The organism is Pedobacter psychrophilus (assembly GCF_001652725.1).
GTDB lineage: Bacteria > Bacteroidota > Bacteroidia > Sphingobacteriales > Sphingobacteriaceae > Pseudopedobacter > Pseudopedobacter psychrophilus.
In genome coordinates, this window is sequence record NZ_LWHJ01000029.1 from 115,343 (window position 1) to 230,685 (window position 115,343).

100 protein-coding genes (2 of these 100 running past the window's edge) are annotated in these 115,343 nt (G+C 33.8%); 58 read left to right on the top strand and 42 right to left on the bottom strand.

Annotated elements, in window-relative coordinates; genetic code table 11:
• A protein-coding gene (locus A5893_RS12775) for a Wzz/FepE/Etk N-terminal domain-containing protein (RefSeq protein WP_068822971.1) crosses the window boundary here: on the top strand, positions 1 to 156 show its 3' end. It extends 936 nt beyond the left edge of the window; 156 of the gene's 1,092 nt are visible here — the last part of the coding sequence; the start codon falls outside the window, past its left edge; the stop codon is at positions 154 to 156.
• A 92-nt stretch (positions 157 to 248) separates the two neighbouring features.
• Here A5893_RS12775 and A5893_RS17905 read toward each other — a convergent pair whose 3' ends face one another.
• Positions 249 to 428 carry a hypothetical protein gene (locus A5893_RS17905; RefSeq protein ID WP_198342327.1) on the bottom strand — a complete coding sequence of 60 codons (180 nt, stop codon included), beginning with the start codon at positions 426 to 428 and terminating at the stop codon, positions 249 to 251.
• Here A5893_RS17905 and A5893_RS12780 point away from each other — a divergent pair.
• Complete coding sequence (locus A5893_RS12780) at positions 415 to 1,572, top strand: O-antigen ligase family protein (protein WP_198342328.1); 1,158 nt, start codon at positions 415 to 417, stop codon at positions 1,570 to 1,572. The two genes, A5893_RS17905 and A5893_RS12780, sit on opposite strands and share 14 nt — an antisense overlap.
• Here the strand turns inward: A5893_RS12780 and A5893_RS12785 are convergent.
• From A5893_RS12785 to A5893_RS12800, 4 genes are read right to left on the bottom strand one after another with little or no spacing between them, the layout of a single operon-like run.
• Entirely contained in the window at positions 1,565 to 2,815 is a 1,251-nt protein-coding gene (locus A5893_RS12785; protein WP_068822973.1) for a PP2C family protein-serine/threonine phosphatase, read from the bottom strand. The genes A5893_RS12780 and A5893_RS12785 overlap by 8 nt on opposite strands.
• Before the next feature lie 54 nt (positions 2,816 to 2,869).
• Positions 2,870 to 3,979 carry an ABC transporter permease gene (locus tag A5893_RS12790; RefSeq protein WP_068822974.1) on the bottom strand — a complete coding sequence of 370 codons (1,110 nt, stop codon included), beginning with the start codon at positions 3,977 to 3,979 and terminating at the stop codon, positions 2,870 to 2,872.
• Positions 3,980 to 3,989: 10 nt separating this feature from the next.
• Positions 3,990 to 5,060 (bottom strand): glycosyltransferase family 2 protein, encoded by a 1,071-nt coding sequence (locus A5893_RS12795; RefSeq protein WP_317040597.1) that lies wholly within the window; start codon positions 5,058 to 5,060, stop codon positions 3,990 to 3,992.
• Positions 5,061 to 5,103: 43 nt separating this feature from the next.
• A complete protein-coding gene (locus tag A5893_RS12800) occupies positions 5,104 to 6,078 on the bottom strand; it encodes a lysylphosphatidylglycerol synthase domain-containing protein (RefSeq protein ID WP_068822975.1) in 975 nt (324 codons plus the stop codon).
• Between the two features lie 51 nt (positions 6,079 to 6,129).
• Between A5893_RS12800 and ruvC the strand changes: the two genes are divergently transcribed.
• Positions 6,130 to 6,696 (top strand): crossover junction endodeoxyribonuclease RuvC, encoded by a 567-nt coding sequence (gene ruvC / locus A5893_RS12805; protein WP_068822976.1) that lies wholly within the window; start codon positions 6,130 to 6,132, stop codon positions 6,694 to 6,696.
• Between the two features lie 122 nt (positions 6,697 to 6,818).
• Here ruvC and A5893_RS12810 read toward each other — a convergent pair whose 3' ends face one another.
• The 4 genes from A5893_RS12810 to rsmA all read right to left on the bottom strand — a co-directional run bounded on the left by A5893_RS12810 (position 6,819) and on the right by rsmA (position 9,657).
• Positions 6,819 to 7,211, bottom strand: a complete 393-nt coding sequence (locus A5893_RS12810; protein WP_068822977.1) for an HIT family protein — start codon at positions 7,209 to 7,211, stop codon at positions 6,819 to 6,821.
• 80 nt (positions 7,212 to 7,291) lie between these two features.
• Complete coding sequence (greA, locus tag A5893_RS12815; protein ID WP_068822978.1) at positions 7,292 to 7,765, bottom strand: transcription elongation factor GreA; 474 nt, start codon at positions 7,763 to 7,765, stop codon at positions 7,292 to 7,294.
• Positions 7,766 to 7,900: 135 nt separating this feature from the next.
• Positions 7,901 to 8,827 (bottom strand): NAD(P)-dependent oxidoreductase, encoded by a 927-nt coding sequence (locus tag A5893_RS12820; RefSeq protein ID WP_068822979.1) that lies wholly within the window; start codon positions 8,825 to 8,827, stop codon positions 7,901 to 7,903.
• A gap of 41 nt (positions 8,828 to 8,868) precedes the next feature.
• Positions 8,869 to 9,657: a 16S rRNA (adenine(1518)-N(6)/adenine(1519)-N(6))-dimethyltransferase RsmA gene (gene rsmA / locus A5893_RS12825; RefSeq protein ID WP_068822980.1), complete on the bottom strand. Its 789-nt coding sequence runs from the start codon at positions 9,655 to 9,657 to the stop codon at positions 8,869 to 8,871.
• 105 nt (positions 9,658 to 9,762) lie between these two features.
• Between rsmA and pdxA the strand changes: the two genes are divergently transcribed.
• The 9 genes from pdxA (at position 9,763) to A5893_RS12870 (ending at position 19,044) form a co-directional block, all read left to right on the top strand.
• Positions 9,763 to 10,818 (top strand): 4-hydroxythreonine-4-phosphate dehydrogenase PdxA, encoded by a 1,056-nt coding sequence (pdxA, locus tag A5893_RS12830; RefSeq protein ID WP_068822981.1) that lies wholly within the window; start codon positions 9,763 to 9,765, stop codon positions 10,816 to 10,818.
• Positions 10,819 to 11,017: 199 nt separating this feature from the next.
• A complete protein-coding gene (locus A5893_RS12835) occupies positions 11,018 to 11,548 on the top strand; it encodes a YceD family protein (RefSeq protein WP_068822982.1) in 531 nt (176 codons plus the stop codon).
• 11 nt (positions 11,549 to 11,559) lie between these two features.
• Positions 11,560 to 11,751, top strand: coding sequence for a 50S ribosomal protein L32 (rpmF, locus tag A5893_RS12840; protein ID WP_068822983.1), 192 nt, complete (start codon positions 11,560 to 11,562; stop codon positions 11,749 to 11,751).
• 187 nt (positions 11,752 to 11,938) lie between these two features.
• On the top strand, positions 11,939 to 12,880 hold the full coding sequence (plsX, locus tag A5893_RS12845) for a phosphate acyltransferase PlsX (RefSeq protein WP_068822984.1): 942 nt from the start codon (positions 11,939 to 11,941) through the stop codon (positions 12,878 to 12,880).
• Positions 12,881 to 12,895: 15 nt separating this feature from the next.
• A complete protein-coding gene (locus A5893_RS12850; RefSeq protein WP_068822985.1) occupies positions 12,896 to 13,885 on the top strand; it encodes a beta-ketoacyl-ACP synthase III in 990 nt (329 codons plus the stop codon).
• Between the two features lie 65 nt (positions 13,886 to 13,950).
• Positions 13,951 to 14,439 carry an acetyl-CoA carboxylase biotin carboxyl carrier protein gene (accB, locus tag A5893_RS12855; protein WP_068822986.1) on the top strand — a complete coding sequence of 163 codons (489 nt, stop codon included), beginning with the start codon at positions 13,951 to 13,953 and terminating at the stop codon, positions 14,437 to 14,439.
• Between the two features lie 83 nt (positions 14,440 to 14,522).
• Positions 14,523 to 15,869, top strand: coding sequence for an acetyl-CoA carboxylase biotin carboxylase subunit (gene accC, locus A5893_RS12860; RefSeq protein WP_068822987.1), 1,347 nt, complete (start codon positions 14,523 to 14,525; stop codon positions 15,867 to 15,869).
• A gap of 66 nt (positions 15,870 to 15,935) precedes the next feature.
• Complete coding sequence (tatC, locus tag A5893_RS12865; protein ID WP_068822988.1) at positions 15,936 to 16,811, top strand: twin-arginine translocase subunit TatC; 876 nt, start codon at positions 15,936 to 15,938, stop codon at positions 16,809 to 16,811.
• A gap of 256 nt (positions 16,812 to 17,067) precedes the next feature.
• Positions 17,068 to 19,044, top strand: coding sequence for an LruC domain-containing protein (locus tag A5893_RS12870; protein WP_068822989.1), 1,977 nt, complete (start codon positions 17,068 to 17,070; stop codon positions 19,042 to 19,044).
• 61 nt (positions 19,045 to 19,105) lie between these two features.
• Here the strand turns inward: A5893_RS12870 and A5893_RS12875 are convergent, their stop codons facing one another.
• Both A5893_RS12875 and A5893_RS12880 read right to left on the bottom strand, forming a co-directional pair.
• Positions 19,106 to 19,534, bottom strand: coding sequence for a CBS domain-containing protein (locus A5893_RS12875; RefSeq protein ID WP_068822990.1), 429 nt, complete (start codon positions 19,532 to 19,534; stop codon positions 19,106 to 19,108).
• A gap of 96 nt (positions 19,535 to 19,630) precedes the next feature.
• Positions 19,631 to 21,076: an SDR family oxidoreductase gene (locus tag A5893_RS12880; protein WP_068822991.1), complete on the bottom strand. Its 1,446-nt coding sequence runs from the start codon at positions 21,074 to 21,076 to the stop codon at positions 19,631 to 19,633.
• Positions 21,077 to 21,305: 229 nt separating this feature from the next.
• Between A5893_RS12880 and A5893_RS12885 the strand changes: the two genes are divergently transcribed.
• Complete coding sequence (locus tag A5893_RS12885) at positions 21,306 to 22,541, top strand: ABC transporter permease (protein WP_068822992.1); 1,236 nt, start codon at positions 21,306 to 21,308, stop codon at positions 22,539 to 22,541.
• Positions 22,542 to 22,544: 3 nt separating this feature from the next.
• Here the strand turns inward: A5893_RS12885 and A5893_RS12890 are convergent, their stop codons facing one another.
• A complete protein-coding gene (locus A5893_RS12890; RefSeq protein ID WP_068822993.1) occupies positions 22,545 to 23,279 on the bottom strand; it encodes a DUF6503 family protein in 735 nt (244 codons plus the stop codon).
• 74 nt (positions 23,280 to 23,353) lie between these two features.
• On the opposite strand from A5893_RS12890, the gene A5893_RS12895 reads away from it, so the two are divergent.
• Both A5893_RS12895 and A5893_RS12900 read left to right on the top strand, forming a co-directional pair.
• On the top strand, positions 23,354 to 24,337 hold the full coding sequence (locus A5893_RS12895) for a hypothetical protein (RefSeq protein WP_068822994.1): 984 nt from the start codon (positions 23,354 to 23,356) through the stop codon (positions 24,335 to 24,337).
• A gap of 262 nt (positions 24,338 to 24,599) precedes the next feature.
• Positions 24,600 to 26,756, top strand: a complete 2,157-nt coding sequence (locus A5893_RS12900) for a prolyl oligopeptidase family serine peptidase (protein ID WP_068822995.1) — start codon at positions 24,600 to 24,602, stop codon at positions 26,754 to 26,756.
• A gap of 576 nt (positions 26,757 to 27,332) precedes the next feature.
• On the opposite strand, the gene A5893_RS12905 is transcribed toward A5893_RS12900, so the two are convergent.
• Positions 27,333 to 27,554: a hypothetical protein gene (locus A5893_RS12905; RefSeq protein WP_068822996.1), complete on the bottom strand. Its 222-nt coding sequence runs from the start codon at positions 27,552 to 27,554 to the stop codon at positions 27,333 to 27,335.
• Here A5893_RS12905 and A5893_RS12910 point away from each other — a divergent pair.
• The 17 genes from A5893_RS12910 (at position 27,543) to A5893_RS12990 (ending at position 57,363) form a co-directional block, all read left to right on the top strand.
• On the top strand, positions 27,543 to 33,704 hold the full coding sequence (locus A5893_RS12910; protein ID WP_082911436.1) for an MBG domain-containing protein: 6,162 nt from the start codon (positions 27,543 to 27,545) through the stop codon (positions 33,702 to 33,704). The two genes, A5893_RS12905 and A5893_RS12910, sit on opposite strands and share 12 nt — an antisense overlap.
• 286 nt (positions 33,705 to 33,990) lie before the next feature.
• The gene (locus A5893_RS12915; protein WP_068822998.1) at positions 33,991 to 35,715 is read left to right on the top strand and encodes a 7TM-DISM domain-containing protein; all 1,725 of its coding nucleotides are present in this window, start codon (positions 33,991 to 33,993) and stop codon (positions 35,713 to 35,715) included.
• A 302-nt stretch (positions 35,716 to 36,017) separates the two neighbouring features.
• The gene (locus tag A5893_RS12920) at positions 36,018 to 42,983 is read left to right on the top strand and encodes an MBG domain-containing protein (protein ID WP_068822999.1); all 6,966 of its coding nucleotides are present in this window, start codon (positions 36,018 to 36,020) and stop codon (positions 42,981 to 42,983) included.
• Between the two features lie 101 nt (positions 42,984 to 43,084).
• Complete coding sequence (locus A5893_RS12925; RefSeq protein WP_068823144.1) at positions 43,085 to 43,633, top strand: NUDIX domain-containing protein; 549 nt, start codon at positions 43,085 to 43,087, stop codon at positions 43,631 to 43,633.
• A 15-nt stretch (positions 43,634 to 43,648) separates the two neighbouring features.
• On the top strand, positions 43,649 to 44,392 hold the full coding sequence (locus tag A5893_RS12930; RefSeq protein ID WP_068823000.1) for a lysophospholipid acyltransferase family protein: 744 nt from the start codon (positions 43,649 to 43,651) through the stop codon (positions 44,390 to 44,392).
• Positions 44,393 to 44,781: 389 nt separating this feature from the next.
• Positions 44,782 to 46,656 carry a DNA mismatch repair endonuclease MutL gene (mutL, locus tag A5893_RS12935; protein WP_068823001.1) on the top strand — a complete coding sequence of 625 codons (1,875 nt, stop codon included), beginning with the start codon at positions 44,782 to 44,784 and terminating at the stop codon, positions 46,654 to 46,656.
• Positions 46,657 to 46,659: 3 nt separating this feature from the next.
• Positions 46,660 to 47,481 (top strand): rhomboid family intramembrane serine protease, encoded by an 822-nt coding sequence (locus A5893_RS12940; protein ID WP_068823002.1) that lies wholly within the window; start codon positions 46,660 to 46,662, stop codon positions 47,479 to 47,481.
• 10 nt (positions 47,482 to 47,491) lie between these two features.
• The gene (locus A5893_RS12945) at positions 47,492 to 48,373 is read left to right on the top strand and encodes a rhomboid family protein (RefSeq protein WP_068823003.1); all 882 of its coding nucleotides are present in this window, start codon (positions 47,492 to 47,494) and stop codon (positions 48,371 to 48,373) included.
• Positions 48,354 to 49,469 (top strand): endonuclease/exonuclease/phosphatase family protein, encoded by a 1,116-nt coding sequence (locus A5893_RS12950; protein WP_068823145.1) that lies wholly within the window; start codon positions 48,354 to 48,356, stop codon positions 49,467 to 49,469. Before A5893_RS12945 ends, A5893_RS12950 begins: the two co-directional genes overlap by 20 nt.
• A 41-nt stretch (positions 49,470 to 49,510) precedes the next feature.
• Entirely contained in the window at positions 49,511 to 50,971 is a 1,461-nt protein-coding gene (gene cysS / locus A5893_RS12955; RefSeq protein WP_068823004.1) for a cysteine--tRNA ligase, read from the top strand.
• A 103-nt stretch (positions 50,972 to 51,074) separates the two neighbouring features.
• A complete protein-coding gene (locus A5893_RS12960; protein WP_068823005.1) occupies positions 51,075 to 51,416 on the top strand; it encodes a zinc ribbon domain-containing protein YjdM in 342 nt (113 codons plus the stop codon).
• Positions 51,417 to 51,702: 286 nt separating this feature from the next.
• Positions 51,703 to 52,125, top strand: coding sequence for a 30S ribosomal protein S12 (gene rpsL / locus A5893_RS12965; RefSeq protein ID WP_068823006.1), 423 nt, complete (start codon positions 51,703 to 51,705; stop codon positions 52,123 to 52,125).
• 19 nt (positions 52,126 to 52,144) lie between these two features.
• Positions 52,145 to 52,612, top strand: a complete 468-nt coding sequence (gene rpsG, locus A5893_RS12970; protein WP_068823007.1) for a 30S ribosomal protein S7 — start codon at positions 52,145 to 52,147, stop codon at positions 52,610 to 52,612.
• 94 nt (positions 52,613 to 52,706) lie between these two features.
• Entirely contained in the window at positions 52,707 to 54,812 is a 2,106-nt protein-coding gene (gene fusA, locus A5893_RS12975; RefSeq protein WP_068823008.1) for an elongation factor G, read from the top strand.
• Positions 54,813 to 54,954: 142 nt separating this feature from the next.
• On the top strand, positions 54,955 to 55,260 hold the full coding sequence (gene rpsJ / locus A5893_RS12980) for a 30S ribosomal protein S10 (protein ID WP_013633190.1): 306 nt from the start codon (positions 54,955 to 54,957) through the stop codon (positions 55,258 to 55,260).
• A gap of 133 nt (positions 55,261 to 55,393) precedes the next feature.
• Complete coding sequence (locus A5893_RS12985) at positions 55,394 to 56,440, top strand: Fic family protein (protein WP_068823009.1); 1,047 nt, start codon at positions 55,394 to 55,396, stop codon at positions 56,438 to 56,440.
• A 95-nt stretch (positions 56,441 to 56,535) separates the two neighbouring features.
• A complete protein-coding gene (locus A5893_RS12990; protein WP_068823010.1) occupies positions 56,536 to 57,363 on the top strand; it encodes an alpha/beta hydrolase family protein in 828 nt (275 codons plus the stop codon).
• Between the two features lie 216 nt (positions 57,364 to 57,579).
• On the opposite strand, the gene ispG is transcribed toward A5893_RS12990, so the two are convergent.
• From ispG to A5893_RS13030, 9 genes are all read right to left on the bottom strand, one after another.
• Positions 57,580 to 59,574, bottom strand: a complete 1,995-nt coding sequence (gene ispG / locus A5893_RS12995; RefSeq protein WP_068823011.1) for a (E)-4-hydroxy-3-methylbut-2-enyl-diphosphate synthase — start codon at positions 59,572 to 59,574, stop codon at positions 57,580 to 57,582.
• A gap of 269 nt (positions 59,575 to 59,843) precedes the next feature.
• Positions 59,844 to 60,020, bottom strand: a complete 177-nt coding sequence (locus A5893_RS17910; protein WP_198342329.1) for a hypothetical protein — start codon at positions 60,018 to 60,020, stop codon at positions 59,844 to 59,846.
• A gap of 21 nt (positions 60,021 to 60,041) precedes the next feature.
• Complete coding sequence (locus tag A5893_RS13000) at positions 60,042 to 62,984, bottom strand: DEAD/DEAH box helicase (RefSeq protein WP_198342330.1); 2,943 nt, start codon at positions 62,982 to 62,984, stop codon at positions 60,042 to 60,044.
• Positions 62,981 to 63,373, bottom strand: coding sequence for a (deoxy)nucleoside triphosphate pyrophosphohydrolase (locus A5893_RS13005; RefSeq protein ID WP_068823012.1), 393 nt, complete (start codon positions 63,371 to 63,373; stop codon positions 62,981 to 62,983). Before A5893_RS13005 ends, A5893_RS13000 begins: the two co-directional genes overlap by 4 nt.
• A 207-nt stretch (positions 63,374 to 63,580) precedes the next feature.
• Positions 63,581 to 64,525, bottom strand: a complete 945-nt coding sequence (locus tag A5893_RS13010; RefSeq protein WP_068823013.1) for an HNH endonuclease — start codon at positions 64,523 to 64,525, stop codon at positions 63,581 to 63,583.
• A 211-nt stretch (positions 64,526 to 64,736) separates the two neighbouring features.
• Positions 64,737 to 65,345, bottom strand: coding sequence for an RDD family protein (locus tag A5893_RS13015; RefSeq protein WP_068823014.1), 609 nt, complete (start codon positions 65,343 to 65,345; stop codon positions 64,737 to 64,739).
• Positions 65,346 to 66,308: a LiaI-LiaF-like domain-containing protein gene (locus A5893_RS13020; RefSeq protein ID WP_068823015.1), complete on the bottom strand. Its 963-nt coding sequence runs from the start codon at positions 66,306 to 66,308 to the stop codon at positions 65,346 to 65,348. It abuts the gene before it with no gap.
• Positions 66,309 to 66,312: 4 nt separating this feature from the next.
• Positions 66,313 to 66,849: a PspC domain-containing protein gene (locus A5893_RS13025; protein ID WP_068823016.1), complete on the bottom strand. Its 537-nt coding sequence runs from the start codon at positions 66,847 to 66,849 to the stop codon at positions 66,313 to 66,315.
• A gap of 20 nt (positions 66,850 to 66,869) precedes the next feature.
• Entirely contained in the window at positions 66,870 to 67,571 is a 702-nt protein-coding gene (locus A5893_RS13030; RefSeq protein WP_068823017.1) for an SDR family oxidoreductase, read from the bottom strand.
• An 82-nt stretch (positions 67,572 to 67,653) separates the two neighbouring features.
• Here A5893_RS13030 and A5893_RS13035 point away from each other — a divergent pair, with 82 nt between their 5' ends.
• From A5893_RS13035 to A5893_RS18200, 6 genes are all read left to right on the top strand, one after another.
• Positions 67,654 to 68,388 (top strand): MlaE family ABC transporter permease, encoded by a 735-nt coding sequence (locus tag A5893_RS13035; protein WP_068823018.1) that lies wholly within the window; start codon positions 67,654 to 67,656, stop codon positions 68,386 to 68,388.
• On the top strand, positions 68,385 to 69,137 hold the full coding sequence (locus A5893_RS13040) for an ABC transporter ATP-binding protein (protein ID WP_068823019.1): 753 nt from the start codon (positions 68,385 to 68,387) through the stop codon (positions 69,135 to 69,137). Before A5893_RS13035 ends, A5893_RS13040 begins: the two co-directional genes overlap by 4 nt.
• Before the next feature lie 209 nt (positions 69,138 to 69,346).
• Positions 69,347 to 70,237 (top strand): class I SAM-dependent methyltransferase, encoded by an 891-nt coding sequence (locus tag A5893_RS13045; RefSeq protein WP_068823020.1) that lies wholly within the window; start codon positions 69,347 to 69,349, stop codon positions 70,235 to 70,237.
• A 63-nt stretch (positions 70,238 to 70,300) separates the two neighbouring features.
• Positions 70,301 to 71,350, top strand: a complete 1,050-nt coding sequence (locus tag A5893_RS13050) for a hypothetical protein (RefSeq protein WP_068823021.1) — start codon at positions 70,301 to 70,303, stop codon at positions 71,348 to 71,350.
• 173 nt (positions 71,351 to 71,523) lie between these two features.
• Positions 71,524 to 71,841, top strand: coding sequence for an ORF6N domain-containing protein (locus A5893_RS13055; RefSeq protein WP_232456860.1), 318 nt, complete (start codon positions 71,524 to 71,526; stop codon positions 71,839 to 71,841).
• 15 nt (positions 71,842 to 71,856) lie between these two features.
• Positions 71,857 to 71,988 (top strand): hypothetical protein, encoded by a 132-nt coding sequence (locus A5893_RS18200; RefSeq protein WP_262497036.1) that lies wholly within the window; start codon positions 71,857 to 71,859, stop codon positions 71,986 to 71,988.
• A gap of 85 nt (positions 71,989 to 72,073) precedes the next feature.
• On the opposite strand, the gene serS is transcribed toward A5893_RS18200, so the two are convergent.
• Positions 72,074 to 73,345, bottom strand: a complete 1,272-nt coding sequence (gene serS, locus A5893_RS13060; protein WP_068823022.1) for a serine--tRNA ligase — start codon at positions 73,343 to 73,345, stop codon at positions 72,074 to 72,076.
• A gap of 84 nt (positions 73,346 to 73,429) precedes the next feature.
• Here serS and rsmI point away from each other — a divergent pair, with 84 nt between their 5' ends.
• Entirely contained in the window at positions 73,430 to 74,143 is a 714-nt protein-coding gene (gene rsmI / locus A5893_RS13065; RefSeq protein WP_068823023.1) for a 16S rRNA (cytidine(1402)-2'-O)-methyltransferase, read from the top strand.
• Positions 74,140 to 75,801, top strand: coding sequence for an apolipoprotein N-acyltransferase (gene lnt / locus A5893_RS13070; protein WP_068823024.1), 1,662 nt, complete (start codon positions 74,140 to 74,142; stop codon positions 75,799 to 75,801). The genes rsmI and lnt overlap by 4 nt, the downstream gene beginning before the upstream one ends.
• A gap of 218 nt (positions 75,802 to 76,019) precedes the next feature.
• Here the strand turns inward: lnt and A5893_RS13075 are convergent, their stop codons facing one another.
• The gene (locus A5893_RS13075) at positions 76,020 to 77,558 is read right to left on the bottom strand and encodes a bifunctional GNAT family N-acetyltransferase/carbon-nitrogen hydrolase family protein (protein WP_068823025.1); all 1,539 of its coding nucleotides are present in this window, start codon (positions 77,556 to 77,558) and stop codon (positions 76,020 to 76,022) included.
• Positions 77,559 to 77,625: 67 nt separating this feature from the next.
• On the bottom strand, positions 77,626 to 78,417 hold the full coding sequence (locus A5893_RS13080) for a T9SS type A sorting domain-containing protein (RefSeq protein ID WP_068823026.1): 792 nt from the start codon (positions 78,415 to 78,417) through the stop codon (positions 77,626 to 77,628).
• A 111-nt stretch (positions 78,418 to 78,528) separates the two neighbouring features.
• Here A5893_RS13080 and def point away from each other — a divergent pair, with 111 nt between their 5' ends.
• Positions 78,529 to 79,098, top strand: coding sequence for a peptide deformylase (gene def / locus A5893_RS13085; RefSeq protein WP_068823027.1), 570 nt, complete (start codon positions 78,529 to 78,531; stop codon positions 79,096 to 79,098).
• A 4-nt stretch (positions 79,099 to 79,102) separates the two neighbouring features.
• Here def and A5893_RS13090 read toward each other — a convergent pair whose 3' ends face one another.
• From A5893_RS13090 to A5893_RS13100, 3 genes are all read right to left on the bottom strand, one after another.
• Positions 79,103 to 79,702, bottom strand: coding sequence for a carboxypeptidase-like regulatory domain-containing protein (locus tag A5893_RS13090; protein ID WP_094336727.1), 600 nt, complete (start codon positions 79,700 to 79,702; stop codon positions 79,103 to 79,105).
• Positions 79,703 to 79,798: 96 nt separating this feature from the next.
• Positions 79,799 to 80,089 (bottom strand): NifU family protein, encoded by a 291-nt coding sequence (locus A5893_RS13095; RefSeq protein ID WP_068823029.1) that lies wholly within the window; start codon positions 80,087 to 80,089, stop codon positions 79,799 to 79,801.
• 35 nt (positions 80,090 to 80,124) lie between these two features.
• A complete protein-coding gene (locus A5893_RS13100; RefSeq protein WP_068823030.1) occupies positions 80,125 to 81,198 on the bottom strand; it encodes an Mrp/NBP35 family ATP-binding protein in 1,074 nt (357 codons plus the stop codon).
• 124 nt (positions 81,199 to 81,322) lie between these two features.
• Here A5893_RS13100 and A5893_RS13105 point away from each other — a divergent pair, with 124 nt between their 5' ends.
• Positions 81,323 to 83,467: a biosynthetic peptidoglycan transglycosylase gene (locus A5893_RS13105; RefSeq protein ID WP_068823031.1), complete on the top strand. Its 2,145-nt coding sequence runs from the start codon at positions 81,323 to 81,325 to the stop codon at positions 83,465 to 83,467.
• An 86-nt stretch (positions 83,468 to 83,553) separates the two neighbouring features.
• Entirely contained in the window at positions 83,554 to 85,353 is a 1,800-nt protein-coding gene (locus A5893_RS13110; protein WP_068823032.1) for a glycoside hydrolase family 15 protein, read from the top strand.
• On the opposite strand, the gene A5893_RS13115 is transcribed toward A5893_RS13110, so the two are convergent.
• Positions 85,330 to 87,501, bottom strand: coding sequence for a bifunctional alpha,alpha-trehalose-phosphate synthase (UDP-forming)/trehalose-phosphatase (locus tag A5893_RS13115; protein ID WP_068823033.1), 2,172 nt, complete (start codon positions 87,499 to 87,501; stop codon positions 85,330 to 85,332). The genes A5893_RS13110 and A5893_RS13115 overlap by 24 nt on opposite strands.
• A gap of 156 nt (positions 87,502 to 87,657) precedes the next feature.
• On the opposite strand from A5893_RS13115, the gene A5893_RS13120 reads away from it, so the two are divergent.
• Complete coding sequence (locus A5893_RS13120; RefSeq protein ID WP_232456861.1) at positions 87,658 to 88,770, top strand: mechanosensitive ion channel family protein; 1,113 nt, start codon at positions 87,658 to 87,660, stop codon at positions 88,768 to 88,770.
• A gap of 70 nt (positions 88,771 to 88,840) precedes the next feature.
• A complete protein-coding gene (locus tag A5893_RS13125; RefSeq protein ID WP_068823034.1) occupies positions 88,841 to 89,482 on the top strand; it encodes an NAD(P)H-dependent oxidoreductase in 642 nt (213 codons plus the stop codon).
• 80 nt (positions 89,483 to 89,562) lie between these two features.
• Here A5893_RS13125 and A5893_RS13130 read toward each other — a convergent pair whose 3' ends face one another.
• Together A5893_RS13130 and A5893_RS17715 are read right to left on the bottom strand one after the other, a co-directional pair.
• A complete protein-coding gene (locus A5893_RS13130; protein ID WP_068823035.1) occupies positions 89,563 to 90,399 on the bottom strand; it encodes a hypothetical protein in 837 nt (278 codons plus the stop codon).
• 6 nt (positions 90,400 to 90,405) lie between these two features.
• Positions 90,406 to 90,570, bottom strand: a complete 165-nt coding sequence (locus A5893_RS17715) for a hypothetical protein (RefSeq protein ID WP_157687558.1) — start codon at positions 90,568 to 90,570, stop codon at positions 90,406 to 90,408.
• A 276-nt stretch (positions 90,571 to 90,846) separates the two neighbouring features.
• Here A5893_RS17715 and A5893_RS13135 point away from each other — a divergent pair, with 276 nt between their 5' ends.
• The 11 genes from A5893_RS13135 to A5893_RS13185 all read left to right on the top strand — a co-directional run bounded on the left by A5893_RS13135 (position 90,847) and on the right by A5893_RS13185 (position 102,332).
• Entirely contained in the window at positions 90,847 to 93,309 is a 2,463-nt protein-coding gene (locus A5893_RS13135) for a TonB-dependent receptor (protein ID WP_068823036.1), read from the top strand.
• Positions 93,310 to 93,520: 211 nt separating this feature from the next.
• Complete coding sequence (locus tag A5893_RS13140) at positions 93,521 to 93,946, top strand: Rieske 2Fe-2S domain-containing protein (protein ID WP_068823037.1); 426 nt, start codon at positions 93,521 to 93,523, stop codon at positions 93,944 to 93,946.
• 12 nt (positions 93,947 to 93,958) lie between these two features.
• Positions 93,959 to 94,387: a thioredoxin family protein gene (locus A5893_RS13145; RefSeq protein WP_068823038.1), complete on the top strand. Its 429-nt coding sequence runs from the start codon at positions 93,959 to 93,961 to the stop codon at positions 94,385 to 94,387.
• Positions 94,374 to 95,348 (top strand): FAD:protein FMN transferase, encoded by a 975-nt coding sequence (locus tag A5893_RS13150; protein ID WP_068823039.1) that lies wholly within the window; start codon positions 94,374 to 94,376, stop codon positions 95,346 to 95,348. Before A5893_RS13145 ends, A5893_RS13150 begins: the two co-directional genes overlap by 14 nt.
• Before the next feature lie 10 nt (positions 95,349 to 95,358).
• The gene (locus A5893_RS13155; protein ID WP_068823147.1) at positions 95,359 to 95,577 is read left to right on the top strand and encodes a DUF4266 domain-containing protein; all 219 of its coding nucleotides are present in this window, start codon (positions 95,359 to 95,361) and stop codon (positions 95,575 to 95,577) included.
• A 181-nt stretch (positions 95,578 to 95,758) separates the two neighbouring features.
• The gene (locus tag A5893_RS13160) at positions 95,759 to 96,958 is read left to right on the top strand and encodes a DUF3570 domain-containing protein (protein WP_068823040.1); all 1,200 of its coding nucleotides are present in this window, start codon (positions 95,759 to 95,761) and stop codon (positions 96,956 to 96,958) included.
• A gap of 102 nt (positions 96,959 to 97,060) precedes the next feature.
• Positions 97,061 to 97,543: a hypothetical protein gene (locus A5893_RS13165; RefSeq protein ID WP_068823041.1), complete on the top strand. Its 483-nt coding sequence runs from the start codon at positions 97,061 to 97,063 to the stop codon at positions 97,541 to 97,543.
• 242 nt (positions 97,544 to 97,785) lie between these two features.
• Positions 97,786 to 98,628: a DUF2911 domain-containing protein gene (locus tag A5893_RS13170; RefSeq protein WP_068823042.1), complete on the top strand. Its 843-nt coding sequence runs from the start codon at positions 97,786 to 97,788 to the stop codon at positions 98,626 to 98,628.
• Between the two features lie 289 nt (positions 98,629 to 98,917).
• Positions 98,918 to 100,366 (top strand): circularly permuted type 2 ATP-grasp protein, encoded by a 1,449-nt coding sequence (locus A5893_RS13175; RefSeq protein ID WP_068823043.1) that lies wholly within the window; start codon positions 98,918 to 98,920, stop codon positions 100,364 to 100,366.
• Positions 100,367 to 100,424: 58 nt separating this feature from the next.
• Positions 100,425 to 101,360 (top strand): alpha-E domain-containing protein, encoded by a 936-nt coding sequence (locus A5893_RS13180; protein ID WP_068823044.1) that lies wholly within the window; start codon positions 100,425 to 100,427, stop codon positions 101,358 to 101,360.
• Between the two features lie 21 nt (positions 101,361 to 101,381).
• The gene (locus A5893_RS13185) at positions 101,382 to 102,332 is read left to right on the top strand and encodes a transglutaminase family protein (RefSeq protein ID WP_068823045.1); all 951 of its coding nucleotides are present in this window, start codon (positions 101,382 to 101,384) and stop codon (positions 102,330 to 102,332) included.
• 128 nt (positions 102,333 to 102,460) lie between these two features.
• Here the strand turns inward: A5893_RS13185 and dxs are convergent, their stop codons facing one another.
• From dxs to pyrH, 5 genes are all read right to left on the bottom strand, one after another.
• Positions 102,461 to 104,392 carry a 1-deoxy-D-xylulose-5-phosphate synthase gene (gene dxs, locus A5893_RS13190; RefSeq protein WP_068823046.1) on the bottom strand — a complete coding sequence of 644 codons (1,932 nt, stop codon included), beginning with the start codon at positions 104,390 to 104,392 and terminating at the stop codon, positions 102,461 to 102,463.
• A gap of 199 nt (positions 104,393 to 104,591) precedes the next feature.
• Complete coding sequence (locus A5893_RS13195; protein WP_068823047.1) at positions 104,592 to 104,780, bottom strand: PLDc N-terminal domain-containing protein; 189 nt, start codon at positions 104,778 to 104,780, stop codon at positions 104,592 to 104,594.
• Positions 104,781 to 104,797: 17 nt separating this feature from the next.
• Positions 104,798 to 106,564, bottom strand: coding sequence for an ABC transporter ATP-binding protein (locus A5893_RS13200; protein ID WP_068823048.1), 1,767 nt, complete (start codon positions 106,562 to 106,564; stop codon positions 104,798 to 104,800).
• Between the two features lie 80 nt (positions 106,565 to 106,644).
• Entirely contained in the window at positions 106,645 to 107,208 is a 564-nt protein-coding gene (gene frr, locus A5893_RS13205; protein ID WP_068823049.1) for a ribosome recycling factor, read from the bottom strand.
• Positions 107,209 to 107,225: 17 nt separating this feature from the next.
• Positions 107,226 to 107,930 carry a UMP kinase gene (gene pyrH / locus A5893_RS13210; RefSeq protein ID WP_068823050.1) on the bottom strand — a complete coding sequence of 235 codons (705 nt, stop codon included), beginning with the start codon at positions 107,928 to 107,930 and terminating at the stop codon, positions 107,226 to 107,228.
• 330 nt (positions 107,931 to 108,260) lie between these two features.
• Here pyrH and A5893_RS13220 point away from each other — a divergent pair, with 330 nt between their 5' ends.
• A complete protein-coding gene (locus A5893_RS13220; RefSeq protein WP_068823052.1) occupies positions 108,261 to 109,328 on the top strand; it encodes a PA0069 family radical SAM protein in 1,068 nt (355 codons plus the stop codon).
• Positions 109,329 to 109,592: 264 nt separating this feature from the next.
• Here the strand turns inward: A5893_RS13220 and A5893_RS13225 are convergent, their stop codons facing one another.
• From A5893_RS13225 to A5893_RS13235, 3 genes are all read right to left on the bottom strand, one after another.
• A complete protein-coding gene (locus tag A5893_RS13225; RefSeq protein ID WP_068823053.1) occupies positions 109,593 to 110,159 on the bottom strand; it encodes a hypothetical protein in 567 nt (188 codons plus the stop codon).
• 3 nt (positions 110,160 to 110,162) lie between these two features.
• Complete coding sequence (murQ, locus tag A5893_RS13230) at positions 110,163 to 110,981, bottom strand: N-acetylmuramic acid 6-phosphate etherase (protein WP_068823054.1); 819 nt, start codon at positions 110,979 to 110,981, stop codon at positions 110,163 to 110,165.
• 80 nt (positions 110,982 to 111,061) lie between these two features.
• Entirely contained in the window at positions 111,062 to 111,388 is a 327-nt protein-coding gene (locus A5893_RS13235) for a VOC family protein (RefSeq protein ID WP_068823055.1), read from the bottom strand.
• Positions 111,389 to 111,522: 134 nt separating this feature from the next.
• Between A5893_RS13235 and A5893_RS13240 the strand changes: the two genes are divergently transcribed.
• Positions 111,523 to 113,166 carry a S41 family peptidase gene (locus tag A5893_RS13240; protein WP_068823056.1) on the top strand — a complete coding sequence of 548 codons (1,644 nt, stop codon included), beginning with the start codon at positions 111,523 to 111,525 and terminating at the stop codon, positions 113,164 to 113,166.
• An 18-nt stretch (positions 113,167 to 113,184) separates the two neighbouring features.
• On the opposite strand, the gene A5893_RS13245 is transcribed toward A5893_RS13240, so the two are convergent.
• From A5893_RS13245 to A5893_RS13255, 3 genes are all read right to left on the bottom strand, one after another.
• Entirely contained in the window at positions 113,185 to 113,394 is a 210-nt protein-coding gene (locus A5893_RS13245) for a hypothetical protein (protein ID WP_068823057.1), read from the bottom strand.
• A 64-nt stretch (positions 113,395 to 113,458) separates the two neighbouring features.
• Positions 113,459 to 114,760: a ribosome biogenesis GTPase Der gene (gene der / locus A5893_RS13250; RefSeq protein WP_068823058.1), complete on the bottom strand. Its 1,302-nt coding sequence runs from the start codon at positions 114,758 to 114,760 to the stop codon at positions 113,459 to 113,461.
• A 290-nt stretch (positions 114,761 to 115,050) separates the two neighbouring features.
• Positions 115,051 to 115,343, bottom strand: partial view of an ABC transporter ATP-binding protein gene (locus A5893_RS13255; RefSeq protein ID WP_068823059.1) — the end only. 328 nt of this gene lie beyond the right edge of the window; only the last 293 of its 621 coding nucleotides appear in the window; its start codon lies off the right edge, out of view; the stop codon is at positions 115,051 to 115,053.

Genomic DNA, 115,343 nt, shown 5'->3' on the forward strand with positions numbered 1-115,343 from the left:
ATTTCTCAACAATTTTTGATTGAAAAAGCAAATGTTCCAGAAAAAAGCACTTACCCAAATAAAACATTAGTCGTCTTACTTTTTGCACTTTCCGCTTTTATTATTGCTTTGTTGACCATCTGCTATTTAGAATTTTTACGTCCTAAATTTCAATAATTGATGGTAGCAAATGCTGATGTTAAAAAACTATATGGCATAAGTATTTTAGGACTTTTATTGAGTGTATTTATTGCCTATTTTTTTTCAAGCTATTTCATTATTATTTTACCAACTACTTTTTTAATAGCGGGATTATTTCTTTTATCTATTGAAAGCATATTTTTAATCGTCGCTTTTTCTACGCCTTTCTCTATTAAATATTTAATTGGAACTTCTGGCATAAACCTGCCAGATGAGCCATTGATGATTGCTTTAATGTTACTTTTCATTGTTAAATTGATAGAAAAACCCGAACTTTTTAAGCCTATTTTAAAACAGCCATTAACTTTTATACTTTTATTAAACTTGATTTGGATTTTAATAACATCTATATCCAGTAGTTTACCAATTATCTCTTTTAAGTTTTTATTAGCCAGATTATGGACAGTTACTTTCGGATATTTTTGGGGAGCATTGCTTTTTCAAAATCCTAAAAACATTAAAAAATTTATGCTTGCTTTTGGATTAGGACTTTGCATTGTAGTGGTTTATAGTACTTATCATCATTATGGTTTTGGCTTTTCGCAAAAAAAAGCAATGCTGGTAATGAAACCTTTAATGGATGATCACACAATTTACAGTGCCGTTTGCAGTATGGTTTTGGCATTTTCTGTAACGATGATTTTTTTTAAGAATAGGTTTAGGGATAAATTTTTGTTCTTTTCAATTTCTTTGTTTTGCTTAATCGGGGTTTTTCTTTCTTATTCCAGAGCCGCAGTCTTGAGTTTAGTTTTTGTATTGGTTTTTCTCGTTTTATTGAAACTAAAAATCAGATTTAGAACCTTAGTTGGCTCTTTTGCAATATTAATGATCATTGGATTTATTTTCAATAATGAGATTTATCAAAGAATTAGACTTAACAACTCTGCTTCTGGAAAAAATTTGGTTGGCGATATAAAATCTATCTCTAATATTAATAACGATGCTTCTAACGTAGAAAGATTGAATAGATGGGAGTCAGGCTACCGTATGTTTAAAGAAAAACCGTTATTAGGTTTTGGACCAGGAACCTATCAATTTCAATATTCAGGATACCAAAAATCTCATCAAATGACCAGTATCAGCACTACTCATGGAGATATGGGAAATGCGCATAGTGAATATTTTACTCCTTTGATAGAAAGTGGAATTATAGGTTTTTTATTATTGATTTTACTTTTCGGATTTTCAATAGCCGTTTTAATGAGACTATATTATCATTCTAAAAATGAAAACATTAAAATGTATAGTTTGGCAATTTTATTAAGCCTACTAACTTATTATTTCCACGGTTTAATGAACGATTTTTTAGATCAGGATAAAGCAGCTGTTTTAGTTTGGGCTATGTTAGGAATGGTTACTTCTTTGAGTTTGAGGCAATCCTCTATTAATTAATCTTTAAAGAAAGTATCGTAATATCATCTGAAGCTTCTTCTTGATGTCTTAGTTCCTCAATTTTTTCTATGATGATATTATTGAGCTGTTTTAGCGGTTTATTTCGATTCTCAAACAATAGGTTCATTAAATTATCTTCTGTTAATGATTGTTCTTCATCCCCATCAAATTCTACAATTCCATCCGTATAATTAAAAATTATTGTATCCGGCTCAAGAATAAGTACACCTTGGTTTATAAAAGGAAGTTCATCGAAAGCCCCAATCATGGTTGTACCTTTAGCGAGGGTACTTATTTTATCTTTTTCGATAATTATAGACGCATTATGTCCAGCGTTAATGTAATTTAAAAGCCTGGTTTTATCATTATACATTCCGATAAAAAGCGTAATGAAACGATCGCCTTTGGTGTTTTTATATACGTTTGTATTTAATCTTTTTACCAATTCTGGTAAGCCAATATCTAGAGAAGCTAATGCCCTTAAACTAGCCTGGAAATTAGCCATAATTAATGCGGCAGAAATTCCTTTACCAGAAACATCTGCTACACACCATAAAAATTCATCGTTATTAAGCTGAATAAAATCAAAAAAATCGCCTCCAATACTTTGATGGGGACGATAAACAGAAGCAACATCTAAAAAAAGATTGTTTGGTAACTCTTGCGGAATTAACATATTTTGAACCTGACGAGCGAGTTCTACTTCTCTTGTTAAACGCTCTCGGTGTAAACGCTCTTTAAACAATTTCTTGTTTTCAAATGCAACTATAATTACGTTAATAAGTGTTTGAATATAATCTACGCTATTGTCTAATAATTTTTCTTCGTTTTTAAACTTTCCTACCAATACAAAAGCCAGTGTTTCTTCTTTATGATGAACAGGAATAAAATAATCGTAAGCGTTAAAGATAGGATTTGGATGTTTGGTTAATTGTTGAGGTACTTTACTTGGCAAAAGCTGATCTGCAATTAATTGTAAATCTTCAAACTCTTCTAATTCGTCACCAAAGTTTGATACACAATAGAATTGATCAATATTTTTAAGCATCAACCTAAACTTTTTAACTCTTAGGTTATTTTGCATAATCATTTCCAGCATTTCTATTAAACTCTGGCTGGGAACGTTGCTATTTATTGCTCTGGTGACTTCTAGGAGTGCGCTTAATTCGGCCTGCCTTTTTAAAAGAAGCTCAACAATATCTACTTGAGAGTCTGTTTCTGAAAAAGGATTCTGATCCTGCATTAGGTGGCGGTGAATTTATAAGTCTAATGTAATTATATATCCCTAAAAACGCAACTAAACATTAGTATTTTGTGATTTAATATCATACAGATCTCTTAACCCAATGGTTACGAGGTTAAATGCATAAACCATTAACATAATCATTAAACCAGGAACAAGCGCTAAATATGCACCATCCATAATAATATAGCCATAATGTTCTTTAATCATGCCTCCCCAAGTTGGCATTGGTGGTTGAGCCCCAAATCCTAAAAAGCTTAATCCAGCCTCTAATAAAATTGCAGAAGCAAAATTTGATGCTGTTACCACTAATATAGGACCTAAAATATTTGGTAATATGTGCTTATAAATTATTCTTGAATTTGAAAATCCTAAAGATTTAGCAGCTTCAATAAATTGTGCGTTTTTTAACGACATTACTTGTCCGCGTACCAATCTTGCAACTTCTACCCACATGGATAAACCTACTGCAATAAAAACTTGCCAAAATCCTTTTCCTAATGCAAAGGAAATAGCTATTACCAATAACAAGGCAGGTAAAGACCATAAAACATTCATCAACCAACTGATAAAAATATCGGCTTTGCCACCAAAATAACCTGCTATTGCACCTAAAGAAACCCCTAAAAACAAGCTGATTAATACCGCGACAAAACCAACCATTAGTGAAACTCTTGAGCCAATAATTACTCTACTCAATAAATCCCTACCGTAAACATCGGTTCCTAACCCATAGGTTCTTTTAAGAATATAATCTTCTTTTATCTTTTGTTGATTTTTTGTTCCGAAATTTTTTAAATCGATGCTTTTTAAATCACCTTTTTCTTCAGCTCCGACATACTCGTGATACTTGATGCTTTCTTTATTGAATTGATAATCATTAACAGGAATATAATCATACCTGGATGGTTGCCCAAAAAGCATTTTTTCTAAAAAATTAACATTTGAAGGTTGTGGATTTTTAGGGATTTTTAATATCGTAACTGTTTTTCCTGGCTTTTCTATATTTAATTGTAGGCTCATTTGGTTAGCCATAGGGCTATCATCTGGTGTGACTAAATATCCTAAAATGGCAATGATAGTTACTAAAACAATAAATACTAACCCAAAAAGTGAAAGCTTATTTTTACAGAACTTTTTCCATAAAGATTGATTGTTTTCCAAACTATCCAGATTAATTTACCATTCTATCCTTCCAATTGTATTTACCAGAATTACCGGCAAAACCGATATAAATAAGATATAAAGGATGGAGAAATGTAAGTAAAAATAAATGGAAAACCAGATGTTTCCTTTTTACAAAATTGGTAAGTAAATCTAAAAAGAAGAGTTCTGAAATAAATTTAATCGTGAATTGTACCGCAACTAATTTTAAGAAATCTGGATAAAAGAATGCCATTATAAGATTAGTTAACAGCGAAATATTAAAAAGCCAAACTGCAACCGCAACAAATATCAATTTTTTATCCTTGTATTTTACACTTTTACTGGCCCATCTTTTCCTTTGCTGGATAAATTCTTTCAAATTTGGTTTGCCATGGGTAAAAACTATCGCATCTGCGGATTTACAAAAACCAATAGTCCCAGGATGTGCAAAAGCAACTTTATGTAAAAACAATTCATCATCGCCAGAAGCTAATTCATCAATTCCCTTAAAACCGCCAAGCTCCACAAATACAGATTTTTTGTAAGCCAGATTTGCTCCATTGCAAGTAGACGGCATTTTATTCCCAATTCCGGCTGCTCCTAAACCTATCAAACACAAAAATTCAAGTGTTTGTAAACGTTCAAATAAAGATTTTTCTTCAAAGTAAACCACTGGCGAACTAATCAAGTTATAATTTCCAGTTTCAAACATGTTGACTATAGTAACTAACCAATCGGGTTTCATCCGGCAATCGGCATCAGTAGCTATTATTAATTCTCCTTCAGATAATTTTATCGCTTCTGCAATGGCTTTTTTCTTGTAAGAATTAAGTGGTTCTTTTTCATTGAGTTTGATCAGTTTTACACCTTGGCTCTCATAGCTACCTATAATCTCTGAAGTTCTATCTGTAGAATGGTCATCAACAATAATAATCTCCATTAATTCCTTCGGATAGTTTTGAGCCAGGATATCCTCAATGGTTAAATGAATTTTTTCTTCCTCATTTCTCGCGGCTATTAAAACTGAGATTTTTGTATGTGGAACAATACTATTTTTATTAAAATATGGAATTTTTTGCCATCCGCTGCGGAGGAACAAGATTAAAAAAGCGTAAAAAAAAGTAACTGCTAAAGAACAGATGCTAAGTATTATTATGATCAAAGAAATTGAGTTTAAAAACAAAATAAGACCCCAAAATAGCAGGGATAATTAAATTTACTAGCCAAATTAATGCTGCGGCTGCCATTACCGCAATTTCTTGATGGGTAATAAAACTGAAAAAATAAGTTGCAGTTAAACTCCTCACGCCAACATCAAGCAAATCTAACGAAGGTAAAGCAGATTGCACAAAAAATAATAATAAAACCATTAAAGCGGATTCATAGTATGGAATATTTGGAATTAATAAATGGATTATAAATAGATATTGTGTAGTAAATACTGCAAATCTGGCTAAACTATACAACATTACCTTTACCAGTTCTAACCTATGATACTCTCCTAAAACACTAAAAAAACTTTTAAATCTTTTTAAAAATCCAATACTGCTTAGAGATTTTTCTAGCCAACTGATATTGAAATAAAATAATAAAAAGAAAAAACAGAATCCCAATACCAACACACAAATAGCAACAAATAACCATTGATCTAATGGTTTAAAATTATAAATGAACCATAATAAAGCTAAAGCCCCTAAAACATTAGTAATTACCATTTGTGCAATTTGCCCAACACTCATGGCAACCATTCCTTTTATTCTTTTTCTTGGCGATAAAAAGAAAATTCTTCCGCCATATTCACCAATCCTATTTGGTGTAAAAATAGCCCAGGTTAAACCACAAAAAACTGATTCAACGGCCCGGTAAAAACTGATATCTTCTATTTTACTGATTAAAAATTTCCACTTGGCACTCTCTAATAACCAATTGACAAACATTAATAGAAGTATGATAACTATAGTTGCCCAAACTTTAACCTTACTTAAACGGTTTATTAAATTTAAGAAATTTGTAAGGTTGGTATTATCAGAAAGTTTATGATAGATAAAATAGGCCGCCAAAACAACTATAATTATCTTAAAACTGTACCCTAATATTTTTTTTTGATGACTGGTCAAACCTCCTTTGGATTTAATGCAATGTTAAGAATTTAGCTTAATATTGCCCTAATGTTGCGTGAAAAATCTAAGGAAAGAATAATTTTAGGTATAGATCCTGGCACTGCCGTAATGGGCTACGGCCTATTAAAAGAAACGGGTAGCAAAATAGAATTGATTAGTTTAGGAGTGGTAAAGATGACGCATTTAGATGATCATTTTTTAAAACTTCAACGCATTTTTGAGCGCACCACCTTATTAATTGAGCAATATAAACCAGATTGCATTGCATTAGAAGCGCCTTTCTATGGCAAAAACATTCAAGTGATGTTAAAATTAGGAAGAGCTCAAGGCGTTGCCATGGCCGCAGGTTTAGCTAAAGGTTTACCCATATTTGAATACTCCCCTAAAAAAATAAAACAATCTATCACTGGGAACGGCAACGCAACAAAAGAACAAGTTGCAGCTATGTTAAAACAACTATTAAAATTTGACGAAACTCCCGAATTTTTAGACGCAACTGACGGTTTAGGCGTCGCCGTTTGCCATTCTTTCCAAAAGATATCTAGTGCAGGAAGCGGAAAAAACTATAGTGGTTGGGAAGCTTTTGCAAAGGATAATACAAAAAGGGTAAAGTAGTTTTTTCTCGGAGATTTTGTGGTTAATTTCTCCCGCAGATTTCGGTGATTTTCGCAGAATTATATCAGCGGTAATTTGCGAAATCTGCGGGCAAAAAAAATTAAATCACAAGGTTAAAATTTTTATTCAAAACATTCTAAAATCCGCAAAGCAACTTCGCTTAATTCCTTTTCTGAAGGATTTAACTTTGGTTTACTGAAGTTCATATCATCAACATTATCCATCGGAATTAAATGAATATGAACATGAGGCACTTCTAAACCAATAACTGCTACACCAATTTTAGTACAAGGCACCGCTTTTTTTATTGCTTTAGCAACCACTTTTGCAAAAATCATTAAGCCGGCATAATTAGCGTCTTCCATATTAAAAATATAATCAATCTCATTTTTAGGGATCACTAATACATGTCCTTCCCTTAATGGATTGATATCTAAAAAAGCAAGATAATCTTCTGTCTCTGCTACTTTATGCGCAGGTATTTCTCCTGATATTATTTTACTGAATATACTCATTTTTCTAGGTGATAGTTTGTTAGATGGTTAGGTAGTTTGCTCGTTCTTGTGTCTTAATAATCAATACTGAGTACTTAATACTAACGACTAATCTCCAAGACCTCAAATTCCATTTTGCCTGCAGGTACCATAATCTCAATTTTATCACCTACAGATTTACCCAATAAACCTTGGGCTATTGGCGATTTTACGGAAATTTTTCCTGTCTTCATATCTGCTTCATTTTCTGCAACTAATTGATAAGTCATCGTAGCGCCGTTTTTAACATTTTTAATCTTCACAATTGAAAGTGCTAAAATTTTAGATAAATCTAATTTCGATTCATCAATTAAACGGGCAGAAGCTAAAGTATTACCCAATTGAGCAATTTTAGTCTCATGTAAACCTTGAGCTTCTTTTGCAGCATCATATTCTGCATTTTCAGAAAGATCACCTTTATCTCTTGCCTCTGCTATAGCTGCAGATATTTTTTTTCTACCTTCTGTTTTTAGGTAGTGTAATTCTTCTTTAAGTTTATTTAAACCTTCTTGGGTAAAATAGGATACATCCGTCATCTTCTTCCTTATTATAATGGTTATTGACTAAAAGAGCCCGGACAATGCCAAGCTCTAAAAAACAAACAAGACTATATATACTTTTCGCATACATAGTCTTGCTCTTGTTGTTACACGAAGATATAAATTTTGATTTTATATTTCCAAATTTTTCAACTTATCTGCTAAAACCTCCGATATTTTACGGTAAGAATCAAAAGTCCAACCTCCAATATGTGGAGTTAAAAGAACTTTTCCATTAGCGATTAAATCTTTGTAAAATTCTGCATCGGTTAGCAATGGAAATTTTTCAGCCTCCAAAACATCTAATCCTGCTCCTAAAATCTTTCCTTCTTTAATAGCTTTTAAAACTGATTGCGTATTTACAATCTCGCCTCTCGCTGCATTTAAAAAGAAAAACGGACGACGAAAATGACGAAAATACTCATCATCAATCATCTGTTTTGTTTCTCTAGTCAACGGAATATGTAAACTTACCACATCACTATATTTTACAATCTCTTCCATGCTGGCCTCCTTCGCATGATCATCTGTAAAGCGAGTTTTATATTTATCGTAAGCTAAAACCTTAACATCAAAACCTTTTAGTTTTTTGGCAAAGGCTGCTCCATTATTTCCATAGCCAATAATTCCAACGGTTTTTCCCATCAATTCATAACCGCGGTTTCCTTCACGTTCCCAAATCCCATTTCTTATTTCAGTATCTGCTTTTCTAAAATTATTCATTAAAGAAAGCAACATTCCCACACAATGTTCTCCAACTGCGTCTCTGTTTCCTTCTGGAGCATTCATCAGTTGAATATTTTTTTCATCGGCATAAGCCACATCAATATTATCCATCCCGGCACCTGCCCTGGCAACAAACTTTAAGTTTGGTGCAACATCTATTATTTCTTTATCAACTCTAAATTTTGTTCTGATTGCTAAGCCTTGATAATTTTTTAAAATTTCCAAAACCTCTGCCTTTTTTATTTGCGGACGGTCATCCACCTCAAAACCCATTTCTTCAGCTGCAATTCTAAAAGCAGGGTGTAAATCATCAACGATTAATATTTTTTTCATTTGCCTCATCCTAAATCCTTCTCCAAAGGGGAAGGACTTGCTTATATTGCTTTTAACTTTTCTGTAATTAAATTCGTCAAATCTATAAAGTCCGTAACACTTAAGCGCTCAGCCCTTAATGTCCAAACCTTGCTTTCATCTTGTTTTTCTTTTGGGATAATTCCCGATACTGCATTGCTTAAAGTTTTTCTTCGTTGATTAAAACCCGCTTTAACCACTTGCCAAAATAATTTTTCATCGCAACCTAAATCTTTTACCTCATTTCTGCTTAACCTGATAACGGCAGAAGTAACTTTTGGTGGCGGATTAAAAACTCCCGGTTTAACCGTAAAAAGATATTCGCATTTATAATAAGCTTGCAAAAAAACACTCAAAATACCATATTCTTTAGTTCCCGCTTTTGCCGTACAACGCTCGGCAACTTCTTTTTGAAACATGCCTACAACTTCCGGAACCTGATTTCTATTGTCTAAAACCTTAAAAAGAATTTGCGAGCTGATGTTGTAGGGAAAGTTCCCGATTATCGCAAAAGAAGAAGCAAAAACATCCTTAAAATTAAGTTTTAAAAAATCTTCATTTAAAAGTTTATCGCCTAATTCTGGATATTTTTTTTGAAGAAATAAAAACGACTCTGTGTCAATATCAATCAAATGAGTTTCAAAATCCTTCTTCTGTAATAAAAAGTCAGAAAGCACTCCCATTCCTGGTCCAACTTCTAAAACTTGTTGGTATTTAGCATGATGAATAAGACTGTTGACAATTTTTTCGGCGATATTTTTATCCGTTAAAAAATGCTGTCCCAGATGCTTTTTCGCTTTAACTACACTCATTTATTTGTAAAGATGAGCTACAAATTACGGAAAGTTTAATCTTTAAAATCAACATTAGTTTCAAAATCTTTATTTTGCAAGAAAATTTAGAAAAAACATTTTTGTATGAGCGAGTTGTTAAAAGTTGGAATTTCTATTGGCGATGTAAACGGAATAGGTTTAGAAGTGATCATGAAAACACTTTCAGAATCTGAAGTATATAAATATTGTACGCCAATTGTATACGGACATACAAAAGTTGCTTCTTTCCATAGAAAGGCGGCAGGCATTCAAGAATTTATTTTTCAAGTCGTACAAAATCCAGATCAAGCTCATGATGGTAAAGCTAACATGATTAATTGCTGGGAAGAAGATGTTAAAATTGAATTAGGAACTGCAAACGAAATAGGAGGTAAATACGCCTTTTTATCTTTAAAAAGAGCTACTGAGGATTTAATTTCAGGGAAAATTGATGCGTTGGTTACTGCACCAATTAATAAACATAATATCCAAAGCGAAGAATTTAAATTTAGTGGTCATACAGAATACATTCAGGCAATGGCAGGTTCTCCAGATTCTTTAATGTTTTTAGTAAGCAATGCGCTCAAAGTTGGCGTAGTAACTGGTCATATCCCTTTAAGAGACGTGGCTTCAAGTATTAGTCAAGAATCCATACTTTCTAAATTAAGGTTAATGCATCATTCCCTAAAATATGATTTTTGGATAGAAAAGCCGAAAATTGCTGTTTTAGGTTTAAATCCGCATGCTGGTGATGGTGGCTTAATTGGACAAGAAGAATCTGAAATAATTTTGCCTGCTATTGAAAAAGCAAAGGAAGAAGGCATTTTCGCATTTGGCGCTTACCCAGCAGATGGTTTTTTTGGAAATAGAGCATTTGACCAATTCGATGCAATTTTAGCAATGTATCACGATCAAGGATTAATTCCTTTCAAATCCATTTCTTTTCATCATGGAGTTAATTTTACAGCAGGATTGCCAGTGGTAAGAACTTCGCCCGATCATGGTACTGGTTACGATATCGCAGGTAAAAATATGGCTTCCCCAAGTTCTTTTAGAGATGCCCTTTTTGAAGCTTGTCACATCATCAAAAGAAGAAGAGAGCAAACCAATTTATTAGAAAATACACTTCCTTTTTCAAGGTTTAGCAGAGATAGAGATTAAAAAAATTAAATAAAGTATTTAGATTTTGGGCGCTTTAACTCATTATGTACTTTATCTTTTATAGAATTTGCAAAGTGTTTTATTGAAAAAAGAATGCTGTTTGTATAATTAACGCAACTAATTGGCTAAAAATCCTTTTTTAAAAAAAACTTTCCACCTCAATAAATTTTCCTAAATTTGCAGGCTTAATTGTCGAACTTTGAAATCGCTAAAACAATATTCTATCCCATATACGGGATTAAAAATTGGGCATCATGAATTTAATTATGAAGTGGGTGGCTTATTTTTTAAAGAGTTTGAATATTCTTTAGTAAAAAATGGGACTTTAAAAGTGGATGTTTTTTTAGAAAAACAAGAAACTTTAATGGTTTTAGATTTTCATGTGTGGGGCTTAATTGAGGTTAATTGCGATAAATGTTTATCAGATTTTCCTTACTCAATTGACACAAAGGATAGGCTGATTGCTAAATTTACAGAATCCGATGAATTAAGTGACACCGAAGAGGTAATAACACTGAGTAAAAAAGATATAGAGATTGATGTTTCTTCATTTATATATGAAATCATTAACTTAGCCGCCCCTTACGTAAACGTTTGCGAAGATCCGGGCAATACAGATGCATGTGACCAAGAAACTCTTGCTAAGTTAGAAGAGCTTTCAACGTCAGAAGAAGATAGTGATGATAAAGATCCTCGCTGGGATATATTAAAGAGTATTAGAAAAAATTAAAATAGGAAAAAATGGCACATCCAAAACGAAAAATCTCCAAATCAAGAAGAGATAAGAGAAGAACTCATTATAAAGCAGTAACACCAACTTTATGGGTAGATAAAGAAACTGGAGCAACTCATTTGCCACATAGAGCTTATAACGTAGACGGTAATCTTTACTTTAAAGGTAAATTGCTAATAGAAAACACTTCTATAGCTTAGTAAAATTTATGGATAATCCTTGTGTGAACTTTCAAATTAAAAGAAAGAAAAATTACACAAGGATTCTTTATTTAATGCAAAGAATAAAGCTTTAATTTTTTGGTTTATTTTTTGTTAATGCTTAAAAGCTATTTAAATATAAATAAATGAATTTAAGCAGTTTCTCTTACTTACCTCAACTATGTAGATGAAGATTGGCTTAGATATCATGGGCGGAGATTACGCTCCCAAAGCAACAGTTTTAGGGGCAATAGCAGCACATCAAAATCTTTCTGAAAACCAGCATTTAGTGCTTTTTGGAGATAAAAATGAAGCTATTCCAATCCTAAAAGAGCAAAATTTCAATCCTGATCATTTCGAATTTGTACATACCACCGAGGTAATTGGGATGGGTGAACATCCTACAAAAGCTATTGTACAAAAACCTAATTCTAGTATTTCTGTAGGTTTTCAAATGTTAAAAGAAGGCAAAATAGACGCTTTTGCTTCTGCCGGAAATACTGGAGCTATGTTAGTTGGCGCTATGTTTAGTGTTAAAGCAATACAAGGCGTTTTAAGGCCTGCTATATCTGCAATTATTCCCAAAGAAAAAGGTGGTTTTGCAATTTTATTAGATGCTGGTGCTAATGCGGATTGCAAACCAGAGCATTTAACGCAATTTGGGATAATGGGAAGTTTATTCTCTAAATACGTTTACCAAATAGAAATACCTAAAGTAGGTTTAATGAATTTGGGAGAAGAAGCAGAAAAAGGAAACCTTATAACGCAAACTACTTATCCTCTTTTAAAAGAAACAGCTCAAATAAATTTTATCGGAAATATAGAGGGCAGAGATTTATTTAATGACAAAGCAGATGTGATAGTTTGTGATGGATTTACAGGGAATATTATTTTAAAACTTGCAGAATCTTTTTATGTATTAACGCTAAAAAGAGGTTTAAAGGATGAGTTTTTTGATAGATTTAATTATGAACAGTATGGAGGTAGCCCAATTTTAGGCGTTAACGCTCCAGTAATGATTGGGCATGGTATTTCAAGTCCTGAAGCAATAAAAAACATGATTTTACATTCTAAAAATATGGTAGAATCTAAAATAATTGAGCGTTTTCAAAACGCTTTCAATTCATAAAACACCTTAAAAATTATGAGTAAAATTCATGCTGCAATAACAGCTGTTAATGGTTACGTTCCCGATTATATTTTAACTAATCAGGAATTAGAGACCATGGTTGAAACTAATGATGAGTGGATTACGAGTAGAACTGGAATTAAAGAAAGAAGAATTTTAAAAGGAGAAGGTAAAGGAGTTACCGATATGGCGGTTCCTGCTGTAGAAGGATTATTAAAGAAGAGGGGAATAAGTGCCGATGAACTAGATTTAATTATTTTTTGTACCTCTACTCCAGACATGCCGTTTCCGGCAAGTGCAAATATTTTAGCCGATAAAATTGGTGCAAAAAATGCTTGGGGATATGATTTGCAAGCAGCCTGTTCAGGATTTTTGTTTGGTTTAGCAACTGCTTCACAATTTATAGAATCTGGTAAACATAAAAAAGTTTTAGTAGTTGGTGGAGATAAAATGTCATCAATTATCAATTACGAAGATCGTGTAACCTGTATTATTTTTGGGGATGGTTGCGGGGCTGCCTTACTTGAGCCAAATACAGAAGGATATGGAATTATTGATTCTATATTAAAGAGTGATGGTTCTGGAAAGCCGTTTCTACATCAAAAAGCTGGGGGATCCGCCAGACCGGCAACTCATGAAACAGTTGACGCAAAAGAACATGCTGTACATCAGGAAGGACAAGCAGTTTTTAAGTTTGCCGTTACCAATATGGCAGATGTAGCTGCAGAGATTATGGATAAAAATAACCTTACACCAGAAGATGTAGATTGGTTAGTTCCTCATCAGGCAAATAAAAGAATAATTGACGCAACCGCAAATAGAATGGGTATTGGGTCAGAAAAAGTAATGATCAATATTGAGCGTTACGGAAATACTACAAATGGAACAATCCCATTATGCTTATGGGAATGGGAAAGTAAACTTAAGAAGGGAGATAATTTAATATTAGCTGCTTTTGGAGGAGGATTTACCTGGGGTTCTATTTATTTGAAATGGGCTTACTAACATTTTATTTTGTAGATAATTACTATATTAGATTTCTAAATTAATCACATTTAAACCACACCAACATGGGAATGGATATTAAACAAATTCAAGACTTGATTAAATTTGTATCAAAATCAGGAGTGAATGAAGTATCGATAGAAGAAAAAGATTTTAAAATTACAATAAAAACTACCGAGCAGCCTACTTACGTTACTGCGACAGTTCCACAACCATCTTTACAACAACCAATACAAAATTTACCTACACCAGCAGCAACTAATGCACCTTCAAATCCTTCATCAACTACAAATGATGGCGCTGATGATTCTAAATATATCACTATAAAATCCCCAATGATTGGTACTTTTTACCGTTCATCATCTCCAGATAAACCAAATTTTATTAATGTTGGTGATGAAGTAGCAAACGGGCAAGTACTTTGCATTATTGAAGCAATGAAGCTTTTTAATGAAATTGAATCTGAAGTTTCGGGCAAAATAGTGAAAGTTTTAGTTGATAACTCTCAACCAGTAGAGTACGATCAACCGTTATTTTTAGTAGATCCATCATAAACAGTTTGCCTTTAAGAGAATTAACCCATTTGTCAATCAAATTGGAAAATGATTAAATTATCAAATTGTCAAATTGTAAAAAAATGTTCAAAAAAATACTAATTGCAAATAGAGGAGAAATTGCACTAAGAATTATCCGTACTTGTAAAGAAATGGGAATAAAAACGGTAGCAGTTTATTCTACTGCCGATAGAGAAAGCCTTCATGTACGTTTTGCAGATGAAGCCGTTTGTATCGGTCCCCCGCCTAGTAAAGATTCTTATCTAAATATCCCAAATATAATTTCTGCAGCAGAATTAACCAATGCAGATGCCATACATCCTGGCTATGGATTTTTATCAGAAAACGCTAAATTTTCTGCCATTTGTAAAGAATATGGAATAAAATTTATAGGCGCTACTGCAGAGCAGATTAATGGTATGGGTGATAAAGCTTCGGCAAAAGACACCATGAAATTAGCTGGAGTACCAACTATACCGGGCTCCGAAGGATTGTTAACCGATGTTAAACAGGGGATTGAAATCGCGAATAAAATTGGTTATCCGGTAATATTAAAAGCAACCGCTGGAGGTGGTGGCCGCGGAATGAGACAAATATGGAAAGATGAAGAGTTTGAAGATGCATGGAATTCTGCAAGGCAAGAATCAGCCGCTGCATTTGGGAACGATGGTATGTATTTAGAAAAATATATTGAAGATCCACGCCATATAGAAATCCAGGTAATTGGAGATCAGTTTGGAAAAGTTTGCCATTTATCAGAAAGAGATTGCTCTATACAACGTCGTCATCAAAAATTGGTAGAAGAAGCGCCTTCCCCTTTTATGACTCCAGAATTAAGAGAGAAAATGGGGGCAGCCGCAATTATTGGCGCTACCGCAGTAAATTATGAAGGTGCCGGCACTGTGGAGTTTTTGGTAGATAAGCATCGTAACTTTTACTTTATGGAAATGAATACCCGTATCCAAGTAGAACATCCGGTAACCGAAGAAGTTATAAATTTTGATTTAATTAAAGAACAAATTAAAGTTGCAGCAGGAATTCCGATTTCAGGAAAATCTTATACTCCAGAAATGTGTGCAATAGAATGTAGAATAAATGCAGAAGACCCTTTTAATAACTTTAGACCTTCTCCTGGAAAAATAACCCATTTTCATTCACCAGGTGGACATGGAGTTAGAGTTGATACTCATGTTTATGCGGGGTATACCATCCCTCCTAACTACGACTCTATGATTGCGAAATTAATTTGTGTTGCTCAAACAAGGGAGGAAGCACTAAATACAATGGAAAGAGCATTAAGTGAATTTGTTATTGAGGGCATAAAAACAACAATTCCATTTCATTTAAAACTTTTGAAAGACCCAAACTTTAGGGCTGGTAATTTCACTACCAAGTTTATGGAAACTTTTGATTTAAGTGAAGAAAACTAAAATATAGAAATAACGTATTTTAAATACCACTCTGAAATGTCAAAGTGGTATTTTTGCTTTAATAAGATGGCCAAAGAAAGAAAAACTGATTTAATAGAATCTATAAAAAATAAAGGGAAAAGCATGGAAGGCGAAATGTCTTTCTTTGACCATTTATCAGAACTTAGAGTGCATTTAATAAGATCATCAATTGTTATTATTCTGATGACTATTGTTTGTTTCATCTATTATGATTTTCTTTTTGATAATATCATAATGGGCCCTCATAAACCTACATTTTGGACATATAGAATGATGTGTAAAGTTGGGGAGTATTTTAATAAATCGGGATTTTGTATTACTAATATACCCGGTAAAATTATTAATACTGAAATGGCAGGACAGTTTACTCTGCAAATTAATTCAGCTTTAATGACCGGTATTGCGTTAGGCGTACCTTATCTTTTATGGGAAGTTTGGAGGTTTGTAAAACCCGCTCTAAAGGATTCTGAAAGAAAATCAGCAACAGGATTTGTTTTTTATGCTTCATTATTATTCTTAATAGGTCTTTCATTTGGATATTTTATAGTTGCGCCTCTTTCTGTTAATTTCTTATCTAATTATAGCATTAGCCCTGAAATAGAAAATACCATTACCATAGATTCTTATTTCTCGTCTGTAGCGACTTTAACTTTATGTACTGGAGCTGTTTTTGAACTTCCTATCGTAATATTTATTCTATCGAAATTAGGTATTATGACCCCAGCTTTCATGCGGGAAAAACGACGCTTTGCTGTAGTAATCATCTTAGTAATTGCGGCAATAGTAACCCCTACTCCCGATATCCCTACCATGTTAACTGTGAGTTTGCCTTTATTTTTACTTTATGAGTTAAGTATTTTTGTTTCTTTAAAAGTTCAGAAAAGTAAATTAAAAGCAGAAAAAGCATTTTATAACAGTTAAAATTGTAGAATTAAACAACTGAAATTGTGGAATAAGAGAAGTAATTTTCCCATGATTCTACAATGCGTATTTCGTTTTTATTTTTAGTTAGCTTTTTTTAATTGATAGTAAAAATCAAATTATTTTGATTTGTAGCTCGTAAGGCTTCTGAATGATATTATAAACAATTTCCTTTTTGTTTATCCTTACTTAACTTATTACGGCATATATATAGCATATCTATTTAAGGCTAGTGGAAAAATCCTTAGCGTAAAATATGAGAAAATATTTGTTGTTTTTGGTAATAGCTTCTGTTTCATTATCAAACTGTAAAAAGCAGGATGATAATGCTGATAATTTTAATGTAAACAACATTGCACCAAATGGTTTCAATTTTGGCACTTCAAAAAGCATATTAATTAATATAAAATTACTTTCTAATTTGGGAGAACCTATAAAAGGTGTTCCTGTTAAATTTTGCTTTTTAAACGATACAACAGTTGTATTTACCGCTTTAACAAATTTAGATGGCGCAATAAATTCTAAATTAACAATCCCAAGTTATGTAGAACAGATGGTGATAAGGCCAAATTATATAGGCTTTATAAAAGAAGCAAATGCTTTTATAAAAGATAATAGCCTGGACTTAACTATAGGCGGACCAAATGGTTTAAGTGGAAATGTAATTTTAAGTAGTGCTACTAATAATCAAGATTCCAAGATTAAAACGCTATCAAACAACTTTATCAAATCTTTGAGTGCCAATTTTTCATATTTGGGAACTTACGATGTTAATGGTCGTCCTAATTATTTAACTAGTAAACCTAGTGCGGTTAGTGCTGAATTACTTGGTTTTTTAAATGCCTCATTACCTGAGGAAAAAAACATAATAGACCATCATTTAGTTTATCTTTCTCCCTCCGCTAGTCGCGATTTAGATGTTATAAAATCTGGAGAAATTTTTGTAACCTATGTTTCTGAAGGTGCAAACTTTCAAAATACAATGGGTTATTATACTTATCCAACAGGTAAAAAGCCTAGCTCTTTAGATCAAATCCAAGATATTAAATATATTTTCCCTAACACATCGGGATTAGGTTCTCGAGGAGGTTTACTTTCTGGAGACAGGGTAAGTCTTGGGAATTTTAATGCAGGTACTTCTATTGGCGTAGTATTATTTAGTAATGCCTGGGATGATGCTTCTAAAACTGTTAATCCAAATAAATATGAAAGGTTTTTTTCTGATAAAAACCTAAATCCAGAAAATGATAACAACTTAAATTTAAAGCAACATTCTGTCTTTTTAGATTATGAGAAAGAAGATTTAGTAGTTGTTGGTTTTGAAGATACCAATAGAGAAACCGGAAAATCTGATAATGACTTTAATGATATTGTAGTTTTCTTTAGTTCTAGCAAAGTAAATGCTTTTAATAAGCAAAACATGATTAAACTATCTGAACCCGTAGATAGTGATGGAGATGGCATTTCTGATGATTTAGATTTATTTCCTGGAGATTCTAAAAAAGCTTACAGTGTGTTTTTTCCATCACAAAATGGGTGGGGAACTTTAGCCTTTGAAGATTTATGGCCTGCAAAAGGAGATTACGATATGAATGATTTAGTAGTTAACTATCGTTATTCTTACAATGTGAACGCCAATAATGAAGTTGTAGACATGAAAGCTGATTATAAAGTGAACCAATCTTTAGCATTTTACAAAAATGGATTTGGTGTAGAATTACCTATTAATCAAAATGTTATAGATGATGTTAGAGGCTATATTAATAGTGGCAAATACATTAAATATAATCAAAATGGTACAGAGGCAGGCCAGGCAAAAGCTGTAATTATCCCTTTTGACAATCAAAAACTAATCTTTGATAATAACGTAAATTATTCTGAACCAATTAGGGTAATTATAGCGTTTTTAAAGCCTCAACCAATAAGCATTTTAAATGCAGCACCTTACAATCCATTTTTGATAAGTGATGGTAGAAGAAGCTATGAAATACATTTACCTGGCTTTCCTCCTACTAGTTTAGCAGACAAAAATCTCTTTGGCTCTTTACAGGATTTATCAAACCCGGCAATAGGAAAATATTATATAGGGGAAAACAACTGGCCTTGGGCTTTAAGTTTTGTAGAACCTTTTAATTATCCTACTGAAGGAAAACCAGTAAATCTAGCTTATCCAAATTTTAGTGCCTGGGCAGCATCTGGCGGAACTCAGTTTAAAGATTGGTATAAGCAATAAAATATCGATATCTATAATTAATCTCTCAAAGAAAGTCAACCCTAAAAAGTTGACTTTTTATTTAACTATTGATATAGGATTCTAAATTTTTGATGGTTTGTTTTTGATCTTCTATAATGTATTTTACAACATCACCGATAGAAATCATTCCAGTCAGTTTACCATCAGTTTCTACTGGTAAATGTCTAATGTGCATATCCGTCATTAGTTTCATGCAATGATCCAGGCTATCTTTTGGAGTAATAGTTTTAGGATTTGGAGTCATTACTTCTATAATTTTTACCTCTTTAGATGATTTACCTTTTAGCACTACTTTACGAGCATAATCTCGCTCAGTAAAAATACCCATTAGCCTATCGTCCTCAACAATCATAATAGCACTAATGTTATAACTGTTCATGATTTCTAAAGCTTCATAAACCATAGATTCTGGATTTATGGTAATTAATCTACCTTCTTTTTGAGATAAAATTTGGTGTACTGCTATCATAATCAGGTTGTTTTGGTATTTATAAATTAAAGCAAAAAAATTTACAAATCAAAGGGTTAAAACATCCTCTCTTAAACATCAAAAAAAATAAATTTTTTAAATGGATTTATAATTAATTAAGTTTTTAGCCATTCCATTAAAAATGAAAATGTGAAAAGGCCACATTAACCACCAATACATCCTTCCCCATAAACCATTAGGTCTAAAAGTTGCCACCTGGCTTAAGAATTTTTTATCATGTCTTTCTATAACCTTAAATTCTAACCAAGCTTCTCCGGGTAATTTCATTTCAGCATATAACAAAAGTCTCTTATTGTTTTTATCTGCTAATATTACTCGCCAAAAATCTAAAGCATCACCAGCTACGATATGATTTCCACTTCTCCTTCCTCTTCTTGTGCCAACACCGCCCACTAACTGATCAATTAAGCCACGCAAATTCCATAACCAATCTAAATAATACCAACCTCTATTACCTCCAATAGACCATATATTACTTAAAACTATTTCCGCATCCTTTTCAAATTCTCTTTTTACTTTGTAACTTAAAGTTCCATTTTGTGGAACTTTCACCTGATCCATAAATGAGGTGTTAAGATAGCCTTTGTTTAAAGCATCTCGCCAACTTGATACAATAGAATTTTGTTCAATTTTAACAAAGGCCAATTTTAAAGCTTCCTGATAAGTAAAACATTTCAATGGGACAACCTTCCTGATTTTATCATCATGACAAATCACTTCATTACGCATGCTTTCTACTAAGCTGCTTGCGATGTTATAGTTTACAGAAGTAACAATGTTTAACCAGTAGGAAGATAATCTGGGACTTAGGATTGGGACAGTGATTATATATCTTTTTAGTTTTCTAGCTTTCGCATATCCCAAAAGCATTTCTTTATAAGTCAGGATATCCGGACCACCAACATCAAAAGTTTGATTTAAAGCCTTTTCATTTCCCAAAACTCCTTTTAAATAGGATAAAACATCTCTAATTGCGATAGGCTGGCATTTTGTCTTCAGCCATTTAGGGGCAATCATCACTGGAAGTTTTTCTGTTAAATCCCTAATAATTTCAAAAGATGCGCTTCCGGAACCTATAATTATTGCTGCCCTTAAAAATGTATGTGCAATTTTGCTTTCTTTTATAATATCTTCAACACCCAAACGTGATTTTAAATGTTCTGATAATACTTCATCGTTAACAATGCCGGTTAAGTAAATGATTTGTTTGCAGTTGGTATCAGCCATTGCATTCACGAAATTTTTGGCAGAAAGTTCTTCTAAGGCTCTAAAATCTGTGTGGGCATTTCCCATAGAATGCACTAGGTAATAAGCTGCATCAATATCTTTTGGAATTGATTTTAAAGATTCCTCATATAATAAATCGGCTGTTATGACATTAATTTTAGACTCGACTTCTGTTTGTTCCTTAAATCTCCTTTTGTCTCTAACTAAACAATATACTTCATGATTTGCTTCAATTAACAAGGGCAATAATCTTGTTCCTATGTATCCATTTGCACCTGTTAAAAGAATCTTCATAAAAATACTAACGTTGTTTTTAGCTAAGGGTTTTAAATTGCTATAAATAACTTGATAGTAAAAGAATTACGTAAAATTAATTGTGTGAATTCTGATCGTGTAAATTTTTAATATGATTGCTTTGAACTTATTTATTAATAATATGTTTAAATTTTTGGCTGTAACAATTTATAAGGTTAAGATGTCTTAACTTTAAAGAATTTGTATTTTTAGCTGCTAGCTTATTTAAATGGATAATTTAGAAATCGTAAAAGTTGCCCTTCAATCTATAAAAGGTAATAAATTAAGAACTTTTTTAACTGCATTAATTATTGCTATAGGTTTAATGGCCTTGGTTGGTATTTTAACTTCTATTGATGCCATTAAAGGTTCTTTAAATAATACTTTTGCAAGCATGGGCGCTAATTCTTTTACCATCCGTAATCGTGGAACCGGTATTAGGATAGGAGGAAATGGCAGTAGACCAAAAAATTGGCCAGTTATTACCTACCGTGAAGCAATGGATTTTAAGGAAAGATTTACCATGTCTTCTGTGGTTTCAGTAAATACATTTGCAAGTTTTGGAGCTACAGTTAAATTTAAAAACGAAAAAACGAACCCTAATATTTCTGTTTTAGGTGCCGATGCTGCTTATGTTTTTACTGGTGGTTATAAGATTGCAGAAGGCAGGAATTTCTCTAACAGCGAAATGGAATTTGGTGCAAGTGTGGTAATTATTGGTGATGAGATTAAACAAAAGTTTTTTTCTAAAGATATTTCTGCCATTGATCAAATTATCACTATTGGTAGTACAAAATTTAAGGTTATAGGAATTTTTGCGGCTAAAGGATCTAGCGTTGGTTTCGGTGGAGACAAAGTTTGTGTAATTCCGTTGGCAAAAGGACGCCAAATTATGGCAAATCCAAATCCTACTTATACCATTTCTGTAATGGTAGATGACCCAACCCAGATGGATTTTGTAAGTGGTGAAGCAACTTCTTTAATGAGAAAAATAAGGGATTTAACTGTACAAGAAGATAGCAATTTTGAGATTACTAAAAGTGATGCCATTGCAGAAACTTTGATAAGTAATCTAAAATTTGTTCAGATTGCTGGGATTGCTATTGGCTTAATTACTTTAATTGGGGCAGCCATTGCCTTAATGAATATCATGATGGTTTCGGTTACTGAAAGAACCCGTGAAATTGGGGTAAGAAAAGCAATTGGTGCCAATCCCAGTTTAATCCGTAAACAATTTTTGTATGAGGCGATTGTAATTTGTTTAATTGGTGGTGGTGTTGGGATATTTTTAGGGATTGTAATGGGAAATTTATTAGCTGTTGCCATGGGTGCATCCTTCTTAATACCATGGTTATGGATATTTATTGGTTTGGTTGCTTGCATAGGCACAGGCCTGGCATCAGGAATTATTCCTGCTTCAAAAGCCTCAAAACTAGATCCTGTAGACGCTTTAAGATACGAATAGAAGCTACTTAACTTTAATGTTTTCTAATTTGATTTCAGATAATTTGGTCAGTTTATCCTGCTCAAAAAGTATGTGATAATCAGAAAGAGGAAGTTTTTCTTTTCCTTTGTATTCAAAATTATCGTAGTTCTGAAAGTAATATTTATCGCCTACTTTTTGTAAGCCATCAATTGCCCTAAATCTATTTCCACCTTTACTATATGCAAAATAATCCATGCTATGATCCAGGGCATCAAACCAGAAATAGAATTTATCATCATAATGTGACCCTCCATTTTCTTTTTTAAAGCTAACTTCAATCTCATCATACGCCTTTCCATTTACCATAACAGATTTTAAATACTTTTTTTCTACCGCTTCATCATTTAATTTTAAAGGTAAAAGAGCAAAATAGGCTACTGAGTTTACAGATTCGGCATATTTTAAAGAATCTTTATTTGATAAAGGATTAATTAGCCCATTTACCTCTCTCACAAAACCACGACTAGAAAGTTGATCTTTTACTTTTCCCAATACGCTATCCGTAAATGAACGTTGATAAAACCAATCCTTATCATTTAAATCTATAGAAAAGTGAGATTGTCTAAAATCAAACTCCAACACCTTATTATCAAGCTCATCCATTCCATAAAAATGGATGGATTTATCAACAATTTTTTGAGGGCTTGGTTTAAGATTACAGGCAGAAAAACCTAAACTTGCTATGATTACAGATAAAAAAAATTGATTCTTTTGCATGGCGGTAAATTTAGTGATTTTGATTTCTCTTTAAACACTCTGATTATAAAAAACCAATCGTATTTTTGCGGCTTATGCAATCCAAACTATACCAACCATTTAATAAAATGCAATTTGATGATGCACATTGCTTTTTAAGTGGGGAAAAAATCGATACAAAAGAAAAGCATTCCATTTTTGCAGATTGGCTTTCAGAAATCTATCATTTAAAAGATATGCCTTTTAAGATGTTGGACGAAAGTATGAAAACCTATGCTGACATTAAAGTACCATGTTCAGCAGAAACGGCTATTCATCTAAGTACTTTAGAAGATAAAATACAAAATGCTTTTGAGGGTGGTTATAATGATGTTATAAAACTTGAGGAAGATCAAATTTTTTTATGGGTCTCAAAAACAGTATACGGAGTTATATTTAACGAAATACAATCGGCAATTAAACAACAAAATAGCTTTGCAGAAGGCTTTAACATGTCGCAAGGACTTATACATAAATTTAGCCTATTGCAAACCATGTTGCAAAAAGTAAATCAACCAATTGTTTTTGAGGAATTTAAACCTTACTCACTTTTTATTACAAAGGTTAATAATGTAGAAAATGAATTTGCTTATCGCGATGAAATCAATACACTTACTTTTTCTTTAAGGATGAAGGATTTTGGAATCCTGATTAATCTACAAGATAATGGAGCAAATAAACTTTATCATGAAGAAGTTTGGGGAAAAATAAATGGAAAAACATTACACCCTATCCAGTTTGAAGAGCTTTGTGCGAAGGTTTTTTATTCGGCATATTTATTTAACCGTTTACCAGAATACCATATTATTACAACAGAGGATACAATTTATATTGAAGCAATGCCTTTACGTGGCATGAATAACAAACCCATTTTTGATGAATGGCAGTTTAAAACATACGGACAAGTTGTAGAGAATTTTTGGAAGCGCTGGGGCTTTTTATTGTTAGAGATTATTAAAAAACCAGAAAAACCCATGAGTTTTCTTTTTGATGAGAATGGGGATTTTGTAAATGCTGAAAAGATTGAATTGCCGCTATAGTTTTATTTAGCTACTGATGCACTAATCTTATTTAAAGTAAAATGAAATTGTCTGAATCTTGATTTTCAGTATTAAAAGATTAGCAAGATTCAGAACGATTCAAATTCGTAAAATCTCAAACCATTCAAATTAGTGTTTATTAGTGTAATTAGTGGCAACCTTTTTACCTGTAAACTCTGTAGTTAACTTTGCTTTTCAGTGGTTAGATAATTATTTCAAACATTTTTACTAGCTTTAAAACCAAACAAAATTCAGCCATAAAATGAAAAAATTATCCATTCTAATTCTTTCAGCAATTACTTTTGCAGCCTGTAATAATGAAAAGAAATCTACTTCCGACAATATGATAGCTCCAGCCGATACCATTAAAACTTTGCCTTATCCAAAAACAGCAAAAGGAAATGTAACTGATAATTATTTTGGGACAAATGTTGCTGATCCTTATCGTTGGTTAGAAAACGATACTTCTGAAGAAACTAAAGCCTGGGTTGTTGCAGAAAATAAAGTGACGCAAGATTACCTATCTCAAATTCCTTATCGGGATGCTATCAAGAAAAAGTTAGAAGTTTTATGGAATTATGAGAAGTTCTCTGCTCCTTTTAAAGAAGGCAGATATACTTATTTCTATAAAAATGACGGTCTTCAAAATCAGTCCGTTTTGTACCGACAATTAGAAGATAGCGAACCAGAAATTTTCTTGAATCCTAATGAGTTTTCTGGTGATGGAACTACTTCCTTAGCGGGAATAGAATTTTCTAAAAACGGTAATTTAGCTGCCTATCAATTATCAGAAGGCGGATCAGATTGGAGAAAAGTGATCGTGATTAAAACTGAAGATAAAACCAGTGTTGGCGATACCTTAACGGATGTTAAATTTTCTGGTTTGGCTTGGCGAGGCACAGAAGGTTTTTATTACAGTAGTTATGATAAACCCGCAGAAGGTTCCCAATTATCGGGTTTAACCCAATACCATAAATTATATTTTCACCAATTAGGTACGCCACAATCTCAAGATAAACTCATCTTTGGGGGTAATGAAAACCAGCGAAGATATATAGGCGCTTATTTGACAGAAGATGAGCGGTTTTTGGTAATTTCGGCAGCCAATTCAACTACCGGAAATGAACTTTACTTTAAAGATTTAAGCAAACCTAACAGTGCAATAGTAAAAGTAGTTGGTGGTTTTGATACGGAACAAAGCATCCTCACTAATAAAGAAAACGTTCTTTATATCTATACCAATTACAATGCGCCAAACTTTCGTTTAGTTACTGTTGACGCTGCTAATCCATCAAAAGAAAACTGGAAAGACATCATCCCAGAAACTGAAAATGTGATGACCGCCAGCATAGGTGGTGGTAAAATATTTGCCGATTATTTGAAGGATGCCACATCCTTTGTTGTTCAGTTTGATATGTCAGGAAAAAAGGAAAGAGAAATTGCTCTTCCGGGAATAGGAACTGCATCAGGTTTCAGCGCTAAAAAAGTGGAGAAAGAATTGTATTTCAGCTTTACTTCCTATGTTTATCCTTCCACTATTTTTAAATATAATATAGAAAGTGGTCAATCAGAAATTTATAAAAAGTCTGGCGTTCAGTTTGATCCTTCTAATTATGAGTCTAAGCAGGTCTTTTATAATTCTAAAGACGGCACAAAAATTCCGATGATCATTACCTATAAAAAAGGTATCGAGCTAAATGGTAAAAACCCAACCATGCTTTATGCTTATGGCGGTTTCAGCATCAGTTTAACACCTGCTTTTTCTACTTCAAATATTATTTTGTTAGAACAGGGAGGAGTATATGCTGTCCCAAATTTACGTGGTGGCGGCGAGTATGGTGAGAAATGGCATATTGCAGGTACTAAAAAGCAAAAACAAAATGTTTTCGATGATTTTATAGCAGCAGCACAATATTTAATAGACCAAAAATATACTTCAACACCTTATTTGGCAATTTCTGGTGGCTCAAATGGCGGACTTCTAGTTGGTGCAACCATGACGCAAAGACCAGAACTATTTAAAGTTGCTTTTCCTGCCGTAGGTGTACTAGATATGTTGCGCTATAATAAATTTACCGCTGGTGCGGGATGGGCTTATGATTACGGAACTGCAGAAGACTCTAAAGAAATGTTTGATTATTTATATAAATATTCTCCATATAGTGCTTTAAAACAAGGAACGAATTATCCCGCAACAATGGTAACCACGGCAGATCATGATGATAGAGTTGTACCTGCCCATTCTTTTAAATTTGCTGCTCGTTTGCAAGAATATCATGAAGGGAATAATCCAGTTTTAATTAGGATAGAAAGCAATGCCGGCCACGGAGCAGGTAAACCAACTTCAAAAATAATTGAAGAACAAGCCGATAAATGGGCATTTATGTTTCATAATATGGGTTTGAGTTATGTGAAATAGTGTTATTATATTAGACTTAAATATCAATTTAAAGCTATATTCAATTAATAGAATTTATAAGTAAATTGCCAATACTAATGACTAAGTATTAAATTTTATTTAATTTATTAACTACCGGTATAATTTAATTCTTTTATTTTAATATCTTACTTTTATCTTTCCTATGGTTGTCTTATAGTTTTCGTATAGTTATGGTAAAGTGAAGCTAATATTGACTTTTGTTTGATGATTTTTAACTTAAGATTAATATTGTTAATTTTTAGTTTTAAAATTGTTGGATATAGCAGAGTAATGTTGATTGTTCGTTTTTTGATCTGCTGATATTTCTTGATCATTTAGTTTATTATAGGTTCAAATCCTATTGACTGTAAAAAGTCTTACATCGGTTAGTAAGGCTTTTTGCGTTAAGCTTAGTTATACCTTCATAAATAACCTGTCATTTTTGCTACTTCCATTAGTTGTAGCTATATATTATTTATTTAATCATCTCTTTTTCAGTTAGTTAATTGTGTTGTCTACGCTTTGTCTACGCTTTGGTTTGTTGGCGCATCATAAATTATAGTTATTTTCAGTTTTTTATTGCCTAAACTGTTTTTTGGCAATGTATTTGGCAAGAAATGAAGGCCGCCCTATGAAAATACTTTTACTACTTATATCATTTCTTGCTACAATTGGTTTAACAACAAAATCGCTTGCGCAAGCACCCACCATTACATCGTTTGTACCAATCAATCCATCTAAAGAACTAATAAGTAGCGCAATCCGCTTTAAAAAATAAAACGATTTATGAAAAAACATCTACTTATTTATCTGTGCTTATGGTGCGTTTCTACCATGGCAAGTTATGGTCAGAGTTTACCTGCACTGGCCAACATCGAAAGTAGCTCGGTTACGTATACCAGACAAACCAACGTACAAATAACAGGCACTATCGTGGTCAGCAGTCCCAGTGCTTTATATGGAGCGAAGGTTAGTATTGCTGGCTTCAACGTAGGAGACCAATTGGTTTTCGTCAATCAAAGTGGTATAGCCGGGTCTTACAATACGGTTACGGGATTACTTACCTTAAGTGGTGTTGCTACGACAGGAAGTTATCAAACTGCGCTAAGGAGCATCAGATTTTACAATGGTGCTGCCAACCCTGCTTTGGGAACCAGAAACATTAGCTTTGTAACGTTTTATGGAGCGGATCCAAGTAATACCGTAAGTAGAGATGTGGTTGTTGCTACTGCTACTACTCCTACAGTTACCACGGCCGCAGCCAGCGCTATCACCGCAACGAGTGCGGTTTTAGGAGGCAATGTGACCAACAACGGTGGCGTAAGTGTTACTGAGAGAGGAATTTCGTACCTATTATCCACCTCAGATGAAGGAAGTACAAGAGTTGCCAATGGCAGCGGTAACGGGAACTATTCAGCAACGATCAGCGGACTTGCTCCAGGTAAATCATATTATTTTCAGGGTTATGCTACCAATGCTGTTGGTACAGCTTATGGTCCTTTATTAAGTTTTACAACTGCTGCAGTGCCAACGGTAGCTAGCGTGTCAGTTCCTGCTAATGGTACTTACCGAACAGGACAAACGCTTTCATTTACGGTCAATTTTTCGTCAAACGTAACAGTCGGCAATACCCCTCAACTAGCCCTTGGTATTGGGTCTTCAAATAAAACGGCCACTTATAGCAGTGGTTCAGGAACATCCGCATTAACATTTACTTATGTGGTGGCAAGCGGCGATCTAGATAACAATGGTATCGCTATTGGTACCCTAGGGTTAAATGGTGGCACCATTAGAAATGATTCCAATTACGATGCTGACTTGACATTAAATGGTGTTGCTTCAACCGTAGGCGTGAGGGTAGATGGGGTGGCACCTACTACGGTCATCAGTTCTTCAGCAGGTACATCGGGTTCAACAATCAACAACACGCCCATTCCATTTACGATTACCTTTTCTGAAAGTGTAGCAAGTTTTGTGCTGGGCGATATTTCGGTATCCAATGGAACCACTAGTGACTTCAGTGGAAGTGGTACGACATACAGCTTTAATGTTACACCAACAACTCCCGGAACCGCTACCACAGTCAATGTTGCGGCCAACGTAGCACAAGATGCCGCAGGTAATGGTAACACGGCTGCAACAGCTTACAGCCTTACCTACCAGCCTATACAGGTCAACTCCATTACCCGACTTTCGCCATCGCCTACTGCAACAAGCACCATCACTTTCCGCGTAGTTTTTTCAGGTAGCGTTACCGGGCTAACCACTGGTAATTTCGGCGTTTCTGCACCTGGCATTACTAGTGCTTCCGTGGCCAGCGTGGTTGGCTCGGGAACAACATATACGGTAACAGTAAATACGGGTGCAGGCGATGGCACTCTGAGACTAAATCTGGCGAATAATAGTGGAATTTCGCCAAGCATATCTAATACTCCTTATAATTCTGGTGAGGTTTATACGATTACAAAAAGTTTTTCGGCCGCACCATTACTTACATTGGTTGGTACCGGCGGAACTGGTAGTGACGTTACTGCGTATTTAGATTTTGTGCGAGTTTTGAGCGCAGGTTCTGCAGTAACAAATGCGCTGAAAAACCCAAGTTTTGAAACGCATGACCCATACAATGGTGGCAATACTTTTACATACAATCCAACAGGTGCAAATTGGGTATTTAATACCCTATCTGGAATAGCAGATGCAGGCAGCGCTTTTACACCAACAACACCGATACCAAACGGCATAGCGGTCGCATTTATACAGAGCAGCGGAGGGAGTGGAGGGATTCACGGAATGTTGTCACAAAATATTGCCGTTCCAACAGGCACTAATTATCAAGTTAGCTTTCAGGCTGCCCAACGTGTTTGTTGTACTACACTTGATCAAAGCATTAATGTGTTTTTAAATGGCGTATATTTTGGTAACATACAACCTGGCAGTTCAAATTATTCAACTTTTACATCTGCCATATTTGGAGTGACCGCACCGGCTTTAACGGCAACCATCAGCAGTAGTGCCAATAATCCTACAAGCACCTCACCCATCCCTGTTACCGTCACCTTTTCGCAAGCGGTTACTGGTTTTATCAGTAGTGATGTAGTGCTAACCAATGGTACGATCGGCAATTTTGCTGGTAGCGGCAATACATTTACATTTGATGTTATACCTACTGCCAGCGGCGATGTGAAAATAGATTTGCCAGCAAATAGTGCTGTAGATGTAAACAATACTGGCAATACCGTTGCCACACAATTTGTTATTAACTACCAACCCGCCCCAACCATTACTTCCTTCTCTCCAAGTACAGCTTACGTAGGAAGTTTATTAACCATAACAGGATCAGGTTTATTAAACCCGACAGCCATTAGCATTAGCGGGGTAAATGCAATACCAATCAGTAACAATGGAACCACTTTAGTTGCCATGGTGATGCCGGGCACAACAACTGGGTCTGTTTCTGTTACCACATTAAGCGGTACAGCAACTGGCTCAGGAAACTTAACCGTTGAAAAAGCAAATCCACCCAATACGCAGCAGGGGAGTAAAATAGTGGGGGTGGGCAATACGGGGGCGGCCGTACAAGGTTGGTCCGTATCCCTGAGTGCAGACGGGAACACCGCCATTGTTGGGGGATATGCTGACAATAGTAATCAGGGAGCGGCATGGGCATATACCCGTAGCGGTAACTCATGGAGCCAGCAGGGGAGCAAATTGGTGGGGACGGGAAATACAGGGACGGCCCTACAAGGTTATTCCGTATCCCTGAGTGCCGACGGGAAAACCGCAATAGTGGGAGGTTATTTGGACAATAATGAACAAGGAGCGGCATGGGTATATACCCGCAGCGGAAACACTTGGAACCAACAGGGGAGCAAATTAGTGGGGACGGGAATTATAGGGACGGCCCTACAAGGTTATTCTGTATCCCTGAGTGCCGACGGGAATACCGCCATTGTTGGGGGATATGCTGACAATAGTAATCAGGGAGCGGCATGGGCATATACCCGTAGCGGAAACACTTGGAGCCAGCAGGGCAACAAATTGGTGGGGACTGGAAATACAGGGGCGGCTAGACAAGGTTACTCCGTATCTCTGAGTGCCGACGGAAACACTGCCATTGTTGGGGGATATGCAGACAATAGTAACCAAGGAGCGGCATGGGCATATACCCGTAACGGAAACACTTGGGGCCAGCAGGGCAACAAATTGGTGGGAACGGGAAATGCGGGGACGGCCAGACAAGGTTGGTCCGCATCCATGAGTGCAGACGGGAATACCGCCATAGTGGGGGGATATAATGACAATAGTGGCCAAGGAGCGATATGGGCTTATAATTTTGTACCTTCTAATAATGCAAATTTAAGTGCATTAACAACATCCGCAGGAAATATAACACCAGCTTTTGATGCAGCTACAATAGGCTACACTTCAAGTGTTCCCGATGCTACAACATCAATAACGGTAACACCAACATCAACGGATGCAACCGCAACAATTCAGGTTAGGGTAAATAATGAAACTTATGCTACAGTAACTAGTGGTTCTGCTTCTGCTTCCTTGAGCCTTAATTCTGGTGCAAACCCAATCGATGTTAAGGTAACCGCACAAGATGGTACAACTACAAAAACCTATACAATTACAGTAACGAGGGCGGCTGTAAGTGCAAACGCAGATTTATCGGCTTTAAATTTAAGTTCGGGTATTTTATCTCCGACTTTTGCTGCTGCAACAATAGGCTATACCGCAAGCGTAAGTAATGCTACAACCAGTATCACCGTAACACCGACAAAGGCAGAGGCAAACGCAACAATTAAGGTTAACGGAACAACGGTTGCGTCTGCTGCAGCATCAGGAGCAATTGCTTTGAATGTCGGTAGCAATACAATTACAACAATAGTTACCGCACAGAATGGTACAACAAAAACCTATACCGTTACGGTAACTAGAGCAGCAAGTGCAAACGCAGATTTATCAGCTCTAGATTTAAGCTCTGGTACTTTATCTCCAACTTTTGCAGCAGCAACAATTGGTTATACGGCAAGTGTTGCAAACGCAACGATAAGCATAACCTTAACCCCAACAAAGGCAGAGGCAAACGCAACAATTGAGGTTAACGGAACAACGGTTGCGTCTGCTGCAGCATCAGGGGCAATAGCTTTAAATGTCGGTAGCAATACAATTACAACAATAGTTACCGCACAGAATGGTACAACAAAAACCTATGCCCTTACGGTAACACGGAAAGATTCACAGACCATCACCTTTGATGCACTGGCAACCAAAGCCTATGCAGATGCCGACTTTGACCCTGCGGCAAATTCATCTTCAAACCTAACTGTAAGCTACACGAGTAGCAATACCGCAGTAGCCACTATCGTAAGTGGAAAGATTCGTATCATAGGGGTTGGAATGTCAACAATAACCGCTTCACAGGCAGGAAACGCAAGTTATGATGCTGCGGCTGATGCTACACAAACCTTAACGGTAAACAAAGCGACAGCGACATTGACTTTAAGCAATCTTACCCCAACTTATGATGGTGCTGCAAAATCGGCAACGGTAACCACCAGTCCTGTTGGTTTATCTGGAGTTACCATTACTTATGATGGTAGTGCAACTGCTCCTACTTTAGCCGGAACTTATGCAGTTGTGGCTAAGTTGATCAACGATAATTATACCGCAACTGATGCGACAGGAAACCTGGTGATCGGAAAGGGAACGGCTACTTTGGCTTTGAGTGGATTGAGTCACACCTATGACGGTGCTGCTAAATCTGCTTCAGTAATTACAAACCCTGTTGGGTTATCAGGGGTTACTATTACTTATGATGGTAGTACAACTGCTCCTACTTTAGCTGGAACTTATGCAGTTGTTGCTTCTTTGACTAACGCGAACTATACCGCAACGAATGCTACCGGTAATTTGGTGATTAGAAAGGGATCGGCTACTTTGACTTTGAGTGGTTTGAGTCAGACTTATGACGGTGCTGCAAAATCAGCTTCGGTAATTACTAATCCTGTTGGTTTATCTGGAGTTGCCATTACTTATGATGGTAGTGCAAATGCTCCTACTTTAGCCGGAACTTATTCAGTTATTTCTTCTTTGACTAATGCTAACTATACTGCAACTAATGCTAGCGGTAGTTTAGTGATAGGAAAGGCTAATCAAACCATTACTTTCCCTGTGATAGCAAATAAAACCATCAATGATCCAGATTTCGATCCTGCTGCCACTACAACTTCTAATCTTAGCATTTCTTATACCAGTAGTGATTTGAACGTTGCAACTATTGTAAATGGGAAAGTTCACATTGTAGGACAAGGAAATACTGATATTACGGCAATACAATCAGGAAATACCAATTATAATTCTAGTAGTTTCTTGAGACAGCTTACCGTAGGTACGGCCTTACCAGTTTCTTTCGTCAGCTTTGATGCTAAAATAAACAATGCTGGTTCTGTTGATTTAATCTGGGTAACTGCATCTGAGAAAAACAACAGCCACTTTGTTGTATTAAAATCAATAGACGGAGTTAATTTTTATGAGTTAGCTAAAATCAGCGGAAGCGGAAATAGCGACAAACAAAACCGTTACCAAACGGAGGATAAAAATCCGGCAAACGGAAATAATTATTACCAATTGGTGCAATATGATATTGATGGGAAAGCGACTGTTTTGGCTACAAAAGTTGTGAGGGTTTCTTTAGCAGTTACTACTGAGGTTTCGGTTTATCCAAACCCTATCCAAGATGTGGTAAACGTGAAGTTTGAAACTGGACGATTTAGTTCCATTAAGTTGATTGATATGAGCGGAAAGGTGTTGATGTTGAAACCTATTGATGGCAAACAATCTTTGATGAGTTTAGAGATGGTTGATTTACCAGCTACAAGTTATATCATCCGTTTGGAAGGAATCAACGGTATTGTTAGCAAAACCTTTGTTAAAGAATAAACTTTGTTATTAGTTTTGAAACGGCTGCCTAATAATGTTTAATGAGGGTTATGAAAATAACAAATGATTTATGATGCCTAAATGAAATCAAAATATAGTTCAGTGAGGGGTGTTGAAAAGATTTTAACCACCTCTAGCAAAAGAGTTATGCTTGGATTGATATAAATTTATAATTATAATATTATTTGGCATTAAATTAAAAAGTTATTGCATCACTATAAATGTCACTTGTTATTAAACAATAAGTAACTTGCGGAGCTATAACTACTTAAGGCATTAATCTATAGTGAAAAAGAATATACTACAAATTTTATTTTTACTATTTACCTGCCCAGTATTTGCACAGTCTTCAAATACAATAAACGAAATTAAAATTTCTAGCTATGAAGTACTGCCAGATAAGGGATATAGCTTAAATGAAATACTTAAAGATAAAACCCTTCCTTTTAAACAAACAGATTCATTAGTAGATGCGAATAGCTATTGGGTAAGGCTACTGGTTTTTAACTCAATAGCGGAGGAAAGAAAATATATCATTACTGTTTACCCTAATATCAATACTAGCATTTATCATTTTGACGCACAAAGTGGAAAATGGATTGTTCACTTTTCTAGATTAAATAATAGAAAAAACCTTTTGTTGTTAGGAAAACATCCCTACCGAATTAGCGCACTTAGCAGAGATACTTTCTATATCAAAATAGATGTAAATGGTCCCAATTCTATTGATAGCAGGTTTAAATTAAAAATAATATTCACACCAGAGGCAGATGAAATCAGCGGACAACAAACTGCGAATGCAGCGTGGTTAGTTGCGTTTGTTGTGCTTATCCTGTTTATTTTCAATAATCTAATTATTTATTTGGGTACCAGGGATAAAACCATTTTGTATTATATTATGACGCAATTTGGAGCCATTTTTTACCTAACCGCTTACTATTATTTGTTTGATTTTGGCAGCTACTATTTATTTAGCTCCATGCTATTTGAGCAGTTCCGCTTTTACGATATTAATGCTTTACTTATGCATTTAGGTATTGTTTTAGTATTTTTTGGACTGGTGCAGCTTACCCGAAATTATTTGAATATTAAGCAATATTTACCATTAGACGATCGCTTATTAAGGTTTTCTCTTTATATATATGTGGCATTGAGTATCATCATTGCTTTAATTAATATATTTGGATTTTATCTGGAAAATTATACTATAAAAGCTGATAATGCCTATTGCTCCTTTTTAATATTTTTAATCATATACATATCTTTAAAAGCCTATCATAAAAAAATTCCTTTATCAAAACCTTTTCTATTTGCTAATTTGCTTCCATTAATCTTTGTTCTTTTTATTCCTATTTATCATATTATCACTTCAGGCCACAGTACATGGCTTCCTATTGCCGCAGTCATTTCTCAAGCCTTAGGATTCTCCATTGCCTTACTTACACGGACAAAAGCATTAGAACAAGCGTTAAAATTGAATGAGTTGGAAAGCCAGCAATTAGAATTCAATATGAAAGAGGTTTTATATCTCAACAAGCTTAATGCGTTAGAAATAGAGCAGAAGAATGCCGAGATTTCGATTGAAAAAAACAGAAACGAAAATTTACAGCTCAACCTCGAACTTAATCAACGTGAACTCGCTTCTTCTGCCTTAAATATGGTGCAAAAGAGCGAGTTACTCACCTTGTTAAAGGAACAAATTCAAAAGCTCAATTGGATGGATCGTTACCATACTAAAAAAAATGTTGAAGAGCTTAACGAGCTATTGCAAAGTAATATCCAGTTGGATAGTGATTGGGATAAATTCAAGCTTCATTTTGAACAAGTGCATCCGCAATTTTTCAATAATTTAAAAACCCTACATCCAAGCTTAACCGCAAAAGAAATTCGCTTATATACCTATTTTGAAATGAAGCTGAGTCACAAAGAAATTGCAGCTTTATTAGCTATAGATCAGGCCAGTGTTAGAAGAGCAAAAACGAGGTTAGTCAAAAAAATGGCTCAAACTTAAGTGTATATATTCTTCATAAATGCACAGTAAAAGGCTAATACAATAGCGTCACTGAAATTTCAATAAATCTCTTTACAAAGTTTTATTAAAAATTAGTGTCCAAATTCATCTTCAGGGCACTTTGTAATTCTCAATTATCAAAATAATCATTTGATTATCAATATATTGTGATACCTGTCTACGCTCTGTCTACGTCCGTTTTATGCCATCCCGTTTATAATCTCCTTTTTTGCGGAAATTGAATTGATGCGAATTCTTTGCGACAAGAGGTTGGCAATAATTTAAATTCTTAAACATTTCTTATGAAAAAAAACTTACTACTGGCTGTTCTAAAAAATAAAATTTTAATGTTTTGTCTGGTGTTCTTTGCAGCACATACTGGATATGGTACAGTTATCTACGTAGATATTACAAGTGTTGCAGTTAACCCAAACGGATTGAGTTGGTCTACAGCTCTCCCCAATCTGGAAAGTGCAATTGCTCAAGCGCAAAGCGGTGATCAAATATGGGTGGCTAAAGGAACCTATCAGCCCAACACTACCCCGACTGGTTACACTATGAAGAGTGGAGTTCAGATTTATGGGGGATTTCTTTCAGGTGCTACTGTTCTTTCAGACAGAAACTGGAAAGATAATCCGACAATTTTACAACCACGCACTGATAGGGTTTTTGTAAATAATAATGTAAGCGCTACAGCAATTCTAGACGGATTTACAATAAGAAATGCATTATCAACAGGTATGATTAATACCAACTCTTCGCCAACGCTTAGAAATATTGATTTTATTAATAATTTGATCTTTAGTACTTACGCCTATGGTGGAGCATTATTTAATAGTCAAAACTCTAATCCATCATTAACCAATGTCAGATTTATTGGGAATAAATCAAGGTCAGGATCATCTTATGGTACGGGTGGAGCAATATATAATGCTACGGGTTGTACAACCACATTAACTAACGTGGTATTTTCAGAAAACATTAGTGAAACCACGGCCGGAGGTAATAGTTATGCAATGGGAGGCGCTATATATAATTCAGGAACCTTGGTTTTGAATAATGTAGTATTTGATAGAAATGCGTGTATCGGCGGTACTTATCTTATGGGTGGAGCAATATGCAGTTCTGGAGGAGATGTAAAAATAAGTAATACCGTTTTTACGGGTAATAGTGCCTATTATGGATCGATGATTTATGGCAATGCTGCTAATTTTGAGATTGTACATACTACGGGATCTAAAAACGTTTACGCCGCATCAAGCTGGTATACTGGATTTTCATTTGCTGGCAATTCCAATTTAAAGGTGTCTAACTCTATTTTTATAGGTAATAGCGCTGGTAGTTTCCCATCTGCAACAACTATTAAAAATTCATTTTTTGATGTCGATCACCCCTCTGGTTCGGCAAATATTTCAGCTAACGATCTTCCATTTATAGATGTAAATAATCCTGTCGGTGCAGATGGCAATTGGTTCACAGCAGATGACGGTTTAAAAATATCTTTGGACGCTAAGGTTACTCCAATTGATAAAGGTGAAACCATCTCTATGCCGGGATTTAGTTCTGATATAGTAAATAACGCAGCGAAAGATATTTTAGGGCTTACTCGTCCAAAAGGATTCGCTAATGATCCAGGAGCCTACGAAGCAGCAATAGATCAACAAGTTTTTTATGTAGATAGTGCAAATGTAAATGGCGTTCATGATGGCTTGACATGGGCAACGGCATTTAATAAATTGGAAGATGCCCTTACGCAAGCGGCGCTTAGCATAGGCAGTCATGTATGGGTGGCTAAAGGGACATATTCTCCGCCTGCCAACCAGTCCTTCAAAATGGGGAGAAAAAACAAGATTTATGGTGGGTTTAGCAATAGCAATACAGACTTTTCCCAACGCAACTGGAAAGCCAATCCTACTATTTTGAAAGGAAGCGGTGCTGGGGTGATTGATAATGATTATCTAAATGATGCAGGTCATGTTAGAGGATGGGCAATATTAGAAGGCTTTACCATTACCGGAGGTAATAACACCAAAGGCGGAGCGGGAATGTATAACAAATATGCTTCACCTGATCTGAAAGATATCATCTTCATGGATAACCAAACTACAGGCTCTGGTGGCGCACTGTATTCGGAAGGGTCAAGTTCATTGCTTAATAATGTTACTTTTAAACACAATACTGCGGGTATAGATGGAGGTGCTGTGTATATCACAACAATTACCAATCTCTTAACCTACAGCAATGTGGTATTTATCAACAATACTGCAAACAGAGGGGGCGCTATAGCAAATATTGGGAATACTGCCTATTTGGATATGGTGAGCAATGTATTTGAAAATAACCATGCAGTAAATGGAGGTGCTGTTTATAATACTTCTGCTTGGTCAATAAGTTTAACAAATACTGTTTTTGCAGGCAATACTGCCGATTTTACCGCCACAGTACATAATGCCAATGCCTCTTATGCTATTTTCTTGAATACTTCTTTTTCTAAAAATATAGCACAGGACAATGTTCTTTTGGCTGGAGCGCAGTATCAAAACTTGCTAACGAATTGTGTTTTCTGGGGCAATTCTATAGGCTTTACACGAGCAAGTTTTTACAGTTGCTATGGGCAGCAGACTAGTATTTCCTCTCCATTTGTAAATGCAAATCTTCCTACCGGAATTGATGGTATCTGGAAGACTGCGGATGATGGTATTCAATTGAAATATGAGGCAGGTGCAATAAACAAAGGTAATACACTTACTGATGCCAACACCAACTTGAGGACAAGTATGCTAAATGCTGCAAAAATAGATATATTAGGAGTAAATAGAGGCACACCACTATCTTATGATTTAGGTGCATACCAATATATTTTGCCAAATTTTACCCGCTTTTATGTGGACTCCTCGAGTTCGGCTACCATAAAAAATGGTGGCAGCTGGGCTTATGCGTATTCAAATTTGGCAGATGCCTTGGCAGATGCTAATCTGGAAGCAGGCGATACTGTTTGGGTGGCTAAAGGCACTTACACCCCAGTAACAGGAACCTCTTTTAATATGAAAGAAGGTGTGAAGATATATGGCGGTTTCCTGAATACGGCTACAAATCAAAGCGAACGTGATATAAAAATAAATACAACCATATTAAAAGGAAATGGCGCTCCTGTAATCTCAAATGTTTTTACACCAGCATCTGTGATGACGAATAACAGTGTTCTGGATGGCTTTACGGTTACCGGAGGAAAAGGATTTGGCGCAGGGATCTATAATAGCTATGCTTCGCCTATCCTCCGTAACCTCATCATCAAAAATAATGATGCTCGTAATTGTTACGGCGGAGGCTTATACCTTACTAACTCTTCTAGTTCAACCTTAGAAAACGTGGTAATAGAAGGTAACATAGCTGATTGGGGTGGAGGGATAGAACTTGACAATAGCGCAGCACCGGTTTTAACTAAAGTGCTAATTAAAAACAATAAGGCTAGTTATAACGGCGGTGGAATAGATATATATTCAGCATCCATAAATTTAGATGCAGTAATTTTTGCTGAAAACGAGAGTGAAGGTGAAGGAGGCGGTATCAATTTGTATGGCAACGCTGACCCTTCTATTTTCAAGAATGTGGTTTTTTATAAAAACAAAGCTGTTACTGGTGCAGGCTTTAGTGCAGGTGATGGAGTTGCTGATATAACCAATGTTACTTTTATAGAAAATACAGCGTCTGACACAGGTGGTGGGTTCTATCAGACCCCATATGGAAGTAGTGCCGTCTCCATAGTGAACAGCGTGTTTTGGGGAAACACAGCTGTAAGCGGTTTGCCTGATGTAGAAGGGATAAACTTTACGATAGATTATTCCTTTACACAAGGAGATTTTACAACAGTGGGAACCAGGAATGTCCAGGGCCAAAGTTCACCCTTTGTTTCCTTAACCGATGTGATTGGCCAGGACAGCTTATGGTTCACGGCAGATGACGGTTTGCAACCTGCAAAAGCATCTCCGGTTATCAATGCGGGTTCAAACCTTGCGGCAGCGGCTATTAGCAATGACATTACCGGGCGTTCCCGTATTTTTGATACCACAGTGGATATGGGTGCTTACGAAGCTTACCCTAATTCCAATGCCAGCTTAACCGCTTTGAGTATCAGCAACGCTACACTCGATCCAGCTTTTGTTCAGGCAACCATAGTTTATGAAACTGAAGTCACAAACGCAACAGATACCATTAATGTAACGGCAACATTTGCAGATGCTACGGCAAAATTATTCTTAAATGGTGACAGTACATATATCACATTAGTTAGTGGAACAGCATCTCCATCTATAGCAATACCGGTAGGGCGTAATACAATTGATATAAGCGTAAAAGCAGCCGATAGTATAAGTGTAAAAACTTATACCATCAATATAGTAAGGGCAAAAGGAGATCAAGTTATTAATCCCATTGCAACGATAGAAAAAGCTTACGGCGATGCTGATTTTGAACCGGGAGCGACCAGCACTTCGGGACTACCTGTTAGCTATAGCTCGGCCGATACCACCATTGCGAAAACTTACCAGGATAGCCTAGACAATAATAAATGGAAGATCAAAATCTTAAAAACAGGTACAGTAAATATCACAGCCAGCCAATCCGGAGATCTTTCTTTCCTTGCGGCAGACCCTGTGGTATTCGAGTTGAAAGTAAACAAAGGTTTAGCTACACTTGTGCTGGACAGTCTTTCGGCTACTTATGATGGGACGGCAAAAGCGGTTTCGCTAAGCACTAACCCCGCAGGCTTGAGCGGTGTAACCATCACTTATGATGGAGGCACCACAGTACCCATTGCGGCAGGAAGCTATGTGGTAGTAGCAAAATTAGTGAACGACAATTATACCGCAGCAGATGCAACTGATACATTGATTATTGGTAAAGCAAATGCAACTTTATCTTTCACTAACCTTAACCCAACTTACAATGGGACCGCAAAAGCGGTAACAGTAAATAGTAACCCTACATCGTTGACGGGAATAGCCATCACTTATAATGGTGCGGCAACTGTACCAAGCGCAGCAGGAAGCTATGAAGTGGTTGCAAAATTGACCAATACGAATTATACAGCTTCGGATTTGACCGATACTTTGGTGATTGCTAAGGCGAGTGCAACATTAACACTTTCTAACCTGCGCCAAATCCATAATGGTAATGCAAAAACAGTAACAGTAACCACAGATCCTGTAGGACTAACCGGGCTGAGTATTACTTATAATGGCTCAACCAACGAACCAACAGCAGCTGGAAGCTATATAACCGTGGTCAGTTTAACCCATACAAACTATACGGCAGTTGCAGTAACGGATACTTTGGTCATTGACAAAGGTACCGCAACTTTAACGCTTGCTAACCTTTTAGCCACTTATGATGGAACAACTAAAGCAGCAACCGTAACTACAAATCCTGTAGGATTAAGCGGTGTGAGCATCACCTATGATGGTTCATCTACCGCACCAACAGCTGCGGGAACTTATGCGGTAGTCGCAAGCTTAACAAACTCCAATTATGCAGCATCTATAGCAAGTGGAAATCTGGTGATTGCCAAGGGTGCTGCTACGCTTATCGTTCCAAACGGGAGCTTAAATTATAATGGACAGGCGAGGGTATGGAACGTAACCACAAGTCCGCAAAATTTAACAGGTGTAAGCGTTACTTATAACGGATCAACTACTCCGCCAACCAATGCCGGAACTTATGAAGTCATTGCCTCACTAGTAAATGATGATTACGCAGCGGATACTGCAAGCGGAACCATGGTGATCAATAAAGCTGGTGCGATATTTTCACTCAATGGCCTTAGAAGTGATTACGATGGCAATCCGCCATCGAATACAGTAAGCATTAGTCCTGCGGGTTTGAGTGGTGTAACTATTACCTATAACGGGCAAACTACTGCTCCAACTGATGCAGGCAGCTATATTGTATTGGCTACATTGAATAACATCAATTATGAAGCAGATGATGCTACAGATACTTTGTTTATTGATAAGGCCAATGCTACACTTACACTTTCTAGTTTATCAAAAACTTATGATGGCTCGGCTAAATCCGCAACGGTAACTACAAATCCTGTTGGATTAAGTGGTGTAGCTATCACTTATGCAGGGAGCACAACCGCTCCAACAGCAGTCGGGACTTATGCAGTTGTGGCTTCTTTGACTAACGCTAACTATACTGCAGGTAATGCGACAGGAAATTTGGTCATCGCAAAGGGAACTGCAACATTAACTTTATCCAGCCTTACCCAAACCTATAATGGTTCTGCAAAAACAGCTACAGTAACTACAAATCCTTTTGGATTAAGTGGTGTCGCAATCACTTATGCAGGGAGCACAACTGCACCTACAGCTGCCGGAACTTATGCAGTAGTAGCAACGTTAACCAACGATAATTATACCGCAATAAATGCGACAGGAAATTTGGTGATTGGTAAAGCTACCCAAACCATCACTTTCCCAGCTTTTACAGGCAAAGCAGTTGGCAATCCAGATTTTGAACCGGGTGCAACTGTAGATTCTAATTTACCATTAACCTACACCAGTAGCAATACTTTTGTAGCTACAGTTTACCAGGATGCTGCCGATGGAAATAAATGGAAAATACAGATTGTTGGTGACGGAGTAACGGATATTACCGTATCACAAGCTGGTAATGCAAATTATAACAGTGCGCAAGCTTTAAGAGAACTAACTATTGGAGGTACTTTACCAGTTTCATTCATCAGCTTTGACGCTAAATTGAATAATGCTGGTTCTATTGATTTAACATGGCTGACGGCTTCAGAAAAAAATAACAGCTACTTTACCGTATTAAAATCTACGGATGGCATGAATTTCAATGAACTCGCTAAAATCAGCGGAAGCGGAAATAGCGATAAACAGAACAGGTACCAAACGGAGGATAAAAATCCGGCAAATGGAAATAATTATTACCAATTGGTGCAATATGATTTTGATGGAAAAGCAACAGTATTAGCGACAAAAGTTGTGAGGGTTTCTTTAGCAGTTACTACTGAGGTTTCGGTTTATCCAAACCCTATCCAAGATGTGGTAAACGTGAAGTTTGAAACTGGACGATTTAGTTCCATTAAGTTGATTGATATGAATGGAAAGGTGTTGATGTTGAAACCTATTGATGGCAAACAATCTTTGATGAGTTTAGAGATGGTTGATTTACCAGCTGCAAGTTATATCATCCGTTTGGAAGGAATCAATGGTATTGTTAGTAAAACCGTTGTTAAAGACTAACCTTTGTTATTAGTTTTTTAAAACGGCTGCCTAATAATGGGTAGCCGTTTTTTTTGCTAATGGGCACATCTAAAACATATATTTGTATTAAAAATTCTAATATGAATCAACAAAATCCTTGGCAAACCAGAAGCAGCCAGAAAATATATGATAACCCATGGATTAGCCTTACTGAACATCAGGTCATAAATCCCTCTGGAGGAAAAGGAATTTATGGTGAGGTACATTTTAAAAATTATGCGATTGGGATTATTGCTATTGATGAAGAAGATATGATTTATCTAGTCGGGCAATACCGCTATCCTTTAAAACAATATAGCTGGGAATTGCCGGAAGGTGGTGGACCTTTAAATGGTGAACCCCTGGATTCGGCAAAGCGAGAACTATTAGAAGAAACCGGATTGGTCGCCAAAGAATGGAAAGAGGTTTTGAGAATGCACCTCTCCAATTCGGTAAGTGATGAATTGGGCATTTTATATTTAGCTAAAGATTTTACTCAATTTGAAGCTCAACCTGAAGAAACAGAACAGTTAGAAGTTAAAAGAATGCCCTTTGAGGAAGCTTATCAAATGGTAATTACTGGTGAAATTACCGATTCTTTGACTGTTGCCGGAGTCATGAGAGTTAAATTGATGAGAGCAGGTTTTTGATTTATATTTGCTGCCATGAAAAGAATCATCGGACATATTTTAAGCCCACTACATCATATTGGTTTTTTTTTCTTTTTGATTGTTTTTCAGCCTATTCAATGGTTGTGCTATAAATTAGGAGGCTATAAAGCGCATAAAGTTTCTGTTGATGCTTTAAACTTTTGTTTGATGATTTCTTATTATTTGGTTTTGGATATCATCAGTTTTAAAAATGAGCAAAATTTACCTACAGATAGACCAATCATTTTTGTAGCTAATCACCAAAGCATGTATGATATTCCTCCGCTAATCTATTTTTTAAGAGATTATCATGCTAAATTTATTTCTAAAATAGAACTGACAAAAAATATCCCTTCCATTTCTTTTAACCTAAAATATGGTGGTGGTGCAAATATAGACCGCAGCGATAAAAAGCAATCTTTAGGGGAAATAATGAAGCTTGGACAAAGGATGAAGGATAACAATTGGAGTACGGTTATTTTTCCGGAAGGTACCCGTTCTAAAAACGGTAAGATGAAAGAATTTCAGATTGGCGGGATTGCTACCATCTTAAAAAAAGCACCAAATGCTTTAATCGTCCCGATAGCAATTGAGAATTCCTGGAAAATGGTTGAGTATGGCTTGTTATGGCTCAATTCTTTTATTCCATTAAAATTTACGGTTTTAACCCCAATAGAACCCGCTGGTAAAGATATTTTAGAATTGGTTAAAGAGGCAGAGAACACCATAAAAGCCATTGCTGAAAGAAATTTATCTTAGCTATAAAAATATCCTATTTACAATTTTCATAAATTCTATTGCCAATTTATATAAACAATTGACGCTTAAAAATTGCCTATCAATTAACGTAGCTGATTTTGTGGCGAACCAGAATTTGCGCTAAGGATGCAAAGGGCTTGGTACATTTTTATTGGTGCTTTTTTACACCAATAAAAATTACGGAACCCCTTAGCAGCCTGACTTGTGGGATAGGCTTGTGAATTGGGCAAAAGGAGCGCCCAAATATGAGATATTTAGGTTGATAAGTTTATTTGAAAATTTTATGTTTAACGTTAAAGGATTAATAAACATTCTATTAAAAATCACCTCAACGTTAAATTGCAAACACCACAGTTGTTGGCCTTAAAATTTTGTTATTTTTGTGACTCATGTCAGATATAATTAAACTTTTACCAGATGCCGTTGCAAATCAAATTGCAGCTGGCGAAGTGGTACAAAGACCTGCTTCTGCCGTTAAAGAATTGTTAGAGAACGCAATAGACGCAGGTGCAGATAAAATTCAGTTGATTATAAAAGACGCTGGAAAAGCATTGATACAAGTGATTGATAATGGTTGCGGAATGAGCGCAACTGATGCTAGGATGTGTTTTGAACGACATGCGACTTCGAAAATAAATAAAGCAGAAGATCTTTTTGCCATCAGAACGATGGGTTTTAGAGGTGAGGCAATGGCTTCTATTGCTGCAATTGCCCAGGTAGAATTAAAGACTAAAAAATACGAGGATGAGTTAGGTACAAAATTAGAGATTGAAGCCTCAACGGTATTAAGTCAAGAGCCATGTTCTACCGCTTCTGGCACTTCTATTTGTGTAAAAAATCTTTTTTACAACATTCCCGCTCGTCGAAATTTTTTAAAAAGTAATCCTGTAGAAACCCGTCATATCATTGACGAATTTCAGCGTGTTTCTTTAGCGCATCCAGAGATTCATTTTACTTTTCACCATGACGGGCAAGAGGTTTATCATTTGCCTACAGCACAATTAAAGCAACGTATTTTGCACTTGCTGGGTAATAATTATAATGAAAGATTAGTGCCTTTAGATGAGGAAACAAGTATTATCCAGGTAAAGGGTTTTATTGGTAAGCCCGCCTTCGCTAAAAAAACACGTGGCGATCAATTCTTTTTTGTGAACAACCGCTTTATAAAGGATGGCTATTTAAACCATGCAGTAATGATTGCTTATGAGCAGCTATTGCCCGAAGATTGCTTTCCATTATACGTTTTGTTTATTGAGATTGATCCTGCAAAAATTGATATTAATGTACACCCAACAAAAACGGAAATTAAATATCAGGATGAAAAAGCCATTTATGCCATTATACGTTCGGCGGTTAAACGGTCTTTAGGAAGATACAACATTACTCCTACCCTAGATTTTAATCAGGAAACTGCATTTGAAGCTATGATTAGTCATAAGCCTTTAGATGAGATCAATCCACCTTCAATAAATTTCAATCCAAGTTTCAATCCTTTTTTTGAGGGAAAAACGGTTACTAAAGAAATACCTTATCTACGAAATGTTGGGGAGAAACAGCAAGGAATTCCACAAAATTGGGATACGCTTTATCAGATTGCTCATAAAAGAGAGCATGAACAAAGTGAGTTTGAGTTAAGTAGAGGAATTAGTATTTCTGTTGATGATGATAAATTGGAAAATTTAGGTAGCCGGCAAGTTTTTCAACTCCATCAAAAATATATCATCACACAAATTAAACAGGGTTTGATGTTGGTAGATCAACAAGCTGCACATGAGCGAATTTTATATGAAAGGTTTTTAAAACAACTAGATCAAAATAAAGGCGCTAGTCAGCAAAGTTTATTTCCACAAACGGTTACTTTAAATACAACTGACTTTGCTTTAGCAAACGAGTTGCTGCCATATTTTCAGGCATTGGGTTTTCAGATAAGAGAATTTGGTAAAAACACGTTGGTAATTGAAGGCGTACCCGCAGATATTCCGGAAAACAATGATTTAGCTACCATGCTAGAAGAATTGATTGAAGGTTTTAAGAATAATCATACCGTTTTAAAACTGGATAAAAGGGATAATTTAGCCAGAACTTTAGCCAAAAATGCCGCTATTAAAGCTGGCACAACATTAGAGATAGACGAAATGAATAATCTGATAGATCAACTTTTTGCTTGTGAAATGCCTAATGCAGCTATAAACGGAAAGCAAATCATCACAAAAATTTCACTTTTAGAACTAGCCGAAAGGTTTAACAAAAACGGAACTTTTTAAGAAATGAAAGAATTTAGACCTCTGGGTAATACACTTTTTCCTCCTGTTGTAAAAAACTTATTGATCATCAACGGTATTATGTTTTTTGCTACCTATGCTTTTCAAAGCAGAATAGATTTAACCGAGTATTTAGCGTTGTATTATTTTGGTTCTCCAAAATTTAAGATTTGGCAGTTGGTTACCCATCTTTTTATGCATGCCAACTTAATGCATCTTTTTTCTAATATGTTTGCCCTGTGGATGTTTGGCGCAATCATAGAGAATTTTATGGGCTCTAAAAGGTTTTTACAATACTATCTTTTGACGGGAATTTTTGCCTCTGTATTGTTTATGGGTGTACAATATTTACAGATAAATCCGGTTAAGCAACATGCAGAAATTTATGAGGCGAACCCAAATTATAAAGCCTTTGATGATTTTGTAACCAACGATGTTGATCAATATAACCAACCTCAATATAATGACATGTTGAGCTATTATCAAAAACATCAAGATGATCCAGAAGCTAAGAAAGAAACCGTAAAAGCAGTTAATTTTTATGCTGCCAGTAAAATGGATTCCGCAACTTTGGGTGCTTCCGGAGCCGTATTTGGGATTTTGTTGGCCTTTGGAATGCTTTTCCCGAATGTGCTGATTTATATTTATTTCTTTTTCCCAATGAAAGCCAAATACTTGGTAATATTGTATGGCGCATTTGAGTTATATAACGGTGTAGCAAATAATCCTGGAGATAATGTTGCTCATTTTGCCCATTTGGGCGGTATGCTAATCGGGTTTATTTTATTAAAGATTTGGCATATAAAAAGACCGGGTCAGTTTGGTTAAAATATTATAAATGGGAATTTTTGATGAGATAAAAATGAAAATGCTGAACTCTGGAAGTAGGGTGATGCTTTTTATTGGAATAAATGTTATTATTTTTTTATTAACTGGAATCTTAACTTTATTTACGTTCCTTTTCAAATTACCAATCGATATTAATGCATTGGTAACAAATTATTTAGCTGTCCCAACCTATCTTCCAACATTACTATATCGTTTCTGGACACCTTTTACCTACATGTTTTTACATGCTGGTTTCTTCCATATCTTATTTAATATGTTGTGGCTGTTCTGGATGGGTAAAATTCTAGAAGAATTTTTAAATGCTAAAAAATTAACTTTTGTTTATATAGCTGGAGGATTAGCTGGTGCTGTTTTTTACATTTTATGCTATAATATTTTTCCAGCTTTCGCCGAAGCTAAAATTGGCTCAGTAGCTGTAGGGGCATCTGCATCTGTAACGGCAATAATGGTAGCAACTGCAACCTTGTTGCCTAATTATACAATAGGCTTAATGTTTATAGGTCCTGTAAAATTGAAATGGTTAGTTTTAGCTTTCATTTTGTTAGATTTAATTAACGTTGCCGGACCAAATTCTGGAGGTTATATATCGCATTTAGGCGGAGGTATATTTGGGTTTTTCTTTATCCGAGCTTTACAGAGTGGTAATGATTGGAGTAAACCTTACGAGAATGTTTTTAAGCCTAAATTAAAGCTCAAAGTAGTTTCTAAAAATGATCATGTTAACTTCCGCCCAAAAAATGATATCCCAAATCAAGAAATGATTGATCAAATTTTGGATAAGATTTCTCAATCTGGCTATAACAATTTAACCAAAAGAGAAAAAGACATTTTATTTAATGCCAGTAAAAATCATGAAGAAAAAGAAAAATAGCTTGTTTCAGAAGGCACTTCTTTTTTTTAATTTTTTGGCAATTCTATGTCTTTTATTAAGCTATTTAGCGACCATAACAGATCCTGAAAAAATTTGGTATTTTACACTTTTTGGATTGGCTTATCCATTTATCCTGCTCACAAATATCCTATTCATTCTAATTTGGGCATTGGCAAAGCGATGGTATTTTTTATATTCATTATTGTTTATTTTAATAGGATACCAGCCCTTAACCAGAACTTTTGGTTTTAGAACGTCATCATCAAATAATTTTAATGTTGATAGTAATACGATAAAATTAATGTCTTACAACGTACATTATTTTAAAAAGTTTGGTTTCGATTTAGATACTACAACTCGTTCTCAAGTACTTGCACTCATTAAAGAAGAACAACCAGATGTTATTGGTTTTGAAGAATTTTTTACCAGAAAAAAAGGTAAATACGATCTTAAAGATTCTCTACTAAAAATCTTAAATACCAAACAATTTTATTACAGCAGGGCAGTAGATAACGATTATGAATCTACCGGGGTAGCAATTTTTAGTAAATATCCAATCATAAATACTGGTGATATCATTTTGGATAGTTTAGATAGCGGAAACCAAAGCGTTTATGTAGATGTAAAAAAGGGAGATAAGATTTTTAGGATTTATGCCGTTCATTTAGCTTCAATTTCTTTTCAGCCAGAAGATTACAATTTCTTAAATGATGTAAAAACGGATATAAAATCTAGTAAAGATGTAGTATCCTCTAAAAGGATTGTCAAAAAACTCAAAACTGCTTTTATTAAAAGAAGTAATCAAGTAAAAATTCTTAAGCAAAATATGGCTACTTGTACAACTCCTTATATTGTAATGGGAGATTTTAACGATACGCCAGTTTCTTTTGCGCTTACACAAATGAAAAAAGATTTAAAAAATGCCTTTGAGGAAAAAGGGAGAGGTTTAGCCATAACCTATAATGGCGATTTTCCCAATTTTCAAATTGATTATATATTAACAAGTCCTCAATTTAATATACATAGCTATAATATTATTAAAAAACCATTATCAGATCATTACCCAATTAGATCAAACGTGAGTTTGTCTAATTGAGTTCCAATAAAAAAAAATCATCAAAATTTGTACTTTGCAACATGCAACATTCGCTATCCATATATAATACTTTAAGCAAAAAAAAAGAAGTTTTTAAAGCGTTAAACCCACCTTATGTAGGGATGTATGTTTGCGGCCCAACCGTATATAGTAATGCCCATTTAGGCAATGCCCGTACTTTTATTTCTTTCGATGTGATTTTTAGATACCTAACTTATTTAGGTTATAAAGTTAGATATGTTAGAAACATTACTGATGCTGGGCATTTAGAAGATGACGGCGACCAAGGCGAAGATAAGATTTCTAAAAAAGCAAAATTAGCAGCTTTAGAACCGATGGAAATTGTACAGAAATATAGTGTAGATTTTCATCAAATGATGCAATCTTTTAATGCTTTACCACCAAGTATAGAACCTACCGCAACCGGCCATATCATTGAGCAAATAGAGATGATTAAGGTAATCTCAAAAAGTGGCTATGCTTATGAGGTTGACGGCAGTATTTATTTTGATGTCGAAAAATATAATGAAACCCAAAATTATGGTGTTTTAAACGGAAGAAAATTAGAAGATTTAATTAACAACACTCGTGATTTGGGCGGGCAGCAACAGAAAAAAGGAAAGCTAGATTTTGCCCTTTGGATAAAAGCTAAGCCAGAACATTTAATGCAATGGCCATCACCATGGGGAAATGGATTTCCGGGATGGCATTTAGAATGTTCTGCCATGAGCAATAAATATTTGGGCGAACAATTTGATATTCATGGCGGAGGGATAGATTTAGTTCCTACACATCATACCAATGAGATTGCCCAAAACATAGCATGCTGTGGAAAGCAACCTGCCAATTTTTGGATTCATACAAATATGCTAACGGTTAACGGGCAAAAAATGTCTAAATCTTTAGGGAATAGTTTTTTACCTCACGAGCTTTTTTCTGGTGAACATCCTTTGTTAAATAAAGGACATAGTCCTATGGTAATTCGCTTTTTTATGTTGCAAGCGCATTATAGAAGTACATTAGATTTTTCTAACGATGCTTTAGAAGCGAGCGAAAAAGGTTTTAAAAGATTGATGAGTGCTTTTGATTTATTGGATAAATTAAAAGAAAGCGCAACGTCAGAAGTTAACGTGGCAGAATTGGAAGCTAAATTTATAGCAGCCATGGATGATGATTTTAACACTTCGGTCTTAATTGCAGAGCTTTTTGAAGCTACAAAAATAATCAACTCTATTTATGATGGGAAAACCAAGATTGACCAAACCTCATTAGATGGGTTAAAAAACCTGATGAATGTTTTCGTTTTAAATGTTTTAGGGGTAAAAAACGATTTGCAAGCTACAGATGACCTAGCGCCTGTTATGGATTTTATCCTTAAAATAAGAACCGAAGCAAAAGCCAATAAAGACTATGCAACTTCAGATAAAATCAGGATTGGTTTAAACGAAATAGGTTTTCAGGTTAAAGATGGAAAAGAAGGAAGTAGTTGGGTTAAGGAATAGGATGTTTTTATTTGTCTAAAAGCATTTTATATTGTTCTAAACTCGTTTGGCTTTTTCTTTTCACTAAACCCATTATTTAATCATCATTAAAAAACATTATAGAATGAGCGATAAAAACAACTGTCCAAAATGTAATTCGGAATTTACTTATGCAGATCAAAATAAAATGATTTGTTCACAATGTTTCCATGAATGGATTCCCACAGAAGAATTTGTAGATATTGAAACAATTGACAAAGTATTGGATGCTAATGGCAATGAATTAATGGATGGTGATTCTGTTATTATTATAAAAGATCTTCCTGTAAAAGGGGCTCCCAAACCTTTAAAAGCAGGAACGAAAGTTAAAAACATACATTTAACCGATGGTGACCATAATATTTCTTGTAAGATTGATGGTTTTGGTGCGATGAATTTAAAATCAGAGTTTGTTAGAAAAGCTTAATAAATTGTTTTGTTGTTATGAAGATTGATTGCGATAATAAATGATCGCTCCTATTTATATTACTACCGGCAATAATTCCATTCTTCCTTTGTTTATTAATAATTATACCTTCTTCACTATTAAACATATTACTTTTCTAAACTAATTTTACATCACAAAAAATATTCTCACAACCTCTTGAATATCAAAAAATAAAATCTTACTTTTGCAGTCCTTTTGCTTAGGTGTATTAAGACCTGTAGCAGAAGACTTAACAATTTAATAATTAAATATTTAAAAAAGCTTAATGCCAACCATTCAACAATTAGTTAGGAAAGGTAGAGTAGCTCTGGAGGATAAGAGTAAATCCCCAGCGTTGGACAACTGTCCACAGCGAAGAGGTGTATGTACACGTGTATATACTACTACCCCTAAAAAACCAAACTCAGCAATGCGTAAAGTTGCTCGTGTACGTTTAACAAATGGAAAAGAGGTTAACGCCTATATTCCTGGAGAAGGACACAACTTACAAGAACACTCTATTGTTTTGGTACGTGGTGGAAGAGTAAAAGATTTACCTGGAGTACGTTACCACATTGTTCGTGGTGCATTAGATACTGCAGGAGTTGCAGGTAGAAATCAACGTCGTTCTAAATATGGTACTAAAAAACCAAAACCAGGACAAGCAGCAGCTGCCCCAGCAAAAGGTGGAGCTAAGAAAAAGAAATAATTAAACGGAGGACAAGACAATGAGAAAATCGAAACCAAAAAAGAGAATCATCCTGCCTGACCCGAAGTTTAACGACGTAATGGTTACCAGGTTTGTAAATAATATGATGTTTGACGGTAAAAAATCTATCGCTTATGACATCTTTTACGGAGCTATTGAAATTGTAGAAACTAAAACTAGTGAAAACGGTTTAGAGCAATGGAAAAAAGCATTAGTTAATATCAGCCCAGCGGTAGAAGTAAAATCTAGACGTGTTGGTGGTGCTAACTTTCAAGTACCAATGGAAGTAAGACCTGAGCGTAAAATTGCTTTAGGTATGAAATGGTTAATTGGATATAGCAGAAAGCGTGGCGAAAAAACCATGACAGAAAAATTAGCTGGTGAAATCATCTCTGCTGCTAAAGGCGAAGGCGCTGCAGTGAAGAAAAAAGAAGATACCCACAAAATGGCAGAGGCTAACAAAGCATTCTCTCATTTTAGATTCTAGAATTAAATGATAGAATGATAGAATTTTGAATGATTGAATAGCTCTAGAGATTATTCAATCATTTTTTCCTTCACTCATTCATTAACAAAAAAATATGTCAAGAGATTTAAGATTTACAAGAAACATAGGAATTGCTGCCCATATTGATGCTGGTAAAACAACAACAACAGAGCGTATTCTTTATTATGCTGGTGTGAGCCATAAAATTGGTGAGGTGCATGATGGTGCCGCAACAATGGATTGGATGGCACAAGAGCAAGAACGTGGTATTACTATTACTTCTGCAGCTACAACTGTAACCTGGAAATATAGAAATCAAGATTACCATATTAACATTATTGACACTCCTGGTCACGTGGATTTTACCGTTGAGGTGAACCGTTCTTTACGTGTTTTGGATGGTTTGGTGTTTTTGTTTTCTGCGGTTGATGGTGTTGAGCCTCAATCAGAAACTAACTGGCGTTTAGCGAATAATTACAACGTATCTCGTATTGGTTTTGTTAATAAAATGGACAGAGCTGGTGCAGATTTCTTAAAAGTTGTAAAGCAGGTTAAAGATATGTTAGGTTCTAATGCAGTGCCTTTACAAATTCCTATTGGATCTGAAGATTCATTTAAAGGAGTGGTTGATTTAATCAACTGGAGAGGTATCATTTGGAATGAAGACGATAAAGGAATGACTTTTACGGAAGTTCCAATTCCTGAAGATTTGATTGAAGAAGCAACAGAATGGAGAGAGAAATTATTAGAATCAGTTGCTGATTATGATGAATCTTTGATGGAGAAATTTTTTGATGCTCCAGAATCTATTACAGAACGTGAAATACTAGACGCTTTACGTAAAGCAGTTTTAGATGCTTCTATTGTTCCGATGGTTTGTGGTTCATCATTCAAAAATAAAGGTGTTCAAACCATGCTGGATTACGTGATGGAATTATTGCCATCACCAATGGATCAAGAAGCTATCAGAGGTACTCACCCTGATACTGGAGAAGAATTGTTGCGTAAACCAGATGAAAAGGGACCTTTTGCAGCTTTAGCATTTAAAATCGCAACAGATCCTTTCGTAGGTCGTTTATGTTTCATCAGAGTTTACTCTGGAAACTTAGAAGCAGGTTCTTATGTTTATAACGTACGTTCAGGAAATAAAGAACGTATTTCTCGTATCTTCCAAATGCATGCTAACAAGCAAAACCCAATACCTAATGTAGGTGCTGGAGATATCGCTGCAGTAGTAGGATTTAAAGATATTAAAACTGGAGATACACTTTGTGAAGAAAAGAATCCAATTATTTTGGAATCTATGAACTTCCCAGATCCTGTTATCGGTTTAGCTATTGAGCCAAAAACTCAGGCTGATGTTGATAAATTGGGTATGGCTTTAAATAAATTAGCAGAAGAAGATCCAACTTTCAAAGTTCATACTGACGAAGATTCTGGTCAAACCATTATCCAAGGTATGGGCGAGCTTCACTTAGATATTTTAATGGATCGTTTAAAACGTGAATTTAAAGTAGAGGTTAACCAAGGAGCGCCACAAGTTGCATACAAAGAAGCTATTACTGGCGAAACACAACACCGTGAAGTTTACAAAAAACAATCTGGTGGTCGTGGTAAATTTGCTGATATACAGGTAATCATTTCTCCGGCAGACGAAGGTAAATTAGGATTAGAGTTTGTCAATGAGATTTCTGGTGGTTCTATTCCTCGTGAATTTATCCCATCTGTACAAAAAGGTTTCGAAAACTCTCTATCAAACGGTGTTTTAGCTGGTTATCCTGTAACTGGTATGAAAGTTCGTTTAATTGATGGTTCTTTCCACGCTGTCGATTCAGATGCTTTATCATTTGAATTAGCTGCAAGAATGGCTTTTAGAGAAGCTTTACCAAAATGTAAACCTGTTTTAATGGAGCCAATCATGAAGATTGAAGTTTTAACTCCAGAAGAAAACATGGGTGATGTAATGGGAGATTTAAACAGAAGAAGAGGTCAGTTACAAGGTATGGATACAAGAGCAGGCGCTCAGGTAATCAAAGCTTTGGTACCACTTTCTGAAATGTTTGGATATGTAACCCAATTACGTACAATTACTTCAGGAAGAGCAACTTCAACAATGGAATTTGATCATTACGATCCAGCTCCAAAAGGAGTGCAAGAAGAAGTAATTGCTAAAGTAAAAGGCGCAAAAGCTAACGCATAAGAAAGTCATAGGTTGTAAGTTTAAAGTTATAAGTGAAAACTTAGTCTACTTAAAACTTATAACCTACTACTTAAAACTTTCAAAATAATACACACGGCAATCGTTATAAATAGCTCTAACGAAAGTCATAAAAACAAAAATAATGAGCCAAAGAATTAGAATCAAATTAAAATCTTACGATTACAATCTGGTAGATAAATCTGCTGAGAAAATTGTAAAGACTGTTAAACCTACGGGTGCAGTAGTTAGTGGACCAATTCCTCTTCCAACAGAGAAGAAAATTTACACTGTATTACGTTCTCCACACGTTAACAAAAAAGCTAGAGAGCAATTTCAATTGTGTTCTTATAAAAGATTATTAGACATTTACAGCGCATCTGCTAAAACTGTAGACGCTTTAATGAAATTAGAATTACCTTCAGGTGTTGAGGTAGAAATCAAAGTCTGAGTAATTTATTTAATCAAATTAATGAACCCTTTTCGATTTATCGAGAAGGGTTTTTTGTTTTAAATTAAAAAAGTAAAAGAAACATTAACATAAATAAAATGACTATATTTGTCATGAATTAAAATGTCATTTTATGGATGCTATTATCAAAAGTGCCAGGATTAAAAAAAAACTTAAATTAAAAGATGTAGCACAACTTTTAAATGTTGATTCATCTTTGATTAGCAAGTTTGAAGCTGGCGTAAGAAAACCTACCAGAGAGCAGATTATAAAATTATCGCATCATCTAGAAATTGATGCCCATGATTTACTGATACATTGGCTAAGCGATCAAGTTGTTGATCAAATTGGATATGGAAACTTTGCCTTAGAAGTATTATCTGTTGCAGAAGAAAAAGTAAGGTATTATAAAAAAAGTGAGTTAAAAATTAATGAAGATCTAAATAAAATTTTAAAACAAATTGATACTTTAAAAGATAAATTAACCCAATATAGAGATTTAGATAGTTACAAAATTACCGAAGCTTTAGAGTTAGAATACACTTTTGAAAGCAATAGAATAGAAGGTAATACACTTACTCTAAAAGAAACAGATTTAGTGGTTAATGAAGGCATTACCATCTCTGGCAAAAGTATGCGAGAGCATTTAGAAGCTATTAATCATAAAGAAGCCATTGCCTATTTAAAAGGGCTCATTTTAAAAGATTCTGAATTTTCTGAAAGAGACTTGTTATTGTTGCATTCATTAATATTGAAAGGAATTGAGCCAAAATATGCCGGTGTATATAGAGACGTACAGGTGATGATTAGTGGAAGTAAACATTTGCCTCCGCAACCGTATATCATTAAAAAACAAATGGAAGATTTGTTTTTTTGGTATGAGGCTAATAAAAACCATTTGCATCCTGTTATTTTGGCCGCAGAGTTAAGTGAAAGATTAGTTACTATTCATCCGTTTTTAGATGGTAATGGTAGAACTTCCAGATTGATCATGAACCTTATACTTTTAAAAAAAGGATATGTAATTGCTAACATCAAAGGAGATGCAGAAAACAGAATGAAGTATTATCAATCTTTAGAAAATGCACAAGTAGAAAACAAAAAGGATGAATTTCATCTGTTTATAGCTCAGGAAGAATTAGCTGCCATAAAAAGATATTGCAGTATTTTAGGAATCTAAATAATCCCATTTAATAAAATTGTTAAATGGGATTATTGATTTAAGACCTGGAATTTCACTAAATATTTTCTAAATTGTGATAATCAGAAATAGTTATGTTTGAAAAAGAAAACTTTAAAATTGATGGTATAGATGGATTTCCCATTATGGGTGATATCACCTACTCTAATTCTTATCCCGATTATTTAGTAATTTTTGTGCATGGCTTTAAAGGTTTTAAAGATTGGGGAACTCATCAACTTACCGCTAATTTTTTTGCAGAAAAAAGCATCTATTTTTTAAAATTCAATTTTTCTCACAGCGGAGTAAAGCCTGATGATTTATCTGATATTAAAGATTTAGAGCTGTTTTCTAAAAATACCCCTTCTAAAGAATTATATGATTTAGATAAAGTCATTGAATTTGCGACTAAGAAATTTCCACATTTACAAATTGTATTGATGGGGCATAGCCGAGGCGGAGCAATTAGTATTTTACAAGCAGCAAAGGATCATCGGGTTAAAAAATTAGTTACCTGGGCTGCTATTGGTGCTTTTAGAAATCTTTGGAAAGTAGAAGATGAAGTAAAATGGCGTAAAACCAGCGTTAATTACGTACTAAACGGACGCACTAAAGAACAAATGCCTTTAGACATCTCATTATTAGATGATGTTTTGGATCATGAAAAAGATTACAATTTAAATGATTCCGCAAAAAGAATCTTAAAACCCTGGTTAATCGTTCAAGGGACTGAAGATGCTGCTGTAAAAGTGGAGGTTGCAAAAGAGTTCCATCAAGACCAACCTCAAACGTCTCAATTAATGATTGTTGAAGGAGCAAATCATGTTTTTGGAGCAAATCATCCTTATGAAAAAGAAACTCTTCCCTCAGATTTAGAAAAGGTTTGTTTGGCTTGCGCCGAATTTGTGAGAGCTGTGTATTAATATATAAAACCAAATATTTAGGACTATTTCAATTTACTCAACACGTTGAGTAATTTTACTCAATGTATTGAGTAATTTGTTAATCATGTTCTAAAGGCTTTATTTACAGCCTCTTATAGCAGCAACTAATGAACCACTAAAATTTATTGTAGTATTAATTGATGCTGGACAATAGGTAAAACAACATATAAAATAATTTATTTTAATCCTGATAAATTACACAATTTCCTTCTCTACCCACATTCCATCATCTTTCATAATGCCAATTAAATCGTCAAGGGCATTATCAGAACTTACGTTTTTCTTTACCACTTCTTTACCGCGATATAAAGTAATCTTACCCGGACCTGTACCTACATAACCATAATCGGCATCAGCCATTTCGCCCGGGCCATTTACGATACAACCCATAATCCCGATTTTAATTCCCTTTAAATGATCTGTTCTGCTACGTATCATTTGTGTGGTTTCTTGCAAATCAAATAAAGTACGACCGCAACTTGGACAGCTGATGTATTCTGTTTTAGAAATTCTTGAACGTGTCGCTTGTAAAATACCAAACGATGTAGAAACCCTAAATTTGGTAGAAACCTGGGGAGCATCTAACCAAACACCATCGCCAAAACCATCTAATAATAAAGCGCCTAAATCTGTTGCTCCGTAAAGTTGGGTTTTCAGTTCCTTTTGTGCTAAACTTTCGGCATCATCAAATTGATAAGATCTTTTCACAATAACAGGCGTATCAATTCCGGCATTCATTAATTTAAAAAAGAAACTTCTTTGGTCCATCATCCCAAATTCCGTAGTGGTTTCTAAAACAAAAACTAATGTTTTATCAAAAGGAATATTTGCAAAATCATCACCATCTAAATCCCGGTGTTTAACGCTGACTAAATTTAACGCAACATCTTTTTGGCTTGCGCTGATATATTCTTTAAGCGTAAATAAAGGATGGCAATTGGTTTTATCATTTAACGTAAGCCAGGTTTGGTAGTTATATAGCTGTTTTAAATTCCCCGGAAAGTTAAAAGAAGGCAATTTATCACCTAAATAAGCGAAATCAATAGACTGATCGCCCATATTATATTTATCTAAAATTGGCGAATAATTATATCCAGCGGCAGCTAAAATATTTACATCTTTTAAGTTTTGATCCGATAAATCTAAAATAACCCTTGGTACCTGATGCCCGCCAATAAAAGTATTGAGCTCTGCACTTTCTCTTTTGTTGTATTCAAATGGAGAATACTGAGCAGGTAAATCAAAATCAGGATTTTCTAAATCTTCTTCAGCTATTTGCGTTCTGTTTTCATAACGTTGCGCCAAGGCTTGTGCTACAGGTATTTCATATTCTGGTTCTTCTGTTAATGAAACCCGAATGGTATCTCCCAAACCATCCTCTAATAATGTCCCGATGCCCACTGCAGATTTAATCCTTCCATCTTCCCCATCTCCGGCTTCTGTAACTCCTAAATGCAAAGGATAATTCATGCCTTCTGCCACCATTGTTTTTACCAATAAACGGTAAGCCTGCACCATCACTTGCGCATTGCTGGATTTCATAGAAATCACCAAATTATGGTAATCCATCCCGTGGCAAATTCTAATAAATTCCATCGCAGATTCTACCATTCCTTTCGGAGTATCGCCATACCAACTCATAATACGGTCGGAAAGGGAACCATGATTGGTGCCAATTCTCATGGCAGTTCCGTTGGCTTTACATATTTCTACAAGAGGTGCAAATTTTGTTTTTATCCTAGCCAATTCCTTCTCATAGGCTTCTGGCGTATAATTTAGTTCTTCAAATTTCTTTTTATCGGCGTAATTACCTGGGTTAACCCTTACTTTTTCTACAATTTTAGCAGCTAATTCTGCTGCATTTGGAGTAAAATGAATATCGGCAACTAACGGTGTGTGATAACCTTTTGCGGCTAAACCCTTTTTAATTTCTAACAGGTTTTGCGCTTCTTTTATGGATGGTGCAGTAATCCTTACATATTCGCAACCGGCATCAATCATCCTGATGCTTTGTGCTATAGAAGCTTCGGTATCCATGGTAAATGCGGTAGTCATAGATTGAATACGGATGGGTTGCTTCCCTCCCATTTTTACACCTCCAATATTAACTTCATGAGTTAAAAAACGAGAGTATTGAGTGATAGAGTTACAATATATTCCTTTTAAAGCTGCTGCTGCCTGGGTATCCATTCAAAAAATAATTTGCGTAAAAATACGGGTTTCTTTTTAAATAGTTTTGTTGGATAAATTGTTTGGATTGAAAAGTTTAAAGTAATAATTGATAGATGATAAGTTTTATTTGGGGCTTCCACCAGCTTTTTGAAAATGAAGCTGGCGTCACGCTATTTCGTTACGATCTTTTTGTTTGGGGCCTAAGCGGAGGCGAAGGGCACACAAAAAGGATTTCCACTGCTATCGTTAAGCTGTGAAGTACTACTAACGATAAAGGGCGGGAAAATTTATCCAATTCTTAATTTTGCAGCATCTTTCCACAAATAATGAGGCATTGGCTCGTTTAATTCCCATTTAATACTCATTGGTTTAGAGCCATAATATTCTTTTAAATTTCCCTCACCAACAAAAACATATCCCATCGTATTTCCATATTCATCATTAGCCTTTTCTCTTACAAACAATAATATTCTCTTTTGACTTTCTTAATGGTTTATGTAGGATAAACCTTTTGATGTTTCTGGACCGGCAGCGTTTTGACTTTGCCAATGAAATAGCAATTCATTTATTGCATAATCATCATACATAGTTGTTGGCGAGAAATTTTCTTCTGACTTGATAAGATTGATAAAAAGTAATTCTGTGTTTAATTTTTTGTTTAACGCAGTTCCTTCTCTATTTGATGATTTCTTATCAAATGTGCTCAATCCAAATGCTGCCAAAACTTGGTCTCTCGTGTAGCGTGAATGAACTTTTAGAGGTTGTTTATAAGGTAAATTAATACCGACTTCTTTAAAGTCGATTTTATCTAATAGTAAATCTAAAAGTTCTATTATTTCATCTACAAGCACTTTATTTTTACCAATTGTTTTGATGCTTTCTTCTAAAGAATTGAATCCACCCGCATTTTGCCAAACATCATAATGGAGCATTAAAAGCATAGCTTTTTCTTCCTCACCAAACTCATCGTATGAGAATTTGAAACCTTGTCTTGCTAGTTTTAAGATAAATTGAAAATAACTTGTAGAATTAGATGATAACCACTTATTGCTGATAGCAGAAAGAATTTCTTTTTCATTTAATTCTTCATAATTATCGATTACCTCCGCGGTTTGGCAAAGTCGTTTCCATCCGCCTCTTTTATATATTGACTGAATTGGTATATTGTTAAATTCAGTAAAGTTTTTAAGATTTAATGGCAGTGTGGTTTGGTGTTTAAAGTTCTTAATTTTAAGAATTAATTGATTTTTATTCAGCAAAGTTGCCGCTTTAATGTTGTCAAGAATAGTTTCTTTCGCTTTTTTTTCTAAAACAATTGAACAACCTAAAGGCAAATGCGGAAAATTATCTTCTATTTCTTTATAAACGGTGGTTGCTGTTTTACCAATTAGCGCTCTGAATTTATTTTCAAAATTATATTCTGGTCTAGAGTTTCCTACAAAGTCTAAAACAGTAAGACAATCTTTATCGTCTGCCAATCTTAATCCTCTCCCCAATTGTTGAAGGAAAACAGTTAAACTCTCAGTTGGTCTTAGGAATAAGACCGTATCAATCTCTGGTATATCAACTCCTTCATTAAAAATATCAACAACAAACAAGTAATTTATTTCTTTACTCAAAAGCATTTGTCTTACTAAATCTCGGTTTTGATTATTCGCATTTGTCAAATAATCAGCTTTAAATCCAGCCATTGAAAACTTTTCAGCCATATATTTTGCATGTTCCATTGATACGCAAAAACCTATTGCTCTAATATCTTGGCTATCTTTTGTGTACTTGTTTAAAGCATCAACTATTTCACGTACTCTTCTATCATTTGAAGTATAAAGGTTTGTCAATTCGCTAGAAATATATCTACCTTTTTCCCAACCAATAGTTGACAAATCAATGCTATCTGTTATACCAAAATATTGAAATGGACAGAGTAATTTTCGGTTTAATGCCTCCGGTAGTCTAATTTCAGCTGCAATTCTATTGTGGAAATCTTCTTGAATATCTCCTCCATCCATTCTTTCTGGAGTTGCTGTAAGGCCAAGAAGGACTTTGGGTTTAAAATAATTAATGACAGCTCTGTAGCTGTTTGCAGTTAGATGATGACATTCATCAATTACAATATAATCAAAATATTCTGGCGTAAATTCTAAATCCTCTAATCTGTTATTTACTGTTTGGATGGATGCAAAAACATATTCATAAGTTGACGGAACTAAACCATCTACCCATAACTCGCCAAAATTATTATCTCTTAAAACTCCTCGATAAACTGATAAAGATTGTTGTAAAATCTCTTTTCTATGCGCTAAAAATAATAGTTTAGCAGACTTGTTTTCTTTTTTGAATCTTTTGTAATCAAAGGCAGAAATTACAGTTTTCCCAGTGCCTGTCGCTGCAACTATTAAATTTCTATTACGATTATGAACCGTTCTTTCAACTTCTAGTTTTTCTAAAATCTCTGCTTGAAATGGAAAAGGCTTAATTTCAAAAAAAGTAAGATTAATTTCTGAGACCTTTGAGTTTTTTCCCTGATTTAAAGAGGCAATTAATTTCTCTTTATGAATTTCATCATTAAACAATTCGAAATCTTCGCTTTGCCAGTAAGAATCGAAAGTTTTTTGAAATTTATCTATGATATGGCTTACCTCCTTTGTGGTGATTTTGATATTCCATTCTAATCCATCCGTAAGCGCCGAACGTGAGAAGTTTGAAGAACCAATATATCCGGTATGAAAACCCGTATTTCTAAAGAACAAATAAGCTTTTGCATGCAATCTTTCATTGCCTGTATTATAGGATATTTTTACTTCGGTGTTTTCTAGTTTAGATAAAAGCTGTATGGCTTTATAATCTGAGGCGCCCATGTAAGTTGTAGTAATAACTCTAAGTTTACCTCCCCTATTTGTAAATTCTATGAGTTCTCTTTCGAGAATAATGATGCCTTTAAATTTTATAAATGAAACAAGAAGGTCAACTCTATTTGCTGATAAAATTTCTTTTTTTAATTCGCTTTCCAGTGATAAACCAACATTTCCTCCTGTAAATAATTCACTATGCGTTAAACGAGTGTAAGGAGTGATCTCTTTTAGATGTAAATCAAAATTGGAAAAATGAGCATCGATTTTAGTAAACACAGCTTTTAGCAATTCTCCCTCAACCTCAATTAAATCATTTGAAAATTCCTCTTTGTTTAGTTCTTCTTTTAAAAATAGAATAATCTTATTGGCTATCTCTATCTGATGTTCAATTTGTTTTTCACCTTTAACATACTCCAAAGCATGTTTAATAGTTCTTGATAGATGATGTGATAAAAGATGTGATGCCTCTTCCTTATCTATTGGTGATTTATTAATGTAATATTCGTCCTTATTAAGTTGGTTTATTTTCTGAGCAACTAATTGTGTTACAAGTTCCTCGTAAATGCCTTGATTCATAGGTTGATTATTTCTTTTAAAATAGGTAAATCAGCATCAGCCCAATCTAGATTTGAGAGTTCATGTTTTGCTAAAATTAGGTATTGCTTATGCTCTTTCAAAAATATTTCCCCTTCTTTATGATTGGCTAAAAAAGGAATAAGTTCAATTGACATATTAGGATAATTATAATTTGAAGGGGTAAGCCGCTTAGATATACTGATTTCAATGTCCAATTCTTCTTTAATTTCCCTTTTAATACAATCAATTTCACTTTCATTGGCTTCAACTTTCCCACCTGGAAACTCCCATTTTAATGGCATAGACATCATTTCACTTCTTTGTACTACAAGTATTTTTCCTTTAAAATTAATTATTGCACAGGTTACTTTAATTACTGAATTTTTCATAATAAATCGTACAATTCACTATTGCAATTTTTGTATTTCTGAATAAATTGAATTTAGAATATTATTATACTTAGACAAGTTGTTTAATGACGTAATTTTAAAACAAACTTAATCCACTATCTAAAATTAGTATTTAATAAAGTTATTTTATTGAGAAATAATTTCGAGAAAGAAAATTCCAGATTTTGATTTATTTAAATCAAAAAATTAGTCTCTAAAACAATTATTCCTATGCCATACCAAATATTCTTGACTTGGATAGTGAAGTTCATTTAATGGAAGTATAATCATCTGTCCTTCTAATTTCTTAAGGGAATTACTTCCAGTATTATCTTGAATAATTTGTTTTGAAACTAAAATTTTATACTCCTCATCTATACTTAACATACCTCTATCAAAAGCTCTATGAATGTTTGGGGAAAGAGAAATTCCATTTTTAATATGATCTTCTTTACAAATGCTAAATGGTTTAATATGGCAAGCATCAACTAAACTTAATCCAGATGCCGTTTGGACTTTCCACCCTGTAAAAGCACAAGTTTGATTATATGCAAAAGGAACTAATTTTTTGAACAGTCCATTTCTAACAAAAATCTCTTCTTCATTTACATTTGATAATCTTATGTAAGCGGAAACTGGTTCGTTAAGTATATTAGATGTTAAACCATCTATATAATCATTGGTAATTGATAAATTTTGATGGTTTGAAAAATATGTTTTTAATAAAATTTGTTTAAGAATGTTCCTTGAATTCTTTTCTTTCAACAAAACATAAAGATCTTCACTGAAATAACCGTAATCAACAACTGTGATTAATGTATTGAAACTTTTAATATGGGCATTGAATTGGCAACCTTGTAATGGTTTTACAAACCAAAAATGATTTCCTTGTAAATTATCATTTTGTAAATAATAAAAAGGTTGTTTAAAATCTGGCTGAAGAGGTGTTTTAACTAAAGCTTCCCAATTGTTTAAAAATGCTGCAACTAATTGCGTATTTATATAGATTTTATTTTCCAATATCTCACCTTGATTGATTAAATCAATAATAGAAAGTAAAAAAATTGGTTTATGGGGTGCTAAACCATAAGGTGTAGAACCTCTTTTTAATTTTGTAAATACATTTGCATAAGCTTTAAGTTCTAATTGCATATTACCAAAGTCAATTCATTTTAAAACAAGATATAATATTTAATCATATTTCTAAGTGTGCAAAGATTAGATGAAAAGAAACCGCGTTATCTAAACCGGATTGAAATGGAAATCCTTTTTGTTTTTCACAAAAAGATTATAGTAAAAAGCCGGACTATCGGATGTTTATAGCACCAGCTTTGCTTTTCCAAAAAATCGAAAAAAAGAAATCTTAAACCAACCTATCCTTTATTACCAAGGTATTGGCCATTTTATCGTGTAGGGTTTGTTGCTTTTTATTTAAGAACAAATAAAAATATCCGAAAAAGAAGGTAATGGTACTGATGGATTTTGAGATGTTGCGCACAAATATTTCTTGAAGGGTGGGTTTTAAACCTCGCATATCTGTTACTTTTATACCCATCATTTTTTTGCCAAAAGTGGCTTGCTGGGCGTTTTCCATGTAGATATTATAAAAGAATTTGAGTATGGGTAATAGCACAAAGCCGCTAATAATGGTGATTAAGGTGGTTGCTCTATCATTAAAGGTTAAGGCGATCATCAACTCCAGAAAGGCTACTATTCCAAAAATCATGAACCAATCTATTGCGTTGGCCAATAACCTTAAATCGAATCCGGCAAAATATTGTGGGGCGGTATATTGTTTATTAATGCCTAAAAATGCTCTTATTTCTGCAAATTCATGGGCTTCTTTGTAATCGTCCATCCCGGGTTTACGCACAAAAGAATCGGGCTTAACCCGATTCTCTTTTAACTCTGCTAATGTAAACGGACCTTGTGGTTTTCCGTTGATGACTAGCGTATAAATTTTATCGCTCATTTAATATCTATTCACTTCAAAATTGCTTAAACCGCCTTTTAAAGTTAAATGAATTTTTTGATTGGCTGTTTTATAGTTTGATGTTTCATAACTTCCGTCTGGCATTTTAATAAAATTATTAAAGCTTTTGGATGATAAACCACTTGAAGCCAAAATTTTACATCCGGCAGCTTCTGGCACTTCTACATTAACATCGGCTAAGCCGGTTTCTGCAGATAAATTTACATCGTTATAAAGATTGCCTATTTTAACGTCGAATTCTGCTGCACCGCCCTTTAAGGAAATATTACGCACCTTGTTTTGAGAAAAATCAAAATCTGCTTTGCCTGCTCCCATTTTTAAGTTTACATCCCAAACAGGTAACGTGTTGATTTCCATTTTCACATTTCCATATTCATCATCTTTAAAATTGAAAGAACCGCCTCTGTCTTTAGATCTAAATTCTAAAACTGCGGATGAATCTGAATCTGTTTTTTTAAGAAAGTATCTCATTTTAGATTCTTTTACCCTTGCATTAAACAGTTTTTCGTCTCCACTTTCAATATCAAAAGTGCTTGCTCCGCCATAAATGTTTAGCGTTGCGGTTTTAAATTTAACATCTAAATCTTCGGCATAATTGGTCATGTTGGAGGCACTTTCTGTGCTGTCACTGTCATCCCAATTGTCATCATTATCATCGTCAGAAAAGCTCCACCTGCTATTGGTATGATTTTCTTTTCCATCTTTTATGCCTTGATAGGTGATAATAGCTAAAGAAATAACTGTGATAGAGATAACGGATATTAAGCCTACTTTAGAATTAGATTTTGAAAAGACGATGTTTATACCCGTAATGATTAACAATAAGGGCCAAAAACGCCATATATAACCCCAACTAAAATCAATTACATTAAAATTTTCTAAAAGGAATACTCCGCCTATAAAAACAAAGATGATTCCCCAAAATATTTTATCAGCTTTCATAATTTTATAGATTATTGTTTTCTTGATTGTTAAATGATTGATTTTCGTCTGCTTTTGGCGCTTCTTCAAAAGGTTTATCTTCTATAATTGGCTCTTCGAAAGTTTTTTTGTTTTTGTTTTTAAAGATGATGCTCAACCCAATTACCACAAATACTAAAGGCCATAACTTTTTGACATGGAACCAATAAGGCAATAGATCAAACTCGGCCATTAAAAAATAAAATCCTAAGGCTATCAATATAAAACCTGCAAAAGCGCTCACATTTTTATTTCTTTTGGGCTTAAAAGTAGAACCAAAATTCTCTTTAAAAGGCTCATCAGGGTTTACCCTGTAATCGGTGTAATTGAATGGAGAAATTTTTTCTTCTGGTACGGCTATCCATAATATAATGTAAACCCAAATACCGCTTCCTCCAAAAAATGTGGCCAAGGCAAAGGCAATTCTTACCCAGGTAACATCTAATTCAAAGTAATTTGCCAATCCACTTGCAACACCCGCAACCATTTTATCACTGGTGTCTCTTTTTAATTTTTTTTCCATTTTGCTATCCTTTACAAATCTTAAACCTGACCATGGATGGGTTTTATGACCACTTGTTCTACGTTTGCACCTTTACTCATCTTTAAAATTTGAGATATGGTATCTGCAACATCTTCGGGTTGTATAAACTCATCCTTTGAGATTTTTGTTCCTTCCCATGAATTTGTTAAAGTAGACCCTGGTAAAATTGCAGTCACTTTAACATCATGTTCCATCAACTCTGCTCTCATGATATTGTTAAGACTTAGCAAAGCCGATTTAGTTACACAATAAGAGCCAGCATTTGCAATTGCCTCTAAACTAGCGACTGAGCAGATGTTAAAAATATGACCAAATCTCTTTTCTTTCATTGCTGGAGCCAGTTTTTTATACAAATAATAGGGCGCATAAAGATTTGTCTTCATGTGAAAATCTAAAACCTCATCGTTTTCATCTAAAATAAAAGAGGGTTTAAAAACTCCGACAGAATTAATTAAAACATCAATATTCTTTAATTCGATTGTTGCATCAGCGGCGAAAGCCAACACTTCTTGTTTTATAGCACAATCGACTGCTTTTATAAACACCTTTATGGTAGGATATTTTGCATTTAATTCTGTTTTTAAGGTTTCTAGCTCGTTAATTTTTCTGGCGCAGATGGCTAAATTGTTTCCTTCATTAGCCATTTTTAAAGTTATTGCTTTTCCTATTCCTTTTGTTGCGCCTGTTATTAGTACATTCATGCTAGTAAATTTAAATAAATCACAATTTAGGTTTAATAATTGCAATTGATAAAAAACGTTATTTTTACAGAAAATTTTATATATGGTATTTCATTATTTTGGCAAATATATTTTATTGTTACAGGCGGTTTTTAGGAAACCCGAAAAATATAGTATCTATAAAAATGAAATTTTTAGAGAAATGGTGTCTATTGGCTTAGGCTCATTAGGTATCATCAGTATCATTTCTGTTTTTATTGGTGCTGTAACTACCGTTCAAACTGCTTTTCAGCTAACCAGCGATTTAATTCCAAAATCTATTATTGGGGGTATTACCAGAGATTCTACGATTTTAGAATTGAGTCCAACCATTTGTTCTTTGGTTTTAGCCGGTAAAGTAGGCAGTAGCATTGCCTCGCAAATTGGCACCATGCGAGTTACCGAGCAAATTGATGCTTTAGAGATTATGGGAATCAATGCACCGGGTTATCTGATTTTGCCTAAATTATTAGGCGGAATTATTATGATACCTATGTTGGTTATTGTGGCTATTGCGTTGAGTATTACCGGTGGTTATTTAGCAGGAACAGCTTCTGGAGCAGTTAGTGCAGCAGAATTTATTCAAGGTTTAACTACAGATTTTATTCCGTTTACATTGGCTGTTGCGATGATTAAAGCTTTAGTTTTTGCATTTATTATCACTACGGTTTCTGCATATCAGGGCTATTATACCGATGGAGGCGCAATTGAGGTTGGTAATTCTAGCACAAAAGCAGTAGTTATAAGTTGTATAGCTATTTTAATATCTGATTATGTTATTGCACAACTTTTATTATGATTGAGGTTAAAGATATTTTTAAAAAATTTGGTGATAATGAGGTTTTAAAAGGCATTACTGCAGATTTTAAACCCGGAGTAACTACTTTAATAATTGGCAGCTCTGGTTCTGGAAAAACAACTTTGATGAAAAACATGGTTGGCTTGCATGAACCAAATGGCGGCAAAGTGTTTTATGATGGTAGAGACTTTACTTCTATGGATACCAAAGAAAGGATAGATATTAGAAAGGAAATTGGCATGTTGTTTCAAGGATCTGCTCTTTTTGATTCTATGACGGTTGAGAAAAATATCCGTTTTCCGTTAGATATGTTTACAGATCAAGGAATTGGAGAGAAAACTGATCGTGTTAATGATGTTTTGGAAAGGGTTAATTTAGCTGGAAAAAACAAGTTATTTCCGGCAGAACTTTCTGGCGGAATGATGAAGAGAGTGGGCATTGCAAGGGCAATTGCCATGCGCCCTAAATATCTTTTTTGCGATGAGCCAAACTCGGGTCTTGATCCAAAAAGCTCTATCATGATTGATGAATTAGTTTCCGAGATTACCAACGAATATGAGATTACTACGGTGATTGTTACTCACGATATGAATTCCGTAATGGGAATTGGCGAGCACATTTTGTTTTTGCATCAAGGGCAAAAATGGTGGGAAGGTTCAAAGGATGAAATCACTTCTACTGATAATAAAGAGCTGAACGAATTTGTTTTTGCTACCCAATTAATGGAAACATTGTTGAAGAAGAAGTAGATTGGTTGATAGCCAATAGTTCATTAGTCATTGGTTTATTAGTTTTAAGTTTATTAGTAATTGATTCATTAGCCATTAGTCTCGTTTATTGGTAGTTAGTTTATTATTCATTAAATGCGATAAGAGATTCAATCATTCAAAATTCAAAAATTCTCTAATTCAGAATTCATTCAAAATACAAGCATTCAATCATTCAAAATTAAATATACATGCAGCCCCAAATACAAGCTTTAACACCACAACATTGGAAAGATTACGAACTAATAGATTGTGGGGATTTTGAAAAGCTGGAGCGATTTGGAGAATTAATTTTGATAAGACCTGAGCCACAAGCGGTTTGGAGTAAACTTTTGTCAGAAAGCGAGTGGCAAAAAATGCATCATATAAAGTTTAAGGGGAAATCTGCGACAAGCGGAGAATGGGTTAAAAAAGACCCGAAAACACCAGATCGTTGGCATATTACCTATAAAAATAATGATGTTGCCATTAAGTTTAGACTTGCACTAACTTCCTTTAAACATGTTGGCATTTTTCCGGAACAGGCGGTTAATTGGGATTATATATCATCAAAAATAAAAGCATTTAAAAACCCTAATCCAAAAGTTTTAAATTTGTTTGCATACACTGGTGGTGCATCTTTAATTGCTAAAGCGGCAGGAGCCGATACTACTCATGTAGATTCTATTAAACAAGTGGTAAGTTGGGCAAATGAAAATCAGGAAATTTCTGAACTAAAAGATATTCGTTGGGTGGTTGAGGATGCTTTAAAATTTGTACAACGAGAACTAAAAAGAGGCAAAACTTATAACGGAATAATTTTAGATCCTCCAGCTTACGGCCATGGTCCAAAAGGAGAAAAATGGAAATTAGAGGATTTGATTAAAGAAATGATGCGGGATGTTGTACAATTATTAGATCCGCAAGAGCATTTCCTAATCTTAAACACTTATTCATTAGGCTTTTCATCCATTATTGTAGAAAACTTAATTAGAGGTGCTTACCCAAAAGTGCAAAATTTAAATATTGGCGAATTATACCTAACTGCCCGTAGCGGTGTAAATCTACCTTTGGGCGTTTTCGGTAAATTTAGTTCTGTCTAATTGTTGAAATCTTTTTAATTATTCCAATTTTGTTAAATCTATTTTCGCTAAAAAAATTACTGAATGAACCTATCTAAAAAAATATTATTGGTGCCGCAACTTATCTGTGCAGCATACATCTTTTCATCATGTTCTGGTACAGATGGAAAAACTTCTAACTCAACTTCGGCTGCTGACTCTACAAAAAAAGAGCAATCCGCTGTTAAAGAAGATTTATTTAAACCTGTAGATTCTGCAAAATACTTTAAGCTTCAAAAATATATAGCCAATGGCGATACTACTGGAAAATGGCCAATAAAAAAAGATGTTTTACCAATTGATGGGGCAATACTTCCATTTAACAGGATTATAGCTTATTACGGAAATCTATATGTTAAAAAAATGGGTCCGTTAGGCAAATATGAGCCTAAAGAAATGTGGAAAAAGTTGGATGAAGAGGTTGCAAAATGGAATAAAGCAGATACCGTAATAAAATCTATCCCGGCATTGCATTATATTGCTACCGTAGCAAGTGGAACTCCCGGAAAAGACGGTTTATACATCAATAGAATGCCAGATAAGCAAATTGATTCTGTTTTGAAAATAGCTAAGATGTACAATCATGATGCTATTGTTTTTTTAGATGTACAGGTTGCTTTGAGTAAATTAAAGGATGAGTTACCCCGGTTAGAAAAGTATTTAAAATTGCCAAATGTTCATTTAGGGATAGATCCAGAATTTTCTATGAAAACTGGGGCAAGACCTGGAACTAAAATTGGAGTTTATGATGCTGCTGATATAAATTATGCTGCCGATTTTTTGGTGAAATTGGTAAAGGATAATAATTTACCTGCAAAAGTTTTAGTAGTACATCGTTTTACTCAAAAGATGGTTACTAATTATCAGAATATAAAACTTCACAAGGAAGTTCAAATGGTAATGCACATGGATGGTTTTGGTCCGCCAGAATTAAAGAAAGGGACTTATCGCCATTATTTATATAGAGAACCTGTACAGTTTGTAGGTTTTAAATTGTTTTATATCAACGATATTGCAGCAGCTCCTAATCATTTAATGACTCCAACAGAATTATTGAAATTAACTCCTAAACCAGTTTATATTCAGTTTCAATAGGATTTTAAAAACAGAATAGTTAAAAGAGTTGCTTAAAAGCAACTCTTTTTTGTTTAATTAAAAAATATATTTTTTATCAAAAAAAATAAAGTCGGGATTTCCAAATAAAATAAAATATTGAGTTATTTTTATCCGAGAACTGTAAATTGAAAATATCTGATTTAAATATAATTATGTCTCATAATAATATACATCCTGATGAAATAGTTATGAATAAAATTTATTTTATTCGAAATCAGAAAGTAATGCTTGATGATGATTTATCGGAATTGTACGGTGTAGAAACAAAGCGTTTAAATGAACAGGTAAAGAGGAATATTGATAGATTTCCTGAAGATTTTATGTTTCAATTAAATGATGAAGAATTTAACGACTTGAAGTCGCAAATTGCGACTTCAAGTTGGGGAGGAAGAAGAAAGCCGCCTTTTGCTTTTACAGAACATGGAGTTTTAATGTTATCGAGTGTATTAAACAGCAAATTAGCAATTTAGGTTAACATTTAAATAATGCGCATATACACTAAAATCAGAGAAATGCTTTTGGCTCATAAAGACGTATTTATAAAAGTTGAACAAGTTGAAAGAAAACTATTAAAACAAGATGAAAAAATAGAATTATTATTTACTTATCTAAGTTAATTTATAGAAAAAGACGAAACAGTTAGAGAACCGATTGGATTCAAAATAAATTCAAATTCTAAGAAAACGTGAGATTTTAAAATTTTTATCCTATAAAATCAAAACCTGTAAACGGAATCAAACATTCAGGAACTTTAATTCCATCTGAGGTTTGAAAGTTTTCTAAAATTGCAGCTAAAATACGTGGCAAAGCCAAAGCACTTCCATTTAATGTATGTGGTAATTGTGTTTTTCCTTCTTTCCCTTTAAAACGTAATTTTAAACGGTTACTTTGAAAAGTCTCGAAATTAGAAACAGAAGAAACTTCAAGCCAACGCTCTTGTGCTGCACTATAAACTTCCATATCATAAGTTAATGCTGATGTAAAACCCATATCGCCACCACACAATCTTAAAACTCGGTATTGTAACCCCAATTTTTGCAATAAACTTTGTACATGCAAACTCATTTGTTCTAAAACCTCATAAGATTTATCAGGATGTACCACTTGCACAATCTCTACTTTATCAAACTGATGTAAACGGTTTAAACCACGAACGTGAGCGCCATAAGAACCCGCTTCACGACGGAAACAGGGTGTGTAACCACAATTTTTTATCGGTAATTCTTCTTCTTTTAAAATTACATCTCGGTAAAGATTAGTTACCGGAACTTCAGCAGTGGGAATCAAATATAAATTATCTATGCCTACATGATACATTTGCCCTTCTTTATCGGGCAATTGTCCGGTTCCAAAGCCAGAAGCTTCGTTTACTAATAAAGGAACCATCATTTCATCATAACCTGCTTTTTCAGCTTCTGTTAAAAAGAAATTGATTAATGCTCTTTGCATCTTTGCCCCTTTTCCTTTATAAACTGGAAAACCTGCACCAGTAATTTTTACTCCTAATTCAAAATCTATGATATTATATTTTGCTGCCAATTCCCAGTGTGGCAATGGTTTTTCTGGTAATTGTGGCAATTCTCCATAGATTAAAACTACCTCATTTTCTTCTGGAGTTTTGCCTTTAGGAACGCTAGCATGTGGCAGGTTTGGTAATTGAACTAATTTCTGTTGTAAATTTTGTTCTATTGTTGCAAGTTGTTCTTGCAAATTTTTAACTTCTTCTTTAGATTTTGTGGTTTCTGCTTTTATAGCCTCAGCTTCTTCTTTTTTGCCATTACGCATCAGCTCTCCAATTTGTTTTGCTGCCGCATTTCCCTTTGCTAAAAGTTCATCAGCTTGCGATTGAGTACTTTTACGCTCATCATCCAGACTAATAATTTCATTAACCAATTGTGGATGATTGAAATTCTTTACGCTTAATCGTTCTAAAACTTCCTCTTTATTTTCGCGGATATAACTAACTTGCAGCATCTTTTTAAATTTTTACAAATATAGTATTGCGTATTAAGAATAGCGTATTGTGATAATTAGAATTTAAAAAATTAAATCAATTTAATGAGCGGCAAACTTTATCTAGTCCCAACGCCAATTGGCAACTTAGAAGATATTACTTTAAGAGCTTTGCGGATACTTAAAGAAGTTGATTTGATATTAGCAGAAGACACCAGAACTTCGGCACCAATGCTTAAACATTTTGATATCGATAAAAAAGTTTATGCCCATCATCAACATAATGAACATAAGGCTGTTGCCGAGATTATCAAATTTTTAAAAGAAGGGCAAAACATTGCTCTAATTTCTGATGCAGGCACTCCTGCTATTTCTGACCCTGGTTTTTTGTTGGTTAGGGAAGTGATAAAAAATGAGATTGCTGTAGAATGTTTGCCTGGTGCAACCGCTTTTGTCCCTGCTTTGGTTAACTCTGGTTTACCAAATGATCGTTTTACTTTTGAAGGATTTCTGCCCGTAAAAAAAGGTCGACAAACTCGTTTAAAGGAGTTGATTTACGAAAGCAGAACGATGATATTTTATGAATCTCCGCATCGTTTACTTAAAACCTTAGAAGAATTTATGGAATATTTTGGGGCCGAACGGCAAGCATCTATTTCCAGAGAATTAACCAAAATGTTTGAAGAAAATGTAAGGGGAACCATAACGGAATTAAAAACACATTTTGAAAACAATATTTTAAAGGGCGAATTTGTAATTGTGATTGCCGGCAGCGAAGAAATAGCTCCAAAAAAAGACGATAAATATTATAAAAAATGAAGCGACAAATTTGGTTAGCATTATTAACCGCATTTTTACTTTGGTTGGCCTGGCCGCCTATTCCATTTACTTCTCCAATTTTATTATTTGCTTTTTTACCCTTAATGATCGCTCTTCAAGAAATTGAAGAATCTACACTTCGTAAAAAAGGCTACAAAATATTTTACATCGCTGGTTTAGCTTTTTTAGTTTGGAATACCGCGTCTATTTATTGGGTTTTTAATTCACTAAACGCAGTTATGCCAACCTTTGCGGCATGTTTGCTTTCGCTGATTCCATTTGGTTTGGGCACAGTTTTAATGACTTTTAGTTTTTGGCTTTATCGTAAAGTTGCAAGAAATACAAAGCCGATTATCGCTGATATTAGTTTAATTGGTTTTTGGATAAGCTATGAATATTTACATCAAACCTGGGACTTAAAATTCCCCTGGATGACATTAGGAAATGGTTTCGCAAATACACCACAACTCATTCAATGGTATGAATATACTGGCGTTTATGGCGGTACATTTTGGGTTTTAGTCTCTAATATTTTGCTGTTTAGGATTTGGATTCTTGTTAGAGAACAAGGAACAAAGAATAAAGAACAAAGAACTATTGTGATTAAAAAGACTTATAAAAAAAGTTTAATTATTGCATTAGCTGTTTGGGTTATTGTGCCGATAAGTTTATCGGTGGTAGTCTACAGCACTTTTGAGGAGGAGATTAATCCTTCTAATATTGTTGTAGTACAACCAAATATTGATCCTTACGGTAAAAATCATTCTTACACAGAGCAAGAACAGTTAACTACTCTAATTAATTTAAGTAGGCAAAAAGCACAGGTAAATACCGAGTTTTTCATTTGGCCAGAAACTGCAATTACGGGTTATAAAGATGAAGAAGATTTTAGAAATACTGAATCATTCAGAACGATAGGAACATTTTTAGATGGTTTTAAAAATGCAACATTGATAACTGGTGCTGAAACTTATTTAGCTTATCAAAATCAAAAAACTTTATCTGCCAGATTTGTTAAAGAGAATAACCTTTGGTATGATAGCTTTAATACCGCAGTTGCGATAGAAAACTCTCCTAAACTACAATTCTATCATAAATCTAAATTGGTTCCTGGAGTAGAAAAAATGCCTTTTCCAGAATTGCTTTCTTTTTTAAATCCACTATTTGAAAAATTTGGAGGTACAACTGGTGGTTATGGTGAGCAAGAAGAACCTACTAATCTGTATGCTTCTAGCGGGATTGGAGTAGTATCGGCGATTTGCTATGAGTCTATTTGGGGAGATTGGGTTGCGAAATCTGTAAATAAAGGTGCACAGTTTATTGCAGTGATTACCAATGATGGTTGGTGGGGAAATACTTCTGGTAAAGATCAGCATTTAGATTATGCAAGATTAAGAGCAATTGAGAACCGAAGATGGGTTGCTCGTTCTGCAAATACTGGGATTTCAGCTTTTATCAATCAGCGTGGCGATGTAGTTCAAAAAACGGAATGGTGGAAAGCTGCAGTTATTAAACAAGATATTAATTTAAATACAGAAATTACTTTTTACACCGCACATCAAGATTGGATTGTTTTTCCTTTTCTTTTTATTGGAGCTTTTGGGTTTCTTTTTGTGATCGTTATGAAGTTTAAAAATAGAAAAAGTCAACTAGTTTAAATCTGAGGACTTTTATAAAATTTTATAAGTTTTGCGTTAGGGATAGAAGTGGCAGCTTTTTTGTTTTTCACAAAAAACTACATCCGCCAGCTGGCGGACCGACCCTTCCGCTAGCTAGCTGATTGGGAAACGCCCAAATTATTGATTTAATTAAAATTAAAAATCTATTTCAGCATTAAAATTTATACTTTCTGTTTTAACTTTAATAAGTAAAAAACCTATTTCTTCTTCAACCTTAAATCGTAAAAATCTGTTCTTCTATCCTTAAGATTTTTAACGCTTCCATGTTCATGCAATTCTTTCAATAAATCTAAATTTACATCTGCAATTAAAATATTCTCATTATTTGGAGTAGTCTCTGCAACTATCGCATTTGATGGAAACGCGAAATCTGAAGGAGAGAAAATTGCTGATTGCGCATACTGTAAATCCATATTATTTACCTTAGGTAAATTACCTACAGAACCCGTAATGGCCACGTAACATTCGTTTTCAATGGCTCTGGCTTGCGAACAAATTCTAACTCGGTTATATGCATTTTGAGTATCTGTCCAAAACGGAACAAATAGAATATCCATTTTTTCTAAAGCTTGTAACCTCGCTAATTCAGGAAATTCAGCATCATAACAAATTAAAATTCCTATTCTACCGGCATCTGTATCAAAAACTTTTAAACTGTTGCCACCACTCATTCCCCATGAATTAATTTCTGAAGGTGTTGGGTGAATTTTTACCGCTCTGTCAAAAGTTCCGTCTCTTCTACATAGATAGGAAACGTTAAATAATTTATCGTTTTCTAATAAAGGCATACTGCCGGCAATGATATTTACATTGTAAGATACAGCTAATTCACAAAACCTATTTCTTATATATTCGGTATGTTTCGCTAATTCTCTAATGGCTTTTGCCTCGCCCAAATGGTTATAATCTGCCATTAAGGGAGCGTTAAAAAACTCGGGAAAAACCACAAAATCAGACGAGTAATCGCTTACTGCATCAACAAAATACTCTGCACTTTCCATCATTTCTTTAACGTCTTTAAACAGACGCATTTGCCACTGTACCAAGCCAATCCTGATGGTAGATTTTTTTAGCAAATTATCTTTGTGCTCATCAATATAATAGATATTGTTCCACTCTAAAAGGGTGGCAAATTCCATAGATTGCTGATCTTCTGGCAAATAATTTTTTAGGATTTTTCTTACGTGGAAATCGTTTGAGATTTGGAAAGTTAAAGTTGGATCGTAAATTTCCTTCATTTTCACCTTATCTATATACTGGCGAGGTGTATTATCAGAAGAAAACTTTTCATAGTTAGGAATTCTACCTCCTAAAATGATAGATTTTAAATTTAGATTCTCACAAAGCAGTTTTCTTGCATCATAAAGTCGCCTTGCTAACCTCATTCCACGATAATCCGGATGCACAAAAACTTCTATTCCATAAAGTACATCGCCATCATAAGTATGAGTACTAAATGTATAATTCCCGACAGCCTGAGCGTAAGTATGTGTTTCGCCAAGTTTTGCATAATCAACAATGATACTTAAAGCCGTTGCTACAACCGCCCCATTTATTTCAATACAAAGTTGCCCTTCAGGAAATATTTCTATTAATTTATCGATGGATTTTTCTCTCCAATAACTTTCGCCCATGCCGGCATAAGCTGATATCATTGCAGATTTTAAATCTTTATAATCTTCTATTTTTAAAGTTCTTAACTCAACTGTTTCTATTTGAATTGTATTTGTTGCCATATTATGTATAAACTAAAAAACCCCGAAAGAAAATTTCAGGGTTTAATTTGATAAAATCTCTTTTTATTTATTGAAGTATTAGCTTTCTTGTAGCAAATTTGCCGCCACTATTTACTCTCATGATATAAATTCCTCTATTTAACTCACTTAAATCTATTTCTTCGCTGCCTTTTAAATTTGATTTTTGTAACGATTTTCTCCCTGAAATATCAAAAAACTCCACATCAAATTTTTGAGCGAAGTCTACATGAATTGTTGATGTTACTGGATTTGGATAAAAAGTTAAGCCATCAAATTTATTATCCTCTTTAATAGCAGTAAGAACATAATTAAAGGGATCTGAGAATATGCTGCAGCTAGCAGGAGCTGGACCCGTTACTTGCACTCTATACTGACCTGTTTGTGTTGGAGAAATAGTTTGCGAAGTTTGATTTGCTAATAGTGTGCTGCCTAAATACCATTGATAGGAATTTGAAGTGCTTGCAGCCAAAGTTTGACCAGTTTGAGCAATAGTAGGTTTATTAGGTGTAGAAGAAACATTTACTGAGTAAGTTATTGTTGTACCTGTACAACTTCCATTTGTTGGTGTTACAGAAATTACAATATTACCAGGCCCATTAAAAACAACACTATACTGGGTATCTGTAATCTTATTAATTGTAGCCAGATTAACATTATTTACACTCCAATTATATCCTGTTGCATTGGTAACACCAGAAATATTATAAGTTCCTACTCTATCTACACAACCATTATTAAAACCTGTAATTGTCCCACCTGTTGGAGTAGTACAAGTTTGTGCATTTACAAATGTGATAAATAGTTGAAAAACAATAAGAAACGGTAATAATTTCTTCATATAGAATATTTTTTTTAAAGATAATTAAATTAATTTTTTATTCAATATCATTTTTATCAATGTTATACCTGATTTTTAATAAATAGATACATAAATGTTTATTTTTGTACGATGAAGTTACCAATAGTCGCTTACGGAGATCCTGTACTTAAGAAGAAAGCCCAAGATATAGCAGATGATTACAATAAACTTGATGATCTGATATCAAATATGTTTGAAACAATGTATACTGCAAACGGAGTTGGTTTAGCTGCACCCCAAGTAGGTTTATCAATAAGACTTTTTATAATTGATGCATCTCCTTTTGAAGAAGATCAACCCGAACTAAAAGATTTTAAAAAGGTTTTTATCAATGCTAAAATAGTCGAAGAAAATGGCAAAAAGTGGAACTTTAACGAAGGCTGTTTAAGTATCCCGGAAATTAGGGAAGATGTTAGCAGACATGAGAATGTACTGGTAAATTATTTTGATGAAAATTGGGTAAATCATGAAGAAAAATTTACTGGTTTAGCCGCTAGAGTTATACAACATGAATATGATCACATTGAAGGGAAATTATTTACCGATAGAATAAACCCACTTAGAAAAACTATGCTGAAAAGTAAATTAGATGCGATAGCAAAAGGTATTGTGAAAGTAGAATATAAAATGAAGTTTCCTTTATTAAAAAAAGGACGATAGACTATTAATCATCATTTTTCTTTCTTCCTTCTGAAATTTGTTTGATTAATGCTGCCCAAGCTAAAGGATTTAATAAGGGATTAGTCTGTACCATGTTTTTATTCCCTAATGCTTGATGAAGGTTGTTAAAACTCATGCCGCTATTTTCTTGACCGTCTCTAGGTAAATTTGCTGAAAGTTCTCTCAGGCTTTTTTTAGATAGATTTTTCATTGCTAGTTCCAAATCATCATCCGCAAATTTCATGGTTAAGAAATCCTTTTTAAAATCATCATAACTTGCCCAAGGAAAAACCCTTACCATAGGTAATTGAATATTATCTGTTTGGAGCTTGATAATTGCAGTGTATTTTCTATCTTTTAAATTAGATGGAATAACCATTTCTAATTTTTTATAGCCAATAGAGCTAAAAACTACTGTATCTCCTTCTTGTAAAACAAATGAAAAGTAACCTTTATAATTTGCAGCAAAAGCACTATTATGATTACTTACATTTTTAATAGCTACATATGGCACAACTGTATTACTATCCAAATCATAAATAACGCCACTAAATTGCACCAATGGTTTTTCGGTTTGCGAAAAAGCCGCAAATCCGATAATCATGAATAATATGGTAAATAGTTTTTTCAATGTTTCAAATTTAAACTTCAAAAAGAAGTTTTTTTGTTAAATAACGTTAAACGTATAATTAACCTTATGCTATCTTAATGTTTCTGGTAAAACAGCATTTGGATCATCTATTGGTGTAATATTAATTGCTTCTACTGATATAATTTCTGGAACAGCTTTTTTAACAGCTTGCTCTATACCTGCTTTTAATGTCATGATACTCATTGGGCAAGATTCACAAGACCCCAATAATTTTATCTTTAAAACTTTTTCATCAGTAATTTCTATAATTGATACATTACCAGCATCTGCTAATAAGTAAGGTCTTATAGTATCCAAAGCCTCTTCTACCCTTTGTAATAAATTTTCGTGATCACTCATAAACTGATTTTAATCCTAAAAATAAAGATTATTAATTATTTCTTTGTATTGGCTTTATCATTTTGTATAGCCACTTGTTGTGCCACCTTTTGTGCTAACTGTAAAAAAGCAGTCGCACTAGGATTATTTTCTTGTAAAACAACCGGTATTCCAGCATCACCTGCCTCGCTAATACTTTGCACTAAAGGTAATTCTCCTAAAAATGGTGCGTTATACATTTCTGCCAATTCCTTTCCTCCGTTTTTGCCAAAAATGTAATATTTATGATCTGGCAGTTCTACTGGAGTAAAATAAGACATGTTCTCAATTATCCCTAGCAGGGGGATATTAATTGCTTCCATCCTAAACATTCCAATTCCTTTTTTAGCATCTGCTAAAGCAACTTGTTGCGGAGTTGTGACAATAACCGCCCCAGAAATTGGGAAACTTTGAGCTACCGTTATATGAATGTCTCCAGTTCCTGGAGGTAAATCAACTACTAAATAATCTAATTCGCCCCAACTAGCATCGTTAAATAATTGTTTTACAGCAGTAGAAATCATTGGCCCACGCCATGGCACAGGTTGGTTTGGATCAGTAAAAAAACCTATCGATAATAATTTAATACCATATTTTTCTATAGGCTCTATACTTGTTTTTCCATTAATTTCGGTAGCTTTTGGTTTTGCACCTTGTAAACCAAACATGATAGGAACCGATGGGCCATAAATATCTGCATCAATTAATCCTACTTTTGCACCGTTTAAATTTAAAGCTATTGCTAAGTTTGCTGCAACGGTAGATTTCCCAACCCCTCCTTTGCCAGAAGCAACTACAATGATATTTTTAATATTTCCCGTTAATTGGGTTGGCGTAGAAGTAACTCTACTCGTCATGTGGATATTTATTTCAGCTTCTTTACTCACAAAATGTTTAATGGCATTTCTACAAGCATTCTCCAGCATTTCTTTCATTGGGCAGGCTGGAGTGGTTAAAACAACAGAAAAGCTCACTTTATTTCCATCGATAGATAAGTTTTCTATCATGCCCAGCGTTACTAAATCTTTCTTTAAGTCGGGATCTTCTACGTTTTTTAAAGCGGCAAGTATATTCTCTTTTGTTATAGACATTTTAAAAGTTTATCCTCAAAATTACAAAAACTACCTCGATAACTTTTGTTTAGGCTTTGTTTTTGACTTAATTTAGAAAATTATTAGGCCTCGGTGGTAATTTTAAAGCCAGTTTAAATCATCTATGAGAAAAAAATTTTTAGCCATAAAATTAGGAAAATATAAAAAACCGCTCGTAATAACATTAATAAGCATTTTTATATTGTTTTTAATAGGAATTGCAATTGCCTTTAATAAAAGACAAAGTTTATTAGATGCTGCAATTGCAAAGGCCATAAAAAATGCAAAAACAGATTACAACCTAAACGTTAAAATTAATTCTTATGGTTTTAGTGGTTTAAGTAATGTTCGTTTTCAATCTGTATCTATCGTTCCTGATCAAAAAGATACTTTAGCCACCATAAAAGATTTGGAAGTTGGTGTTAAACTTCTTCCTTTAATTTTTGGAAGTGTAAAAATAGCTGAATTAGATATTCATGATGCCTTAGTTTCTTTAGTTAAAAAAGATAGCATCAGTAATTATGATTTCTTATTTAAAAAGAAGGCTAAAGATACATTAGATAATAATTCTAAAGTAGATTTATCAGAGTTAGCAAATAAGCTTTTAAACCAGGCTTTAGATAAAATTCCTGATGATATGGATATTAAGAATTTTTTAATTACTTATGATCAGGATACCACTCATTTTAGTTTACTTACAGAATCGGCAACTATTGCAAATGGCGATGTAAACTCTACTATTAAATACAATAAAAATCAAGCAATTTGGCATGTAGCAGGTACCGCGGATCCGTCTAATCAAAAATTAGATTTAAAGCTTTTCGCTGATAATCAGAAAGTAGAATTCCCATTTTTAGAAAGAAAATTTGGTCTAAAATTAAATTTTGATACCATTAGAACTGAAATGCGTAGTGCTGAAAAAGAAGGCGATAAATTTGAGATTGAAGGCAGCTGGTCTGTTACCAATTTGTTAATTAACCAACCCAGGATTGCAGCAAATGATGTGATTGTAAAGCATGGAGTTATAGATGCGAAAATTTTAATTGGTTCTAATTATATTGCCTTAGATAGTTCTTCTATTGTGTCTTTGGGTAGGGCTGAGTTTAGCCCTTATGTTAAGCTCACCCTTGGTAAAAATAAAATTTATGAATTAAAGGTAAACGCTTATGATCAAAAAGCTCAAGATATTTTTGATGCTTTCCCAACCGGTCTGTTTGAATCTTTAGAAGGGATTAAAGTGCAAGGAAATTTACAATATGCCCTCAATTTTTATTTAGATAGCAGGCAACCTGATAAAGTTGTTTTCACTTCAGATTTAAACGGAAGCGATGATTTTAAGATCACAAGATTTGGAAAAACTAACTTTCAAAAGATAAATAACCCTTTTGTTTTTACCCCTTATGAAAAAGGGAAACCTGTTAGAGACATTATTGTTGGTCCCAGTAATCCAAATTATATTCCTTTTAATCAAATATCATCAAACATAAAAAATGCTTTATTAACTTCAGAAGACCCTTCATTTTTCTCTCATCATGGTTTTGTAGAGGAATCTATCAGGCAATCAATTGCTACAAATTTTAAGGCAAAATCTTTTAAACGTGGCGGCAGTACCATTTCAATGCAGCTAGTAAAAAATGTTTATTTAAACCGTCAAAAAACTTTAGCCCGTAAAATTGAGGAAATTTTAATTGTTTGGTTGATAGAAAATAAACGTTTAACGAGTAAAGAAAGAATGTATGAAGTTTATCTGAACATCATTGAATGGGGCAGAAATGTTTATGGAATTGGCGAAGCGTCTCATTATTATTTTGGTAAAAATGCCAGCGAATTAACAGTAGGTGAATCTATTTATTTGGCACATATTGTACCTAAACCTAAATCTTCATTATATTCCTGGGAGCCAGATGGAAGCTTAAAAAATTACCTCACCGGATATTTTAGAATGATTGGAGGTTTGATGGCAAGACGTGGTTACATTCAACAAGATAGCAGCTATTATGGATTTTACGGCGTAAGATTAAAAGAAAGTTTAAGACAACAAATTGCACCATCAGATTATGTTCCAGATAGTTTGATGAATGATGAAGATGAGAATAATGGGTTTTTTAACCTCAATATATTTAAAAGTAAAAAAGATACACTTGTAAAAAAAGAAAACTTTTTGAAAAATGTATTTGGTGGCGAACCTGAAAAGAAAGATACAACTACTAAGACCGCGAAGGAATTACGCCAGGAAAAACGTTTACAAAGACGTAAAGGAACTAATTAAATTTCTGCAACAAAAACTCAATTCTAACAGCCTTCTAAAATATTAGGTAACGTTTTTGCTTGATAGCAATTTTATAATATATAATTATGTCGAGACACATTTACGAAACAGGAATAATTGGAAACTGCGCTTATATAGCCCATGTACATAAAAACACAAACATTAAATGGATGTGTTGGCCAAGATTTGATAGTTCTTTTGTTTTTGGGGGATTATTAGATGAAAAAAAAGGCGGCGAATTTTCTATAAAACCTAGTGGTGATTTTACATCTGACCAATATTATCTGGAAAACACAAATGTACTTTGTACCGAGATTACAACTGATACCGGTAAATATAAAGTCACCGATTTTGCGCCAAGGTTTGAACAATCTAAAAGATATTTTAGGCCTTTAATGCTGATCAGAAAAATTGAACCTTTAGAAGGAAATCCCCATATCAAAATTAAATGCGAACCGGTTTATGATTACGGTAAAACCGAGTTAAAAGCTATAAGAGGGAGTAACCATATAGAATATTCTGGCAGCAATGATGCCATTAGATTAACCACAAATGCCACTATCGCTTACATTGTAGAAGATCAATATTTTATTTTAAAAGAAACAAAATATGTGATTTTAACTTATGGCCAACCTATGGAAGCTGCTGTTGAAACCACAGCAGAAAGATTTTTGTTAGAAACAGTAGCTTATTGGCGCACTTGGATTAAAAGATCTTCTATCGGAGATTTCTATCAAGAATACGTAATCCGATCTGCTTTGGCTTTAAAAATCCATCAATTTGAAGATACGGGGGCTATAATTGCAGCTAGTACAACTAGTTTGCCTGAATTTCCGGGAAGCGGAAGAAACTGGGATTACCGTTATTGCTGGTTAAGAGACACTTATTATGTGATTAATGCGCTACATCATATTGGGCATTTTGAAGAAACAGAACGCTATTTTGACTTTATAACCGATATTTCCTTTGAGGAAGGGTTGCGTTACCAACCACTTTACAGCATCACCAGGCAAAAAGATTTAGTGGAAGAAATTGCTGATCATTTAGAAGGATACCGAGGAAACGGACCAGTTAGAATTGGCAATCAAGCTTATGAGCATATTCAAAATGATATTTACGGACAAGCATTAATTTCTCTTTTACCGCTTTATACGGATCATCGTTTTGTGTTTACAGAAAGAAAAGATTCTGCAGATTTAGTAAAAAGAGCTTTAGAAAGAATAGAAAACACCATTGATGAAAAAGATGCTGGAATTTGGGAATTTAGAAACAGTGAATATATGCACTGTTACAGTAATTTATTTCAGTGGGCTGGATGTTGTGCCGCTTTAAAAATTGCAACTACCATTAAAGATGAAAAGCTGGAAAAGAAAGCGATAGAATTAAAAGAAAGAGCTGCCAAACATATTGAAGATTGTTATGACGAAGAACGTAAAGTTTATACACATGCAGTTGGCAGTCCGTATTTAGATGCAAGTACATTGCAACTGATTATGATGAATTATTTAGACCCCAACTCGCAAAAAGCAAAAGATCATTTAATTGCATTAGAAAAAGAATTAAAAACAGAAGGAGGTCTTTTTTATAGGTATTTGCATAGCGATGATTTTGGCAAGCCAGAAACTACGTTTTTAATTTGTGCTTTTTGGTACGTAGAAGCATTAGCCTGTGTAGGCAGAATTGATGATGCGATTAGAGAATTTGAAAATTTAATGCCTTATGCCAACCATTTAATGCTTTTTAGTGAAGATGTGGATGAAAAAACTGGCGGAATGTGGGGTAATTTTCCACAAGCTTATAGTCATGTTGGTTTAATGAATGCCGCCTATTGTATTTCTAACCGATTAAATAAACCACTTTATTTAACTACAGAAATGTTGAAGTAAAGCCCTTGCTTCTTCTACACTTCTTAAATAAAATTTTGCTTCAGATATGCTGCTACCCACTTTTATGGTAGTGGCACTATATGGCAAACTGGTAAAGATATCCTCATCAGTATGGTCATCGCCCATGGCCAAAATAAAATCAAAATTTTTGCCGTAAATATATGATGCAGCTGCTTTACCCTTATTTATTTGTGAGTTTTTAATCTCAACAACTTTATTTCCTGGCAATAATTGCAAATCTTTTTCACGGATTAAATACCTCATATTGCTAATCAATTCATTTGCCCTTAAATCACCCAAGCCTTTTTCTACTTTTCGATAATGCCAGGCTAAAGAAAACCGTTTTTCTTCTATAAAGCTACCTGCAGTTCTATCAGAATAAGATTCTAACATTGGCATTACAGCTTGTTTCCATTTGTCAGAAAGGTTTGGTTCTTCTTGCCAATCTTTCCCTTCAAACTTTTTCCAAGCTCCGTGTTCTGCAATAAGATCAACTTTTAAATGCCCAAACCATTCTCCTAAAGTTTCATATTTTCTTCCGCTTATAATTACGATTTGGTTTCGATCATCGCTATTTAAATCATTTATAATTTGATACAATTCTTCATCTGGTTTCGCCTCTAGCGGATTTCCATTAAAATTTACCAATGTTCCATCATAATCTAAAAAGAAGACTCTTTTTTTTGATGCTTTAATGGCTTCTTTAAACTGATGTTTTAAATCCTGGTTCACATATTTTGCCATTCGTGATTTTTCTTCCTCTTTTACCTCTTCTAATTGATTCATAAATATTTTTACCCAATGGTTGATATCGAATTTCATTACTGTTTTTCTCAAGTTTTTCATCCTCGAGATTTTCTCTTCTTCTGGCATTTCTAAAGCCTCAACAATTGCTCTGTACATTTCTCCCAAATTATTAGGATTTACAATTATTGCCTCAATTAATTCTTTGGAAGCTCCCGCCATTTCACTCAAAATCAATACACCGGTCTCATCAGTTTTGCTGGCAATATATTCTTTACTTACTAAATTCATTCCGTCTCGCATTGGTGTAACTAAACAAATATCAGCTCTAGAATATAATGAGGAAAGTATTTCTATCGGAAATGATCGATAAAAATAATGGATTGGATGCCAGGCCGAAGTTCTATACCTGGAATTTATATTACCGACCAATTTATCAATATCATCCCTTAAATCCCTGTATTGAGGAATGGTATCACGAGAAGGCACAACAATCATATGCATTGATATTTTCTCTAGATATTGAGGGTTGTCTGCTAAAACCTTATCAAAAGCCAAAAGCCTTTGTATGATTCCTTTACTATAATCTAAACGATCTATAGAAAGTATAATCTTGGTGTCGCCAATTATTTGATTGTAAATTTCTTTCTCTTCTAAAACTTCTTTAGTGAAAGTTAAGTCGTTAAACTTTTTAGAGTCTATTCCCATCGGGAAAGCATCGATAACAATGTTTCTATCATCTTTATGAATGATATTTGCGGTAGTTTGTACTGGTAAAACCCTGGTTGCCGAACTTGTAAAATGTCGCACATCATCATAAGTATGAAAGCCAATTAAATCTGCACCTAATATTCCATCTAATAATTCTGCTCGCCAGGGGATTAACCTGAAAAGTTCGTAAGATGGGAAAGGAATGTGTTGGAAAAACCCAATTGTGGTATTTGGCAATTCCTCTCTAATCATCTGCGGAAGCAATAATAGTTGATAATCGTGAATCCAAATGATATCGCCTGGTTTTGCAATTTTTAATACAACGTTTTTGAATTTCTCATTAACTAATCTGTAATAATCCCAATATTCTTGTTCGTATTGAGCGTATGTACTCATATAATGAAATATTGGCCATAACGTCTCATTAGAAAAACCTTCATAATAATTCTGGATTTCTTTTGGAGTTAAAAAGACTGGTAAAAGATTTTCCTGTTTAAGTTTATCAATAATTTCTTGTTCATCACTTTTAGGAACGTCTAAACCCGCCCAGCCAATCCAAATATTATCTCCTTCTTTGTATATCGAGCCTAAGCCTGTCGCTAGTCCTCCCTCACTCACTTTTAAGTGATATTCTTCGTTTTCTTTTGCGATTTTGACTGGTAAACGGTTAGAAATAATAATGGTCTTCCTCATAACTTTTAAATAATATGACTGGTTTCACCAAAAATGAAGCAATAATGCTACCATCAATTTATTTAAGCATTAATGTTTTAATAAAAAATATAAGTTATTAGTTTAATAAAGGCAAGAATTTTGATTGTTAATTATATAAATTTTAAAATTGATAGTATGATGATGGTTCTCCAATTGAAAATAGATTCAGATATTTTTTCTTATTTAAGTCACCTTCCTAATTTTGTTTATAACCTCATTATTCTATTAATTTCTGTTGCTTTTGCATTTTTACTTAAAGCAATATTTTATAGCCTAACATCTTATTATAGAAAGCATGAGCATTTCAGTTTTTTAAGATCTATGGTTCTACATTTAAGTAAACCACTTAATTTTTTTCTGCCTTTAGTTTCCATCAATTCCTTCTCTAACCTTATGAAGCTTTCTAAAATTGAAAGTGACATTTTAGATAAAGCTATAGAGATAGGTTTGATCATATCGTTTTCCTACATCTTAATTAATTTGATTAGGGTTATCCAGGATTTTTTTATTTCTACTTATGATTTAAAAAAAGAAAATAACCTTAAGGAACGTAAAATAAGGACTCAACTACAGTTCTTAAAAAAGTTTTTAGTGGCCTTAATTTTAGTTTTAACAGTTGCAGCCATACTTTTTAGCTTTGATGGGATGAGAAAAATTGGTACCGGACTTTTAACAAGTGTTGGTATTGGTGGAATAATTATAGGTTTTGCCGCACAAAAATCTCTGGGAAATTTGCTAGCCGGTTTTCAGATTGCTTTTACGCAACCTATTCGTATAGATGATGTTTTAGTAGTAGAAGGCGAATGGGGAAAAGTAGAAGAAATCACTTTAACTTATGTGGTGATTCAAATTTGGGATCAACGCAGATTAATTTTACCCATTACCTACTTTATAGAGAAACCCTTTCAAAACTGGACAAGAATTTCTGCAGAGATTTTGGGAACTGTTTTTTTATATGTTGATTATACTTTACCCTTGGCAGATTTAAGAAAAGAGTATGATAGATTAATAGATAATCATCCCCTTTGGGATAAAAAAGTAAAAGTGATACAAGTAACGGATAGTAAAGAAACAGTGATGGAAGTGCGGATATTATTGAGTGCAAATAATTCTTCTGACGCTTTTGATTTGCGTTGCGATATTAGAGAAGGGTTAATCACCTTTATCCAAAAAAACTATCCAAACAGTTTACCAAGAACCAGATCAGAGTTTATAGGAAATAAAGAAAATGGCTTTTTAAAATCATAAAACAGTCATATATTTTAGATGTAGAAAAATTATAAGTTTAAACATCTATTTTTGAAGAAAAAACTTAAACATGGAAAATAATAAAGAAATTATAAGTGCGCTAAACTGGAGATATGCAACCAAAGGTTTTGATACCAGCAAAAAATTAAGTGAAGGTCAGTTGAATTTATTGTTAGATGCAGTTCAGCTTGCTCCAAGTTCTTACGGTTTACAGCCTTATCAAATTATTGTAGTAACTAATCAGGAAATAAAAGAAAAATTAAAAGCAGCAGCTTACGGTCAGCCACAATTAACAGATGCATCTCATGTTTTTGTTTTCGCTATCAATAAAAATTACACTACACAACATGTAGATGATTATGCAAATAACATCGCAGCAACAAGAAATATAGAAGTTTCAGACATCCAGGGTTTTGTGGATACCATGAAAGGTACAGTTGAATCTCGTACACAAGAAGAATTAGCGGTTTGGAATGCCAAACAAGCTTACATTGCTTTAGGTATTTTATTAGAAACTGCTGCGTTAGCAGAAATTGATGCTTGCCCAATGGAAGGTTTTAACAATGCACAATTTGATGAGATTTTAGGCTTAGCCGATAAAAACTTGACTTCTGTTGTTATTGCACCAACAGGTTTCAGATCAGCTGATGATGCTTACCAACATTTTGCTAAAGTGAGAAAATCCAAAGAAGATTTGTTTATACATATTTAAGAGGTTTTAATCTTTTTGAAATGAAAAAAGCCATCTCACATAAGATGGCTTTTTTTGTTTTAAATTAGTTGTAAACTTTACTAAAATCCAAAATTTACATTAATCACTTTATTGTTTCCATTATCTAAAGAATTTCTTAAATCATAAGTGTCATTCTGCAAATTGATAATTGCTAATTCTCTATTACTAATTTGCTGAGAACTTAAAGTTGGTCTTTGTGCCGTTAATTGTTGTTGAGAGTTTGTTAACTTACTGATTGCTAAAGCCAATAATTGTTCGCCAAGTGAAAGCGTTTCAGTCGTTTCTACGTATTGATTATAATAGTTATTTCTAGTTTCCCAGTAGGTATCACTATGCGGACTTCTATCCCAATCCTTACATTCTCCTAAATAATCGCCATGGTTTAAATGAGCTTGAACAGCATTTTCAGATACATTAATCATCACTGGATAATCAGAACCATTTGGTTTATGACAAATATTTACCTTTTTGCTGTTTTTAGGATATTTTGCATCATAATAATTTTCACCTGTAAACCATACAATTCCCGGATAGTAATTTTGATTTACCCATTTATCCTTTTTATTGCCTTTTAATTTAGACATTCTGTAAGCAAAACGATCATCGTCCCATTTTCCATCTACCCACCTTTCTTCTTCTTTATATTTTTTGTTTGCCTCTTTTTCCCAGCTTTTATTTGACTTATCAATCTCTTTGCCTAACTTTTTGAAGTCTTTTTCTGGTTTACCTTTATCAAAATTTTTATTATTTCCCTTATCCTCTTTTTGATGATTCTCAGAATGGTTTTTATCCTTAGGACCTTTATTTTTATCCTGTCCTTTACCCTGCTCAAAACTTGATGTAGTAATCATTATTAGTGGAACAATAGCTACAGTTATTAAATATCCTATTCTCATTTCTTTTTAGTTTTTAGTTTCAAATTTATCATCCAAATCTTTCATAGATTTTTTAATTTTCTCTATATCCTCACTTACTTTTTTATCTGTTTGTTTCAGTGAGTCTTGTGTTACTTCCATTTCGGTAACTTCTGGTTCTTTTGGTTCAGAACTGCATGACGTTATTATCATAGCATATAATAAGCAACCTAATAGACTGTAAATAGTGGATTTTTTCATTTATTAAAATTTTTTATGAATAATTAAATATGTTTCTCTAAAAAATTGACATTTAACTTCAATTACAAAAATCTTGCCGCTTATTATAATGTTATCCTCGTGATATAACTATTTATATCCTAACCAAATTATAGTTGTTCAAACATAATATTTAGACAAGTCTAAAAATATATTTATAATATCAATATATTTAATTAGTTTTGTTTAAAAAAATATTTTAGTTGTTTTATGAAAACATATTTATTCTCTGCATTTCTAATATTGTTAGTTAATTCATGTTTAGGTCAAGATTTTTCAATTTCAGGGACAATTAGAGATAAAAGCAATAGTCAGCCCATTAGCTTTGGAAGGGTGGGAATTGTATCAAGTAATATTGGAGTAAAAACAGATTTAAACGGCAGGTTTAGTCTAAAAATCCCTCAAAACAAAACGGATTCATACCTCATTGTTTCATGTGTAGGTTATCAATCGGATACACTTATCATAGTGAAAGGCAAATTAATCTACGCAATTGTTCTTGAACCTACCAATAGCAACTTAAACGAGGTGGTAGTAACTGGCGTTTCTAGGGCTACATTGGCAAGAGAAAACCCAATCCCCATTGTTAGTGTTTCGGCAAAAAAAATAGAGCAAACCATAGAAAGCAATTTGATAGATGCATTAGTGAAAAATGTTCCAGGTTTAAATGCAGTAAAAACCGGCCCAAATATCTCTAAACCTTTTATACGTGGTTTAGGATATAACCGGGTATTAACACTTTATGATGGAATTAGACAAGAAGGACAGCAATGGGGAGATGAACATGGAATTGAGGTTGATCCTTACAATATTGAAAGGGCAGAAGTTGTTAAAGGCCCATCCAGTTTAATTTATGGTTCTGATGCTTTAGCCGGTGTGGTTGGTTTAATCCCTTCTTCTCCTAATCATACTGACGGTTTAGTAAAAGGGAAATTTACCTCAGAATATCAGGGAAATAATTCTTTGATAGGAAACGGACTGGGTTTAACCTATGGAAATGAGCACTGGAGTTATGCTTTGCGAGGCTCTTACCGAATGGCAAAAAATTATCAAAATAATATTGACGGCAGGGTTTATAATAGTGGATATAAAGAAGCAAGTGCTTCTGGAGCTATTAAATACATAAGCAACACGGGTTCAACAGCTTTAAATGCTACTCTATATAATAATTATCAGGGCATCCCCGATGGAAGTAGGGATTCTTTAAGTCGGAAATTTACCTATCAAACAAATGAAGGTATTAATGATGATATTTTAAATAGGCCAATTGTATCTGATGATATTCTAAACTCATATCAACAAAGTTCTTTAAATCAACATATCCAACATTATCGTGTTTACACAAAAGGTAATTACCAAATTGGTGCGATTGGTACAATAGATGCTTTGATTGCTTTTCAACAAAATATTAGAAAAGAATTTACACACCCAATGTTTATAAAACAAGCTGGTTTATTTGTTAGATTAAATACGATTAATTATGGCGTAAACTATAATTTACCAACATTTTCGAATATAAATTTTTCTATAGGATTTAACGGAATGTATCAAAATAATAGGAATAAAGATGCTACAGATTTTCCTATTCCTAATTATAATCTATTTGACGCCGGTATTTATGGTTTTGCAAAATGGAAGCAGAAAAACTGGACGATTGGCGCTGGTGTAAGGTATGATCAAAGAAATATAAATAGCGATGATTTCTTCACACAAAAAAATCCTAAAACTGGTTTTGATAGAGAAGCTGAGAATGGAAGTTCTGCTGGATCATACCTACAATTTCCTTCATTTGATAAAGTTTTTAACGGCATTTCTCTAAGTTTTGGGAGTACTTATGCAATTAATAAATCTGTTAGCCTAAAAGCTAATGTTGCTAGAGGCTACAGAGCACCAAGCATTCCCGAGTTTTCCTCTAACGGACTTGATCCTGGTGCGCATATTATTTATCTTGGAAATAGAGATTTTAATCCAGAATTTTCTTTGCAACAGGATTTTGGTATTGACATTAACACCAAAAACTTTAATACCACTTTTAGTATTTTTAATAATAATATTTCAAATTATATTTTTCTTTCTCAATTAATAGATGTCAATAATAACCCGATAGTAGATGCGCAAGGAAATAAAACATATCAATATCAGCAATCTAAAGCTCAAATTTATGGCTTAGAAGCTTCATTTGATTTACACCCAGAAACATGGAAAGGCTTTAGGATCTCTAACTCGTTGGCATTAACTTATGGTTTTAATAAAAATAAAGCTTTTAATAATTTAGGCCTACAAGGAGAATATCTTCCGTTAATTCCTCCTTTGCATATAATTACAAGTATAAGCCAGGAAATAAACCTAAATTCTGATGTTATAAAATCCTTTAATATAAGGTTAGAGGCAGATATAAATGGGTCACAAAGCCGGTATCTAAAACTAAATAATACAGAAACGTTTACTCCAGGCTATACTTTAATAGATTTTAGTACTAGCGTAAACGTTAGGTATGCCGAGAATAGACACTTATCATTACAGTTATCGATAAATAATTTATTTGATAAGACCTATCAATCTAACCTTAACAGATTAAAATATTTCGAGTATTACGAAGCTTCTCCTAGCGGTAATTTAGGGATATTTAACATGGGGAGAAATCTCTGTTTAAAAGCTATTGTTCCTTTTTGATCATTTTACGATGATTTAAAAAACCAATTTTACTTATAACTTTAAAGAGATTATCAATTTAAATATTTATGTTTTTGTTTGACAATCTGATTATATTTCCATAAAATTCTTCAGGAAATACTCAATATTAAATTGAATATTTAATCGTTAATAAAATCACAATTAGTATAGGGTAAAATCTATGATAATCGGTTTAGTTTAAATAGTTAATATGGACAGGAAAGAATTTTTAACTGCAATAGGTATGGGTGCTGCTTCTGTTGCGGTATTCAACTGTATAGGATGTTCCAAATCCTCAACAGAAGGAGGTCCATCTACACCAGCACCTACAAATGCTGATTTCACATTAGATTTATCATCATCTGCAAATTTAGTTTTAAATACCAATGGAGGTTATATTTATGCTAATGGTATTATTGTTGCCCGAACAACATCAGGCAATTATATCGCCGTTTCTCAAACTTGCCGACACGAAAATACAAATGTGATTTACAGGTCAACTCAAAATCAATTTTATTGTCAAAGGCATGGAGCAACTTATTCAGATACGGGCGTCTCTTCAGGAATTGAAACTAATTTGCCATTAACAAAATACAACACACAATTAATTGGTACAAAACTTCGTATCTATTCTTAAACATTTAAAATTATGAAACTTTTAAGCATCTTCTTTTTATCATTTTTCCTATCAGGTAATACTTGGGTTTTAGATATTAACCAGGCCGAATCTGTAGCAAAAGAAAATCACAAATATATTTTAATCAATTTTTCAGGCTCAGACTGGTGTGGGCCTTGTATCCGTACCCACAAAGAAATTTTTGAAAAGGAAGCTTTTGAGAATTATGCAGATAAAAACCTGGTTTTGGTTAGGGCCGATTTTCCTAGATTAAAGAAAAATCAATTACCTACAGAGCAGTTGAAAAAAAATAACGAATTAGCGGTAAAATATAATCCTGAAGGAGATTTCCCTTTAACAGTTTTAACGGATGAAGATGGAAAAGTGATAAAAGAGTGGAAAGGCTTTCCAAACTGCTCTTCAGAAGATTTTGTTAAACAGGTAACAGATGCCATCCGCTAATTTAACTACTCAACAAGTATTTAAACAATCGATGAAACTGATGGGTAATCAGTTTGAGATTTCTGTTGTGGCAAATAATTTGGCTTTCGCCGATGAAAAAACACAATTGGCCGTTACAGAAATTAAAAGAATTGAACAATTACTCACCACTTTTAAACCAGATAGCCAGACCAATAAAATCAATGAAAATGCAGGGATTGCTCCTGTAAAAGTTGATACAGAAGTTTTTCATTTAATCCAACGCTCCATACGTATATCAGAAATTAGCCAGGGTGCATTTGACATTACTTATGGTTCTTTAGATAAACGCTTTTGGAACTTTGATACTCAAATGGAAAGCCTTCCAGATAAAGAATCTGCAAAAAAATCAGTTTCATTAATCAATTATAAAAATGTGGTTTTAGATTTAAAGGCTCAAACTGTTTTTTTAAAAGAAAAGGGAATGAGAATTGGTTTTGGAGGAATTGGTAAAGGTTATGCAGCAGATAGGGCAAAGAGAATTTTACAAGAAGCAGGTGTGGAAAGCGGCATTGTAAATGCGTCTGGAGACTTAAGTACTTGGGGAACACAACCTTCTGGCAAACCCTGGACAGTTGGAATTGCCGACCCAGAACATAAATCTAACCCATTTTCTTTTATGGATATCAGTAACATGGCTATTGCAACTTCCGGTAATTATGAAAAGTTTGCAGTGATTAACGGAAAGAAATATTCACACACTATTGATCCTCATACAGGTTTTCCGGTTTCAGGGATTAAAAGTGTAAGTATTATTTGTCCGCAAGCAGAACTGGCTGATGCTTTAGCCACACCAGTAATGGTTATGGGTGTAGAAGTTGGTTTAAATTTAATTAATCAATTAAGTAATATTGCATGTATTATAATTGATGATTATAATCAATTACATACCTCAAAAAATATTAATATAAATCCAACAAAAGGCCAATTAAACTATGCCTAAAAATTATAATATGAAAAAGTTAACCCCTTACGCAATTTTGGCATTTTCGCTTTTGGCATTTAGCTCATGCAGTAGTGTAAAATCTTATGATAAGATTAAGTTGAAAGATGCAGAAATGGAATTAGGCGCAAGAAGAGCAGAGAAATTTGAACAAAATTCTCAACTTTATCGCGAGGGTTCTTCCGGAGCAAACGGAGGAAAAAGTGGTGGTGGTTGCGGATGTAATTAATCCAAAAAGATCATCATGTCGACGATATTGGAAATCTCACAAATAGGTTTTCAGTTTAAATAGATACTCTGCTATTGAGATATCTCGCTACCTTGACATGACGGATAGTAGATTAAAACGCCTAAATAATTATCATCATCTTCATTAATTTGAACGCTCAAATCAATTTTTAAATATTCAAATGAAATACATTTCATTAACCATTGTAGCATTATATTTAGGTATAGTTGCAAGTTTTGCCCAAGTAATAAACAAGGATTCTGTTCCTTATGAAAAGCGCAAATTAAAATTTGAACAGGCTGATTTGGTAAACAGTTATTATCATCAGGATGGAAATAACTCTGCCGTTACTGGAGGTTTGGGCACTGAGAAATTAACGGATTTTTCTAATACGTTTGACTTGCGACTATCTCGTTATGGTAAAACCGGTTTAAAGCATACCTATAATTTTGAACTTGGTGTTGATACTTACACATCTGCCTCTTCCGCCAATATAGAAATAAGTGCAACAAGCGGCCCTTCTTACTCTGATATAAGGGTTTATCCATCGTTAAGTTGGGATATAGCAAACGAACAGAAGGGTCGTAGTTTTGGTTTTGATGTTTCTGCCTCTGGCGAATTTGATTATACTTCTTTTGGTGGAGGATTACATTATTCAAAATCATCAAAAAATAAAAATACTGATGTTGATATTAAGCTAAAAGCTTTTTTTGACACGTGGAAAGTGATTTTGCCTTATGAATTGAGGCCTGACAATAACAGTGGCCCCGGCTATCAACAAAACGATAGAGCACCAAGAAATTCTTTTAGTGGCTCATTTAGTTTATCGCAGATTTTTACTAAGAATTTTCAGGCGATGTTAATGATAGAACCTGCATTTCAACAAGGTTTATTAGCTACCCGTTATCAGCGAGTATATTTTACAAGCAATGCAGAACTTGCTGAATTTTTACCAGATAATAGGTTAAAATTACCCATTGGCGCCAGGTTGAATTATTTTTTAGGTGACAATTTAGTTTTCCGTTCTTTCTTTAGATATTATTCTGATAATTGGGGAATAAAATCCGAGACTGCCGAATTGGAAACTTCGATAAAGCTAAATCCTTTCTCATCTATAAGTCCGTTTTATAGGTATTATCAGCAAACCTCTGCAGATTATTTTGCTGCCTATGGTCAACATAAAATAAACGAGGAGTTTTATACAAGCGATTATGACTTATCTAAATTCCACAGTAATTTTTATGGAGCTGGGATAAGGTTTGCACCACCAACTGGTGTTTTGGGAATAAATAAATTAAAGATGATTGAGTTGAGATATGGGCATTACAACCGAAGCAATGGTTTAAATTCTAATATTGTAAGCATGAACCTAAGATTTTGATGTTTAATACTTTTAAGTATTTTAATAAAATGTCTAATCTTAAAAATTTTAATAAATTTATTGATAAACTAAACTTTTTAATTTCTCTCTTGTTATTTAACTATGGCAAAAGCATCGTTATCAATTATCCAAGCTCTTAAAAAAACAGCTGCTAACTTAGAAAAAGGCTCTCAATACCAATGGGGACATATGGGTAGTTGTAATTGTGGTAATTTAGCTCAAGTTATAACCAATAAAGATAAAGCCGAAATCCATAAATCTGCTATGAGAAGACATGGAGATTGGAACGAACAATTAATAGATTATTGTCCAACTAGCGGTTTACCAATAGACCATATTATAGATGAAATGCTCGATTTTGGATTTACCAGAGCTGATTTATCACATCTGGAAAAACTATCAGACCAAAACATTTTAAAAAATTTGCCTTTAGAAAAACGTCATTTAAAACATAACATTAAAAATGATGTGGTTTTATATCTTAGAATCTGGGCTACAAGTTTAGAAAATAGCTTGTTAAAAGATATCTCTATAGAAAACATTAATTTACCTGAAAAAGCTATTTCAGGTTTAGTTACCGTGTAATTTATATTTCTAAATTACAATTAGGGGGTTATTTGAATTAAATTGGATTTTAAATCCATAAATCCTATTACCTATCATTTACTTTTTTCCATTGTAACCATTTTAAAAGCTGTTCATTGTTTTTTTGCTTTTGCAGCATGGTTATTCAAAAAAGAAACTCTATCAATCAATAATGCTTTATAATAATTATATTTAAACTTCACAATCAATCTTCTTTATTCTATAACTCTTTAAAATTAATCATGAAAAAAACACTATCAAGCATAATAACATTTTTAGCAGTTCTAATATGTGTAGGTTCAGCTAAAGCACAATCTTTAATTCCTAATCCTAGCAGCGGACAAACCATTATACAAGATTTCGGTTTAGGAAAAGTAACCTTAAATTACTATAGACCTAATGTAAAAGGGAGAAAAATTTTTGGTGGATTAGAATCTTATGGAGCAGTTTGGCGTACAGGCGCAAATAATGCTACTACTATTATGTTTACCGATGAAGTTGTTATTGCGGGTAATAAAGTGTCAGCAGGTAAATATTCGCTATTTACTATTCCAGAAAAAGAGAGTTGGACAATCATTTTGAATAAAACTGCAGACCAATGGGGAGCATATGATTATAAAAAAGAAGATGACCTTTTGCGTTTCACCTCTAAACCAATTATCACTAAAGAAAAAACGGAAACATTTACCATGCAATTTTCTGATGTTACATCTGGTAGCATGAATTTAAATTTAATGTGGGAAAATGTCGCAATCAGCATTCCAATGACGGTTGATTACGATTCTAAAGTGATGGAAAATATTGATAAAGCAATGATGGGAGAAAAGAAACCATATTTTGCCGCCGCTCAATACTATTATTCTAATGGCAAAGACCTTAATAAAGCATTATCCTGGATTAATGAGGCAGAAAAATCTGATACTAAAGCACCTTGGTTTAAATTATGGAAAGCAAGAATCCAATTAAAAATGGGTGATAAAAAAGCAGCAGCAGAAACTGCTAAAATGGGAATTGAAGCCGCAAAAGAAGCCAAGAACGATGAATACATTAAGTTAAACCAAAATGTATTAAATAGCATTAAATAAAAAAATCAAATTTTAAAGCAAATCCTTGGTCTTAATAGATTGAGGATTTTGTTTTTCATCAAATATCATTTAAATATGATATTTACATTAGACCTATTCATACATATTATGTAATTAAATGATTTACATAATTTTAACCTCGACAAAATTTACTTTTAACAAAAATTACTGTTAAAAATTAAGAATTATCAATATAATTTATCATACTTATAAAAATTTGGTAATAATTTCTTTGTGATTTATCAAATTATATATACCTTTTGAAAAATTTAAATTAACTGCTCACAGAATGGGTTCCTCTAAAATATTTAATGGTTATACATCCAGTACAGAGTTTTATGACGAAATGTACAATGGGAAAAAAATCAGGGCGCCTTATCAAAAACTTTATGAGTTTTTAAAAAATTATCCTGCAGAAGAGTTAAACAAAAAAGAGGAAATGGCCAGGCGATTGTTTATGAGCCAAGGCGTAACCTTTACCGTTTACTCTGGAGATGAAGGCATAGAAAAAATATTTCCTTTTGATGTTGTGCCGCGTATTATAACTGCGGCAGAATGGGATTATATAGATAGTGGCATTAAACAAAGATTAAAAGCTTTAAATCTCTTTTTAAACGATATTTACTCCAATCAATTTATCATAAAGGATAAAATTATCCCAATTGATATGATATATTCTTGCGAGCATTATTTAAGGGAAATGCACAACCTTAAAGTACCACATGATATTTTTGTCCATATATCTGGGATTGATATTATTAGGGATGCTGACGGAACTTTTTATGTGTTAGAAGATAACCTTCGAACACCTTCAGGAGTTTCTTACATGTTAGAAAACAGAGAAATTACCAAACGTATTTTCCCGGATTTACTTCCTCTAAATGCAGTTAGACCAGTAACAAACTATCCGCAATTACTTTATAAAAGTCTAGCAGCGTTATCACCAAGGCATAACTCAAATCCAAATATTGTAATGCTAACACCTGGTATTTACAATTCGGCGTATTTTGAACATTCTACCTTGGCAAGGTTAATGGGAATTGAGTTAGTAGAAGGGCGAGATTTAGTAGTAGATAACCATCGGGTTTTTATGAAAACTACTCAAGGTTTGCAAAGAGTGGATGTAATTTACCGACGTGTAGATGATGAATATTTAGACCCATTGGTATTTAATTCTGGAAGTATGTTGGGCGTTGCCGGATTAATGTCGGCATATAGAAGAGGGCATGTAGCTATTGTTAACGCTCCGGGAAATGGAGTAGCTGATGATAAAGCTGTTTATATTTACGTTCCGGATATGATAAAATATTACCTGAACGAAGAGCCCATCCTAAAAAACGTTCCTACATTTAAAATGGATGATGTTTCTGAAAGAAAACATGTTTTTGAGAATATCGAAAATATGGTGATTAAAAAAACCAATGCTTCTGGAGGTTACGGAATGATTATAGGAAACGCTGCTACAGAGGTTGAAATAGAAGAATACAAGAAAGCAGTATTGCTAGATCCCAGGTCTTTTATAGCACAACCAATTATTAGTTTATCAGCTGCACCTTGTTACATCAATGGAAAATTACAGCCCCGAAGAATTGATCTTAGGCCTTTTGCGATTTTTGGCCCAAATGGAATTGAAATTGTACCTGGTGGATTAACAAGAGTTGCATTAAAAGAAGGATCTCTGGTAGTAAATTCATCACAAGGTGGTGGTAGTAAAGATACTTGGGTATTAAATAGTTAATGGGTGATAGACAATAGTCTATAAGCAATAGACTAATAAAAAATATAAGATTTAAAATATGTTAAGTAGAGTAGCAAATTCTTTGTATTGGATGTCTCGTTATATGGAGCGCTGTGATGGCATTTTAAGGTTGCTACGTGTAAACTATGCTTGCTCTCAAGACGAATTTGAACAATTTAGTTGGCGTCCGGTTCTCATGATTTTTTCTGATATGCTCCCTTTAACAGTAGAGAAAAACAAATTCAAAGGGCGCAAAGTTTTAGAGTTTATGGTAACCAATAAGCTTAATAAAAATTCTGTTTTTAGCTTGGTTAATAAATCTAGGGAAAACGCAAGGTCTGTACAGGATAATGTAACCAAAGAACTATGGCAATGCCTAAATGATTATTACCATGTTACTAGAAATAAGGATTTAGTTACTGCATTAAAGTTAGACGATCCTGTTTCTGTTTTGGATGATCTGGTGAAACAAGGAATGCACTATTACGGAGTTTGTGAAATAACCATGGCCCGTGGAGAAGGATATTATTTCATGAATATTGGAAAATACTTAGAAAGAGCAATGCAATCAGTTGATATCTTAAACGTAAAATTCAGCGAATTGGATTATTCTTTAGAAGAAAGATCAGATCCTACTTATTGGAAATATCTTTTGCTATCCATTTCTGGATACGAGATTTTTTTAAAAAGCTATCGTTCTGCATTAGATTCTAGAAATATTCTACATCAGATTGTTTGGAATGAACATTTTCCTAGATCTATAATTTACTCTGTAAAGAGGTTAAAACAATCTTTTGAAACTTTAAAAACAGAAAGAAACAGTGAGGCGTACAAAGCGCTGAGCTTTATGATTGGCAAATTAGAAAGCCATATTAGATATTCTGATTTAAAAGATTTAGAAGAAAAAGGATTGAAAGAGTACCTTCATGAAATAAAACTAGAACTATTAGCAATTGGAAGTGCGTTTAATCATTATTACTTTGCATTTAACTAAACAGTACAAAGCTTAAAACTAATGCCAAAATTTACCATACATCATAGTACCTATTATTCTTACGAATCACCAGTTTATGATAGTGCAAACCAAATTATGCTTTATCCGATAAAAGATAATCAGCAGGAAGTGGTAGAGCAACAATTAATGATTACCAGCAATCCTAAGATTGATGTTTATGACGATTATTATGGTAACGAAGTTGGAACTTTTACCAATCCGGAAGCGCATAGACAGTTAAAGATAGAATCTATAATTATCGTTAACGTAAAGAAAAAGGTAATGCCTGAAGCTTCTATGTTTAAAGATGATGAGTGGGAAAAACTTAAAAGTATTTCTCATCAATTACCTTACATCAATTTTCTAAAAAAAGAAATTGTTGAATCTCAGGAAGAAATTTTTGCTGCCATTAAACCTTTTCAGGATAAAAAAAATTCGCCATTTGAAGTAGCTAAAAATCTTTGTACCTACGTTTATCAAAACTTTAAATATATAAAAGGGGTAACAACTGTAGAAACAACAGTTGAAGAAATCTGGAAAATCAAATCTGGGGTATGCCAAGATTTTGCACACATATTGTCTGTAATGTTAAGATATATGCAAATTCCCGCTAGATATGTTAGTGGATATATTTGTCCTAATAAAAATGGAATGCGTGGCGAAGGCGCAACACATGCTTGGGTAGAAGCTTATTTACCTGATTATGGATGGTTAGGCTTAGACCCAACAAACAATTGCATTGTTGATGATACCCATGTTAGATTAGCGGTAGGGCGTAATTTTGTTGATTGTAGCCCCGTAAAAGGGACTTATAAAGGAACTTCTAAGCATAAATTAGAAGTAAAAGTTTCTGTTGCTTATGAAAACGATCCACTTCCATCATTAGACCAAACAGAAGCAGTTATGGGATTAGAGAACACTCCTATCAATTCTTATAGAAAATTTGTGGAAATGCAGCAACAACAGCAATAAGATATTATTAATGATAATTCTTTACTGGCTGAAAAGTCTAATAAATTAGCTTATTACCAAGATGGCGTAATAAAAAAAGGTTCGTGAAAACACAAACCTTAATAATTATATTATTGAAGGATCAACTATTATCCAACCAAACTCTCGGTTACTCTTGGCATTGCCATTTTCTTTACTTCTTTAATTATTGAATTGCTATCATAACCACATTCTGCCCAAAGTTCTTTTTGCTCGCCGTGTTCAATAACCCGATCAGGAATACCTAAACGTACGATTTTTGAACTGTAATTGTTATCAGCCATAAATTCTAAAACAGCACTTCCCATCCCACCTTGTACACAACCATCTTCAACGGTTATAACTTTATCAAACTTAGAAAATACTTCATGCAACATTTTTTGGTCTAACGGTTTTACAAATCTAAGGTCATAATGTGCAGGATGATAACCTTCCTGGTTTAATTCTAAACAAGCTTTAACAGCTTCGTTACCAATGCTTCCAAGTGTAATAATAGCGATATCTTCTCCATCACAAATCTTCCTCCCTTTACCAACTTCAATTTCTTTAAATGGTCTTTGCCAGTCAGTCATCACGCCATTTCCTCTTGGATAACGAATAGAAAAGGGACCACCATGATTTTTAAGTTGTGCCGTATACATTAAGTTACGCAACTCTTCTTCATTCATTGGAGCAGAAACAATCATATTTGGAATACTCCTAAAAAAAGAAATATCATAAGCTCCATGATGGGTAGGACCATCGGCACCAGCCATACCTGCTCTATCCAAACAAAAAACTACGGGTAATTTTTGCAATGCCACATCATGAACAACCTGGTCAAATGCCCTTTGCATAAAGCTAGAATAAATATTACAATAAGGAATTAAGCCCTGCGTAGCCAATCCCGCAGAAAATGTAACTGCATGCTGCTCTGCAATGCCTACATCAAATGCTCTATTAGGCATAGCCTTCATCATAATATTTAACGAACAACCTGATGGCATAGCGGGCGTAACACCCATAATTTTATCATTCTGCTGCGCCAATTCTACCATAGTATGTCCAAAAACATCCTGATATTTTGGAGGCTGCGGTTTATCTGAAACAGTTTTTTTAATTTCTCCCGTAATCTTATCAAACAAACCTGGAGCATGCCATTTGGTTTGATCTTTTTCTGCTAATGCAAATCCTTTACCCTTAACAGTTACACAATGCAATAATTTTGGTCCTGGGATATGTTTTAAATCTTCAATAACCTTTGCCAAATGCTCAACATCATGCCCATCAATTGGTCCAAAATATCTAAACTTTAAAGATTCAAAAAGGTTACTTTTTTTGAGTATGGTGCCTTTTATACTTTTTTCAATTTTCTTTACAACCTTATGAGCATCTGGTCCAAGTTCAGATATTTTGCTTAAAACTGCGGAAACATCATCCCTAAAACGATTATAAGATTTGCTAGTAGTGATGTCTGTTAAATAATCTTTTAAAGCCCCAACATTTGGATCGATAGACATACAGTTATCATTTAAAATAACTAGTAGATTAGAATTTTCTATCCCAGCATGATTTAATGCTTCAAAAGCCATTCCCGCAGTCATAGAACCATCTCCAATTATGGCAACATGTTGCCTGTCTGTTTCGCCCTTATATTGTGATGCAACCGCCATACCCAAAGCGGCTGAAATAGAAGTAGATGAGTGTCCTACTCCAAATGTATCAAATTCACTTTCGCTCCGTTTTGGAAAACCAGAAATACCTTTATAAACCCTGTTTGTATGAAAAACGCCTCTTCTACCTGTTAAGATTTTATGACCGTAAGCTTGATGACCCACATCCCACACTAATTGATCATAAGGTGTATTTAAAACATAGTGAAGGGCAACAGTAAGTTCTACAACTCCTAAGTTTGCTGCAAAATGACCTCCGTTCACAGAAACCACATCAATTATATATTGCCTTAGTTCTCTACAAACTTCTTTTAACTCCTTTACATTCAGCTTTTTTAAGTCTGTAGGAGAATTTATTTGTGATAATAGTGGCCCTGCCTGTACTTCCATTTTTACAATTAGGATTTTATTCTAGTTTACAAAGTAAGATATTCTTTGCTAATAATCATGACAATTTAGAGCAAATAATGTTTTTAAGATAAATTATATAATGTTTTTATTTAGAGTTTAATTGAAATTTAAATATTAGACTATTAAAATCTTTATATATTCATTATCTATCATTTATACTCTTTCTGATAGTGTGTTTTTAAATTTGCTTTTTCTTTCCAAAAAAGAAATACGCTATAGCCCCTAATAAAGGGATCATTATTGCAACTATAATCCAAATTAATTTAGCGTTATTGCTTAGATCTTTATTTTCAAAAATATCCTTGGCAGCAAGTACACTTACTATTAAGGGGAAAAAGAAGAGCCCAATTAAAGTTATTTTACTCATTTCCAAAAAATAATTATTTAAACCACTAGTGTAGTTTCCTGGTTAAATCTCTCTCCAATTTGCTGACGCCACATGGCATAATATAGACCTTTTTCTTCTATTAGCTGCAAATGTTTTCCTTGCTCAACGATATTACCTTTCTCTAAAACAAAGATTCTATCGGCATGCATTATGGTAGATAATCTGTGTGCTATCAAAATCGTAATCCTATCAGATTGATCCGAAACGTTTCTAATGGTTTCTGTAATTTCCTCCTCGGTAATAGAATCTAGTGCTGATGTTGCTTCATCAAAAACCAAAATATTTGGTTTACGTAATAACGATCTCGCAATTGACAAACGTTGCTTTTCTCCCCCAGAAACTTTCACGCCTCCTTCTCCTATTACGGTATCTAAACCGTGGGATGCCCTTGCCAACAGAGAATCACAGGCTGCTCTTTTAAGCACTTGCATACACTCTTCATCAGTTGCAGAAGGGCGAACAAATAATAAATTTTCTCTAATGCTACCAGAAAACAACTGTGTGTCTTGGGTTACAAAACCAATTCGCTCTCTTAGTTCATCCAAATCTATGGCTAAACTATCAACATCATTATATTTAATCTTTCCAAAAACTGGATTATAAAGTCCAACTAGTAATTTAACCAATGTAGTTTTACCAGATCCAGAAGGACCAACAAAAGCAATCGTTTCTCCATGCTTTACTTTAAAACTAATGCCATTTAAAGCGTTTCTAGTAGCAGAGATATGTTTGAAGCTTACTTTATCAAATATGAGTTCCTTAATGTTGCCAGTTGAAATTGGATTTTCAGGCTTCTTTTCAATAGGTATATTTAATATGGTTTGAAAATTATTTAGCGAAGCTTCTGCTTCTCTATAAGTTAATATGATGTTACCAAATTCCTGAAGGGGTCCAAACAAAAAGAAAGAATAAAATAAAAATGTAAAGTATTGACCTGCAGAAATATCATTTTTAAAAATCAATAGCAATAAAATCACCACCATAGAACTTCTTACAAGATTAACTGTTGTGCCTTGTAAAAAACTCATACTACGTACGTATTTAACCTTTTTAAGCTCTAAGTCTAAAATTTTATAAGTAGTATTATTAAGTCTTTTAATTTCTTGATTGGCTAATCCTAAACTTTTTACCAACTCTATATTTCTTAAGGATTCTGTAGTAGAGCCAGCTAAAGAAGTGGTTGCGCCAACTATTTTCTTTTGTATGGTTTTAATTTTTTTGGATAGCGTCCAGCTAACTATAAATATCAGCGGAATAGCCGCAAAATAAACTAAGGTTACTTTATAGCTTATGGTTAAAGAATAGATGATTACAAATATCATCCCCACTAAACTTGTAAAAAGGATATTAATAAAAGCGATGATAAATTTTTCTGAATCTAATCTTACCTTTTGTAATATACCTAAGGTTTCTCCACTTCTTTGATCTTCAAAAGTTTGATAAGGTAATTTTAGAGAATGTTCCAAACCATCGGCATACATGCTTGCACCTAATTTTTGTGTAATGATATTGGCAAAATAATCCTGAAAGTTTTTAGCAATTCTAGAAACCATTGCTGCTCCAACGCCTAAGCCCACTAACTTTAAAACACCAAAAGTAAACTCATGGCTAGTTAGTACATTTTTTTTCTCAATAAAATTATCAACTATTAATCCCGTAATATGTGGATCTATTAAAGAGAAACACTGATTAATGGCAGCAAACAGCAAAGCCAAACCAATTAAACCCTTATAATTTTTTAAATACCTTTTTAATATTTTCATCTAATTTTTTAAATCTCGCAAAAATAAGAAAGGGAATAGGTATTTAACCTATTCCCTTAATTTGTGATTATTGTTTGACGTTAAACCGTCATTACGTCTTTTTCTTTTATTTCTGTTAGATGATCTACTTTGGCAATATAAACATCGGTTAATTTTTGAACCTCGCCTTCTCCAACCTTAATCTCATCTTCAGATGCACCATCATTTTTTAATTTTTTGATGTTTTCATTGGTTGCTTTTCTAATATTACGAACCGTAATCTTACCTCTTTCAGCTTCCTCTTTTACTTTTTTTACTAAATCTCTTCTACGTTCCTCTGTTAAAGGTGGTACATTTAAACGGATCAATTGACCATCATTTTGTGGGTTTAAACCGATATTTGCTTCCATTATTGCTTTCTCAATTGGGCTAATCATAGATTTTTCCCAAGGCTGTACAACAATGGTTCTGGCGTCTGGAGTGTTTACGTTTGCCACTTGTGCTAATGCAGTAGCTGCCCCGTAATAATCTACCATAATACCATCTAACATGGCCACACTCGCTTTTCCGGCCCTAATTTTTAAAAATTCACTTTCTGCATGTACTAAAGCTTTTTCCATTGCAGAAAGAGCTTCATCTAATTCCATTTTTATAAACTCATTCATGGTTTTAAATTGCTATATTATTTTACTAATGTACCTATTGCTTCGCCTTGCATCAATTTCATTAAATTGTTTTCTTTATTCATATCAAAAACAATAATGGGCAATTTATTTTCATCGCATAAAGTAAAGGCCGTCATATCCATTACATTTAATTGTCTGTTATAAACCTCTTCAAATGTTACGGTATCAAATTTTGTAGCTGTTGGGTCTTTTTCAGGATCGGCGGTATAAATTCCATCAACCCTGGTTCCTTTTAAAACTACATCTGCTTTAATCTCTATAGCTCTTAACGCAGCTGCAGAATCTGTGGTAAAATAAGGATTTCCTGTACCAGCACCAAAAATTACAACTCTACCTTTTTCTAAATGGCGCATTGCCCTTCTTCTTACATAAGGTTCGCAAATTTGTTCCATTTTAATTGCAGATAATAATCTTGAATATACTCCAACGGTTTCCAGAGCATTTTGTAAAGCCATAGCATTGATTACGGTAGCTAACATGCCCATATAATCTGCTTGTGCCCTATCCATTCCAGATTTTTCTGCACTTAACCCTCTAAATATATTTCCACCACCAACAACAATCGCAACTTCTATCCCCAATTTTTGGATGGCTTTAATTTCTTCTGCATACTGTAATACCCTCGCATTATCAATACCATAAGATTGCTCGCCCATTAAAGACTCGCCACTCAATTTTAAAAGGATTCTCTTATACTTCATTTTTTAGAATATTATTGGAATGAAAAGAAATGCAGATTTCAGAGAAGTTTAAAAAAAATATTACCCTATTGCATTTCATTTTTGAGGATTTTGACAAAAATATAAAAATCTGTTTGATAAAGCGATTTCATTTTAAATTTAGGTTAATAAAATTGAAAATATCAATTCTAAAATTTAATTATTTGGGCATTTTAACACGCTATACACTCTATCTTTTTTTGTTGAAAAGTCAAAAAAAGGATGCCGCTCCTATCGTTAATGCACTTCCAAAGCTTCCATAAAATTTTGATTTTTAATCAAAAATGCTAAAAATATTAGTATTTTTGATTTGTGGAAGATTTAGAAAATGAGACCTATTTTAAGGGAAGAGGTTCGCAAAGTAACCCTAATAATAAATTTCATCGTCACCAATTTTCCACAGAAAATATAGAGGGTTTAGATGAACCTTTTCTTGAAAATTCTTCCACTGAATTTATAAAAGAAAGTCCAAAGAAAATTATTAGTGTAAGTAATAGTCCGGATATTCCTTTTTTATATTCTATAAATCCTTATCAAGGTTGTGAACATGGTTGTATTTATTGTTATGCCAGAAATGCCCACGAATATTGGGGCTTTAGTGCGGGTTTGGATTTTGAACGAAAAATAATCTTTAAACCTGATGCAGCTGAAATCTTAGAAAAACAAATCAACCATAAAAGCTATAAACCACAAGTTATTATGCTTTCTGGAAATACAGATTGCTATCAACCCGCAGAGCGAAAATTCAAGATTACTCGCTCTTTACTTGAAGTATTTTTAAAATATAAACATCCGGTGAGTATCATCACAAAAAACAATCTGATTTTAAGGGATTTAGATTTATTAGAAGAGTTAAATAAATTAGATTTAATTCATGTTAATGTGAGCGTAACTTCTTTAAATGAAGAATTAAGACAAAAATTAGAACCAAGAACAGTTACCGGAAAAGGAAGAATTAAGGTAATTGAAAAACTCTCAGAAAAAAATATCCCCGTAAGGGTGATGGTTGCACCAATTATTCCTGGTTTGAATAGTGATGAAATTCCTGAAATTATTAAAGCTGCCGCAAACGCCGGTGCAACCGATGCAAGTTTTACAATTGTTAGATTAAATGGGGCAATTGGGAATATTTTTGAAGACTGGATTTCTAAAGCCTATCCAGATAAAGCCCAAAAAGTACTGAACCAAATTGCAGCTTGCCATGGCGGAAATTTAAATGATAGCAGGTGGGGAACAAGAATGAAAGGAGATGGAAAAGAAGCAGAAGCTATTCATCAGCTTTTTAAATTAGCTTTAAAAAAATATATGCCAAACCCTTCATTAAATCAATTGTCTTTAGCACATTTTCATAAAAAAGAGGAACAATTAAAGTTGTTTTGAGCTTTCTATTATTGTATCAACTCTAGAAAAGACAAATTTTATAAATAGGTTTGCAATTAGAATGACCAACTTGCTAATGAGATGTCTCGTTGCCTCGACATGACGAAATGGGAAATGAAAACACTGTTATGTCGACGATAGGAGACATCTCACAACTAGGTTTGCAGCTAGAATGGTAACTTGCTAATGAGATGTCCCGCTGCCTCGACATGACGAGAACCAAAAAATTTATAGAAATTAAAAAATATCATAAGATTAGAAATCTTATCCCAACCTCTTCATTAACAATCCTTCAACTTTATTGAACAGCTGTAATGGCTTTAATTGTCGCCAATTCATATCATCCAACTCACCACCAAAATTGATATAATAATCTATGTTGTTAGATTTAAACTCCTCAATAACATGTTCGCGAAAGTTTATACCGGCAATCCAACCATCTTCTACTTCTTGAAACCATTCTTCATAATAGCAATCATCAGAAGAATGAAAGTTCAAAACGTTTTCTCCTATCAATATAAACTTATCAATTCCTTCGCCAACAATCGACTCAATAATCTCTCGCTTTAAGAGCATAATATCATTATCTATGGCGTCATTCCACTCTCCAATTAATTCGATAATAGCATAGTTTAAATCATAATCAACAAAAATGATTTTAATGTATAGCGTATCAGACCCAAAATAATCCCATTGCGGATGGATTAGAAAATTATATATTTTTTTATCGAAGCTAAACTCATTATACTGAGTTTCATAAAATGGCGACTTATCATCTTCTGCAGCAATATAATCGTCTCTCCACTTATAATAAGGTTCTATTTCATGCATAATTTATTGTAATGAGGCCATAAAATCTTCTACAGCTTTTCTTACACTTCCATGTTTTTGTAATAATTCGGCGGCTTTTTCTTCTTTTAAACCCGTCTCTTCCATTATCATGTGTGTACCTCTATTAACTAATTTATGATTGGTTAATTGCATATCTACCATTTTATTCCCCTTCACTTTTCCTAGCTTTATCATTACCGAAGTGCTAATCATATTTAAGATCAATTTTTGAGCAGTACCAGCTTTCATCCTTGTAGAACCCGTAACATACTCGGGTCCAACAATTACTTCCACAGGAAAGCTAGCGTTCTTAGCAACTTCACTATCTGCATTGCAAACTACACAACCAGTGATCATTCCTAATTCATTGGCTTTTTTTAATCCTCCAATTACGTAGGGTGTTCTTCCCGAAGCAGCAATCCCAATCAAAACATCATTTGGAGTAAGATTAAATGGTTGCAAATCTTTCCAGGCTTGTTGGTCGTTATCTTCGGCAAATTCTACTGCTTTTCTAATTGCTCCGTCACCACCCGCAATTATACCAACTACTAAATCAAAAGGGACGCCAAATGTGGGAGGACATTCAGATGCATCAACCACTCCCAATCTTCCGCTTGTGCCTGCGCCAATATAAAAAAGACGGCCGCCACTTGCCATTTTTTCTACAATGGCCAATACTAAAGTTTCTATTTTAGGAATTATCTTCTCTACAGATTTAGCTACGGATTGATCTTCTTTATTAATGTTCTCTAAGATTTCGATAACAGATTTTTTTTCTAAATCATCGTATTCTGAATCCTGTTCTGTGGTTTGTTTAGACATTTTTTGATATTTTATTTTTCATGATAGATTTGTGTACTTACTGCCCAATAATTTTTAGCAAGATCGTAAAAAGAGCCTCTTTAATCAGAGTCGTTTTCCTTTTTTATAGGTTCCTCAATTATCTCACAACCTAATTCTTTCGCCTTTATAAAAGTTTCCATTACATCTGGCACATAAATATGCAACATTGTTTGATGTGAAGGATATTCATCCAAACTATCACTAATCATTAATACAGAATCGTCAAATTTAAGTTCTAAATGAGCAATTTTACCATTCTCTCTTTCCATTCTTCTTAACTCGGTACAATTGAAAATTGCCTTTAATTGAGTAATCAGCTTTTCGGCTTCATCTACAATCAAATAAGGCGATAGTGAATTATAATTATTGGGTTTAAAATGTTCCATTAAATTTGATTTTAAGTAAAAATGATAAAATACGATACCAAAAAGAAATTAATTATAGATTTTGACGGAAATCACATCAAATATTTTTAAAAACATCTCATTAACATTTAATTAATTAGTTATTTTGTATTTAAATGTCCGGCTCGTCTAAAAACAACTTTCAAACTGCTTTAATTATCATCATCACCGTTTTAATTGGGATGATTTTAGGAGCTACATATCAGCAGAAAAAAAATGATGGAGATTTAAGAATTTTTCCATCCATATCGCTTCAGCCAAAAGAAAAATTAGACCGCATTTTAAAAGTTATTAAAAACAATTATGTAGATTCTGTGAACACGGATTCTTTACAAGAACTTGCCATTAATGATATTTTAAATAGTTTAGATCCTCATACTATTTACCTGCCTCCAATACAAGCTAAAAATCAAAACGAAAGTTTAGAAGGAAATTTTGATGGTATCGGAATTGAGTACTATGTTTTGAACGATACTCTTTTTATTACGCATGTAAGAGAAAATGGTCCTTCTTATAAAGCGGGTTTAATTAGGGGAGATAAAATTACTGCTGTTAATAATGAGAAATTAAATGATAAATCTCTTTTAAGTGAAAACATAATTAATAAGTTAAGAGGAAAGAGCGGCAGTATTGTTAAGGTTACCGTAAAAAGAAAAGGAAACTTAAAGCCTTTATTTTTTGATATAACAAGGGATAAAATTATAGTAAGTAGTATTGATGTAGCATTTCTGATTAACAAAGAAACTGGATTTATAAAAATCTCCCGATTCGGTGCAAATACCGAAGAAGACTTTTCTATGGCTTTAAGCAAATTAATGAAGAGCGGTATGAAAAGCTTAATTTTAGATTTAAGAGGCAATGGAGGCGGCTATTTAAATGCAGCAACTGCCTTGGCAGATCAATTTTTACCTGATGGAAAATTAATTGTTTACACTAAAGGACTTCATGAACCCCGAACTGATTATAACGCAACCAAAGATGGATTGTTTGAAAGAGGTAAAATGGTAGTTTTAATTGATGAGGGTACTGCATCTGCTAGTGAAATTTTAACAGGTGCGCTACAAGATTTGGATAGGGCAACAGTTATTGGGCGACGTTCTTTTGGTAAAGGATTAGTACAAGAACAATTTGGTTTTGATGATGGATCTGCAATGAATTTAACGATTGCCAGGTATTTTACCCCATCAGGTAGGTCAATCCAAAAATCTTACAATAAAGGAAAAGATGTTTATAAAGATGAGATTAATAAAAGATTTGAACATGGCGATTATACCTCGTTAGATAGTGCGCTGACTGATAGTACTTTTTTAACCAAACAAAAATATAAAACAAGTAAAGGAAAAACTGTTTATGGTGGTGGTGGCATAATGCCCGATATTTTTGTCCCTTTAGATACTATCGATATTACGCCATTTTACCAGAAAATAAATACAAAAGGTTTAATTACTCAATATGTTTATAATGTTTTAGTGAATAGAATTGACCCGAAACAATTTGACAATGCGGCTAATTTCTCCTCTGAATTTAACATAAGTGAAAAAGAGTATCAAAATTTCTTAAAATTTTGTATTGCCAACAAAGTAGAATTTATTACAAAGAACTCACAAACTTCCAAATCGCTAATTAATACCCAAATGAAAGCATTATTAGCTAGATTTTATTTTGATGAAGAAGGTTTTTATAGGGTTTTAAACCAACAAGATAATTTTGTTGATAAAGCATTATTACAACTAAAAAACACCTTAAGCTGGTTTTTTTAGTTGTATCTTAATCTCCGCTTACTTATTGTTCTTCAAAGTATCAGCAACAAGCAAACTATCTGTTCTCACATTATCTACAGCAGTAGTATCTTCTAATGCCGCATTCAATAAAGAATCAGCAGCTTTTTGATTTAATGAATCTATTTCTTTTTCTGATTTAACATTGTTATTACAGGCTGCAAATCCTAAAGAAATTGCTATTAGAGTTAGTGTTAAAAATTTTTTCATTGTATTGTTTGTTAAATGGTTTAAGTCCGCCTACTCTTAACCTTGGTCTGCGAACTATTAAAAATTATTTTTGTCTAAAAAATATCTGAATCGGCACACCTTCAAAATCAAAATGTTCCCTTAATTTATTTTCTATAAACCTTTTATAAGGATCTTTTATATATTGAGGAAGATTACAAAAGAAAGCAAACATTGGCGACGTGGCATTAATTTGCGTAATGTATTTAATCTTAATGTGTTTCCCTTTAATTGATGGAGGAGGTGTTTTTTCTATAATTGGCAATAAAATATCGTTCAATTTAGAAGTCTGAATTTTCTTTATTTTATTGGTATAAACTTTAGCCGCAGCTTCAATAGTTTTAAAAATACGCTGCTTTTCCGTTACCGAAGTAAAGATGATAGGCACATCAACAAAAGGAGATAATTTTTCCTTGATTTTATCGATAAACTCTAAAGTAGTCTTGTGGTCTTTTTCAATTAAATCCCATTTATTAACCACAATTACAACGCCTTTCTTATTCTTTTCTGCTAAGTGAAAAATATTAATATCCTGAGATTCAATACCATCAACGGCATCTATCATCAAAATAATAACATCTGCTTCTTCTAAAGCTTTAATCGTTCTCATTACCGAGTAAAACTCGATATTTTCATGAACCTTAGTTTTTTTTCTTAAACCTGCAGTATCAATCAGCATAAACTCATGTCCAAACTGATTGTAGTGGATATGGATAGAATCACGAGTGGTACCAGCAATTTCGGTAACAATATTTCTGTCCTTACCAATCAAAGCATTAATCATAGAAGATTTACCCACATTTGGGCGACCAACTATTGCATAAACCGGAAGCTTATTTTCCTCTTCAGGAATTTCATCAAAGTTTTTGATTACCTCATCTAATAATTCGCCAGTCCCAGAACCACTCATAGACGAGATACAATAGATTTCCCCCAATCCTAAGCTATAAAATTCTGTTGCGTCAGATTGTAACTGAAAGTTATCTACCTTATTTACAGCAACGTAAACAGGCTTTTTACTTTTTCTTAAAACTTGCGCAATACTGTCTTCTAAATCCGTAATTCCGGTGGTGACATCAACCATAAAAACAATTACGTTTGCTTCTTCAATAGCAATATGAACCTGCTCTCTAATTGCAGCTTCAAAAACATCTTCCGAGTTTACAACGTAACCCCCGGTATCAATTACAGTAAAATTTTTGTGTGTCCATTCTCCAATTCCGTAGTGCCTGTCACGGGTTACACCGCTTTGATCATCTACAATTGCCTTCCTGCTTTCCGTTAAACGGTTAAAGAGGGTACTTTTTCCTACGTTCGGTCTCCCGACGATCGCTAATATATTACTCATAAGTTTTTCCCAGCCTTATCTTGCCGGCATAATTTTTTTGCAAAGGTAATAAAATTATTATGTTTTTGATTTTGGAGTACAGATATGATTGATAATCAGTAGATTTTAAAGATGATTTGGGCGTTCGGGCGGGCTTTACACTTTAGTTTTTGTCCGCCAGCTGGCGGACAAAAAAGCTGCCGTTTCAATCCCTAACGCAAAACTTATAAAATGGAAATTATGATGCTAATTGTCTGAATCTTGATTTTCAAGATTTTAGGATTGACAGGATTTTTCAAAATGGTGAATTATCATTTATAATCAGCAACCAAAATTTGCTCATCACAAAAAGAATATTCATGGGCTTGGTTAGAACAAACAATAACCAATCTATTATTACCTCCAAATGATTTAACTAAATCCAAATACCAGTTAATTCCTTGTTCATCCAAATTTGCGGTAGGTTCATCCAATAAAAGTAACGGAGTATCAGAACAAAAAGCCAATAATAACTTTACTCTTTGTTTCATCCCAGAAGAGAAATATTTAAGCTGTTTATTTTTGCTTTTTTGCATATCAAGCAAATCCACCAGCTCATTATTAT

What these genes read in the sequence shown, in the direction of transcription:
- A5893_RS12780 (WP_198342328.1), top strand. Translation starts at nt 415, where the DNA reads ATGTTACTTTTCATTGTTAAATTGATAGAAAAACCCGAACTTTTTAAG.
- A5893_RS17905 (WP_198342327.1), bottom strand. Translation starts at nt 428, where the DNA reads ATGAAAAGTAACATTAAAGCAATCATCAATGGCTCATCTGGCAGGTTT.
- A5893_RS12785 (WP_068822973.1), bottom strand. Translation starts at nt 2,815, where the DNA reads ATGCAGGATCAGAATCCTTTTTCAGAAACAGACTCTCAAGTAGATATT.
- ruvC (WP_068822976.1), top strand. Translation starts at nt 6,130, where the DNA reads ATGTTGCGTGAAAAATCTAAGGAAAGAATAATTTTAGGTATAGATCCT.
- A5893_RS12810 (WP_068822977.1), bottom strand. Translation starts at nt 7,211, where the DNA reads ATGAGTATATTCAGTAAAATAATATCAGGAGAAATACCTGCGCATAAA.
- greA (WP_068822978.1), bottom strand. Translation starts at nt 7,765, where the DNA reads ATGACGGATGTATCCTATTTTACCCAAGAAGGTTTAAATAAACTTAAA.
- A5893_RS12820 (WP_068822979.1), bottom strand. Translation starts at nt 8,827, where the DNA reads ATGAAAAAAATATTAATCGTTGATGATTTACACCCTGCTTTTAGAATT.
- rsmA (WP_068822980.1), bottom strand. Translation starts at nt 9,657, where the DNA reads ATGAGTGTAGTTAAAGCGAAAAAGCATCTGGGACAGCATTTTTTAACG.
- pdxA (WP_068822981.1), top strand. Translation starts at nt 9,763, where the DNA reads ATGAGCGAGTTGTTAAAAGTTGGAATTTCTATTGGCGATGTAAACGGA.
- rpmF (WP_068822983.1), top strand. Translation starts at nt 11,560, where the DNA reads ATGGCACATCCAAAACGAAAAATCTCCAAATCAAGAAGAGATAAGAGA.
- plsX (WP_068822984.1), top strand. Translation starts at nt 11,939, where the DNA reads ATGAAGATTGGCTTAGATATCATGGGCGGAGATTACGCTCCCAAAGCA.
- A5893_RS12850 (WP_068822985.1), top strand. Translation starts at nt 12,896, where the DNA reads ATGAGTAAAATTCATGCTGCAATAACAGCTGTTAATGGTTACGTTCCC.
- accB (WP_068822986.1), top strand. Translation starts at nt 13,951, where the DNA reads ATGGGAATGGATATTAAACAAATTCAAGACTTGATTAAATTTGTATCA.
- accC (WP_068822987.1), top strand. Translation starts at nt 14,523, where the DNA reads ATGTTCAAAAAAATACTAATTGCAAATAGAGGAGAAATTGCACTAAGA.
- tatC (WP_068822988.1), top strand. Translation starts at nt 15,936, where the DNA reads ATGGCCAAAGAAAGAAAAACTGATTTAATAGAATCTATAAAAAATAAA.
- A5893_RS12870 (WP_068822989.1), top strand. Translation starts at nt 17,068, where the DNA reads ATGAGAAAATATTTGTTGTTTTTGGTAATAGCTTCTGTTTCATTATCA.
- A5893_RS12875 (WP_068822990.1), bottom strand. Translation starts at nt 19,534, where the DNA reads ATGATAGCAGTACACCAAATTTTATCTCAAAAAGAAGGTAGATTAATT.
- A5893_RS12880 (WP_068822991.1), bottom strand. Translation starts at nt 21,076, where the DNA reads ATGAAGATTCTTTTAACAGGTGCAAATGGATACATAGGAACAAGATTA.
- A5893_RS12885 (WP_068822992.1), top strand. Translation starts at nt 21,306, where the DNA reads ATGGATAATTTAGAAATCGTAAAAGTTGCCCTTCAATCTATAAAAGGT.
- A5893_RS12890 (WP_068822993.1), bottom strand. Translation starts at nt 23,279, where the DNA reads ATGCAAAAGAATCAATTTTTTTTATCTGTAATCATAGCAAGTTTAGGT.
- A5893_RS12895 (WP_068822994.1), top strand. Translation starts at nt 23,354, where the DNA reads ATGCAATCCAAACTATACCAACCATTTAATAAAATGCAATTTGATGAT.
- A5893_RS12900 (WP_068822995.1), top strand. Translation starts at nt 24,600, where the DNA reads ATGAAAAAATTATCCATTCTAATTCTTTCAGCAATTACTTTTGCAGCC.
- A5893_RS12910 (WP_082911436.1), top strand. Translation starts at nt 27,543, where the DNA reads ATGAAAAAACATCTACTTATTTATCTGTGCTTATGGTGCGTTTCTACC.
- A5893_RS12905 (WP_068822996.1), bottom strand. Translation starts at nt 27,554, where the DNA reads ATGTTTTTTCATAAATCGTTTTATTTTTTAAAGCGGATTGCGCTACTT.
- A5893_RS12920 (WP_068822999.1), top strand. Translation starts at nt 36,018, where the DNA reads ATGAAAAAAAACTTACTACTGGCTGTTCTAAAAAATAAAATTTTAATG.
- A5893_RS12925 (WP_068823144.1), top strand. Translation starts at nt 43,085, where the DNA reads ATGAATCAACAAAATCCTTGGCAAACCAGAAGCAGCCAGAAAATATAT.
- A5893_RS12930 (WP_068823000.1), top strand. Translation starts at nt 43,649, where the DNA reads ATGAAAAGAATCATCGGACATATTTTAAGCCCACTACATCATATTGGT.
- mutL (WP_068823001.1), top strand. Translation starts at nt 44,782, where the DNA reads ATGTCAGATATAATTAAACTTTTACCAGATGCCGTTGCAAATCAAATT.
- A5893_RS12940 (WP_068823002.1), top strand. Translation starts at nt 46,660, where the DNA reads ATGAAAGAATTTAGACCTCTGGGTAATACACTTTTTCCTCCTGTTGTA.
- A5893_RS12945 (WP_068823003.1), top strand. Translation starts at nt 47,492, where the DNA reads ATGGGAATTTTTGATGAGATAAAAATGAAAATGCTGAACTCTGGAAGT.
- A5893_RS12950 (WP_068823145.1), top strand. Translation starts at nt 48,354, where the DNA reads ATGAAGAAAAAGAAAAATAGCTTGTTTCAGAAGGCACTTCTTTTTTTT.
- cysS (WP_068823004.1), top strand. Translation starts at nt 49,511, where the DNA reads ATGCAACATTCGCTATCCATATATAATACTTTAAGCAAAAAAAAAGAA.
- A5893_RS12960 (WP_068823005.1), top strand. Translation starts at nt 51,075, where the DNA reads ATGAGCGATAAAAACAACTGTCCAAAATGTAATTCGGAATTTACTTAT.
- rpsL (WP_068823006.1), top strand. Translation starts at nt 51,703, where the DNA reads ATGCCAACCATTCAACAATTAGTTAGGAAAGGTAGAGTAGCTCTGGAG.
- rpsG (WP_068823007.1), top strand. Translation starts at nt 52,145, where the DNA reads ATGAGAAAATCGAAACCAAAAAAGAGAATCATCCTGCCTGACCCGAAG.
- fusA (WP_068823008.1), top strand. Translation starts at nt 52,707, where the DNA reads ATGTCAAGAGATTTAAGATTTACAAGAAACATAGGAATTGCTGCCCAT.
- rpsJ (WP_013633190.1), top strand. Translation starts at nt 54,955, where the DNA reads ATGAGCCAAAGAATTAGAATCAAATTAAAATCTTACGATTACAATCTG.
- A5893_RS12985 (WP_068823009.1), top strand. Translation starts at nt 55,394, where the DNA reads ATGGATGCTATTATCAAAAGTGCCAGGATTAAAAAAAAACTTAAATTA.
- A5893_RS12990 (WP_068823010.1), top strand. Translation starts at nt 56,536, where the DNA reads ATGTTTGAAAAAGAAAACTTTAAAATTGATGGTATAGATGGATTTCCC.
- ispG (WP_068823011.1), bottom strand. Translation starts at nt 59,574, where the DNA reads ATGGATACCCAGGCAGCAGCAGCTTTAAAAGGAATATATTGTAACTCT.
- A5893_RS13000 (WP_198342330.1), bottom strand. Translation starts at nt 62,984, where the DNA reads ATGAATCAAGGCATTTACGAGGAACTTGTAACACAATTAGTTGCTCAG.
- A5893_RS13005 (WP_068823012.1), bottom strand. Translation starts at nt 63,373, where the DNA reads ATGAAAAATTCAGTAATTAAAGTAACCTGTGCAATAATTAATTTTAAA.
- A5893_RS13010 (WP_068823013.1), bottom strand. Translation starts at nt 64,525, where the DNA reads ATGCAATTAGAACTTAAAGCTTATGCAAATGTATTTACAAAATTAAAA.
- A5893_RS13015 (WP_068823014.1), bottom strand. Translation starts at nt 65,345, where the DNA reads ATGAGCGATAAAATTTATACGCTAGTCATCAACGGAAAACCACAAGGT.
- A5893_RS13020 (WP_068823015.1), bottom strand. Translation starts at nt 66,308, where the DNA reads ATGAAAGCTGATAAAATATTTTGGGGAATCATCTTTGTTTTTATAGGC.
- A5893_RS13025 (WP_068823016.1), bottom strand. Translation starts at nt 66,849, where the DNA reads ATGGAAAAAAAATTAAAAAGAGACACCAGTGATAAAATGGTTGCGGGT.
- A5893_RS13030 (WP_068823017.1), bottom strand. Translation starts at nt 67,571, where the DNA reads ATGAATGTACTAATAACAGGCGCAACAAAAGGAATAGGAAAAGCAATA.
- A5893_RS13035 (WP_068823018.1), top strand. Translation starts at nt 67,654, where the DNA reads ATGGTATTTCATTATTTTGGCAAATATATTTTATTGTTACAGGCGGTT.
- A5893_RS13040 (WP_068823019.1), top strand. Translation starts at nt 68,385, where the DNA reads ATGATTGAGGTTAAAGATATTTTTAAAAAATTTGGTGATAATGAGGTT.
- A5893_RS13045 (WP_068823020.1), top strand. Translation starts at nt 69,347, where the DNA reads ATGCAGCCCCAAATACAAGCTTTAACACCACAACATTGGAAAGATTAC.
- A5893_RS13050 (WP_068823021.1), top strand. Translation starts at nt 70,301, where the DNA reads ATGAACCTATCTAAAAAAATATTATTGGTGCCGCAACTTATCTGTGCA.
- A5893_RS13055 (WP_232456860.1), top strand. Translation starts at nt 71,524, where the DNA reads ATGTCTCATAATAATATACATCCTGATGAAATAGTTATGAATAAAATT.
- A5893_RS18200 (WP_262497036.1), top strand. Translation starts at nt 71,857, where the DNA reads ATGCGCATATACACTAAAATCAGAGAAATGCTTTTGGCTCATAAAGAC.
- serS (WP_068823022.1), bottom strand. Translation starts at nt 73,345, where the DNA reads ATGCTGCAAGTTAGTTATATCCGCGAAAATAAAGAGGAAGTTTTAGAA.
- rsmI (WP_068823023.1), top strand. Translation starts at nt 73,430, where the DNA reads ATGAGCGGCAAACTTTATCTAGTCCCAACGCCAATTGGCAACTTAGAA.
- lnt (WP_068823024.1), top strand. Translation starts at nt 74,140, where the DNA reads ATGAAGCGACAAATTTGGTTAGCATTATTAACCGCATTTTTACTTTGG.
- A5893_RS13075 (WP_068823025.1), bottom strand. Translation starts at nt 77,558, where the DNA reads ATGGCAACAAATACAATTCAAATAGAAACAGTTGAGTTAAGAACTTTA.
- A5893_RS13080 (WP_068823026.1), bottom strand. Translation starts at nt 78,417, where the DNA reads ATGAAGAAATTATTACCGTTTCTTATTGTTTTTCAACTATTTATCACA.
- def (WP_068823027.1), top strand. Translation starts at nt 78,529, where the DNA reads ATGAAGTTACCAATAGTCGCTTACGGAGATCCTGTACTTAAGAAGAAA.
- A5893_RS13090 (WP_094336727.1), bottom strand. Translation starts at nt 79,702, where the DNA reads ATGATTATCGGATTTGCGGCTTTTTCGCAAACCGAAAAACCATTGGTG.
- A5893_RS13095 (WP_068823029.1), bottom strand. Translation starts at nt 80,089, where the DNA reads ATGAGTGATCACGAAAATTTATTACAAAGGGTAGAAGAGGCTTTGGAT.
- A5893_RS13100 (WP_068823030.1), bottom strand. Translation starts at nt 81,198, where the DNA reads ATGTCTATAACAAAAGAGAATATACTTGCCGCTTTAAAAAACGTAGAA.
- A5893_RS13105 (WP_068823031.1), top strand. Translation starts at nt 81,323, where the DNA reads ATGAGAAAAAAATTTTTAGCCATAAAATTAGGAAAATATAAAAAACCG.
- A5893_RS13110 (WP_068823032.1), top strand. Translation starts at nt 83,554, where the DNA reads ATGTCGAGACACATTTACGAAACAGGAATAATTGGAAACTGCGCTTAT.
- A5893_RS13115 (WP_068823033.1), bottom strand. Translation starts at nt 87,501, where the DNA reads ATGAGGAAGACCATTATTATTTCTAACCGTTTACCAGTCAAAATCGCA.
- A5893_RS13120 (WP_232456861.1), top strand. Translation starts at nt 87,658, where the DNA reads ATGATGATGGTTCTCCAATTGAAAATAGATTCAGATATTTTTTCTTAT.
- A5893_RS13125 (WP_068823034.1), top strand. Translation starts at nt 88,841, where the DNA reads ATGGAAAATAATAAAGAAATTATAAGTGCGCTAAACTGGAGATATGCA.
- A5893_RS13130 (WP_068823035.1), bottom strand. Translation starts at nt 90,399, where the DNA reads ATGAGAATAGGATATTTAATAACTGTAGCTATTGTTCCACTAATAATG.
- A5893_RS17715 (WP_157687558.1), bottom strand. Translation starts at nt 90,570, where the DNA reads ATGATAATAACGTCATGCAGTTCTGAACCAAAAGAACCAGAAGTTACC.
- A5893_RS13135 (WP_068823036.1), top strand. Translation starts at nt 90,847, where the DNA reads ATGAAAACATATTTATTCTCTGCATTTCTAATATTGTTAGTTAATTCA.
- A5893_RS13140 (WP_068823037.1), top strand. Translation starts at nt 93,521, where the DNA reads ATGGACAGGAAAGAATTTTTAACTGCAATAGGTATGGGTGCTGCTTCT.
- A5893_RS13145 (WP_068823038.1), top strand. Translation starts at nt 93,959, where the DNA reads ATGAAACTTTTAAGCATCTTCTTTTTATCATTTTTCCTATCAGGTAAT.
- A5893_RS13150 (WP_068823039.1), top strand. Translation starts at nt 94,374, where the DNA reads ATGCCATCCGCTAATTTAACTACTCAACAAGTATTTAAACAATCGATG.
- A5893_RS13155 (WP_068823147.1), top strand. Translation starts at nt 95,359, where the DNA reads ATGAAAAAGTTAACCCCTTACGCAATTTTGGCATTTTCGCTTTTGGCA.
- A5893_RS13160 (WP_068823040.1), top strand. Translation starts at nt 95,759, where the DNA reads ATGAAATACATTTCATTAACCATTGTAGCATTATATTTAGGTATAGTT.
- A5893_RS13165 (WP_068823041.1), top strand. Translation starts at nt 97,061, where the DNA reads ATGGCAAAAGCATCGTTATCAATTATCCAAGCTCTTAAAAAAACAGCT.
- A5893_RS13170 (WP_068823042.1), top strand. Translation starts at nt 97,786, where the DNA reads ATGAAAAAAACACTATCAAGCATAATAACATTTTTAGCAGTTCTAATA.
- A5893_RS13175 (WP_068823043.1), top strand. Translation starts at nt 98,918, where the DNA reads ATGGGTTCCTCTAAAATATTTAATGGTTATACATCCAGTACAGAGTTT.
- A5893_RS13180 (WP_068823044.1), top strand. Translation starts at nt 100,425, where the DNA reads ATGTTAAGTAGAGTAGCAAATTCTTTGTATTGGATGTCTCGTTATATG.
- A5893_RS13185 (WP_068823045.1), top strand. Translation starts at nt 101,382, where the DNA reads ATGCCAAAATTTACCATACATCATAGTACCTATTATTCTTACGAATCA.
- dxs (WP_068823046.1), bottom strand. Translation starts at nt 104,392, where the DNA reads ATGGAAGTACAGGCAGGGCCACTATTATCACAAATAAATTCTCCTACA.
- A5893_RS13195 (WP_068823047.1), bottom strand. Translation starts at nt 104,780, where the DNA reads ATGAGTAAAATAACTTTAATTGGGCTCTTCTTTTTCCCCTTAATAGTA.
- A5893_RS13200 (WP_068823048.1), bottom strand. Translation starts at nt 106,564, where the DNA reads ATGAAAATATTAAAAAGGTATTTAAAAAATTATAAGGGTTTAATTGGT.
- frr (WP_068823049.1), bottom strand. Translation starts at nt 107,208, where the DNA reads ATGAATGAGTTTATAAAAATGGAATTAGATGAAGCTCTTTCTGCAATG.
- pyrH (WP_068823050.1), bottom strand. Translation starts at nt 107,930, where the DNA reads ATGAAGTATAAGAGAATCCTTTTAAAATTGAGTGGCGAGTCTTTAATG.
- A5893_RS13225 (WP_068823053.1), bottom strand. Translation starts at nt 110,159, where the DNA reads ATGCATGAAATAGAACCTTATTATAAGTGGAGAGACGATTATATTGCT.
- murQ (WP_068823054.1), bottom strand. Translation starts at nt 110,981, where the DNA reads ATGTCTAAACAAACCACAGAACAGGATTCAGAATACGATGATTTAGAA.
- A5893_RS13235 (WP_068823055.1), bottom strand. Translation starts at nt 111,388, where the DNA reads ATGGAACATTTTAAACCCAATAATTATAATTCACTATCGCCTTATTTG.
- A5893_RS13240 (WP_068823056.1), top strand. Translation starts at nt 111,523, where the DNA reads ATGTCCGGCTCGTCTAAAAACAACTTTCAAACTGCTTTAATTATCATC.
- A5893_RS13245 (WP_068823057.1), bottom strand. Translation starts at nt 113,394, where the DNA reads ATGAAAAAATTTTTAACACTAACTCTAATAGCAATTTCTTTAGGATTT.
- der (WP_068823058.1), bottom strand. Translation starts at nt 114,760, where the DNA reads ATGAGTAATATATTAGCGATCGTCGGGAGACCGAACGTAGGAAAAAGT.